Raw genomic sequence first — 115343 nt, forward strand, 5'->3', positions numbered from 1 at the left:
TCGACTGTCAGGTTGGCGTTCACCTGTTTCAGTAGGGCTACAACAGCTGAAACGTGAGGTCCCGCCATGGACGTCCCGTTCCATCCGCCTTCGTATGTCCCGCCTGGAACGGAAGATCGGATGTTCACACCAGGTGCTGCGATATCCGGCTTGATTTCATCGTAAGGTGATGGACCAAGCAGGGAGAAGCTTCCTAGGTTATTATTGATATCCGTTGCCCCGGTTGCATAGGACTCAGGATAGTTTGCAGGGTTCGCAACGGAACCAGGACCGCCAGGATTCGTAAGGGTCGTATTTCCTGCTGAGAACTCTGGGAAGATTTCCGCCGCTCTCCACGCATTGACCATTTCACGATACCATTCGTCAAGTCCTTTCCCACCGCCCCATGAGTTGTTAACAACGTCCGGAGCTTTTTCAGGATGTGGATTGCCCTCGGCATCTTTTGGAGCAAGGATCCATTCCCCTGCAGCCAATAGATCGGCATCTGTCCCTCCTTGGGAAGTGAACGCTTTGACAGCGATCCATTTCGCACCGGGAGCCACTCCGATCTGATTGGAACCATTCGGCTCGTGACCGACCATCGTACCAGTTACGTGCGTTCCATGCCCTTGATCATCATACGGTGTGCCCTGGCCGGCAGTCGCATCGAACCAGTTGAATTCATTGTCAGGCGTATTCGGGTTTTGTGGGTCGAACCCTCTGTACTGTTCCTTCAACGCCGGGTGATCCCACTGGACCCCGGTGTCGATGGAAGCGACAACGGTACCCGATCCATCAATGCCCATATCCCAAACGGCAGGAGCACCGACTTTGTCGATATTCCATTCGACGGCGGCCGTTTCACCTTTCTTCTTGGATGTTTCCTTCTCTTTTACCACCTCTGGCTTGTTGAGCTGACGAACTTCATTCGGCAGGATCTTCTCAACTTCAGCGTAAGTGGAAAGCTTCTCCATCACTTCTTTGGTACTTGTAACGGCCATGCCATTGACAACATAATAGCTTTGGATGTCTTTAACAGCACCGGATTTCTTTTGCTCGGTTAAGTATTCTTTTACTTCTGATTGCGTTTCAAGTGAGGTAGCACGAAGCTCTGAAACAACGAGGTTCCGCTTCAACAGTTTGCTGTTGTTGGCAGAAAGCTTTTGCTTCTTCGCATTATTTTCCGCTTTCTCGGCGATTTTTAACGTATCTACCTGCTCCTTGAATTTCACTAAGTATGTGACGTGCTTATCTTTGTCGAATTGTTTCTGGAGCTTTGATGTGATCTTGGACTGTGGAGACACTTTGGCAGAATCTTTTACTGAAGTCGATGGCTTTTCCTTTTGAGCTGCATTCACAGCCCCTGCGTTAAAAGGAAATAATAGTGGAACGAACATCGCTAGTGTCAAAATGATGGATAACCATTTTGCCCTCTGTCTTCTTCTTCCCTTCATCCAATTCCCTCCGTTTGGTTTCATTTTGGTTTTCCAGTCATGATCTCCTTCCATTTTTATTTCACCTGGTAAATAGTAGGTGCTGAACCAAACATAACCAAAGGTTCTTGTCGAATGTTGTAGAGGAATGTCATATATATTCCTAATATTCTGAAAATAAACAGAAAGACTTAGGGACCCCTTTACGAATCGTGACGAAGGGTGTATTAATGAATGACCATTCACCTATCACATCCCTTATTTTACCGCTTTATATGGGCCATTCGACTATTCCTTACAAATAGGACACAATAATTCCTCATTAAGTCTCATTTTGGGATTATTGGAAAAAACCATTTAGCCTATCGTCTTATTCGCACTGAATAATTCACCTTATGAAATATTCTTCTATAACTAATCCGTGCCATTTGCCTACACTTCCCTCCACTACCTCCTCTCCCTTCACCCTAAAGTCTCATGAAACACCATATAAAAAAGGACCCTCCTCCCAGGAAGGGCCCTTTCTCATTTAGTAGATAGACGTTGTTTCTTTTGATGTGTTCTCGAGGATTTCTTTCACTCGCTGCAGGAATCGTCCGCATACAAGTCCGTCCAATACGCGGTGATCCAGGGACATACAGAGGTTCACCATGTCCCGCACGGCAATCATTCCGTTGTTCATGACAACAGGACGCTTAACGATCGATTCCACCTGAAGGATCGCTGCTTGAGGATAATTGATGATTCCCATTGATTGCACTGATCCAAAAGAACCAGTATTGTTCACTGTAAATGTACCACCCTGCATATCTTGGGAAGTCAGTTTCCCGCTTCTTACTTTTCCAGCAAGCTCAGTGATTTCCCTTGCAATGCCTTTAATGGTCTTTTCGTCTGCATTCTTGATGACCGGTACATAGAGGGCATCATCGGTTGCAACGGCAATCGACAGATTGATATCCTTTTTCTGGATGATCTTATCGCCCGCCCACATGGAATTGATCTGCGGGTACTCTTTCAGCGCCTGTGCAACGGCCTTGACGAAGAATGCAAAAAAGGTCAGATTATAGCCTTCCTTCTGCTTGAATTCTGTTTTGAGGGAATTGCGGTAGTCGACCAAGTTGGTGACATCCACTTCCATCATCGTCCAAGCATGGGGAGCTTCATGCTTGCTTCGAAGCATATTGGCGGCAATGGCTTTCCGGATTCCGGTCACAGGGATTTCAATATCACCCGGTAAGGTCGGTATATCCGGTGTCTGTGGAGCAGGTTTTTTGGACGGCTGTGCTGGTGCTCCTTGTGATGGTGATTCCTGTTGCGGAGCGGCCTTCGGTGCCTCGCTCGCCTGAGGGATGTTGCCTGACTCTATGATTTTTTTAAGGTCTTTTCTTGTAATCCGGCCGCCGGCCCCTGTTCCCGTCACCTGGGTCAGGTCGATTCCGTTTTCCTGGGACATTTTCAGGACGGCAGGAGAATATCTGCCTTTATTGCTTGTATCCGCTGAGGCAGGTGTAGACGGTGTTGCTTCTTCTTTATTTTCCACCTTTTCTTCAGCAGGAGCATCATTGCCCCCCTCTAATTCAATCGAACAGATGAGCTCTCCAACTTCAAGAGTGTCACCTTCTTCGGCAAGGAGTTCCTTGATGACCCCTGTAAAAGAAGAAGGTACTTCTGCATTGACTTTATCCGTTTGCACTTCAGCTATCGGATCATATTTATTGACCGTATCTCCCGGAGACACCAGCCATTTGCTGATCGTCCCCTCGGTTACGCTCTCGCCTAACTGAGGCATTTTCATTTTTTCAATCCCCATGAGGATCCCTCCTTATCATACGGTGATAGGTTAAAATTCAGCCAATTCCCTCATTGCTTTTTCCACTTTATCAGGGTTGATCATAAAGTGTTTTTCCATTGTCGGAGCATACGGCATGGCAGGTACATCAGGACCGGCAAGACGCTTGATCGGAGCATCAAGGTCGAACAAGCAGTGTTCTGCGATGATGGCAGACACTTCACCCATGATGCTTCCTTCTTTATTGTCTTCCGTTACAAGCAGTACTTTACCCGTCTTGGATGCGGCTTCGATAATCGCTTCTTTATCGAGTGGATAGATGGTGCGAAGATCGAGGATATGTGCTTCAATGCCATCCTGGGCAAGCTTTTCTGCTGCTTGGAGGGCAAAGTGGACGCAAAGACCATAGGTAATGACCGTAATGTCTTCTCCTTCGCGCTTCACATCTGCTTTTCCGATTGGAAGCGTGTAATCGTCCTCTGGCACCTCGCCTTTGATGAGGCGGTAGGCCCGCTTATGTTCAAAGAACAGTACTGGGTCTTCATCACGGATCGCTGCCTTCAGAAGGCCTTTCACATCATAAGGCGTTGAAGGCATGACGATCTTCAGACCGGGCTGGTTGGCAAAGACCGCTTCTACTGATTGGGAATGATAAAGGGCTCCGTGTACTCCTCCGCCATACGGTGCGCGGATGACCATCGGACAGCTCCAGTCGTTGTTGGAACGATAGCGGATTTTGGCTGCTTCGGAAATGATCTGGTTGACAGCAGGCATGATGAAATCAGCAAACTGCATCTCAGCAATTGGTCTCATCCCGTACATGGCAGCTCCGATCCCAACACCGGCAATGGCCGACTCGGCAAGGGGCGTATCGATGACGCGCTCTTCCCCGAATTGATCATATAGTCCGTGAGTCGCCTTAAAGACGCCTCCTTTTTTGCCGACGTCCTCGCCGAGCACAAATACTTTTTCGTCTCGTTCCATTTCTTCTCTCATGGCCAATGTTACGGCATCAATATAAGACATTACTGGCATAGTGGTTCTCCCCCTTACTTCTCTTCTGCGTAAACATATTTCATGGCGGATTCCGGCTCTGCATAAGGAGCCGCCTCTGCATAATCCGTTGCTTCATTCACTTGTTTCATCACGCGGTCATTAATTGTTTTCTCCAGCTCATCGTCCATGACGCCTGTTTCTTTTAAATAGGCACCGAACGTAATGATCGGATCATTCGTTTTCGCTTTCGCCACTTCATCTGGAGAGCGGTAGCTGCGGTCATCGTCATCTGAGGAGTGTGGAGTCAGACGGTAGGAAACCGTCTCGATCAGAGTAGGCCCTTCTCCGCGTCTTCCGCGATCAGCCGCTTCCTTGACCACTTTATACACTTCGATAGGGTCATTTCCATCAACGGTGATTCCTGGCATGCCGTATCCGATGGCACGGTCTGATACTTTCTCACATGCCAATTGCTTCTCGATTGGCACCGAGATGGCATATTTGTTGTTTTCACACATGAAGATGACCGGAAGTTTATGTACACCGGCAAAGTTTGCTCCTTCGTGGAAGTCCCCTTGGTTGGACGAACCTTCACCAAACGTCACAAATGTCACAAGATCTTTTTTCTCCATTTTCCCTGCGAGTGCAAGTCCCACAGCATGCGGCACCTGGGTGGTTACCGGGGATGAACCCGTGACGATCCGATTTTTCTTTTGACCGAAATGACCAGGCATCTGACGACCGCCTGAGTTCGGATCTTCTGCTTTGGCAAAGCCTGAAAGCATCAATTCTTGAGCCGTCATCCCGAACGTGAGGACAACACCCATATCACGATAGTACGGAAGAGCATAGTCCTTATCTGTATCAAGTGCAAAAGCTGCACCCACCTGGGCGGCCTCTTGGCCTTGACAAGAAATGACGAATGGGATCTTCCCTGAGCGGTTCAACAGCCACATCCGCTCATCAATTCTCCTGGCGAGGAGCATAGTTTCATACATCTCTACTACTTTCTCATTGGAAAGTCCTAATTCTTCATGACGATTGCTTGCCATTTTTTCAACCTCCTACAGCGTTTATGGATAGCAGGGTGCCTTCTGTCAGGTCCCTGTGTAATGATATGTTCGAGCCGCTTTTCTATTGTCCAGCTGCGGGGCTTAGGGGCTCGAGGTCATAAGCTGTTCTGATCAAAAAGGCAAAGGACGCCTTTCCGCTCAGCCCATCTTATGCTTGTCGCCCCTAGCGAAGCCCCTCCGCTTTTCTATTGTCCAGCTGCGGCGGGGTAACCCTCGAGGTCATAAGTCGTGCCGGACAAAAAGGCCAAAAACGCCTTTTCGCCGTCCCGTCTTATGCTTGTCGGGTCAGGGCACCCCGCCTCCGCTTTTCTATTGTCCAGCTACAGCGGGGTGACCCTCGAGGTCATAAGTCGTGCCGGACAAAAAGGCCAAAAACGCCTTTTCGCCGTCCCGTCTTATGCTTGTCGGGTCAGGGCACCCCGCCTCCGCTTTTCTAGCCATGTATGGCTTTTCCGTCTACTGCCAGGGCGGCTTCGCCTATGGCTTCTGAGAGGGATGGATGCGGGTGGATGGTGTGGGCGATTTCCCACGGTGTTGCGTCAAGTACTTTGGCGAGTCCTGCTTCGGAGATCATGTCGGTGACGTGTGGACCGATCATGTGAACGCCCAGGAGGTCATCGGTTTCCTTATCTGCGACGATCTTGACGAATCCGTCTGATTCTCCGTACACAAGGGCTTTCCCGATGGCCCTGAAATTGAACTTCCCGACTTTGACGTTATGACCTTCGTCTTTTGCTTGCTGTTCCGTCAATCCTACACTGGCGATTTCAGGACTGCTGTAGATGCATTTGGATATGAGCGTATAGTCGATTGGATGAGGCTTTTGATCAGCCAGATGCTCCACTGCCGTGATCCCTTCATGTGACGCGACGTGGGCAAGCTGCAAGCCACCGATCACATCTCCGATCGCATAGATATGGGATTCTTTCGTTTGGTAGTATTCATTTACCTCGACGAACCCTTTTTCCACCTTGATATCTGTATTTTCAAGGCCGATTCCTTCGACATTTGCCTGACGTCCAACGGAAACGAGGATTTTTTCTGCTTCGAAGGTTTTTGTTTCACCTTTGTGCTCGGCACTGATTGTGACACTTCCCGCCCCTTTGTTCAGCGTATCAGAGAGGACTTTCGCGCCAGTGACGATTTTAATGCCTTTTTTCTTCATCAATCGCTGCATTTCTTTGGCGATATCTTTATCTTCTGTCGGTACGATGGTGTCCGCATACTCGATGACCGTCACATCCACATCAAAATCTGATAGCATGGATGCCCATTCGATCCCGATGACTCCGCCTCCTACAATGATGATGGATTTCGGCAAGGTTTCAAGGGAAAGAGCTTCATCGGAAGATAAGACAGCCGTTCCGTCAATATCCAGCCCCGGCAGTGAGCGCGGGCGGGAGCCTGTTGCCACGATGACATTTTTCGGAATGAGCATGGCGTTTTCTTCACCGTTGTTCATTTCGACTGAAATGGTTCCGGGCATCGGTGAGAATATGGACGGCCCAAGGATCCTTCCAAGTCCTTCGAAGACATCGATCTTCCCTTGCTTCATCAAGTGTTGGACACCTTTATGAAGGCCTTCGACGATGCTTTCTTTACGCGCCTGCACTTTAGGGAAGTCAAGTTCCACTCCGTTGATTTTCACCCCGAAATCTTCACTGTGCTTAGCCGTTGCATAAACTTCAGCACTCCTTAGAAGCGCTTTACTCGGAATACATCCCTTATGGAGGCATGTTCCTCCCAGTTTCCCTTTTTCCACGATTGCTGTTTTCAGACCCAATTGAGATGCACGGATGGCGGCGACGTAACCGCCTGTTCCTCCACCCAGAATGACAAGATCATATTCTTCAGCCATTGTTCATGACCTCCTTATTGTATCCGGGCCTCACTTTTTGACGTTCCCGGATATCCTTTGTATTCTTCTTCACTTTTGAGGACACGCAGTGCCCCTTCGGCAAGGGCTTGAAGTTCATTTTCACCGGGTTGGATGATGACATCGGCGATCCAGTTGATCCTTTTAGAAATGGCCTTGACGAACCCTTTTCCGTATGCAAGCCCTCCCGTCAGGATGATGGCATCCACCTTGCCGCTCAGCACGGCACTGGCCGCTCCGATTTCCTTGGCAATTTGATAAGCCATGGCGTCATAGACGTGCCGGGCTTTTTCATCACCATGTTCGATCATCTTTTCTACTTTCACTGCATCGCTTGTACCGAGGTAACCTACAAGACCACCCTGTCCAACAAGCTTCTTCATGATCTCCTCGCGGTAGTAATCACCTGAAAAGCACAGGTCAACAAGGTCCCCGGCAGGGACTGTCCCTGCACGTTCAGGGCTGAATGGACCGTCGCCGTGCAGTCCATTATTGACGTCGATCACCTTACCGAGATGATGGACACCAACGGTGATTCCACCTCCCATATGGGTGATGATCAGGTTCAGCTCTTCATATTTCTTACCGAGCTGCTTGGCCACCCTTCTTGCGACCGCCTTCTGGTTGAGGGCATGGAAGATACTTCTGCGCTCGATCAAGGAGAATCCTGACACCCTGGCAAGAGGCTGGAGCTCGTCCACTACCACCGGATCGACGATATAGGATGGGATATTGAGTCCGGATGCGATTTCGAATGCCAGTATGCCTCCGAGATTCGATGCATGCTGACCGGATACACCTTCTCTGAGGTCGCGGAGCATCTCTTCGTTCACAAGATAGGTTCCACCTTCAATAGGCTTCAAAAGGCCACCCCGCCCACAGACGGCGCTCAGTTTGGAAATGTTGATCCCTTCTTCATCGAGGGCTTCGAGGATCGTATGCTTGCGGAACTCATATTGATCAATGATGGTCGGGTATTGATTGATGGTTTCCGTTTCATGACGGATCGTTTTTTCAAAAACGGAACGGTCTTCATCGAAGACCCCGATTTTTGTCGATGTGGATCCCGGATTAATGACAAGGATCCGATGCTTGATTTCTTGCACAGTAGTAACCTCCAATAGGGCGAATTATATCTTTATTCTCTCTATTCCAAGGACCCCCTGATGACAAAATGTCGTTTACATAAAGATGGGGCACCCCTCCTTTTTTGGAGGAGCACCCATCAATGTGTTTTAGCGGCGGCTAAGGATGTGATGTCCGTTTTGAAGGAATTGACTTCTTGAACGGCGCATTTTCTCGATGCGTTCTTCTGCCATGCGATCAGCAGCTACATATGTAGCAACATGATCACGCTTGGCGATTTCAATGACACGCTCAACATTATTATAAACCTGTTCAACCTTTTTCATGGCTCTCTCGCTGTTATATCCATAAAGCTCATCCGCGACGTTGATGACCCCACCTGCATTGATGACATAATCCGGCGCATAGACGATTCCCATTTCGTGGATGGCATCTCCGTGACGGGATTCTTTCAGCTGGTTATTTGCAGCTCCGGCAATCACTTTGGCTTTCAGCTGTGGAATCGTTTCGTCATTGATGATGGCACCAAGGGCACAAGGCGCGAAGATGTCACAATCTACTCCATAGATTTCATTTGTATCTACAGCTTTTGCACCAAACTCTTCCACGGCACGCTGAACGGCTTCTTTATTGATATCCGTTACGATCAGGTTGGCGCCTTCTTCGTGAAGGTGACGGCACATATTGTACGCTACATTGCCGACACCTTGGACTGCAATGGTTTTCCCCTCAAGTGAATCTGTTCCGAAGGCTTCCTTGGCTGCCGCTTTGATTCCGCGGTAAACGCCGTAAGCTGTTACAGGGGATGGATTCCCTGATGAACCGAATGCAGGTGAGATCCCTGTCACATAATCGGTCTCTTCGTGGATCAAGTCCATATCCGCAACGGTCGTACCTACGTCCTCTGCTGTGATATATCGGCCGTTCAGTCCTTGGATGTAGCGTCCGAATGCACGGAACATCTCTTCATTCTTATCTTTTCGTGGATCTCCGATGATGACGGTCTTACCGCCTCCGAGATTCAATCCGGCTGCAGCGTTTTTGTATGTCATACCTTTGGCAAGGCGAAGGGCGTCTTCAATCGCTGCTTCTTCCGATTCGTAGGTCCACATGCGTGTTCCGCCTAGTGCAGGTCCGAGAGTGGTGTCATGGATGGCAATGATGGCTTTCAATCCTGATTCCTGATCTTGACAGAATACCAATTGTTCGTAGTCGTATTGTTCCATATAGCTGAAGATTTTCATGAGTGTTTCCCCCTATTTATAAGTGTAATTGTGTTATCGGTTTTCAGAAGAGCAGATGGCAAGTGCCAATGAGTATAGCTTGCTCTCAGCCAGGTCCGACCTGGATGTTAATACGATTGGTGCTTTGGCTCCCGATATGACGGCAGCCACCTTTGCCCCTGCGAAATACATGAGGGACTTATAAAGGATGTTTCCTGATTCTATTGTTGGCACCAGGAGGATATCTGCATTTCCAGCTACCTCGCTGGCAATTCCTTTTTGACTGGCCGCAATCGATGAAACGGCGTTATCAAGGGCGAGCGGCCCGTCCACCAGGCAATCTTTGATCTGTCCCCTTTGGTTCATTACCGTAAGGGATGCAGCGTCCAGTGTGGCCTGCATTTGAGGATTGATGACCTCGACGGCTGCCAGAGGAGCCACTTTAGGCCGGTCGATTCCGATAGACCGGGCAACTGTAACGGTATTTTGAATGATTTGGGCCTTTTGCCCAAGGTCCGGTGAGATGTTCATGGCTGCATCGGTTACAAAAATGAGGTTTTCGAAACCTTCCACCTCAAAGGCAGCTGCATGCGATAACACATTCCCGGTCCTGAGACCCCATTCTTTATTCAGTACGGCCTTGAGAAGGACGGAAGTGGAGACATGCCCCTTCATCAGAACGTCTGCTTTTTTTTGATTGACGGCTTGAACGGCAAGTTCTGCAGCATGTTGCACTGATGGTGAATGGATGATCTTGATCCGGGTGCTGTTTAGAAGGTCGCGTTGCGATTCTTCCATGTCCCTTTCGATCTTCTCACTGTCACCAAAGAGTAGGAACTCTGCCATCCCCCGTTCCACCGCCATTGATACAGCCTTCAGGACTTCTTTGTCTTCAGCCGCAGCAACAGCCACGGTGGCATTTTCCTTTCGGGTTGCTAGATCTACTAGAGATTGGAGATTCATGTACGTGATTCAACCCCTTTTACAATTATCGGTTCCACTAATATACTTCGCAAGAAGCGTGCCAACTTTCAAAAACGTGAAAACGCTTCATTTAACTTGAAGTAAGCGTGCAAGTTTTTTCAGGGTGTGCAAATTATTTCATGCTATTTATTTCAATATTATACTTTTCAATTTTATAATATAAATTCCTGACAGAAACATTGAGTGCTTTTGCCGTGGCGGTCTTATTGCCTTTATGTTGTGCTAAAACCGACTGGATTATCTGCCTTTCATACCATTCGAGACGCGCATTCAGATCGGTCGCTTCCGGATCCGTCTCGATCTCGGTGGTGCGTTCCTTCGTATGTCCCATGGAAGAAAGATGCTTTTCATCTATATAGGTTTCATTTGCCTCCATGAATATGACGGCCCTGCCAAGTACATTTTCCAGTTCGCGGACGTTCCCGGGCCAGTCATGCTCCATCAGCCTCATTGAAGCCTTTTTCGTCAGTCCTTCCACCTTACGCCCATAATCCTGATTGATCTTAGCGATGAGGCGCTCGGATATCAAGGGGATGTCCCCTTTCCGATGATGAAGTGGCGGGATCTGGATCGGCATTCGATTGAGTCGGTAATAGAGATCTTCTCTGAATGATCCGTCCCCCATGCCTTTCTCGAGATTCACATTGGTGGCGGCAATCACCCGGACGTTTATGGGGATTGACTTGGTTCCTCCCACCCGGACGATTTCTTGTTCCTGAAGCACCCTTAAAAGCTTCGCCTGCGTGTTGGCACTCAGCTCCCCGATCTCATCAAGGAAAATGCTCCCATTATTCGCTTCTTCGAAGAGTCCCCGCTTGCCCCCGCGCTTCGCTCCTGAGAATGCGCCATCTTCATAACCGAACAGCTCACTCTCCAACAAGTTTTCAGCCAGAGCAGCACAGTTGACCCTGATGAACTTATTGAATTTCCGGTCGCTTGCATTATGTATAGCGTGGGCAAACAGTTCCTTTCCGGTGCCTGATTCACCCCGGAGCAAAACCGTCGCCGGCGTCTTCGCACCGAGCTTCGCCTGTTCGATGGCAATCTTCATTTCTTCGGAAGTCCCGATGATATCGTCGAAAATATATTTTGCCTCAAGCGTACGGATGATCCTGCGCGCCCGGTCCAATTCATTCGTGAGGGATTGGATCTCAGACATATCATGGATGACACCGACGCTCCCTTTCAGAATGTCATTGACGATGATCGGTGCCACATTGACGATGACTTCCTTTCGCTTCGGGCCGACACGCATCCTCGTCCCCCTGATGGCCTTTCGGGTCCTGAGGACTTTTAGGTGGATGCTTTCGCCTTCGGAGATATCCGCAGTTGCCGGCTGACCGATCACCTCTCCGCTTGAAAGGCCAGTGATTCTAGTATAGGCGGGATTGATCAAGATCCCTTTTCCTTCCTCATCAACGACCGAAATGGCATCATCACTCGATTGGATGATCGCTTCAAGCATCGTCTGGATTTCCTTCAGGTCCGTGATCTGTTCAGCAAGGTTCACCACTTCGGTAATATCCTTGAACACCGAAAACGCACCGATTACTTCATCCGTAGATGTGATCATCGGGATCCTGCTCGAAATGATCTTCAAGCCGTTCTGGAGGATCACTTCCTGGTTGATTTCAGACCTCCTCGTTTCGATGGTCGAGATCAACCGGCTTTCCGGCACGACTTCAAGGATATTCCGGTTTAAGGCATCTCCGCCACTGATCCCCGTCATTCGCTGAGCACTTTGATTGAAAAGGATGATCTTACCCCTGTGATCAATTCCGATCATCCCGTCATCCGTGGAATTGAATATGAGATCCCGCTTAAAGGATTCACTTGTGAGTTCATGGATCAGCTCTTCTTTTTCCTCGAGGAGCTTGGAAATGAGGAAGGCGACACTTCCCGGAATGAGCACGGTGTTCTTCCCGCGTCGATCCCTGATGTCTTCGAATACTTCCCTATCCCCCGTCACCTCGATGACGATATCGATGGAAGCATCAAGATATGGTCGCCAGTCATCTCCGATGGCAATGCCCCATTCCCCGGCAAGCTTTACCCCTGGAGCCTGCCTGTCCACATCGATGACCGCTACTACATTCATGGAAGAGGCTTCGTGGAGAATTTTCAAGATCGCCACCCCACCTTTTCCTCCCCCTACTATGAGAACATCCTGCAACATTCTTCACCCCATCGCTTTGTCCGTGCAATATATTTCACAGTTCCATTTTACCTCACAAGGGCCACCTTGACAATTTTCATGATGGAGGTAAAATTCAAGTAAGTGGATACAAAGGGGAAATGTACATAATGTCACGCCTTATCGCTTTGATCATCATGCTCATACCCGGCGCATTTGCAGCGCTCGGTATCAAGCTTATGAGGGACATGCTCTTCGGCATCCTGCAGCCTCCCATACCGTACCTCTGGTTGCAATTCGTACTTGGTTTAGTCTTCTTCGTTGCAGGCCTAGGATTCATCGCAGGATTCGTTCTCCACAGGGACCGGAAAAGGAACAAAGTTCAACCTCGTTTCACGAAAAAAAGCTAGCCCGCGGGCTAGCTTTTTTTCGTATTCCTGATCCCGACTGCGCGCTCGGGAAAATCGGTAATGAGGGCTGGGCACTCAATACCCAACAGTCTATTTATCGACGTTTCCTTATTTACCGTATAGGGCCTCACCAGAACCCCCGCATTCAGCGACTGGCGGATCATATCATCCGTTACGGCGTTGAGATTCGGATGGATGGCACCTGCCCCGATGGAACGGGCATAGGACCATGGCATGAAAAGGCGGTTCGAGTAAAGGGCTGCCACTTCCACTGCCGGATTCAACTTCCTGCACTTCACAAGGGAGTAATGATTGAAGGAGGAGATGATGATTCGTTCATCGTAACCATATTTTCTGCTTAATTCGAAGATTTTCTCCTCTAGGCCGGTATAGTCCATGACACTGTTTTTCAATTCGATGTTACAGAGGAGATTATTCCCCCTCATCCATTCGAACACTTCGATCAGGGAAGGCACCCTGCACCGTCGAAGCATCTTCCATTTTCCGTTCGCCTTGAGTTTTTGGATATCCTTGAGGGAGAAATCCTTGACGAAGCCTTTACCATTCGTCGTGCGATCGAGAGTTTCATCATGGATGACAACCACCTGACCGTCCGACGTAAGCTGTACATCAATTTCGATCCCATCAGCCCCGACCCGGGCTGCCTCGGCGAACGCTTCCATTGTATTCTCTGGATGAGTCCCTGCGGAGCCTCTGTGGGCAAAGATCAATGTCATACTTTCACGTCCTTTTTCTTCTATGTAAGGTCGGTACCCTTTCACACAAAAATAAAAACCCGGCATCCACCGGGTCACAAGTTCTACTTACCCTTTCAAGAAGCCTTATGCTCCAAACGCAGCTTGTCAGCCACCATCGCAATAAACTCAGAATTGGTCGGTTTCGCTTTTGTCATGCTTACAGTATAACCGAATAGGGAGGAGATGGAATCGATATTCCCACGGCTCCAGGCTACTTCGATGGCGTGACGGATCGCACGCTCGACCCTCGAAGCGGTAGTGTTGTATTTCTTCGCGATATCAGGATAGAGGACCTTCGTGATAGAACCAAGGAGTTCGATGTCATTGTAGACCATTGAGATCGCTTCCCTTAAGTACATATATCCTTTAATATGTGCCGGTACGCCGATTTCATGAATGATGCTTGTGATGCTCGCATCAAGATTTCTCGGTTTATGATCAGAATTCATTCGGGAGGAAGGCTTTTTGATGATCGGGTTCGTTTTCCCGCTTACCTGTCGGATATGGCTCACCAGGTTTTCCATATCGAACGGCTTCAGGATGAAATAGGATGCACCGAGATCGACCGCTTTTTTCGTCACGTCTTCCTGACCGAAAGCCGTCAGCATGATCACATTCGGGATATTCTTCCTCTCTCTAAGTCGTTCGAGAACCGCAAGTCCATCCAGATGGGGCATGATGATATCCAAAACGAGTACGTCCGTTTCGACTTCCTCCAAGAGATCCAGGCAGTCTTGTCCATTATGGGCAATCCCTACAACTTCCAAGTCATTTTGCGAGGCAATATAATCTTCCAACAATGAGGTGAGTTCCCGGTTATCATCCACAATACAAACTTTAATCGATTTCACTAAACGTTTCCTCCTCAGTCCAAATAAATTCACTGTTATTTTTTATTGTAAATTACTTTTTCGACAATGCAACCTAATTTCCTTTTATTTTTGAAAAAAACTTGAAATATATTCTTTTTTCTTCGTTTTACTTTCGTTTTCTCTTAATTTCGACCTGATTCGATTTCCACCCTGAACTTTTGTCGAATTATCTTTATAGTAACGGAAATCCTTCCATTTCTCAAACGCACGAAAAAATCCGACGCTTGCTCAGCGCCGGATTCATTCAACTTGCTCTGCTATGATCTTTTTTGTAAATATCGATACCTGCTTCGCTCAGCATCCACTCGATATGGACACCGTACCCGCTCGTGGGATCATTCACGAATACATGAGTGACAGCTCCTACGACCTTCCCGTCCTGAATGATCGGGCTACCGCTCATTCCCTGGACGATCCCGCCGGTTTTCTTCAGGAGCTTTGGATCCGTCACCTTCAACACCATCCCTTTGGTAGCAGGGTATTTCTGTGGGATCGTGCTCATGATTTCGATATCGTACATTTCGACTTCCTTGCCATCGACCACCGTGAGGATCTGGGCTGGACCTTCCTTCACCTGGTGAGAGAGGGCGATCGGCATGGGCTTATCCATCCGCTCATTCTCGATGGTCTGGTTCAGGCGCCCGAATATACCAAACGGACTGTTCCTCGTGATATCCCCGATCACCTTATGATCGGATGAGAACCTTGCCAGTTTCTCCCCCGGCTTTCCATCGCTCCCTTTTTGGATAGAGGTTACTTCGGAATGGACGATTTCGCCATCTGCGACGACAATCGGCTTCTTCGTATCCATATCGGATATCACATGTCCAAGAGCCCCGTATTTCTTCGATTGTGGATCATAAAAGGTCATCGTGCCGATTCCAGCAGCCGAGTCCCTGATATACAGGCCGAGCTTATAAGCAGAATTGCCTTTTTCCCTTACCGGCAGGAGAGTGGTTTTGATCGTTTTTTTCTCTCGTTTCACCACAAGTTTCAAGGACTCCTGGTCTTTTCCCGCGGATTGGACAAATGGTGCCACGTCGGAAAGTTCTTCAATCTTGGTTCCATTGATCTCTGTAATCATATCCCCAACCTGGATCCCTGCTTTTTCACCCGGAGAAACTTTTCCTTCTTCCGTATTCACAAGATGATGACCGACGACCAATACGCCAACGGTATTCAATTTGACCCCGATCGATTGTCCACCCGGGATCACTTTAAAATCTTTCAGCACTTCAACATTGACTTCTTTGACGGGGAGTCCGGCAAGTTCAAAGACCACTTCATCTTTGCCGACCCGGCTGCCTCCCACGGATAATTGTTCGTTGTTCGACGAAAGCTGGACCGTCCCTTCAGATGCGGCAGCAGGAGCTGATATGGGGAGAGCAACTTGATCCCCTTCCATCATCCTAATGAACGTGGGCGTTTTCACCCACTGTTGGACAGGTTCCAAAAAACCGATAAAAATGAGCGAAACAAGGAGAATTCCACCTATGCATTTCCTTAACGAATCTGACTTCACTACTTTCACTCTCCTCGCTTCTAATCCAAACACACTGGTGATTTGGCTACAGTTTTACTTTTGCCTTTTGAAAGGACATTTATAACTGGTAATAATGAAAAAAAGCTACCCGCATTGGATAGCTTTTCATGTCTCTTTGATGCTCCCCGCCAAATGAAGGAGCTCTTTGGCATGTTCAAGTGTAAGGTCGGTGATCTCCACGCCGGAAATCATACGTGAGATTTCCTGAATTTTCTCATTTTCCTCAAGTCTTTTCACCTTCGTGCTCGTACGCCCGTTCGATTGTTTCTTCGAGATGAACAGATGACAGTCTGCCATCGCCGCAACCTGTGGAAGATGGGAAATGCACATCACCTGTGAATGGACGGCCACTTGATAGATCTTCTCTGCAATCGATTGGGCCACCCTTCCGCTAACACCTGTATCCACTTCGTCGAAGATGATGGACGTGATCCCCTGATGCTTGGAGAAGATCGTCTTAAGGGCGAGCATGATACGGGATAATTCTCCCCCAGAAGCGACCTTCGAAAGGGGCTTCAGCGGTTCTCCAGGATTCGTCGAGATATAAAACTCGACTTCATCCCATCCGTCTCTCTTGAACTTCCGGTTTACAGCATCTCCGTCGGTCAGGAACTTGACCTCGAATTTCGTTTTGTCCATGTAGAGCTGTTTCAGCTGCTCATGGATGCTGACCGTGAGCTTCTTAGCCCACTTCTTACGGGCGATGGTCAGATTTTCCGCCTCGACGGAAAGATCATTTTCGAGGGAGCGCAGCTGATCTTGAAGCTGTTGAACATGTGAATCCTTGTTAACGATCGTTTCAATTTCCTCTTCAATCCGTGAGCCATACGCAAGCACCTCTTCAATCGATGAGCCATACTTGCGTTTCAGTCCATTGATCTCATTCAGCCTGGACTCGATCATATCGAGCCTGCCCGGTTCAAATTCCAGTTGATCCAATTCCGCCCTGATGGCATGTGCGGCATCCTCAAGGATGTAATAGGCCGAGGAGACCGACTCAAGCGTCCCGCCAAACTGGGCGTCGACTTCCGCTGCGGTCTCAAGATGGCCCATGGCAAGCCCCGCCCAGTCCATTCCTTTTCTTTCCCCTCGCAGGCTGTCATACGACGTCTGGAGGGCTTCATATAGCTTTTCAAAATTGACGAGCTTCAGCTTTTCATCCTGCAGTTCATCATCCTCATGCAGGCGAAGCTCCGCATCCTGGATTTCTTTTTGCTGGAACTGGATAAGATCCAGGCGATGAGCCATCTCCTGTTCATTTTCATTCAAGCGCTTCAGCTGTCTGGACACGGTCTGATATTCTTCAAACACATCCAGATAGGCTGTGAGCGATGATGCAATATCCTTCCCACCAAACTGATCCAGAAGCGTCAGATGAAGGTGCTCATTCATGAGCTCCTGATGCTCATGTTGCCCATGGATGTCAATGAGGGTCGACCCGATTTCACGCATGGTGGCAATCGTCACAAGCTTTCCGTTTACTCTGCAAACACTTTTACCCGTACTGGAAATATCTCTCCTGAGAACAATCATGCCCTCTTCGATGTCGATGCCGAATTCAGAAGCCTTTGCATGGCAAGGATGACGGGGATCGTCCAAAAGAAATAACCCTTCAATCTCGGCTTTTTTCTCTCCATGCCGGACGAACTCTGACGATCCCCTGCCTCCCACCAATAGATGGATGGCATCGATGATAATGGACTTCCCGGCACCTGTTTCCCCTGAAAGGACCGTCAATCCTTCTTCGAATGAAAGGGCAATCGAGTCGATGATGGCAAAATTTTTGATTGAAAGTTCCTGTAACAAGAAATACTCACCTCATATAATAAGACACTTCCGATCATGCATCCCGGATAGAACCGAATCACGTTGGAAAGTGCCTCTGTTTTCATTTAATTTACCCCGTCTAACGGGAGGTCAACCTTTTATAGCATATCAAGGAAACGTTTGGAAATGACTTCGGTTTCCGCTTCGGATCGACAGATGATCAAACAGGTGTCGTCCCCGCAGATCGTCCCTAGGATCTCTTCCCAGTCCAAGTTGTCGATGAGTGCCCCTATGGCATTCGCATTTCCCGGGAGCGTCTTCATGACCAGCATGTGACCGGCTGCATCAATCTTGACGAAGGCATCCGTTAACGTCCTCTTCAGCTTTTGAAGGGGGTTAAAACGCTGGTCTGCCGGTAGGCTGTATTTATAGCGCCCATCCATAAGCGGGACCTTGACCAGGTGAAGCTCCTTGATATCCCTCGAAACGGTTGCCTGGGTGACATTGAAGCCTGCATTCTTCAGGCTGTCCACCAGCTCATCCTGGGTTTCCACATCCCGATTTGTGATGATTTCCCTGATCTTTATATGTCTTTGACCCTTATTTAACATCACCATACACCTCTTACTCCAAAATGAACCTGTATATTTATACCTCTACGCTTATGTTAGCCTATTTTGATGTACAAATCCACCAGAAACCGTGCAGATCCTTCACTTCTTTATCTCCTTCATCAGAAAAGCTAGTACAGTTTTACATTTTTATGTATTATTAATATTTTTTATCATTAATGCAATAATATACAAATATAGTTTTATTGCTGGAAAAAAGAAAGAAATTTAAGACTTTTAAATGAAACCGTTTACCCATTTGAATCCTTTCACTATACAGTTTAGTGTATATAAGCACGGGGTATAAGACTATAGGAATTGCACATATTACTTATTATTCAAGAATACCCATTTTAAAAAATTTCTATTGTGCATCATTTGAAAGCCTGACATGAATCGTTGCTTAAAACGCAAAATACAAAAAGACAGGGGGATGAAGTAGAAAAAAGAAGTTAGGTTCGGGTTAAACAGAAGGAGGAACATTACACTTATGAGTCAAGGAAAATTTAAAAAGACGATATCACTATTGGACCTCACCTTAATCGGTCTCGGGGCGATCTTCGGATCTGCATGGCTGTTTGCCGTCAGTAACGTCGCATCCCAGGCGGGTCCAGCCGGGAGTTTCTCCTGGATTATTGGAGGCGTCATCATCCTATTAATCGGTCTAGTGTATGCAGAACTGGGTGCGGCACTCCCTCGTACGGGGGGAATCATCCGGTATCCGGTATATTCACACGGACCACTCGTCGGATACATGATTTCATTCATCACGATCGTTGCTTACACCAGTTTGATTTCAATTGAAGTGACAGCTGTACGGCAGTATCTCGCTTATTGGATTCCTGGATTGACGAAAGCGGGGTCTGAATCACCAACAATCGGAGGATGGCTGCTCCAACTAGGGTTGCTCATCGCCTTTTTCCTACTCAATTTTTGGAGCGTAAAGGCTTTTGCCAAATCCAATATCATCATTTCCATTTTCAAATACGTTGTACCAATCACAATCATCGTCGTATTGTCGTTCCATTTTAAATCAGCGAACTTTTCTGTTGAAGCTTTTGCACCATTCGGCTTTGATGGGATCCAAGGAGCCATCGCAACTGGCGGGGTCATGTTCGCCTATCTCGGACTTCATCCCATCGTATCGGTTGCCAGCGAGGTCAAAAACCCTCAACGGAATATTCCAATCGCCCTTGTCCTTTGCATCATCCTTGCAGCTCTGATCTATACGGCACTGCAAGTATTGTTCATCGGAGCTATTCCGACTGATACCATCAGTAATGTAGGTTGGGCCGGAATACAAGAAGAATTCTCCCTTCCATTCGGAGATATCGCGATTGTCTTGGGTCTTGGTTGGTTATCTGCCCTTGTGGTATTCGATGCCATCCTGTCCCCTGGAGGAAACGGAAACATTTTCATGAATACGACAGCACGCCTTGTGTACGCCTGGTCAAGAAACGGTACGCTATTCAAGACATTCTCCAAAGTCGATAAAGTAACGGGAATTCCCCGTTCCTCCCTGTGGCTATCATTGGGACTTTCGATCTTCTGGACACTGCCATTCCCTTCTTGGAATGCACTGGTAAACGTCTGCTCGGTGGCACTGATCCTTTCTTATGCCATTGCACCTATTTCATCGGCCACCTTCTCGGTCAATGCAAAGGACCTGGAGAAACCATTCAAACTTAGAGGAATGAACATCATCGCACCTATTTCCTTTATTTTTGCTTCGTACATTGTCTACTGGTCTGGTTGGAAGACCATTTCATGGTTGCTCGGCTCTCAATTGGTTATGTTCGTCGTCTACTTCATTTTCAAGAAATATGTACCGACAGACAAAGTGAAGCTTCCGCAGCAGCTCAAATCAGCCTGGTGGCTCGTTGGATATTATATCAGTATGCTCATCATCTCATACTTCGGTTCATTTGGCGGCGGAAAAGGGTACCTGGACAATCCAGCCGACCTGATCCTGATTGCCATCGTCTCACTCGCCATATTCTTCTGGGCTAAGTATACAGGTCTACCGAAAGCCATGATTGACTCTGATGATGAAACACCTGAAGAAACAACGAAAGAAAAATAGAAACCTCACATTAACACGTGGATTCTTATAGTCTTTTACCACAAAGAAAGCGTGGGACCAGAAGGTCCCACGCTTTCTTATGGTTACTCCTCATTCTTCTGAGCAGATTTGAATTGAGTGTGAGCTTCTTTGATTACATCTTCCGGCGTTACCGTTAAATGAGACACACCCTCTTCCCTTCCCTGCCACTTAAGGTGAATAAGGAATTCGATATTCCCGTCACCACCTGTGATCGGCGAGTACGAGAGGCCTTCGATATCATAGCCCTCATTCAGTGAGAGGTCTATGATTTTTTGGATTACTGCCTTATGGACGGAAGGATCCCGTACGATGCCTTTTTTCCCGACCTGCTCCCTGCCCGCTTCGAACTGTGGTTTGATGAGGGCAATGCAGTCGCCCCCTTGTACCAAGAGTGTCTTTAAAACAGGGAGGATCAGGGAGAGCGAGATGAAGGAGACGTCGATGGAGGCAAGATTCGGCATTTCACCTTCAAGGTCTTCCGGCTTCACATAGCGGAAATTCGTCCGCTCCATGACAACCACACGCTCATCCTTCCTTAGCTTCCAGGCAAGCTGATTGTAGCCTACATCAAGGGCATAGCTCATTTTCGCGCCATTCTGAAGGGCACAGTCGGTAAATCCACCCGTCGAAGCTCCGATATCAAGAAGAACTTTATTTTCTGCGGTGATATCGAATTCTTTGAGGGCCTTTTCAAGCTTCAAGCCCCCCCTGCTAACATAAGGCATCACTTTTCCTTTGACCGTCAGGGGTGAATCTTCGCTTATCTTCTCCCCCGGTTTATCCAGTCTCATTTCGTTTGAGTACACAAGACCGGCCATGACGGCCCTTTTTGCCTTTTCACGTGTTTCGAAAAGACCTTGTTCTACAAGAAGTATATCTAATCGCTGTTTTTTCACTTTCATGTTCAAGCCCTTTTTTGTTTTTTTGGTGTAATCGTCAAGATCCGGTCGATGACGTTTTCCTTTGTCATACCGATTTCATTGAGCAGTTCTTTGACACTTCCATGCTCCACGAAGTAATCAGGGATTCCGATTCGATCGATAACGGCGTCATGATAGCCTTTTTCCTGAGCAAACTCAAGGACCCCGCTTCCGAAGCCACCCTGAAGGACTGCTTCTTCGATCGTCAATACGGGTATTTCCTCGGAAAGAATGGAAGAAAGCATCGCCTCATCCATCGGCTTGATGAACCGCGCATTCACGACCCGTACTGATACCCCTTGCTTCTCGAGGTCCCCTGCCGCATCCATAGCCATGGGAATCGTTGTACCGAACGTCAGGATGACTGCGTCGGTCCCGTCCTTGAGGATTTCCCACGTGCCGATCGGAATGGTCTTCAATTCTTCGTCCATCTTCACGCCGTAACCATTTCCACGGGGGAAACGGAGGGCGATTGGCCCGTTGTTATAGGAAAGAGCCGTATTGACCATATGTTGGCCTTCATTTTCGTCTTTTGGCATCATAAGGACCATATTCGGCAGATGGCGCAGGAAGGCAATATCGAACACCCCTTGATGGGTTTCGCCATCAGCACCGACAAGTCCAGCCCGGTCGATTCCGATGAACACGTTGAGGTTCTGCCTGCAAATATCGTGAACCACCTGGTCATATGCTCGCTGTAGGAATGTCGAATAAATCGCAAGGAACGGTTTCATATCCTGGGTGGCAAGACCTGCCGCAACCGTCGCCGCATGCTGTTCGGCAATCCCGACGTCGAACATCCTGTCGGGGAATTCCTCCGCAAATCCGAGAAGGCTTGAGCCGACTGGCATGGCAGGAGTGATGGCCACGATACGCTCATCTTCACGTGCCAGCCTCCTGACCGTTTCACTGACAAGGCTGCTCCATGATGGAGGAGCGCCCACCGGTTTGATCAGGTCACCTGTATCGATTTTATACGGGCCGGTTCCATGCCATGTACCGAGTGTGTCTTTTTCGGCAGGCTGGAAGCCTTTCCCCTTCTTCGTGAGAACGTGGAGAAGGACCGGACCCTTTGTTTTTTTCGCATACTGGATGTTTTCCTGTAAGTTTTCATAATCGTGTCCATCAATCGGGCCAAGATAGGTGAAGCCCAGCTCTTCAAAGAACATCCCGGAGACGAACAGATATTTCAAGCTGTCCTTCACCCGTTCAGCCGTACTGGCAAGCTTCCCTCCGACTGCCGGTATTCGCTTCAGGATATACTCCAACTCATCTTTCACCCAGTTATACTTATTCGCCGTGCGAAGACGGCCAAGGATATTATGCAGGGCACCGACATTCGGTGCGATGGACATTTCATTATCATTCAATACGACGATCATGTCCTTCTTTTCATGGCCGATGTGGTTGAGTGCTTCAAGGGCCATCCCTCCGGTCAGCGCACCGTCCCCGATGACGGGAATGATATAGGAATCTTCCTTTTTCACATCCCTTGCGATGGCCATCCCCATGGCAGCGGAGAGGGATGTGGAGCTGTGTCCTGTCTCCCATACGTCATGCTCGCTTTCATTCCGTTTAGGGAATCCGCATAGTCCCTTATATTGTCTAAGGGTATCAAACTGACCTGCGCGCCCCGTCAGGATCTTGTGTACATAAGACTGATGGCCCACATCCCATAATATCTTGTCCTTGGGACTGTCGAAATGCTTATGAAGGGCTACAGTCAATTCGACCACCCCGAGATTCGGCCCGATATGACCGCCGCTTTTGGCGAGATTCCCAATCAGGAAATCACGGATATCTTGGCTCAGTCCCTCCAGTTGTTCATTGGACATATCCTTTAAGAAAGAGGGATCTTTAATCGATAATAAATCCATATGGTCCACTCACTTTCATCACTAGTTAGTTTATTTCATTGACGTTTTTGCATTTTGTATGGTTTTCACTGTGATATGACCCTCGCCGTATTCGACAAAATGATTGTATATTCCCTAGAATACGCAATCACAGGCCATTTTCCAAGTGCTTTGACTTTTCTAAGGGAAAGTCCTTGTCCCCGCGTGTAAAAATAGCCGCTAACACGAATGTGATAACGGCCATGCTGATCATTCAATGGATTGTATTGTTCACTATGAACCGGACTTTACGCTGCTTCTCAACGTCCGGTGTAATGGCTTTCCTGAGTGGATTATACCATAAAAGGGTAATGTCCTCAAACAGCAGCTGTCAGTGGTTGCGCACAGCGATGAGGTTGGCGATTTCTTCAAGAAGGTTTGTATCCCTATCCACCCTTTTCAAGGAGTCGAGTGCTCCGTTCAAATGATAGGCCAGTTTTTCCTTGGCACCCGACATGGTCAATAACTTCGGATACGTGCTCTTATGTTTGGATTCATCGCTTCCCACAGGCTTTCCGATCAATTCTTCCGAACCCTCGATATCCAGGATATCGTCCTGGATCTGGAAGGCAAGGCCGACATGATAGGCAAACTCCTCTAAGGAAGCGAGCTCCTCTGGAGAAGCATCAGACATGATGGCCCCTGCCATGACGGAAAACATCAATAGTTTCCCCGTTTTACGCACATGGATCGACTGCAGTTCTTCAACGGTCAACTCTCCATTTTCCCCTTCGATATCCGCAACTTGACCTCCGACCATCCCCTCCGGCCCTGCACACCGGGCGAGCAAGGCGATGAGTTCAACCTTTTTCTCGTCCGGGAGATGCTCATCTTCCGCAAGCAGTTGGAAGCTGAATGTGAGCAGTCCGTCCCCTGCAAGGATGGCGATTGCTTCGCCGAACACTTTATGATTGGTTGGGTAGCCTCTCCTCAAATCATCATCATCCATGGCGGGCAGATCATCATGGATGAGGGAATATGTATGGATCATTTCAAGGGCGGAAGCCGCCGCCATCCCTGCTTTCGGATCCCGTCCGAAGGATTGCATGGTGGCCAGCACCATGAGGGGGCGAAGTCTCTTCCCACCCGCCTGCAAGGAATAGATCATCGATTCCTTGAGGTGATCGGGAAGGTCCAAAGCTTTCACCTTCCCGATCATATGGTTGGTCACTTCGGAAAGATAGGTGGTTTGAAAATCATTGAACGACATGATCATTCCTCCTCCGGGAGGTCAATGGTTTGCTCCCCTTCATCCGTCATCATCTTCGTCAGCTTATTCTCCGCTTGCTGAAGTGTATCATGGCAATACTTAGAAAGGTTCATCCCCTTCTGGTAGTATTCGATGGCCTGCTCCAAAGGGACCTCCCCTTCTTCAAGCTTTTCTACGATTTCTTCAAGCTGTGCAATCGCCTCTTCAAACGTCGGTTCATTTTTCTTTGCTTTCGGCATGTGTCTCACGCTCCTCAATAGAATCTGCCTTACAATGGATCTGACCATCCTTTACCCTGACGGTTAGGGACTGCCCTTTTTGCACCTGTGCAACCGAGGTGATCAAACTGTCATCTTCATTGTAGGACAAGCTGTATCCACGCTCCATGACCTTCAACGGACTCAGTGCCTCCATCGTCGAAAGGATCGATACGAATTGCTGGCGCTTTTCTTTGAGTCCAGAGGCATATTGCTTTTCTAGCCGGTTCTGCATCGATTGAAGTCGTTCCCCCTGAAGTTTGATCATGCGATCGGGGTGCAGACGCCGCATCCTTTCAGTTAATTGAGCAGTATGATCCTGCTGCTCTTTCAGACGGGAGGTTGCTGCCCTGTCCATCTTTTCATTCAGCCGATCGAGCTGCTCCATCTTCTGTTGGTAAACAAGATGCGGATTACGTAACGAATAGGACCTTCTTAAAGTTTCCAACCGTTGACGATCGTGGTTGAGCCTGTTTTTAAATGCTTTGATTAGCCGGAGTTTACGATTCATGACCCGTTCTAGAAGGTCATCAATGTGGGGGACGGCAAGCTCTCCGGCAGCAGTCGGGGTCGGTGCCCTGAGATCGGCAACGAAGTCTGCAATGGTAAAGTCTGTTTCATGCCCGACTGCTGAAATGATGGGGATCACCGAGCCTGCTATGGCATCTGCAACGATCTCTTCATTGAACGCCCATAGCTCTTCAATGGATCCGCCACCCCTGCCGATGATCAACACATCAATCGTTGGGTCTTCATTGACTTTATGGATGGCCTCCGCAACGGAAGCCGGCGCTTTTTCTCCCTGCACTAGTGCAGGGTAGACAAGGACTTCCCCGATGGGGTATCTCCTTTTGATGGTGGTGATGATATCCCTGATGGCCGCTCCTGTCGGTGACGTGACGACAGCAATCTTAGTAGGGAAGGAAGGGATTTTCTTTTTCCTGGACTCGTCGAAATATCCGGCCCCCTTCAGCTTTTCCTTGAGCTGTTCATACGCAAGATACAGAGCACCGATACCGTCGGGCTGCATATCCTTCACATAGATTTGATATTGCCCGCCTGCTTCGTAGACGGATAGATCTCCGCGGATCAGGACATTCATCCCGTTTTCTGGCCTGAACTTCAGTGATTGATTCTGGCTTGAAAACATCACGGCTAGGATACGGGCTTTCTCATCTTTCAATGTAAAGTACATATGACCACTGGAATGCCTTTTGAAGTTCGAGATTTCCCCTTTGACGTACACACCGTTCAAGTGGGGATCACGGTCGAATTTCCGTTTTATGTATTTTGTCAGAGCTTGTACGGTTAAGTAGGTAGCTTGTTCCATCTCCATGTGAGTCCTGACTCCTTTTTTGCATGTACTGGGCGTCTGAATGAGCAGGTGCTCAATCAAAAGAAAGGGACGCATCCGCTGTCCCTTCCATTGGTATCCATTGTACTATGTTTCACTCATTTTTACGATTCAAAACATGCGCATGGCAGACTTCACTGTATTGTGAAGCATCATGGTAATGGTCATGGGGCCGATTCCACCGGGTACCGGTGTAAGCAGGCCAGCCCGGCCCATCACGTCATCGGCAATGACGTCGCCGCATACTCCGCCATCTTCTCCCCTGTTCATACCGGCATCGATGACCAAAGCTCCAGATTTGATGGCTTCTCTACCGATAAACCCGGCCTTTCCTGCTGCGGAAATGAGGATATCGGCCTGCCTGGTGAGGGAAAAGAGATCCTCGGTGTCCGAATGGCATTGTGTTACGGTTGCATTACGGTTCAAAAGCATCGTTCCCAACGGTTTCCCGATCAAGTTGCTCTTACCGATGATCACCACATGACGACCTGCGATGGGGATGTTCTCATGCTGAAGCATATTGGCGATGGCGAGGGGGGCACAAGGGTGGAAGGTTTCCTGGGCGGTTGCCAATCTTCCGATGGAGAGGGGATGAAGTCCATCAATATCCTTCGTCGGGGATACCGCTCCCAAGACATTGGCGGGATCGATATCGCCGGGAAGGGGTAGCTGAACAAGGATACCGTGAATATGGGCGGAATCATTCAGCTGATCGATGAGTGCCACTAGTTGTTCTTCATCGGCCGACTGATAGTGATGGAGTTCGGAATGGATACCGACATCGGCACATGCCTTCTCCTTCAACCTGACATATGACCTGGATGCAGGATTGTCACCGACGAGGATGATGGCAAGTCCTGGGATGATACCGGATTGTTTCAGTTCCCCTACACGGATCTTCAATTCCAAGCGCCACTCATGTGAGATCTTCGTACCATCTATGATCCTGGTCGACATCCGCCCAACCCCTTTCTAGATCAATCTTGCTTTACTTTTGATAGCACTCCATTGACGAATTTACTGGACTGCTCGTCCCCAAAGATCTTGGCAATCTCGACGGCTTCGTTGATGGCGACTTTTCCAGGTACGTCTTCTACATGAAGAAGTTCATAGGTACCGATACGCAAAATATTACGATCAACCTTAGCCAAACGATCGAATGACCATTTTTCAAGATTCCCTTTTATAATTGCGTCAATGGAATCCTGGTGTTCAACGAACCCAAGCACAAGCTGCTGTAGGTAATCATCCATCTTATGTTCTTCAAGCACATTCGAAAGAGCCTCCTCCGGCTCAATACCGCTCATATCTATTTGAAATAACGCCTGCAATGCCTTTTCACGGGCAACTCTTCTTTTCATGATTATGACTCCTTTTAATCCAAACTCAATTTACATACCTTTGATAATAGCACAAACCAGCACCAATACGCACGCGTAACTAAAAAAATCAATATTCTAAAAACAAGATTGAGCTAAACCATATTGCTGATTTTTCTATGAAAATGAATGGAACTCCTGCATTAGTGCATTCCTTTTGTGTATCCCTTTAAAGCACTGTTTCGGTTATTGACGCAGCACCTTATTGATGAATGTTGTTTTTGCTTCTGTATATTTTTCGCGGTCATGATCAAACTTTTGTGCGATCCGCCTTTTAAGTGCAGCATATTGATCCGCAAGATGTCCATCCGCTCGCAATCGATTTCGAAATCTAAGTTGTTCACCCCACCGCTCTTCTCCTTCTTGCATGAGATGTAAATGAGCTACCCGTTTATCATTCTCCACTTTCACAAAAAATCTTCTCCAATGGTGTTTGTCTAATTCCGGGGGGACATAATGCCAATCGTATAATGACAAGTTACCCACTACGCCGTCGATGTCTTCGAATGATGAAATGGATGCCATGAAATCAATAATTGGCTTAGCAGGCAGATCAGGAATTGCGGTGCTTCCAATATGTTCTACTTCCCTGACCCCCCACGCAGAGAGTATTTGGAGCAGTTCCTTACGCTCTCGAATACCTTGATCCATCCAATCGGGGTCTGGATCCTCAATTTCTATTGTTTCATATGCCCACGCCGGGATATTTCGCTCATTATCATTGCTCAAATCGTCCATCCTCCTTGAAGAAAAGCTGTATGAAAATATGAATATTCCGTATATTCCAGCTGCAGAATTCGATACTTGCCGAAACCTTGCTCTCATTCTTTTCTATATTACGAGTATTCGTTTTCACGGACCAGCACTCTTTACCATAAAAGCAGGGTGGGACTTCTAAACTGTCATGGATAAGGTGAGATTTTGAATCTTCCATATGTAAACAAAAAGGGCAGCCCAAGACAGGCTGCCCTTCCCTATTACATTTCTTCTTCAATCTCAGGTTCGATCCTTTGGTTTTCAAACTGTACGCCGACGATATGCACGTTGACTTCTTCCGCCTCGAGGGCGGTCATGTTCAAGAGTGCCTGACGGATGTTGTCCTGGATCTTTTGAGCGACAGTCGGGATGGAAACACCGAACTGCATGATGCAGTATACATCGATCAGGATACCATCTTCAGCAAGTTCCACTTTGACACCTTTACCATGATTTTTCTTACCTAGGCGTTCAACGACACCTGATGCAAAGTTTCCGCGCATCTGTGATACGCCTTCCACTTCAGAGGCTGCGATGCCTGCAATGACCTCGATCACTTCCGGAGCGATTTCGATCTTCCCAAGTCCGTCTTTACCGTGAGACATCTGTAAAAGATTTTGATTTTCCGCCATTCGTGGTCCCTCCTTGGATTTCTCTAGGATTTCATAATTTCATATTTCTCTAGGAATTTCGTATTGAAATCTCCACCTACAAAGGTTTCATGTTCCAACAGTTTCAAGTGGAATCCGATGGTTGTGTGAACTCCTTCGACAACGAACTCATTCAGTGCACGCTTCATCCTTGAAATGGCTTCTTCCCTGGTAGCCCCGAAAGAAATGACCTTCGCGATCATGCTGTCGTAGTAAGGCGGGATCATATAACCAGGATATGCAGCAGAATCGACCCTTACACCTACACCGCCTGGAGGCAGATACATTTCGATCCTTCCCGCAGATGGCATGAAGTTCTTTTCAGGATTTTCCGCATTGATGCGGCACTCGATCGCCCACCCGTTGAAGGTCACATCTTCTTGTGTAAGGGAAAGTTTCTCCCCTGAAGCCACACGGATCTGTTCCTTGATGAGGTCGACACCAGTGACTTGCTCCGTCACGGGATGTTCGACTTGGATACGGGTATTCATCTCCATGAAATAGAAGGATTGCTGATTGTAATCATAGATAAATTCTACCGTGCCGGCACCTGTATAATCAACCGCTTCTGCTGCTTTTACAGCAGCATCCCCCATTCTTTCCCGAACTTCTTCGTTCAAGGCAGGTGAAGGGCTTTCTTCAAGGAGCTTTTGCAGACGACGTTGGATCGTGCAGTCACGCTCCCCGAGGTGGATGACGTTCCCGAAATTGTCTGCCATGACCTGGATCTCGACGTGACGGAAATCCTCGATGAATTTCTCGATATAGACACCCGGGTTCCCGAATGCCGTCATTGCTTCCTGCTGGGTGATGTTGACACCCTTCACGAGTTCTTCTTCGGTCTTCGCAACACGGATCCCTTTACCCCCACCACCGGCAGTTGCCTTGATGATGACAGGATATCCCATGGATTCAGCAAGTGCAACTGCTTCTTCTGCATCCTTGACGATCCCTTTGGAGCCGGGAACGACAGGTACACCTGCTTCGCGCATCGTTTCACGCGCCACATCCTTCGTACCCATTTTCGAAATGGCTTCAGGTGATGGGCCGATGAATGTGATGTGGCATTCGCGGCATAGTTCCGCGAAATCAGAGTTCTCCGCAAGGAAGCCATAGCCTGGATGGATTGCATCACAGCCTGTGAGCTTCGCAACAGAGATGATGTTCGTGAAATTCAGGTAGCTGTCTTTCGACGTCTTGGGACCGATACAATATGCTTCATCGGCCAGCTGTACGTGTAGTGCTTCTTTATCTGCTTCGGAGTAGACGGCTACGCTTTCGATGTCCATATCCCGGCAAGCCCGGATGATACGGACGGCGATTTCTCCCCGATTGGCAACTAATACTTTCTTAATCATGAGTCCATTCGCTCCTTATTCAGGTTTCACCAAGAACAATGGCTGACCGTATTCGACCAGTTGACCATCCTTCACTAGGATCTCGGCGATTTCCCCTTTTACTTCGGCTTCGATTTCGTTGAATAGCTTCATGGCTTCAACGATGCAGACAACGGAATTCTCATCCACTTTGGAGCCCAATTTTACATAGGCACCTGATTCTGGTGAAGAGGATTGATAGAATGTCCCCACCATCGGTGACGTGATGGTATGAAGATTCGATTGATCTGCCGGTGCCTCCGCTGCCGGTGCTTCCTGCTTTGGTGCAGGTGCTGCTGCAGCCGGAGCCTGCTGGATGGCCTGAACGGCAGGTTCGCGTACCTCTTGTACGGCTTGTACTTGTTGAACAGCGTTCTTCTTCAGCTTGATTTTGGAACCTTCATGCTCGTATGTAAATTCATCCACACTTGATTGGTCTACCAATTTGATTATTTCCCGGATTTCTTGGATTTTTAACACAACTTTACACCCCTCTTAATGGTTAACTAATTATGACTAGCTACTAATATCATACGATAATATCTAGTCTAAATTCAACATATGATTCTTGATGTGGTGGGACTTACCTATCCCTTACCCTTATTCTAGACCTTTTCAACAAAAAAATAAAATGGTTACCCGAAAAAATGGAGGACAAAAAAAGCCTGACCCCCTTTTCCGGGAAATCAGGCTGTGGACCGGTCTCAATTATTCGGCTGGAACTCTACTGCAACCGGCTTCAATTGACCGACTTCACTTTTGACGAGGCGGATGATTTCATTTGCCTCAGTGGCGCTGTGCTCTTTATCAGACTTGACCGTAATACGGACATTCTCTGCTGATGCCCTCACGAGTGCATCCTTATAGCCCATCGTTTTGATCAGCGTTTCAAGGACTTCTTCTGTCATGGCCGAGTCCTTCAGGTTTTCCATCTCTTCATAGGCAGCACTCTTATCTTCTGCTGAAACTTCCGGATCTCCCACCTTCGCTTCAAGTTCTTCCCTCATCTGATCCCGCTTCTCATTCACTTCGATGCGGAGAGCTTCGAACATTTCATTGCCGGCAGCATCTGTCACCACTTCCACATCACCCGATGTTTCTTTGTCCTTTGCCCCTTTTTTCGCATCTTCTGCAGCGAAATCCGTAGCCTGCTGCGTAGGTGAAGTGATGTAGTATACAGATAGGACAATCACAAGGCTCAGCATTGTCAACAACCATACCGTTTGCTTTTTCAATAACATGTATCGTTTCCCCCTTATTTTTTCGGTAGGACCGAAACCCGATGGCTTGGTACATCCAGCGTGCGGGTCACTGCCTCGATGATCCATTTTTTCAGCTGTATATTATCGGCTCCCTTGGCTACCACCAGGACTCCGCTTACTTTTGGTTTTTTTGTTTCTTTGATGATGGGAACTTCTTTCTCTCCATCACGGATGATCACGATCTGCTCTTCCTTGTTGCTTTCCTGGATGGACCGTTCCCCGCCTTGCTTGTCTACCTCATCGGTCTTCTGGTTGGATTGGGTCGCATTTTTCTCGAACACCTTGCTCTCGGTTGCTTCGACGTTGACGACGACATGGGCTTCGCTCACCCCGACAATTTGATCGAGCGCTTCCTTGAGCTGATTCTTATAATGTTCTTCATATTCTTTCATCAGCTGCTCCGTATCGGATTCTTTAGACCCAAAAGCCGGTACCTCTTCAGGACTACTGGAAACTTCGACGGCATCGTTCTTTGGTACCCATAGATCACTCATCAGCATAAAGGCTACCCCGAGGAGCAAAACGATCAGGACGTATTGATATTTCTTCCCTTTCTTACCTGGCGGAGGGTTTGGCCTTTCTTTTGAAAACCATTCCTTCAATGCTTGAATCGGTCCTTTATCGAGATTCACGGGATGAATTCCCCCCTTCGACTGAAATGATTAGTTGATCCTGGGTTAGATTCCATTTTTCTGCTAGAAATGAGGCGATCCCTGAGTTGTCCTCTGTTTCTTTCCGGCTTACCTTCTGATCTTGTGAATCGATTTCCACCATCTGTACCGCCTCTACCGAATCATCTTTTTCCTCCGTCAGATGAACCGTGACGCTCGTGATGCTTTCTGGTAACCGGTCCAGATCTTCGGCCTGTATGCTCACACTGTCAATGACTTTGTTATGCCGGTCCATCATCTCCTTTTCAGCATCGTTTTTCATTTGGACAGCCATTTGTTCTAAAATATATGCACGCTGTGAAGCTTGTATTTCTTTTTTCTTCGATTCAATCGAATTTTCTACAGATTGACTGGTTGATTGCTTCCAATCCATGGACGCAAGGGCTGCGTCAAAATCGGTTGTGAACAATTTAAGAAGTGGCGTCAAGATGATGGTGATCAGGATGAGGCCAGTGACGATTTTGGCATACTTCTTCATGTTCGAGCTTGGCAGGAGCATGTCGATGACCGTCGCCAACAGGATGAATACGATGATGTTCGTGATCCATTCGGTTAAAAATGACATCGGGAATCCCCCCTTTAGAACGTCGTTACCGGACCATCATGGTAATGTTCCCTGCAGCCACGATGATCGTGATGCTAAGAAAAAACATGAACGATACGATGGCCAGGGCAGCAAAGACATAAATAATGCTTTTTGATATGGTATCGAGACACTCGATCACCGGTCCCCCGCCAAGGGGCTGGAGAAGGGCGGCAGCCAGTTTGTAGATGAACGCAATCATCAGGATCTTGATGGCCGGGAAGGCAGCGATCAGCAAGATGATGGCCACCCCAGCAATCCCTACGGTGTTCTTAAGGAGGACCGAAGCGCTGATAACCGTGTCGGTTGCATCGGTGAACATCCTGCCGATCACGGGTACGAAATTCCCTGTGACGAATTTGGCCGTCCTGATCGACACACCATCCGAGACGGCGGCAGTGGTCCCTTGGACTGAGATCACGCCCAAAAAAATGGTCATGAAAGCGCCCAATAGCCCGATGCTCCACGTTCTGAGGAGCTGGGCGAGCTGCGTGACCTTATAGTGGGTCGATAACGTGCTCACTATGCTCAGAAGCGTGGAAAGGAATAAGAGGGGCAGAACAACATTCTTGATCAATATACCACTTGTATTCATGAGGAAGATGATGACCGGGTGAAAGAAGGCGGCTGATATAAGGCCGCCTGATGCTGCAATCAATGCAAGCAGGAGCGGGATAAGGGCAATGATGAAGTTGACCATGGTGGTGATCGCCTCATACGTATAATCAATGGCCACATGGAAGCTGTTTAGGGCGATGATGATTAGGACCATGAAGACGATCCCATAGGCGACCTTGCTGACATTCCCACCCTCAAACGCATTCTGTAGCGACTGAAGGAACATGCTGAAGATCGTGAGGAGGATCAACGTCCCTAGAAGCTTGCCGTTCATCATCAACTCCTGGAATGCAAAGTGCAGGAGTCCAGTGAACCATGCTTTGAACGAAAACTCCTTCTCTCCTTTGATGAAGTCGATGAGGCTGCCCTTCTGACTTTCAGGCAGGAATCCCCCGTAATCATCCACGATGCTTGTCCAATATCCTTTCAACTCGTCGATACCAAGATGATCGATCTGCTCATTGATCATTTCATCTTGGAGGCTTGCATCCTCCTCCGCGTTTCCTTCGGCCTGTCCGGTTGTAGGGAATAAGAAGATGATTAATAGGGTGAGCGCTAGCGTGCGTTGGATGGTTTTCATGATTTCCCCCCTCGGGAACGGTTCAAGTGGACGGGATCATATTGATGATTGTCTCGATGATGACCGTCAATATCGGGATGGCCATGGCAAGGATGAGGATCTTCCCGGCAAGCTCCACCTTGGCAGCGATGGCACCCTCCCCTGCATCCCTCGTGATATGTGCTGCAAATTCAGCTATATAGGCGATTCCGATGATCTTCAGGATCGTCTGGACGTACACAAGGTTCACGTTTGCATTCGCTGCCAGTTTCTCAAGCATGTGAATGATGGCATAGATCTGATCAATGAGGAACAGAAAGATCGAGCAGCCGACAAAAACGATGAGCAGGAAAGCAAAGTTCGGCTTCTGTTCCTTGATGAGCAAGGCCAGGAAGGTCGAGACAAGTGCGATTCCGACTATCTGGATGATCTCAATCGTCGTCCCCCCCTTTCCTATCCCTGATACAAGAAGACCGATTTGATCTTTTGGAATAATTCATCCACGATGGAGGCCACCATGAACAGAATATAGATGAAGCCGAATAACGTCACCCACTGGGCATATTCCTTCTTTCCCATCTGATCAAGGATCGTGTGCAGGAAAGCAACAACGATCCCCACCCCTGCAATTTTAAAAATGATATCCACGTCTATTCCCATCTTGCGTTCCTCCTTCGCGTCACAGCAGAAGGATGATGAGAAGCAGCCCCGTCAAGAAACCGAGGCTCTTAGTCATCCGTTCATACTTCTTCTGCTTCTCGGCCGCTTCTACTTCTTCTCGTTCCAAGTGCAGCATGGCAAGCCTGATATGCTTTTGTTCCGTGACAATGTCATGACGGCCGAGCGTCTGTCCAAATTGTTTGAGGATCTCGTAATCCTCCTTCTTGAGGGCGGTCATTTTCCATATTACATCCAGGCTTTCCTCCCAAGCCCTCCGCACGGATATTTCCTCCTTGGTCAACTTCATTGAGAAAGAATCAAAGATCAGGGATACAGGGGCTGTGAGCTGCGATGATATCTTCCTGGCCGCTTCATGAAGCGGGGTATGGCTATAGGTGATCTCAGCCTCAAGATACTGAAGTGCCGACTTCAATGAGCGTAATTGTTTCGGACGCTCCGTCAGGACTTTTGATAGCTCAAATCCTGCCCACGAAGTGGATAGGAGAATGAAGATCGCACCGATGATTTTGATCATGTAGCTCTGAGCCTTGATGGTGAAAGCAGCTTGCCATCTGCATCGAGCACACGATGGATCACACCAGGCTCTCCCCCCTTTTTCAGCTCCACGAATCGATCAAATGTATGGAGGGCCATGACATCCCTGATCACCGGGCGCTTTCTCACCTCTTCAAGGGAATCACCGTGGACCGTAGTGATCAAGGTGATCCCTGCATTGACTGCCTCCTGAATGGCGGTACCGTCTTCTTGACGGCCGATTTCATCCACGATAAGCACATCAGGGCTCATGGAACGGATAAGCATCATCATGCCTTCTGCTTTCGGACAGGCATCCAGTACATCGATACGCTGGCCGAATGACAACTGAGGTACGCCTTCCACGCACCCTGCAATTTCCGATCGTTCATCCACGATGCCCACTTTCGCCGGTGGGATCCGTTCACCAGGCACCCCGCTTGAAACCATGCGTGCTATATCCCTCAGCAGCGTGGTTTTCCCGGTCTGAGGAGGGCCTATGATCATCGTATGTTTCCACCCTCTTCCAGAAAGGTATGGGATGAGGGGCTCGGCGATCCCGATCTTTTGGCGGGCGACCCGGATGTTGAAGGAGGACAGATTCCGTATGCCTTTCACGACTCCTCCTTCGAGGATGACTTTACCGGCAAGGCCGACCCGGTGTCCTCCTTCAATGGTGATATATCCTCGTCTCAGCTCCTCTTCCAATGCATAAAACGAGTGCTTTGACAGTTTGTTGATCAGGTTTTCGCTATCTTCTGCGGTGACTGTGTACGGGAGGAAATGGGGCTTTCCCCTCGACGTCACTTCCAGTTCTCTATGGGTTCTTACCCTTATCTCTTCAATGGATTCTAGCAATGGTTGCGGCAGGAGTTGAATATGGCTGGATATAGTGGTGGGAAGCATGGCCAGGATCTCTTGCATGAACTTTACCTCCTAACGAAATTCCATCACGGGATATGTACAAGCTCCCTGATAATACAATGTATTTCGCCAAGGGTCGGTTTATGACAGATTGTTCGTTGAGGTTCAGGAATGAGAGTATCAGGGCGGAGAAAGGGGCCGTTTCGGGCAAATAAAAAAAGCCAGCGGAATTTCCGCTTGGCTTTCTGTTTGGATTATGCGCGTGATACGTATGAACCATCCGTTGTGTTTACAACCAATTTATCCCCTTCATTGACGAAGAAAGGAACGTTCACCACAAGTCCGGTTTCCGTTTTGGCAGGTTTTGATCCGCCGGAAGCCGTATCGCCTTTGATTCCAGGCTCTGTTTCTGTTACTTCGAGTTCAACCGTGTTCGGAAGCTCGACGCCCAACGTTTCACCTTGATACATCATGATGGAAACTTCCATGTTTTCTTTAAGATATTTCAATTCATATTCGATGGAAGGAGCCGGAAGTTCGATTTGCTCGTAGCTCTCGTTGTCCATGAATACGTGCATATCCCCATTGGCATAAAGATATTGCATGCGGCGGTTATCAATTTGGGCTTTGCCCACTTTTTCACCTGCACGGAATGTTTTCTCCTGGATCGCACCTGTACGCAGGTTACGTAGCTTGGAGCGTACGAAAGCCGCTCCCTTACCAGGCTTAACGTGTTGGAAATCCATTACGCGCCAGATCCCGTTGTCTACTTCGATGGTTAGTCCTGTACGAAAATCATTAACTGAAATCATGTATGTTCCTCCTACTATATAATAATCCTGTCTGCCATCAGAATGGCAAGATGATCAATTCTTTCGACGAATGCATGAGGTTGTCATTACCATCCTCAGTGATCACCAGATCATCCTCGATCCGCACGCCCCCGACACCCGGTACGTAAATACCAGGTTCTACCGTGACGATCATACCCGGCTCAAGGGTCGTTTCCGATCTGAATGAAAGCCCGGGACCCTCGTGGACTTCAAGTCCGATCCCGTGTCCTAGTGAATGGCCGAAACAGTCCCCATACCCTTTTTCGGTTATGTAGTCTCGACTGATGGCGTCAGCTTCCTTACCGGTCATGCCGGGTTTGATCTGTTCGACAGCCATCAATTGGGATTGCAGGACGATGCCGTAGATTTCCTTCAGCTTCTCGCTGGGCTCACCGACAGAAATGGTCCTTGTCATATCTGAAGCATATCCATTATAGTATGCACCAAAGTCAAGGGTTACAAAATCCCCTTTTTCAATGACTTTCTCGCTTGCCACCCCGTGAGGCATGGCAGAACGGAGTCCCGATGCGACGATGGTATCGAATGAAGAACTGGTCGCGCCTTGCTTCCGCATGAAGAACTCCATTTCATTGGAAACGTCCAGCTCGGTCAAACCAGGTCTGATGTAATCCAGGATATGCTTGAATGTAGCTTCGGCGATGTCCGCAGCATACTTAATTATCTTAATCTCTTCAGGAGTCTTAATCAAGCGTAATTTTTCCACTACACCCGACACCGGGACGAATTCGGCACTCAGGGCAGCCTGATAGGTGGTGAAGGCATCATAGGTCATATAGTCCTTCTCGAAGCCGACCGTCTTCAGTCCAAGTTTCTGGACCTGTTTGGCGACCTCGGCGTGAATCGGACCTTTATGCTGGATGATATCATATCCGATGGCCTGCTCCGCAGCCTGCTCGGTATAGCGGAAGTCCGTGATGAATAGCGCCTTATCCGCCGAAATGAGCACCACACCTGCGGATCCCGTGAAGTTGGTCATATAGCGGCGATTGAATTCACTTGTAATCAAGAGTGCATCAATGTTTCGTTCATTCAAAGATTCGCGTAAACGGTCAATTTTTGTCATGTTTATTTCCCTCTCCCCATTCGATAATTGTCTAATGCATCCATGGCCATTTCGTACCCTAGGAAACCAAAACCTGCAATCTGACCCAACGCTTCAGGAGCGATGACTGACGTATGCCGGAAAGATTCCCGTGCATGGATGTTGGAAATATGCACTTCAATGAAAGGTATGTCCACCGCTGCCACGGCATCACGTATGGCGTAGCTGTAATGGGTGAATGCACCCGGGTTCATGATGATTCCGGCTGCCCCTTCGTCTTCAGCGCGATGGATCCAGTCGATTAGTTCGCCTTCATGATTGGACTGGTATGCTTCTATTGCATATCCCATGGCGCTTGCTTTCCGGCTCAATCGTTCCTCCAGGTCGGCAAGGGTCTCGCTACCATAGATACCGGGCTCCCTTTTTCCGAGCCTGTTTAAATTCGGTCCGTTCAATATCAGGATCGTTTTCTGCATATGTATTCCCCTAAAAAAATAGAATGTTCATCATGAACATTCTATCATAAAGCTATGCTGATACCTACAAAATTGTCTGATAACGGTCCCTCATTGGGAAACCTGATCTGTACTCCCGTGTTTCGCCCTCAGCTCATTTTCCTCATACGAAATGGAATAGCCGACAAAGACGCCGTACAGGATATAGAGACACAGACTGGTCACGAATGTATCAACTCCGATTTTCATCAGTGAACCGATGCTCGGGAACAATGGGTACAGGACTAGGAAGAATAACAGGAACAGAGCCACCCCGTATGCCGCACCTACCCACATGGATTTGAACCTTCTCAGTATGGCATAGTAAACGAAAGCCACTCCGATGGAAATGATTCCGTATGCGAGGATGGCCAAGACCATCCCTATCCACTTGTCGACCCAGTCCCCCGCCGCCCACGGTTCAAAGATGACGGTCGGTTCGATTTTCGTAAAAGAGAAATAATAGCACAGATATGCGATGGCGCTCCAGAATATGCCTCCCATGAATCCCGTGATGACGACGAGTGCCGCAAAAGACAGGGGCTTTTCGCTCTGATTTTGCTCGAGTCCAGGATCCTTTTTGCTCTCTGCACTTCCCTCTTGAACCTTTTCATGCTGTCCTTTTTCTTCTGCCATAAGTATCACCTCCGTCGTAGTATGTCCGAAACGAAAAGGCTCATGCGAGAAAATCGGTGCTCTTTCTAGTGCTTTCTTTCATTTTTTAGTAAAATGGATATACGCCCGAATGATCGGGAACATCGTGCCTTTGTTTTTTAAAAATAGTAGGTTAAAAAATGTGAAATCGGTCTAAACTATACGTATAGAATGAAAGTCTGCATATATGGTAAGGAGGTGGCTTTGTTGAACGCTCGTAACCTATTCGTCTTTTCCCTTATGATACTCGCCGCAGTGGGACTTGGCTCCCTTCTCATCGGCAATCCCCTGGGTCTTTTGCGACAGATCTTAGTGACTGCCGCCGTGATCGGTATCATCTACTTCATTTACCGCAAGTGGTTCAGCGGTCGCCGTACAGGCAGTAACAACGAGCAAAGAGCGTTTGTTAAAGCGGCCAAAATGTCCAAAAAGAGGCATAAGCGTAAGCCTGCCAGTAAGCCTCAAGTCTCAAACGTGTCAAAGAAACGTCCGGTGCGGAAGAAATCCAGCGCCAATCTGACGGTTATAGAAGGCAAAAAAAGCAAAAAGAACAACCGCGCCTCTTTTTAAAGGAGGAATGGTTGTTCTTTTTTTAATGCCAGTACTTCAGGAATTCAGCCGTCCTGGTCCTTCCAAACTCAATGAGCTCAGACTTTCGTGACCCATCCAACTCAAAATCGGTGGTCATGACTCCTTCTGTCGGGATGAACACGATATTCCGCTCGTGTTTCCGGGAGATATAGCGGGCGTCATGGGCATCCCTCATGGTTGTGAATAAAGCCTGATACAGCTCAATGGCATTTTTGATCACTTTCTTAGGCTGATCAGTCAGATCGTGACTCAGCTTCACACCAAGAACAGGTCTCTCTGATTTGTTTGTCTCTTTGTCGAACAGCCACATAGGAAAGTTGCTCAGGACTCCACCATCCACGGTGATGCTTGTTCCCTCGAGGGATTTCAACTTCACCGGCTCAAAGAAAAAGGGGAGATTTGCGCTCATCCGGATCGCCCTTGCAACCGGGAATGTTTCCTTCGGTATCCCGTAGCCATCCAGATCATCAGGAAGTACGATCATCCTTCCGTTGGAAAGATCCGATGCAATGACCCTGAGGGAATGTGGCGGCAGATCCGCAAACGTCTCGACCCCTTTCGCTTTAAGCTTCTCCCCGATCCACGCCTCTAAGGCCTTGCCTTTATACAACCCCAGACGAAAATAGACCATGAACCACTTGATGATCGGCAAGGAAAATGGTGATGCATCCATGAACGTCTTTACGTCGACTTCATCCATCAGCTGCGCGATTTCTTTACTCGTGTAACCGGCTGCGATAAAGGATGATATGATCGCACCTGCACTTGTACCTGCCAACCGCTTGAACGTATATCCCTTTTCCTCCACCGCCTGATAGGCTCCTATGAGGGCGAACCCCTTAATGCCTCCTCCTGAAAAAACGCCGTCAATTTCCATCCTTCTCCCCCTTTCATAGGGTGTTATTACATAACTAATGAAGAAAGATGGATTTTAGACGTCATTCATCGAAAGAATTCATTGATACCAAAAAGGGGAGTGGCACCCGTGTGCTTCTCCCCTTTCGCATGGTTTTATTTCACATAGAGAGCCATCGTTAATGAAAAAAGCACGGATCAGTGTGCCAATAGCTCTTTAAATGCCTGAACATTCACATCAAAGTCCGGAACCGTTTGACTTTCTTCGGCAAACTTCACCTGTTTCACGACCATTTCATTGAAAGGAGTCGAAATGCCCTTGCCTTCTCCCAGTTTCGGTACAACCCCATTGATATAATCAATTTCGGTTTTTCTGTTTTTCTCCAAATCCTGCAGCATGCTTGCGCGCAGCAATCTTGATGGCTCCATCACAGCCCTCAGTGTTTGAATGCGGTCTTTGATCTCATGTTCACTTTCCAACTCAAGGGATTCCACGTCAAATCCGCCCATTTTGGCAAAGTGGACACCATTGGCATGTCCAACCTTGATGGTTTCATCTGCGATATGGACGGCACTGGTGATACCCGTTTCATCGTCAAGGATATCTCCGTATTCACCGTTCAACGCAGCAGATAAACCACTGAAAGCATTGTTAATCAATAGCTTCGACCATTTGGTCCCCACCAGATTATCGGAAATATGCGTGCCTCCTACAAGGTCCAGGATGGATTTGATCTCCTTGATCCTGTCAGTTGTTTCACCGTTCAACTCGCCGATCTGAAACGCATACTGTTTGAATTGGCTGAATTCAGTTGTAAGATTCGATACACCCGGTTCTATGAATGTGGCACCGAATTCAACAGAACCCGCAATCACACGTTCTTTTCCGATAATGGAACCGACCACTTCTTCCGGTATTCCATTTTGAAGGGAACATACGACACTACCCTCATGTAAGAAAGGAAGAAGCTCTTGCAAAACCGCTTCGTTATACAATTGTTTGGTGAGAAGCAGAACCAAATCATAGGTCCCTGCTTTCTCTTCAGGGGTGATGGCTTTGACCCTGGCGTGAAATTCCGTCGTACCGATGACTTTGGCCCCTTCTTCATTCAGCCTGTCGACGTGATCTTTATATGAATCAATCAGTTCTACATCCATCCCCCCGTGGGCAAGATATGCTCCGACGATGGTTCCGAGTGAACCTGCTCCCAATACTGCGATTCTCATGAAAATGTCCCCCTTATTTTTCCTCCAGATAGTTATAAACCGGTTTTGCTGCATTCAATGTCAGGTCTGTCAGGATATGGGATGCCGATACTACTTCCAATACGGGAAGGTCGGCAAGCGGCGCCAGTGCGTGTTCGAATAATTGCAGTCTGGCAGGGCCGCTCCATGCTCCCTTCACGTTGATATCGGTTATCTGAGTGCGCACGAGATCGCAGATCCTGAGATTCCCTTCATAATCTGTTGCCATCTTGACCATGAAATTCGGCCGGCAGATTTCTTCAAGCGCTTCTTCCTTCGCCATTTCAGCATGCTTATATCCCATGGTGGCCGTTGCAACCCGGAGTGAACCATAATCCAGGGTCCCAATAAGGGTGTCGGAATCGACATAAAGCTTAGGAGCGCCCAGTTTCTTCGGATACGCCGTCAGCTCCCTACCGCTCGCAATCGCTGGGAAATTGTCCACGTACATCGAGTGCACATAATCACCCTCTTCGCCGTTGAAGCGGACAGGGATGACCTGACCTGATTCTGAATATGCACCCAGACCAGTTACATCCGGCATCCACATGACCTCGAATTTCACGAGGGGCTCATTGATTTCCAGTGGTTCTGGGACGGCTTCACGCAATGCCTGTTCATCCGTCCGATAGAGAATCGTCAGGTATTCCCGGTTGGTGAATTTGTATGCCGGATAAGGATAAGCCGGTGCTGTTAATGGGGTTGTTAGATTTTTCGAAATGGTATTCACATCAATTTTCATCGTGATCGCACCTTCCATTCATAGTCAGTGAGGTTCACTGAACTGAACCTCTACCATGAGCTTACTCCTTCATTTACATTTAATCTAATACATAATAATATATAAATATATTTATTTAAGTAAATGTTTTAAAGGAGTATGATGGATGGAACTTCTACAACTCAAATATTTTCAGACCGTGGCCTATACCGAGCATATTTCTAATGCCGCCAAACAGCTTAAGATTGCCCAGCCTTCCCTGAGTCTGACCATAAAACGACTGGAAGATGAACTGGGGACGTCCCTATTTGATCGGAAAGGGAGGAATATCCGACTGAGTTCTTCCGGTAAGATCCTTTTGAAACATGTGAACCGTATCTTTATTGAACTGGAGAATGCACAAGCTGAAATTGAACGTGAAGAGCATCACCTGGCCCACACGATCAAGATTGCCATATCCAACCCCCGGTTCCTCTCCGGCCTGATCAGTGAGTTCATCAATCGCGCTCCTGAGACAACGATCATTCAATCCATCAGGGGGAAAACCGATATCCTATCGAGTTTGAAACGAGGGGATATCGAACTAGGTATAGCAGGTGATACGGTACAGGATGAAGAGTTGGAAAGCCGTTTGCTTGTGAATGAAGATATTGTTCTGGCACTTCCCTCCAATCACAGATTGACTGGGGAAGCCGAATTATCGCTTCATCATGTGGCCGATGACCCTTTCATCACCTTGGCCAATAACGAAGAATACCGCACGTTTACGTCCATGCTATGTGAACGTGCTGGTTTCATACCCAAATCAGCATTCGAAGTAGATTCGAATCTGTTGGTTGAAATCATCAAACTGGATCAAGGAGTGGCACTCCTTCCTGTTTCTAGTTGCAGGACCCTTGGATTGAATTATCGTCCATTGACGGATCATTCTGCTACTTACCCGGTCAGACTGTATTGGAGAAAGAACAAGGTAATGAGCTCCTCGACTGATGGTCTTCGTAATTTTATCGTTTCATATTATAAAGAGCATCATGACTTATTCAAGATTTGATCCATCCCTTCGGATGGCATTTCTAAAACAAAAAAAACACCTCTCTGGATGGAATACATCCAAAGAGGTGTTTCTCTCTATCAGCTTACAGTCCGCATTTGAGCTGTGCACCACAGTTCGTGCATGTGTTGCATCCACCCATGTCTTTAACTGTCCCTTTACGGCAGACCGGGCATGTGTTGCCGACTTCCGATCCGATGGTCACATCAGTCGAGCGCACATCCTGGATCGTGTCTACAAGAACAACGGGTTTTTTCGCTGTTTCTACAATGGTTTCCTCTTCATCATCAAAGCTGTTTTCTTCCGCTTTGAGGGTGAGGACCTGTGAATCACGGCTTCCGTCTACATAAACGGTACCGCCTTTAGCGCCACCTTTATAGAGGCGTTCGTACACTTTTTGTACCTGCTCCACTGTGTATCCGCGCGGGGCGTTGACCGTTTTGGAGATGGAGCTGTCAATCCAGTTCTGGATCACACATTGAACGTCCGCATGTGCTTCCGGTGCCAGGCTCATGGATGAAACGAACCACTCAGGCAGTTCATCTGCACTGGCTCCTGGATTTCTTGAAAGATAATCTTCTACAATATCCGCTTTGACTTCGATGAATTTACCGAGTCTTCCGCTTCTATAATACGTGAAGGAGAAGTATGGCTCAAGACCTGTGGATACCCCTACCATCGTTCCGGTCGATCCGGTTGGTGCAACCGTCAACAGATGGGAGTTCCGGATTCCGTGCTCAAGGATTCCTTCCTTCACATCTTCAGGCATTTTCTCCATGAAGCCTGTCTGTGTGAAGCGTTCACGGATGGCTTTTGTTTCATCATCGGTGCTTCCGATCAGGAACGGGAAGCTTCCCTTTTCTTTGGATAGCTCGATGGACGCACGATAGGCTGTCGTCGCGATGACCTCGAATACTTCATCAACGAGCTTGTTTCCTTCTTCTGAGCCGTATTCTTTCTCACAGTAAATCAGAAGATCGGCAAGTCCCATGACACCTAGACCAACACGACGTTCACCTAGTGCCTGTGTTTTATTCTCATCAAGGAAGTATGGAGTCGCATCGATGACATTGTCCTGCATGCGCACGCCGACTTCGACCGTTTGCTTAAGCTTCTCAAAATCAACGGTTTTCGCGTCTTTATCGGCGAATTCAGCGAGATTGACGGCAGCAAGGTTACATACGGAGTACGGAGCCAAAGGCTGTTCACCGCAAGGGTTGGTTGCAACGACTTTCTGGCCGTATGCTTTTGCATTCGTCATATCATTGGCATTGTCGATGAAGAAGATTCCAGGTTCTGCAGAGTATGTGGCACATACGTTGATCAGATTCCAGAGTTCCTTCGCCTTAATCTTGCGGTAGGTTCTCACTTTATAGCCCATCTGTTCCCATTCGCGAACATCTCCGACGTTATGCCACTCTTCATTATAGAATGTCATCGTGTCGGCATCATAGCTTTCGACATCCGGGAAGCGCAGCTCATACTCTTCGTCATTCTCGACTGCATCCATGAAGTCGCTTGTGAGGCAGACTGAGATGTTGGCGCCGGTGAGGAACTCCGGATTGTGAACGCTGTAGGTCCCACCGGTGTTCAGCTTCTCTTCTGCACCTCTCAGGATCTTCTCATCAAAGCCTCCGTAGCCAGGGATATGTCTGTAGTTCAGGATCCCCTGATACATCGCTTCTTCCTGTTCGGTGAGCGGTGTGAATTTCAATTTATCCTGCGCCGCTTTCTTGATGGTCTCATCTTCCGTATTCTCAAGCAAATAGCGAAGGATGCGTGGATTTTGCATCTTGGAGATGATGAATTCCACGATGTCCGGGTGCCAGTCTGAAAGCATGATCATCTGGGCACCGCGACGTGAACCGCCCTGCTCGACAAGGTGAGTAAGCTTGGCAATATCATCAAGCCACGATACAGACCCTGAAGATTTACCGTTCACGCCTTTCGCTAGCGTATTGCGTGGACGCAGTGTAGAACCATTGGTTCCCACCCCGCCGCCGCGGCTCATGATTTCCATTACCTGTTTCCGGTGTTCGGATATACCTTCACGTGAATCCTGCACAAACGGCATGACGTAGCAGTTGAAGTATGTAACATCCGTTCCTGCTCCTGCCCCGTAAAGGACGCGTCCTGCCGGTACAAAGTGCAGGTTCACCAATTCATGATAGAATTTTTCGAACCAGACTTGCTTCAGTTCAGGAGTTTCTTCCACTTCCGCCAGACCTGTTGCGTTACGCTTGGCAATCTGCTCGTAGAATACTTCAAGGGGCTTTTCGATGACGTCCAGATTACGCAGGACGATTCCCGTTTCCATTTCCTCCGGCTTTTCGATTGCACTCCGGTATTCTTCTTCGATCCAGACGTGGGCCTTTTTGTTCTCAAAATCGATTTCTTTAATATATCCAAGGCCTCGTGCCGGGAACTTCGGATCTTCCTTGATGGTCAGAACAACGAAGTCACCTGCTGAGAGGGTAATTTTTTCGGTATCCTTGAATGAGTATCGGTCGATCATCACCAGGCGGGATACACCTTTATGGGTAGTCTTCATATCCGGGGTGATCTCGTGCACCTGTGGGAACAAACGGATATCTTCATTCAATCTCTCAATGTTTAAACTCATATTTTCTTTCGACGCAACAGTCATATCGACAACTCCTTCTAGCTCTATGTTTCTCTGCGATACATGATGGTTTGATTTCCTTAACTAACGTTATCACAGCGACTTTAGAAAAGCAACAATAAAACACAACATATAGTGGTCAGAATTTTAAGTCCCACACCATATGTTGTGCTGAGGTTCATTTCGCCCTTCATTTGTCAAGTGGACAATCCTTCAAGAACATTAGAAAAAAGGAGATTAACCGGAATAAACCATCGGAAATCGACCCATTTCTATGATTTTCAATGTTGATATTATCCAATACCCGACAAACTTTGAAATAGCGGGCATTTATTCTATTTCCTGCAAAAAATAAAAATTATCTTTTGTAATTCCACTCGTCGGACTCGTAGCGTTCCTTCGCGAGCTTTTCTACATATTGTGTTTCTTCAAGTGAAAGCTCATACGGTTCCAATCCGATTCCGAGACCGTCTTCGAACCCATTCTTGAAGGCGTCCTTGGCCATCTCCATGGTGACCGGTTCCGCACTGATCTCATTCATGGCGACGGCCTTGCTTTTGAATGCGCGCTGCATGCGTTCTTTCACACGATCATTCGGATAGTTGAAGAGGCTGAAGAGCTTGTCTTCGTCCAGGTCAAGGAGGATGGATCCGTGTTGGAGGATGACACCCTTCTGTCGTGTCTGGGCACTGCCTGCCACTTTACGGCCTTCCACCACGAGCTCATACCAGCTTGGCGCATCAAAGCAGACGGCTGAGCGCGGATTCTTCAATCCTTCCCGCTCCTCCGCCGTTTTCGGCACGGCAAAATATGCTTCCAGACCGAGGGCCCGGAACCCTTGCAATATTCCTTCGGAAATGACGCGGTACGCTTCCGTTACCGTCTTTGGCATATCTGGGTGATCTTCGGAGACGATGACGCTGTAGGTAAGTTCGTGCTCATGAAGGACGCCCCTGCCTCCTGTAGGTCTTCTCACAAAGCCCAGATTATGCTTTTTCACATTTTCCATGTTGATCTCTTTCTCTACCTTTTGGAAGTATCCGATTGAGAGGGTCGCCGGGTCCCAGCCATAGAATCGGATCGTGGGAGGGATCTTCCCTTCGCTGTGCCAGTCAAGGAGCGCTTCATCCAATGCCATATTGAAAGAAGGGGAGCAGTGACCGGAATCGATGAATCTCCATATTTCCTTTTCCATTATGCATACCTCATTCTTATGTTCGCAGTATTATGTATCGGTCACAAATGTCAGACCGTTCTAATCCGTTACTTAGTCTATCAAATACCCGATAAAAAACAAAGGGAAACCGATTGGAAAGTGTTTGAACTTTATTTCAAAAATCTTTTGATTATGTTTGCCATCATGAATATAATAGTAGATAGCGCATTTGTAGAAAGGAGCATGAATGGATGGAAGCTTTATATATCCTATTGATTGTAATCGGTGCAATCGCAGCGTATTCACTCATTACATATTTCAATCAAAAAAGAATCATCAACACACTCTCAGAGGAAGAGTTTCGCGCAGGCTACCGTAAAGCCCAGCTGATCGATGTCCGCGAAACCAATGAATATAACAACGGTCATATTCTTGGCGCCAGAAACATTCCACTTTCTCAACTGAAAATGAGACAAAAAGAGATCCGTAAAGACCAGCCCGTCTACCTTTACTGCCAAAGCGGCATGAGAAGCGGCAGGGCGGCTCAAATGCTCCGTCGTCTCGGCTACCGTGACCTCCACCAATTAAAAGGTGGATTCAAAAAGTGGACCGGGAAAATCAAGCACAAAAAATAAAGCCTTCCGGGTGCCCATCAGGGTACCGGAGGCTTTTTTCGTTTAGAAACGAGGCTGGGACAAAAGTGTTTCAGTCATAGTAAAACCCGAATTCATTTGCCAATGAATTCGGGTTTTTAATTTGTTCATAATGTTTATTTCATTGGTCCTAGCGGTTGATTGGCGTCCAAGACGTAGACTCCAACGGGAAGAGTAGCCGAGGAGGCTCACGGGCTACTCGCCGAAAGCATAGTCTTGCACGGAAATCATGAGCGGTATTGAGAACCTACACTAGTAGTATTTGTTTATTTGGTACTTTTTTCGTTTAGTCCAACCTTTTTCTCTTTTCTTGCATTAAACTTCTTTCTGGTATCGAAGGACGGGTTTTCGTGCCGCCAAGGTTTCATCCATGCGTTTCACAACCGTCGTGTGAGGAGCTTCCTGGACGATTTCCGGATTTTCTTCCGCTTCCTTCGCGATCTGGATCATAGCATCGATGAATGAATCAAGGGTTTCCTTCGACTCGGTTTCCGTAGGTTCGATCATCATGCACTCTTCTACATTCAATGGGAAGTAGATGGTAGGTGGATGATAGCCGAAGTCGAGGAGGCGCTTCGCGATATCAAGGGTACGCACCCCTAATTTCTTCTGACGTTTTCCAGAAATCACAAACTCATGCTTGCAATGACGATCATACGGAAGGTCGAAGTGAGGAGCAAGCCTTCTCATCATATAGTTGGCGTTCAGTACGGCATTCTCCGTCACGGCGCGCAGACCATCAGGTCCCATCGTCCTAATATACGTATAGGCACGGACATTGATCCCGAAGTTCCCGTAGTATGGTTTCACTCTTCCGATACTTTCAGGTCGGTCATAATCGAATACAAAGTCTTCTCCCTTTTTAACGAGGATCGGCTTTGGAAGATAAGGAATCAAATCTTCCTTCACTCCGACAGGACCGCTTCCGGGACCTCCTCCCCCATGGGGACCGGTGAACGTTTTATGAAGGTTAAGGTGGACGACATCAAAGCCCATATCTCCCGGTCTTGCTTTTGAGAGGACAGCATTGAGGTTCGCACCGTCGTAATAGAGCTTGCCACCAGCACCGTGGATGATGGAAGCCATCTCCAGGATATTCTCTTCAAAAAGCCCTAGGGTGTTCGGGTTCGTGAGCATCAAGGCAGCCGTATCGTCTCCCACCACTCGCTTCAGATCTTCGAGGTCAACGAGGCCGTCTTCGTTGGACTTGACCGTAACTGTCTCAAAACCTGCAACCGTCGCGCTCGCCGGGTTGGTCCCGTGGGCAGAGTCGGGAACGATGACCTTTGTACGCTGGGTATCGCCATTCGCTTCGTGGAAGGCGCGGATCATCATAAGCCCGGTCCATTCCCCATGAGCTCCTGCAGCGGGCTGGAGGGTCACTTCATCCATCCCGGTGATTTCTTTCAAGTGTTCTTGGAGGTCGTACATGAGACCGAGTGCTCCTTGTACACTTTCAGGCTCCTGAAGCGGATTGATATGGGCAAATCCATTGAGGCGCGCCACATATTCGTTCACCTTCGGATTGTATTTCATCGTACATGACCCTAGCGGATAGAAGCCTGAGTCGACTCCGTGGTTGCGTTTGGAAAGAGCCGTGTAATGACGCATGATATCAAGCTCGGACACTTCAGGAAGATTGGCTTCCTCTGTGCGGATGAATTCTGCCGGAATCAGATCGGATAGATCTGCCGCCGGAACATCCAGTTCAGGAAGGCTGTATCCTACGCGTCCTTCTTTAGTGAGTTCGAAAATAAGAGGCTGATCCTTCTTATGCATGATAATCCCCCAATTCTTTAGCAAATGCATCGATTTCTTCTTTGCTGCGAAGTTCCGTGACGGCAACGAGCATATGGTTGGCGAGCGTTTCGTCCGTAAGACCGAGATCATATCCCCCGATCATCCCTTTTTGGATAAGATGTAGATTGAGATCCCTGACCGGCGCCTTCACTTTGACGACGAATTCATTGAAGGAAGGTCCTTCGAATGCCAATTCGAGTCCAGCAGACTTCATGGCATTTTTTGCATAGTGAGCTTTTTGGATATTCTGGATTGCCATCTCTTTTACCCCTTGCTTCCCGAGTGCCGTCATGGCAACGGAAGCAGCCAGGGCATTCAGTGCCTGGTTCGAACAAATATTGGACGTCGCTTTATCACGGCGGATATGCTGTTCCCTTGCCTGAAGGGTCAGGACGAATCCGCGGACACCGTCTTCATCCACCGTTTGGCCGACAAGGCGGCCCGGTACCTTCCGCATAAGCTTCTTGCTGACGGCGAAATAGCCGCAGTGCGGTCCGCCGAATGCACTCGGAATTCCGAATGGCTGCGCATCCCCGATGACGATATCGGCACCGAATTTGCCCGGTGGTGTGAGTGCGCCGAGTGCAAGGGGGTTGGAAGAGACGACAAACATCGCTTTTGACCCATGGGTGATGGCTTCAATCGCCTGAAGATCCTCGATACGTCCGAAGAAGTTCGGATATTGAACAATCACAGCTGCCACGTCGTCACCGATGAGGTTCTCGATCGCTTCAAGATCTGTCACCCCATCCTTATGGGGAACTTCTACAACGTCGATATACTGACCTTTCGCATAAGAGCGCAGGACATCTTTGGATTCAGGATGAACCGCCGCTGATACGAGTACCTTCTTGCGACGTGTCTGACCGGCTGAAAGCATGGCGGCTTCAGCAAGGGATGTACCACCGTCATACATGGAAGAGTTCGCTACATCCATTCCAGTCAGCTCGCAGATCATCGTCTGAAACTCGAAAATCGCCTGGAGTTCGCCCTGTGAAATCTCCGGTTGGTACGGCGTATAGGCCGTATAAAATTCAGAACGTGATAAAACATGATCCACGATGATCGGCATGTAATGGTCATATACTCCCGCTCCCAGGAAGCTTGCATGACTTCTGAGATCGGCATTTTTAGCTGCCAGAGCACTCAGTTCCTTGACGAGTTCCGTCTCGGATTTCGCTTTTTTAATGTTATAGTCGCCTTTAAAGCGGACTTCTTCCGGAATATCTTCAAAAAGGGCATCGACGCTGTCGACTCCAATGCTGTCCAACATTTCTCTTTGATCCTGATCTGTCATCGGTAAATAACGATGCTTCATGAACGTCAGTCCTCCCTATTTGCCAGTTCTCTTATAGAATGGTGTTTTCACTACAACGGCTTTCAATTGTTTACTCCGGATCTCCACGATCACTTCAGTACCGGGCTCGGCAAATTCCTTCTTGATAAGTGCAAGACCGATATTCTTCTTCAGTGTCGGCGACTGGGTACCGGTTGTGACCTCCCCGATCAGCTCTTCCCCTGAAAATACACTGTATCCATGACGAGGGATGCCGCGGTCGATCATTTCGATCCCGACCAGTTTACGAGGTGCCCCTTCTTCCTTTTGTTTGCGAAGGACTTCCTGGCCGATGAACGGGATGTCTTTATTCACCTTCACCGCAAAACCAATTCCCGCTTCGATGGGCGTGATTGTCTTCGACAACTCCTGTCCATAGAGTGCGAGATTCGCTTCGAATCGCAAAGTGTCTCGGGCACCAAGGCCGCAAGGTACGATTCTTTCCTCTTCACCCGCCTGAAGGATTTCCTTCCACAGAGCCGGGGCGGAATCCGATGCACAATAAATTTCAAACCCGTCTTCCCCTGTGTAACCTGTTCTTGATACGAGCGCTTCGTGACCGTTGATCATGACCTCATCCTGGAACTTGAAGAACCCGATGCTGCCGAGATCTGTATCGGTTAGCTTCTGGAGGATCTTCTCCGCCAGCGGACCCTGAATGGCAAGCTGGGCGATTTCGCCTGAACGATTCGTCAGCTCGACCCCTTCGGTTGCATGATGGATGAGCCATTCGTAATCTTTCTCGATATTGGATGCGTTGACCACAAGGAGATAATCGTGATCTTTCCGTTTATAGACGAGAAGGTCATCGACCGTCCCTCCGTCTTCGTAGCACATGGCGGTGTACTGAGCGCCTCCGTCCTTCAATTTGGACAGATCATTAGTCATCATCCGTTGAAGGTACTCAAGGGCACCCTCCCCTTTCACCGTGATCTCTCCCATATGGGAGACATCGAAAAGACCTGCACGGCTCCTTACGGCTTCATGCTCATCTTTGATCCCCGAGAATTGTACGGGCAAGGCCCATCCTCCAAAATCGATCGTCTTTCCTCCATACTCGCGGTAAAGATCGTGTAAAGGCGTTTGCTTCAGTTCTGACATGGCGATTCCCCCTTTAGTGGTTACACTGCATTCTTTTGCATGAAAAAAGGACAGAGAAGCCCCTTTTCAATAAGTGGGCTTCTCTGTCCTGGCACCTGAAAGTTTACCGATTCATACGGCTTTCCCCTTTGGTGGTCCCCATCCGGGACGCTCTCCAGAGTTGCGTCCGACAAGAGTCTTTTTGCCTGAGAGATTCACATCGTGATGCTTGCTCCTTCGGCGCTGCAGACTGCAGTCTCTCCCCTTGTCATCATTCGCCAATATTCCTTGCAATATTTGGTCATACTAAAGATATAAAAGAAATGCAGCAGATGCTAATGTTCGGATTTAGATCATTTTTGTAAGATTGTAAATCTATTTTCATCCTACCATTAATCAATTGTTCCGGGCAATCAATTTTTGCAGAAAAAAAGGAGTTGTTTTTATATGAATGTAGATATCATATTCGATGAGGGATGGGGAGAAAATCTTGATAGTCTTATCACAAATGACGGGCCATGGGGAAGTTTCGACCTCTACAAACTCGCCGTCGAATTCGAGCACCATCTCGCAATTCCGAACTTTGAGGGGCTGCAGGCACCGAAACATTTGGCAAATGTCACTCCCCTCCCCCATCAGCTCGAAGCTGCGAGGCAGGTGGTGGAGACCATGAACGGAAAAGCGATCCTTGCAGATGAGGTCGGACTCGGGAAAACAATTGAAGCGGGGCTTGTGTTGAAGGAATACATGATCCGTGGACTGGTGAAGAAGGTGCTCATCCTCGTGCCGGCGTCCCTGGTATCTCAGTGGTGCTATGAGTTGAATACGAAATTCTTCATCCCTGCCGTCCCCCAGAGGAAAAGTTACGTCTGGGACCAGTGTGATATCGTTGTTTCTTCCATGGATACGGCCAAAAGAAGCCCTCACCGGGAAAAGGTGTATGAACAGGATTATGATCTCGTCATCATCGATGAGGCTCACAAACTGAAGAATCACAAAACGAAAAACTATGAATTTGTGCAGAACCTGAAGAAAAAATTCTGCCTTCTTCTGACGGCCACTCCCATCCAGAACCGAATCGAGGAAATCTTCCATCTTGTTTCCCTCCTGAAGCCCGGGCACCTTGGAAGCGAATCGGGCTTTACAGAACGGTATAAAAATGGGGATCGGTCACTTGAGGATGACGACCATCTGAAGAACCTGACCAACAAGGTGATGATCAGGAACCGAAGGAATGACACGGGTATCGAATGGACGAAGCGCCATGTAAAAACGGTCCTGATCGACTTCTCACAGGGAGAGAGGGACCTATACGACAGCTTCGATCTTCTGCGCGGCCGCTACGATGACTGGGCCGCATCCAGCTCCTTCTCCCTCCTCACCCTGCAGCGGGAAGCATGCTCCAGCCGAGAAGCGGTGTACTTTACGTTGAAGAATATGCTAGCCAAAAAAGAGGATCCTTCAGAAGGGTTCAAGCAGGTGATCGGAACCCTCATGCAAAAGGTGGAGAATGTCTCAGTCAACTCCAAGGCAAAGAAAGCCCTGGAGCTGATCCAATCCATCGACGACAAGGTGATCATCTTCACGGAATACCGTGCTACCCAGATGTACCTTCAATGGTTCCTGAAGCAGCACGACATCACGTCGGTCCCTTTCAGGGGCGGGTTCAAGCGAGGAAAAAAGGACTGGATGAGACAACTGTTCCAAAATCACGCCCAGGTCCTCATCGCCACGGAAGCCGGCGGGGAAGGGATCAACCTTCAATTCTGTCATCACGTCATCAATTTCGACCTTCCGTGGAATCCCATGAGACTCGAGCAGCGGATTGGACGGGTGCACCGCCTGGGACAGACCGAGGATGTTCATATTTACAATTTCGCCACGAAAGGCACCGTGGAAGAACATATCCTCACCCTGCTTTATGAAAAAATCAACCTGTTCGAGCGGGTGATCGGCGAACTTGATGACATCCTGACCCGACTCGATTTCAAAGAGTTTGAAGATCACATGACGGATATCTTCGCTTCCTCAAGAACCGAGGGTGAAATGAAGATCAAAATGGAAAATTTGACGAGCATGATTCAATTTGCAGAACAGATGAAGGAGGAGAAGGCCGATGCAGCAGCACGAAATACATCGATTTCTTGAGCGGTATTTTCACGCGAACGGGTGTGAGCTGAAGGCAAGCGGTGATGGCTATATGACCGTTCAGCTCACGATCGAGATGGATAAAGAGCTCATGAATCGCCCATTCTACTGGCATTATCTCGAAAAGACCGGCGGGGAACCGAATCCCATGGCACTAAACCTCATCACCGATCAGGAAAAGGCGCCGGAAGGACTACAGGGGGAGGTCATCCATTTCGGTTCACCCCGACTGCACCAGATCTTCCGTTCCACCCGGAGTCTGGCAGGATACACCCGGCTCTATGAGGACCGTGCAGGGTATGGCCAGCAACAAATCCCGCTTCATCCGTGGCTCGGCATGAACGTCAAAATCTCCTATCAATCGAATCGCAAGAAGGATACGTTCCGCAGCATCGGCCTCAATCTGATCAACGGCATGATGAAGGAAGGATTTCACGATGAACTCCTCACCCTCAAGCTGACGCCGAAGATACCGGATCTCTGCTTCACCCTGACCCCGATCATCCGCCCCAAAAGCGGGATCGGACGCATCCAACAGCAACTGCGGGATGAAATCAGCCGGGAGTCGACGGAATGGGCAGAATCAGCCCTTGCCTCATGGAAGGAAGACCGGGAGCTACTGGACCACTTTTATAAAGAGGTCGAAGACAAGCCCGAATCCTACTTCCTTGAACAAGCCGCCCTTAAGTATCAATATGAACCGAAGATCGAGATCGAAATCATCAATGGGGGGATCTTCTACCTTCATCAGTGACACCTAAAGAGATTAGGTCAAAAAGAAAAAAGGACCATGTAATAACAAACAATAGTAGGGCTGATTCCTAATAACCTTGATGATTTCCGTGCAAGACTTCGCTTTCCACGGGTAGCTCGTGAGCCTCGCAAGCCTGCCGGGGGCCACTTTTCCCGCCGGATCCTTCGTCTTGCACTCAACCGCAGGAAACAATATAAGCGTAATGAAACAAAGTAAAAACCCGAATTATTTTGCCTGATCATCAGCAAATGAATTCGGGTTTTACTATGACTAGAACATGTTTGTCTCAGCCATTTTTTATTGATTCCTATTTTTTTTGAAAAACAGCCCGACCGCATATGGGATGATGCCGAACCATCGATACAGGAATGGTTCCTTCCGGGTCTTGCGCTGCTTCCTGATTGTTTTCCGCTCCTGGGGTGATTTGTTATAATGCTGAACCACGGTCTGGGTCAAGAATTTGACGTAGTCATTTACAGACATCCTGCCACCACCTTCACCCATCCAGTATGCCCAGGTTTCCATGCTTTAATTCCTGCCGAGGAGGGAGAGGATCTCGCGTGTGACCGCCTCTTCATCTTTTCCGCCGGTGTCCACCTCATGGGTCCTCGCTTCCTCATATAGGGGAATGCGACGACTGAACAGACTCTCCACTTCATGACGGGGATTTTGTGCAAGGGGTCTGTCGGGATCTCCTTCAAGCCGCTCCCACAGGCTCTCGAACGGAGCGGATAGATGGATCACGCATCCGCTTTCGCCAAGCAGAGTGCGGTTCTCCTTCCTCTCGACGATCCCTCCTCCCGTTGTGATGATGCACGCTTCCTTCAAGAGCTTTGCCAGGACGGCCGTTTCGAGATCACGGAAATATCCTTCGCCGAAACGCTCGAAAATTTTGCGGATCGGCATCCCCTCTTGCTCGACAATGTATTCGTCCATGTCCACGACATGAAGGCCGACCTTCTCTGAGAGAATATGTCCGATTGTCGTTTTTCCTACTCCCATAAATCCGATTAGCACAATTGATTCCATAATCTACTTCCAATCCACTATCTTTTTTGTGTCCTTATTATACACGACTGCGACCGGAAGAAAAACCTCACCAGGCTGATTCAATCTCACTTCGATTTGCTGGAGGTCACCAGACCCCTCCAGGTAGTCCACGCTCATCGTGCCGAAACTTCCCTTACGGAGTCCATCGACACCGCTGCCAGCTTCCATTTCATAAAGCACGGTCTGGTACAAGCTGATTTTTCTCTCGTACACGTTTTGCATATTGGTCAGGTAGCGGTATTTACTCACGTATAGATCTTTTGAAGCGACAGCCACGGTCAAGATGACAGACAGGAACATCAACGTGAAAGGCAGGATGAACCCTTTCTCATTCCCCATAGTAAAAGAACTCGCCTTCAAGCTTCTTCCCATCAAGAAATACCCCCTCTATCCTGACTCCACCGTCTATTGCGTGGAAACTGACCAAAGAAAGCTTCTGAAGGACCACTTCATGCCCCTTATCATTCACACGTCTCCTGATGGAATCCTGATATTTTTCATACGTGACCTTCTCCCCATTCAAGATAAATGAAAACCCTGAATTCGTTACGGTCATCCCTCTGGATTTCCACGTTTCTTGCCTGACACTCTCATTGAATAAGGTCCACTGGTAATACGGCGGTGGGATCATTTCCTCCCGAACGAGGGAGAAGCCTTTAATCACCAACGGGATGGAAAATGAAATGAGGCAGACGATAAAGAAGGAAAACAAGGCTTCAAGGAGAGTGAATCCACGCTCATTCCACAAAGCTGCATATTTTTCTGATGTCACGGCCCCTCTGCATTTCCACGCAGATCGATGATGCCCCTCCTTCCCAATACCTCGTATAGTCGACCCCTCCATATGATTTCGAGCTCCTTCCATACTTTTTCGTGACCATGGCACGTTCAACCCCCTCCTCCATCCATTTCAATGCTTCCACTTCGGACTGCTTATCCCTGAGCAGAACGGACTGGTTCAACAACAAGGGTAGGAAGACACCGGTGATCAGCAGCAGACAACTGAATGCTATCAGCATTTCCGGGAAGGAGAAGCCATCATTTTTTTTGAACATAATAACGCCCCTGTCCGATTTGAAAGGTCAATTGATACTTGGTACCGCCACGTGCAAAATTGATGCTGCCGAATCGATTGGTATTTCCATTTGGATAGAAGGTGATGTCGTACAACGTGCTGGATTTGATTTCGAAACCTTCCTGGAGCTTTCGATTGAATAACGTTTCATTCAGGACATTTTTCGCGATATAGGATCCATTCTCGGGATAAAAGGTGATGCGGACGGGAATCTGGTAGCGGAACGCATAGCTTTGAACGTAAGCGAGGTCGGATTGAAGCTGGGCGACGAAGACCTTTTCATCCGTTGACGCCTTCGTCGGATTCACGGAAAACACAACCCATGTCAGCAAGATGCCCGTCATGAACAGGACCAGGAGCATCTCTACAAGAGTGTATCCCTTTTCTCCCCGCATCCTAAGAATCGCTTACCTTTACATTACCATTCTGTCCGATTGTGATGGCCCTCCCATCGGGACATGCCTTGTACTCATCCTTCAAGTACCCTTCTGTCACAAGATTCTGGATCGTGACTTGACCCGAATTTCCATCCATTTTATATGCTTCGACCTGTCCTTCCACCATATTTACAAAGGCCTCACAGCCTTTCGCATTGATGGAACCGCTCTGTTTCGTCACATTCGGGATTGCGATGAACAACAGGACCGAGATGACCAGGAGTACGATCATCATCTCAATGAGGGTGAACCCTCTTTCATCTTTTAATAGGTGTTTCACGTTTATTCCCCTTTCTGAACTCATACTCCCTGCATCATTTGGAACAGGGGCATCATGATTGAAAAGTAAATGGCCATGATGAATAAGCCGACAAAACTGAAGATGACTGGCTGGATGTATTTAAGGAGGGCACCGCTCCTTTCTTCGAGCTCCACAAAGCACATATCCCCGTAGAGCTGCAATTCTTCCGGCAGCCGTCCGTTCGTTTGACCGTGGTGGATGATATAGGCGACCTCCGACTGAAAAAAAGGGATGGCACCTGCACACTCATGGAGGGACATACCCGACTTCAAGCCCTGTATGAGCTCGCCGGATACATATTGAAGGGTCGGTCGGAAGGTTTGTTGTTCAATGATTCTGAGGGATTCGGTGATGGACACACCATTGCTCAGTAGAAACCCGAGTTCCCTTGCAAAGAAGTGGGTGTGGGCCAGTTTGAAGAAGCGGGAAAAGAAAGGAATCCTGCTCGTGTGGATGGAAATGGTGACCGGGGAAATCCGGTGACGGAAAAGGTAAAGCATGACCCCAGCTGAGAGAAGTATAGCAAGGATTCCCGCGAGCAGGAGGGGGACGGCTTTTACGAACGAGAGTAAAAGCTGCACGCCAGTGGAAGGTTCATAGCCCATGGAGCTGTAGAGCGTTTCAAATTTCGGAAAAAGCACATTCCGGAGGAGGACCATCATCATTCCGGCGATGATGATGAGCATCAAGGGATACTGGATGACCCGCTTGAGCCTCTCTTGATTTTTCTGCTTCTGCAGGAGGTAATCCCCTGCACCCATGAGGGTTGCTCCCATCTGCCCGTGGAACTCGGCAAAATAGATCTGGGCGCTCACATGGGTGGGGAGTGAGAGTTCTTTCGTGATGACCTTGGATACCTGTACGCCTTCCTGCAGGGAATGGAGGATGCGGGTTTTCAAGACGGTCGCCTCTGGACGGTCGGGGATGAGCAGGAAGTCCACGGCCTCACTGAACGTATATCCCTTCTCGAGGAGGGAACCCATACGCTTCAGGAACTTTCCCTGCTCATCCCTTTTCTTCATGTATCCATTTCCGATACTCAGATTCCGGAACATATCCGAGGGCCACCCCCTTCCGGATGAGCTGCTTCAGCGTCAGGTATCGATGGTCGACCTTTTCACCCTTTGCTTCCATCAGTACATTCTTCAGTTCTTTGCCCGTCAGGATCTCGAAAACCGTAGCCCGGTTGGTCCTCTTCCCTTCAGCTAGGCATTCCCCGAAGCAATCATTTCCGCATACCGGGCATTTCAATCGAAGCAGCCTCTGGGCAGAAACCGCCAAAATGGTCTGTTCGATATCATGCCATTTGATTCCGAGCTCCATGAGCCGGTAGATGGCCCCCTTCGCATCCCGCGTATGGACAGATGAGAGGACGAGATGTCCAGTGAGGGCTGCCCTGACGGCAATCTCAGCGGTTTCTTTATCCCGGATCTCCCCGACCATGATAATATCCGGATCATGGCGGAGAATGGCTTTAAGACCGGTCGAATACGTGATACCTGCCTTTTCATTCACCTGGATTTGGACCATCTCATCGTGGGCCTTCTCAACAGGATCTTCCAGGGTGATGACGTTGCGGTTAAGGGAAACGGCACAATGGTGGACAAGGGAGTAAAGGGTGGTCGTCTTCCCGCTTCCCGTCGGTCCGGTAAATAGAATAAGACCGTGGGAGTGCATGAGCAGGGCGACGAGTTTTTTAGCTGATGATGGATAGAGGGACATATGCTCGATGGGGATCTGATAGCGTTCGGGCAGGATCCGGATGACGAGGCTTTCTTTGAGATGGGTGGTCGGAAGGGTGGATACCCGCAGTGCCAGGGGGATCCGTGAGATGAAATGGGTGTAGGAGCCGCTTTGGGGCTTTCGCTTCTCTGCGATATCCATGGAGGACATGAACTTCAGATGTGCGATGAGGCGCTCGGCCTGGTCTTCGTCGATCGTCTTGAAGGGGATGAGTGTTCCGAGCTTTCTGAACTGAATGAGGTAATCGTTCTTTCGGGGGACGAGATGAACATCTGTTGCATGACTGCGAAATGCTTCCGAAATCATCCGTTCGGAGAAGGTTTCGACAGAGTAAATGATGAATCACACCACCTTTCAGTAGTCTTGAAGATATATATACGACAAAAAACCTGAAAATCCTGCAAAGCTCCTCAACTTTTTTCATTTACTTGATTTATCCAGAAAGGCCCCGTCCGATTAGACGGGGCCCCTGGGTCAGGCTGCTTTCTTCACTTCGTCGTTCTTTCTCTCTTTCTTCTTTTTACCCTTCAGGGACTTCACCACACCTGCCAATCCTTTCGGGAATCCCAAGAGGACGACGATATAGAGGAAGCCGAGGAAAATCGTCCAGCGCTCGAAGATCGGGTAGACCGATGCCAGTTCCGAGAGATAGTGACGTAGGAACTCGATGATGCCGGCCCCGATGATGGGACCGATCAGCGTCCCAAGACCGCCGATCATGGTCATGAGCAGGGCATCGAGGGTCACTTCGATGGAGAATACGCTCACATTGATGAACCGTAGCGAAACCGCATACAGGGCCCCGCTCAATGCGGCCACCATGCCGGACGTGACACTCGCCATGAGCTTGTAATGAAGCGTCTTGAACCCAAGCGCTTCCGTCCTGTACTCATTCTGGGAAATGGCCTTCAGTACCTTCCCCGTCGACGAGGAGGTGAATAACTTCAACAGTATGAAGATGGATGCCATGACAATCAAGGTTACATAATAGAAGCTCATGCGATCTTTGAACACATCCGGCACAGAGAATGTAAAGCCGTCCCCTCCCATGGTCAGCCCCCTCCACTTCTCGGCAAGAACCAAGAACAGCTGAGAAACGGCCAAGGTGAGCATGGCGTAGAAATGGCTCTTTAGACGAAGGGACAGGAGACCGATCACATAGCTCACCACGGCTGAAAGGGCGATGCCGATCAGTAGCCCGATGATGAAGTTCCCCAGTGTGGCCTCATGATTATTGAACATGAGGGCCACGCTGTAGGCACCCAGGCCGAAGAACATGCAGTGACCGAAGGAAACGATCCCTGTATACCCAAGAAGGATGTCGAAACTCATGGCAAAGATGGCGAAAATGAAGATCTGAGTGAACATGATGAGCATGCTCCTTGAATCATTGACAAAAGGAAACAGCATCAAGGCCACCAAGCCTGCCATCCCTCCGTAAAGAGGGATGCGATTCGTCATGCTTTTCATACGGCTCCCCCCTTCTCCCCCATGAGTCCGGTCGGCTTCACCAGTAAGACGAAGGCAAGGAGCAGCATATTAAGGGCAAGGGAAAGGTCTGGAATGTAGTAGGCCATAAAAGCGCCTAGGACCCCGACGATCAATGAGGCAAGGGCCGACCCCTGAAGGCTTCCCATCCCGCCGATGATTACGACGATGAAAGCAAGGATGGCATACTGCATCCCCATCTCGGCAAATACGACACCTGAATACGGGGCAAGAAGGGCACCGCCCATTGCCGCCATGGCAGATCCGAGGAGGAACACAAATGTAAAGATGGCTTTGACGTTGATCCCCATGGCCTGCACCATTTCCTTATCGATGACCCCGGCCCGGATCATGAGGCCGATCCGCGTCTTACTCAATAGAAGCCAGAGTGCGGCGTACATGATGATCCCCACTACGATCACAAACAACCTGTATTTGATGAGGATCACTCCCCCGTCAAATTGAAAACTTCCCTGCAGCCACTCCGGAAGATTCACTCTTATGGGATTCGGTCCCCATAAGATCTTGATGCTCTCTGTCAGGACAAGCATCCCTCCAAGGGTGATGAGGAGCTGCCTGACGTGATTTCCATAGACCGGCCGGATCAAAAATCGTTCCAATACGAGGCCGAGAACCATTCCGATCAAAATCGCCGCCGCTACCGACAGGAGAAAATTTCCCGTCTCATTGAAAACCCAGGCCCCCATGAATGCTCCCCATACAAACAGCCCCCCATGGGCAAAATTCAACACGTCCATCAAGCCGAAGATCAGCGTCAGACCCGCTGCGAGGAGGAAAATCAGCAGTCCCGTCGAGATGCCGTTCACCAATAGATTAATGATTACGTCCATACTTGATCCACTCCCTAAACACCTATGCTATCCCAAGATACTTCCTGCACATCTCACGGTCTTCCACCAGTTCGTTCATCCGACCGTCGTGGACGATCTTTCCGTCATCCATGATATAAAAATAATCCCCGATCCTGCTTGCCATCATGAAGTTCTGTTCGACAAGGAGAATCGTCGTCCTTTCTTTCATCTTCAGGATCGATTCCATCAGTTTTTCCACCATGATCGGTGAAAGCCCCTTACTCGGTTCATCGATCAGGAGGAGGCCATCCCCATTGATGTATGCCCGGGAGATGGCGAGCATCTGCTTCTGCCCTCCTGATAATAGACCGCTCTTTTTATGCCAATATGTCTTCAGGTCCGGAAACAGGTCCAGCATCCATTCTGCCTTTTCCTCAGCCCCTTGGTCCCCTTTCACTTTTGCAAGACTCAAGGTCTCTTCCACCGTCAAGCTGCCGAATATCCCTTGATTCTCAGGAACATACCCGATTCCTTTCTTCGAAATCTGATGGGTCGGGGCGCCTCTCAAGGATTCGTCCTTGTAGCGGATCGATCCCGTGCTCTTCGGATTGAATCCCATGATCGAGCGGAGCGTGGTCGTTTTCCCTGCCCCGTTCCGGCCGAACAGGACCGTGATGCTCCCTTCTCTGACCCCGAGGGACACACCCTGCAGAATATGGTACTGTCCGAGATAGGTTTGAAGATCATCCACTTTTAATAGATTCATTATGCATCCCTCCAAGATACGCCGTCTGTACGCGCTCATCCTTGATGATCGTCCGTGGATCCCCACTTGCAAGCAGCTCTCCGTTGAAAAGTACGACCAATCGATCAGACAGGTGCATCACCATGTCCATTTTGTGTTCGATGAGGACGATGGTATGGTGACCGCCTTCCTTTATCCTGTTGATCACTTCGAGGATTGCCGGGATGTCTTCGATGGAGATCCCCGCAGTCGGCTCATCAAGGAGAAGCAGTTCCGTTTTGAGGGCTAGAAGCATGGCAAGCTCAAGCTTACGTTTCTCACCGTGTGCCAGGTCGATGGCAAGGGAATCACCCTTTTCATTCAGCATGCACGTCTCCATTAGCTCCCTTGCTTCCTCTTCCTGCCGTCTTTTCAACCCTGGTTTCGGGAAGATGGAATAGTAATCCTTCCCTGCCGATTGAACACTGAGGCGGATATTTTCAAGTACGGTCAATTCAGGGAAGATGTTGGTGAGCTGAAAGGATCTGCCGATGCCGGCACGTGCTCTCATGGGGATCGATAATCCCGTGACATTCCGTTGTTTGAAGAAGATTTCCCCTCTCGTCGGGCTGATCTGCCCGCTGATCAGATTGAACAGGGTCGTCTTGCCGGCACCATTCGGACCGATGATTGATATGAGCTTCCCTCGCTCAATCTCCAAGTCTACTTCTTTGATCACATCATGTTCCCCGAATGAAACGGATAGACGGGCCGTGCGTAATATCGTGTCCATTCCGGTACCTCCTCTATGGATAGCATTCAAGGAGCGAAACTCCCTGAATATTCTGATTTCGTCACTTGTTACGTACCGGTGGCTCTGTCTCGTTCATATCCAATTCCCTGATGAGGACCGGTACCGGGTGGTCGACCCCTTCTTCCTCTTCAAGCGTGATGGCATAGAGGGATTGAAGTGCCTGATGGTCGTCCGGACGGAACTTCATCATCCCCTTAGGCGTTTCGAATTCCATTCCTTCCATGGCTTTGATCAATGTCTCTGCTTCGGTATCACCATCGGTTTTTTTGATGGCCTCCACAATGGAGATGGCAGCGCTCATTCCGCCTGCAGTGAAAAGGTCCGGCACCTCGCCATCATATTTTTCCTTATGTTTCTCAACGAGCCAGTCATTGACTTCATTATCAGGCAGCGTGTAATAATAGATGGAAAATCCGATCATCCCCATGAGGGAATCCATTGTCTTCAGGGAATTGATATCCTGAGCGGCAGTGGAGATCTTGATGCCCTGCTCTTCGACTTTCATATCCTTGAGCTGTTTCCAGGGCGCATTGGACCCTGCCCATACAATGAAGAGGTAGTCCGGCTTATCCTTGATGATGTTTTGGATATTGGCAGTGAAGTCAGTCGAATTCGGATCTGCATACTGTTCGTTGATAATGCCTGCACCGAGCTTCTCTGCACCTTCTTTAAAGGCTTCAATCCCTTCTCGTCCATAGGCATTATCCTGTGCGAGCGTGGCGATCTTCACGTCCTTTTCGGCGATGGAAGCAGCACCTGCGACAGCATCCTGGGATGAATTCCGCCCGGTCCGGAAGATGTATTTATTCCAGTTTTCGCCTGTGATGCTATCTGCCACGGCAGGTTCAACCACCATGATTTTCTCGTATTCTTCAGCCAGTGGAAGGACAGCGAGGGTATCTCCCGAACTCGAAGACCCCACCAGGAAATCGACCTCATCTTCTTCCAGGAGCTTCGTCGCTTTTTTTACTGCAACGTCAGGTTTTGTTTCTGTATCTTCCACGATGAATTCAATTTTCTTCCCGTCCACTTCATTCGTACCGTCCGTTGCATAATCAAGGCCGAGTTCAAAACCTTGGATCGTTTGTTTTCCGTACGTTTCAAGCGCTCCGGTCTGGGAGGCGAGTACTCCCACTTTGATTGTATCGTCACTGGAACCTGAACTTTTCCCGGAACAACCCGCCATCAACATGACCGAACACGCCGCCAGGAAGCTTGCTTTGACCCACTTAGATTTCTTCATCTTCTTATTCCCCCATTATTCATCTTTTTTAAAGAACTGAAGCTTGTGAAGAAGACCGTCTGCAATGGTGATTTTTCCGGTTGAATCGATATCAAGTCCTTGAGGTGAGAAAAAGTTCCCATCTTCTCCCCCAAATGAGCCGAACTGCTCGAGGAACGCACCCTTATCACTGTACACATTCATTCGATTGTTGGAGGTATCCGTCACATAGACCTTATCATTCTGGTCGATGGCGATACCAGTCGGCAGGAAGAGGGCACCAGGTTCCTCTCCCCAGTTTTCAAGAGGATCCAGATTCCCCGATCCTCCTGCCGTCCCCCATTTGGCGAGGAAGGTTCCATTATTGTCGAACTTCTGGACGCGGTTATTGATGCGATCGACCACATACACGTTATCCTTTGAGTCTATGGCAAGCTGCATGGGCTGTGAAAATTCACCGTTCCCCGTCCCTTTTCTCCCCCATTCCTTTTGGTATACAAAGAAGGAGTTGAACTTCTGGATCCGGTTATTCTCTGAATCTGAGACGAAGATATTCCCTTTGCTGTCAACGGCAATGCCACTCGGAAGTCGGAAGAATCCGCTCAGTGTGCCCAATGAGCCGTATGCCGCAAGGAATGTTCCATTATTTGAGAACTTCTGGATGCGGTTGTTGACCGAATCGGCTACGTATACGTTATCGTATTTGTCGACGGCCATCTGCCTCGGCACGTAGAATTGGCCAGCCAGGCTTCCGTATGCAATCGGACCGCCCGTTCCCAGTAGACTCCCCCACTTACCTGTTACCTTACCAGTGGAGTCATACTTTAAGATTCTGTGATTGAAAGAATCGGAGACGAAGGTATTGCCTTTTGAATCACTCTCGACATCGAACGGCCCTGCATACGTCTTATCCCCATAGCGGCCGTCACCGATGGCCATCTTGAATGAGACCGTCAGCCCGACTTCTTTGAAGACCATCAACCGGTTGTTTCCCGTATCGGTGACATATAGATCCCCTGTCCCATCGGAGATGATCTGGTTCGGGAAGGCAAGCGTCGGAAACGCACCCGTCGTATAGAGGAAACGGTCACTGGAATCGAACTTCATGATGCGGTTATTGTACGTATCAGCCACATAGAGGGCGCCGGACCTCGCATCGAAATTCAACCCCCTCGGGTGATAGAATTGGTAGGGTCCCACACCCTGTGTTCCACCGATCTTACGCTTGAAGGCCCCATCTTTAGAAAATACCTGGATCCGATTGTTATAGGTATCGGCTACGTACACTTCGTTTTGGTCATTGATGGCAATTCCCTGTGGAAGGGCGAGCTTGCCGTCTGTTCGTCCGTAGGAGCCGATCGTCTTTTCATACGTTCCTTCACTGCTGAATCTTTGGATCCGGTGATTGAATTCATCTGTGACATAGTAACGATTATCCTTGTCGACGGCGATTTCCCTCGGGAATCCGAACTCCTCAGGACCGTCTCCTTTTGTTCCCCAGCTCTTCAGGAAGTTGAAGTTCCGGTCGAATTTTTGGATCCGGTAGTTCCCTGTGTCTGCTACAAGGAAATTCCCTTCACGATCGACTGCAATACCGAAGGGCATATTGAATTTCCCAGGGGAGCTGCCAAGGGAGCCGATCGTCTTCACGACCTTTCCCCCGGCATCCATCTTGACGATGCGGCTGTTCCCCATATCCACCATGTAAATGAATCCGTTTTCATCTTTCGCCATTGCAACCGGAGTCCGGAATAGGTTACCGGGATCCACCCCGTTGCCGAACGCTCCCTTGAAGGAATAGGCAGCCCCGGCTTGTGTTGGCGCCAGGAGGGTCAAGAGCAGCACAACCACCACGACGGCTCTTTTAAGCATGAGATGGACCGTTCCAGCGGATGACGGTTGCCGCCCATGTATATCCGGTTCCTGCACTGACCGCAACGGCGATATCACCCGGCTCGAGGAGACCTCTTTCCTGGGCGAAATGGAGGCCGATGCAGGGATCAAGGGACGACATGTGACCATGATGATCTAGGTACACCGCATTTTCTTCCTTGATCTCCAGCGTATCGAGGAGCTCCCGAAACATGGAGCGCTTCGTATGAAGCGGAAGGAGGGCCTTGACGTCTTCCGTTTTATATCCGCTTTTTGCAAGGGCATCCTTCACCACTTTGGCAAAGTTCGGAATCGAAACCGGATCCAGGCGTTCTTTCATCGACATGGGATCCTTGACGTCGATATAATGCTGATTGGCATCGACCGATTCATGGCTTGCATGCTGCTTGGAGCCTCCCGCTGGAATCCTTACGTCATCATGGAAGGAACCGTCGGTGATGATGGCACTCTCGAGGATCTCACTCTGGGTGGCCTCACGGGAAACCAGGGCGGCCGCCCCTCCGTCAGCGAAGTTGAACATGAAGCGTGCCCTCGGGTTGCCATGATCAAGGATTTGTGATTCCTTGCATCCTCCGACAAGCAGGATATGGTTGATCGATTCATCCGATCTGATCATGTCCCTCGCCACTTTGAGGGCGATGGGAAAACATGAGCTCACATTCATGATTTCGAATGCATACGCATTCTTTGCCCCGAGCTCATGCTGGATTTTCGGTGCACTGGACCATACATGATAATCCTTATGGGGACTGCCGAAGTAGATGACCACGTCGAGGTCGTCAGGATCCATCGCTCCCAGCGCCTCTTTCCCGGCGGCAATCGCCAGGTCGGATGCATGCATGGTGTCATCCGACACATGCTTCTCATACAGCCCGAATTTTTCAATAATAATGTTTTCCGGAATACCTGTCTTGATCGCCAGGTCTGCAGCAGTCTCTACCGCAGGGGAAAAGAAGGTTCCCGTCGATTGAATGCCGATAGCCATCACACCGTTCCTCCTTCACTTGGGACCATCATCTTGGCGGTCCCGGTCAACACTACTTTTTCATTTTGATTGAAGCACTCGGTCAGGAGGGTCAGGACATGTTTCTCTTCATTGAACTCTTGTACCGTTGCCTTTGCCGTGATGGTATCCCCGATATAGACCGGTGACTTGAAACGGATCGATTGCTCCATATAGATGGACCCTTTCCCAGGGAGATGAACACCGAGAAGCTGAGATAAGAGACTGCTCGTCAGCATGCCATGGGCGATCCGCTCCTTGAACCTTGTTGTCTGGGCATACTCCTTATCAATATGGACGGGATTGAAATCACCGCTCAAACCGGCAAACATGACTATATCCGATTCCGTGATGGTTTTACTGCATGCGGCTTGTTGTCCGACTGTATACGTACTCATTTACGATCCGCTCCTTACCAGCTGAGTTTTTTGAATTTTTCCCGTTGCATTTTTTGGCAGTTCCTCGAGGAATGTGATCACCTTCGGCAGCTTGTATCGTGCAAGCTGACTGGTGCAGTGACCGAGGACCCCCTCTTCACTGAGGGAGCTTCCCTTCTTCTTCACAATGAAGGCAACAGGCACTTCCCCCCACCGTGGATCGGCTGCACCGACGACGGCCACTTCCTCCACATCCTCGATCTGATTGATCACCTGCTCCACCTCGAGAGGATAAATGTTCTCCCCTCCGGAAATGATCATTTCCTTCTTGCGCCCGACGATATACACAAAGCCTTCTTCGTCCACACGGGCAAGGTCACCTGTATGAAGCCACCCATCCACAATCGTTTCCTTCGTGGCGTCCGGCCGGTTCCAATACTCTTTCATGACGTTTGCCCCTCGCACGGTGAGCTCACCCACTTCACCCGGACGGCACGTCTGCCCATCTGCTCCCATCAATTTAAAATCATTGAACATGACAGGTTTTCCAATGGAACCAATTTTCCTTCGGGCATCTTCCTTCATGAGCATGAATACGGTCGGCGAGGTTTCCGTCATGCCGAATCCCTGACCGAACAGGAATCCACGCTCAAGATATGCAGTAATCAGCTCATGTGGACACGGAGCTCCTCCGTTGTAAAACCAGCGCACGGATGATAGGTCTATCCCATCAAAGGATGGTGAATGGAGGAGCGCCTGGTGGATCGTCGGTACCCCCATGACGATGGTGACCCTGTGTTCCTCGATCATCTCAAGGGTCTTTTCCGGATCGAATTTACCCGGAATCACAATCGTTCCACCGGCAAAGAGAGTCGGAAGGGCAAACAACCCGATGCCCCCGATATGGAACAGGGGCAGTAGCACAATCGAACGGTCATCAGACGTGAGCTCTACGGCAAGTGTATTATTCACTGCATTCCAGAACATATTTTCCTGGGTGAGGACCGCTCCTTTCGGCTTCCCAGTCGTCCCCGATGTATAGCAGACAATAAAGGGAGCGCTTACATTTTTCTCTTCATGTAAAGATAAGAGGGGGCCATCCACCAACTCATCCAAAGGTAGGACCGTTTCTGCATCCGTATCCCTCAGTAGTCCTTTGGCAAGCGGGACATGCTCTTCATCCGCTGCAATGACCTTCGTGCCACTATCCATGAGCTGAAACACCAGCTCACTTGCACTCAACCGGATATTAAGCGGAACAGCAACCGCCCCTATTTTCGCTGTGGCGAATAACAGGATAATATATTCCATCCGGTTCTGCGACAGGATGGCCACCCGTTCCCCTGTGCCGACCTTCAACACCTGTTGAAGCTTACCGGCGGCGCGATTGATCCTCTCATTCAATTCTTTGTAGGTGATGGACTCCTGATCAGTTATAATGGCGGCCTTCTCACCACGCAGATACGCCCATTTCCCGATCCAATATGATATTCCTTCCATGATTCCTCCCCCTTTAATTTTTCAACCCGTCGAATATCAGGCTCATGGCCGATTCGAATGCTTCATCCGGTACGTCAGAGCATTCCCAGTACACCCATCTCATTCCGAGGAACTGACCGATGGACATCAGGCAATAAGCGACGGTTTCCTGATCCAGCACCTTGAACTCACCGGACTCCATTCCTTCGGACAAACTTTTCAAGAACCCATTGGCAAGCTTCCCATAATACCATTTGTATAAGTCTCGGTCCACCACGACCGCCTGCTGGACGATGCTGTACAAATTCGGATGGTTCTTGACCCAGGTGAAGAAGGAGTAGAATCCCTTTCGCTGTGCTTCCTCGTATGTAGAAGCAGCGGTCATTCCTTCCTTGATGGCCAGCCTCAGATCCCGGCTGTAGTTCCGGATCAGCTCGTCATAGATATCTTTTTTAGAAGGGAAATAGTTATAGAATGTCCCCTGAGCCACTTTGGCTTCCTGAGAAATATTCACGATGGATGTTTCATAAAAGCCTTTCGTGCCGAATATTTCTTCAGCTGCCTTCAGCAGTTTTTCCCTTGTTTCAATTCCTTTCGGCGTCAGTTGTTTCTCTTCGATCATGATTTTTTCTGACATATGAATCACCTCTCAGTTTTTATTATATTTAATATTCTAAAAATTACAATACAAAATTAGGATTTTTTTACTTTCGTGGAGAAAACCTCATTTATGATTCAATGGGAACCTCTGGTCCAACATTCCTTGAGGGCTTATGGTAGATGCAACTGATCATCGGTTTTATATGCCCAAAAGAATGGAAATGAGTATAAATCCCAGAAAATGACTCATTTTAACATTTTTCTTTTGACGAATAGCATATAGATTAAAAAATCCAAACTTTTACATAATTTGATTTTCATTTACACTAAACAAGCAAGAATCATGAAATGAGGAGAGATGTATATGAAAAAAATAGGTAAAGTCGTCGTTGCTTCCGCTCTTTCTCTCGGTCTATTAACAGGTGTAGGAGGATTCCATACTCCATCTGCGGAAGCCGCAACCAATGGAACGACCAAATGTGAGTATGCCAAAATCTATCACTATGTAAAATCAGGTGACACCCTCTCCGGCATCGCAGCCAAGCACGGTGTATCTGTTAACACCATCATGAAGAACAACAACATTTCGAATCCAGACAAAATTTATGTCGGACAGAAGCTTTTCATTAAGTACAGCAACGTTCAAATATGTGACTCTTGATCAAAAGGGAGCAGATCTTTCTCAGATTTGCTCCCTTTTCATGTATAAATTCTCTAATACCTCTCATACTAACCTTTGTACAAGCAAACCTTGGGCTATAGCCAAGCGGTAAGGCATCGCACTTTGACTGCGACATGCGTTGGTTCGAATCCAGCTAGCCCAGTATCTAAAGCGGAGGCGGGTCGCCCTGAGGCGACAATACCCTCGAGCCTCAACCCGCCGGAGCTGGACGTCAAGAAAAGCGGAGGGGGCTCGCCCTGAAGCGACAAGCATAAGTCAAAGACCCTGGAAAGGCGTTCTGTGCCTTTTTGGGGTCTTTGGCTTATGACCTCGAGCTTCAAGACCCCGGAGCTAGACAGTATCAAAAGCGGAGGCGGCTCGCCCTGAGGCGACAATACCCTCGAGCTCAACCCGCCGGAGCTAGACGTCAAGAAAAGCGGAGGCGGCTCGCCCTGAAGCGACAATACCCTCGAGCTTCAAGCCCCCGGAGCTTAACCTCAAAAAAAGCTTCGACTGGCCCCATGCCCTCCTCCCTCTTCATTCACACCTGTTTTTCAAAGCCAAACACAACATAAAAAAGCAGGCACTCCCTCGGGTGTCTGCTTGGCTATTCATATTGAATTTTCTTCATGCCATTTACCTCTAGCTGCTCTTTTTCAGTGCTCTCTTCTTTGACGCAAGTCCCTGGAGCCCCTCTGGATTGTATCCGACAACCAATTTCTTACCATCTGTGAGAAGAGGTCTTCTAAGAAGTTTTGGCTCTTTGACAATCAGTTGGATGACTTCGGAAAGTGGAAGGTCGTTGACGTCCTTGCCGAGATCCTTGAAAGTCTGGCTTCTGGTTGCAAGGATTTCATCCAGTCCTTCTGTCGTGAGGGCAAGGAGATGCATGAGTTCTTCCGGGCTTGGGGTTTCCCTGAATAAATGTCTTTCATTGAAATCAACAGCATTGGCAGTTAACCATTTCTTCGCTTTCCTGCATGATGTACAGCTTGGATACGTATAAAATGTTAAATGATTCATTGGTTCATCCTCCTTGAAATCGTTTGTTCAATCTTTGTTAAACATATTGTATATCACTTGTACAATATATGTACAGTATTATCCCTCGAAAGTTGTGAACATTTTTTTAACAGTCTCCCGACCTATCTTAAAAATAAAATGAAAGGGCTTGCGCATTTCCAAATCCAATACGTTTGAAATCCCTTTCAAAGTGGAACGATATGTACTATACTTCTTGTTAAGAGGCATGAATATCACTTTTCCGTCACAAAGTCCCAATAAACTGATATTTACTTTTATGGTAGATTTCATTTATAATTACTTACGACGGACAGAGGGTAAAGGAGGGTTTACATATGGATCGAATGTTCAGAGTTTTAGGATTTTGGACGGGTATCTTTGCGGTATTTTTTTACCTTGGCGATATGCCAAAGACATCATTGCTATTCTTAGGGCAAACAGGTTTTTTCATTATGCTTAGTTATTTAAAGCTATCCGAACGTATGTATATCTATGTTTTCGGTGCCTACCTTACCGTGTTTTTCGCCGGCTTCACATATTGGACCACCTTTATGATGACTCCAGGCGCAGGAGGCCACTAAAAAAAAGCCTTTAGCTCATATGCTAAAGGCTTTTTTTTAATATCCATTGAGAAAGGGATTCCCGTCCATTTCATGACCGATACTCGTTTCTGGTCCATGGCCCGGCAGGACGATTGTCTCTTCCGGCAATGATAGTAGATGGTCGTGAATGCTCGCTAGGAGCTGCTGAGGGTTCCCTCCAGGCAGATCTGACCTTCCGATACTTCCCATGAAGAGCGTATCGCCTGCCACCACGACGTGTTCATCCCCCAGGTAATAGGAGATGCTTCCCGGAGAATGGCCCGGGGTGTGGAACAGGGTCAAATGAAAGGAGCCGATCACCAACTTCTGCTCATCCGTCAATATGTAGTCGGCTGCTCTCGCGCTTATCTTTTCTTCCATCATGAATAGGACTGAACCATTCAATGAGGGATCAATCAACCACTGCGCTTCCTTTTCATGTACATAGACCGGTATGCCGAAGCGATCGCGTACATCATCCACTGCCCCGATATGATCAAAGTGGGCATGAGTCAATAAGATGGCCACCGGATTGAGGTCTTCTTTTTCCAACCAGCGGATCAGGGTATCGCCGTTCCCTCCCGGATCGAAAATCAGGCAGTCTTTCTTATCATTCCAAAAAACATAGCAGTTCGTTTGAAGCGGGCCGAGAGGAATTTGTTTCCATTCCATATGTTATCACCTCCTTCGACTTCGTATGCTTTATTGTATCAGAAGCACTTCCGTCATAGAAAGATTCTGTCGAATCAAAAAAGTCAATTTTTTGACCTCGACAAACGAAACAAAAAAATATAAAATGTAAATGCGTGCATATTTGTACATATTTTGTGGTATTATGAAAGCGTTAAACCGAACGGAAAGGGGTAGGATTAATGGGTCTTGTCATCATCACAGCATTGGTTACACTTTTGGCATTATTCGCCGTCGTCAGTACGTTTAAGAATAAAAACGCCCTTGGGATCTTCTTTTCCCTCGCCACATTAGGGGTATTTGGGTGGTTCACGGTCATGACCGTCCTTCACTCCGGTTATCCCGGAGGACACTAATTCAAGGAAAAGCCTCGTTCAGCTGAACGAGGCTTTTTTTGATCATGAGTCCATCTTTTTCTGGACGGCAGAGAGCTTGCCTTCCATGGTCGAGACCTTATCGCGCCGGTCGTCGATTCGAATATTTGTAGCAACACGTTGAATCCCCTGTTGAAACGGTGATTCATGGATATCCTGGATCACTTGGAACAGGATGGGAAGCTCCCCTTCAATGATGGTATTCATCGGAGTGAGCTGATAACGGATTTTCCCCTCCGCTTCATACTGCTTCAAGACCTTCTGGAGATCAGCCACATAGGAACTGACGCTTGGGGATTCCGTGCCGATGGGGATGACCGTGACGTCTACGATAGCCATTATAGTTGTACTCCTTTCACACTGAGTAGATGGATGATGTTGCGATTGACCAGGGAGATGACCTTCTCCAACTGGTTCCCGTACAAACAGGCATTCCCCTTCGGAGCACATGTCAACGGCTCGAGAGGGAGATCGGTGAACAATACTTTCTCCTTGCCGCTGAAAATATCCCACTCCTTCAACGAGAAGCCGTCTGTATCTGTATCTGCGGCCCCCTTCCCGTTCGCAGCGAACGTAAGAAAGCGACCTTTCCCTTCTATCATATCATAGTATGGGACCAGCCAGTCGGAATAGCGGCTCAGAAGCGATTGGGTAAAGGTCGATTGCTCGTCCCCTTCTGGAGATAGGAAGCGGTATTCAAAGATTCCTTTTTCACCTGTTCCCTTGATTGTCATGAGGGAATCGGAAAATTGATTGAAATGGATCAGTTTCTCTGCAATCATCGTCCGCTTTCCGTCGAGCAAGGATTCCTCCATCAGGGGAGCGTTGAGGGCGATATCTTCTGTTGGCCAATCCTGGAAGATGACGGCATCATCCGATTTCCACTGCACGAATGGTTGATCCATATCAAGGGTGCTCACATTCTTATTGTTGATGTCCACCAGTGAGACCTCGAAGCTCCAGTCCTCGGCAAAGCTTGTGAGGAGCATTTTCCCGGGGGAGAATTCATTCCAAGCGAAAGAGATATCATAGGATGGGATATCCTGCTCGAATATAGTGCGTCCATCAGGATCGATATAGGTGACCGTTGCTAGATAAGAACCAGGGGAGGTCTGGATATAAATGCTTTTTTTATCAGGAGAGATACTGGAAGTGACATACGATGAGCCGGTCTCGAAAATCGTCTTTTGAGAACCGGTATAGATGTTATATTTATTTAAGCGGGTGGTTTCATCCTTCGTGGCCACCGTCAGGATTTCCGAATCCGTGAGCCATCCGACGTTTTCCACAAATCCTTCTTCTTCAAGGCTTTCTGCTATTATGCTTTTTTCAGGCTCCTTATGGGGGACTTTCACTCCATCCGAAGAAGTGCATGCCGACAAAATCGCCATGATCCCGATGATACCACCTGCAATTGCGGCTTTATTCCACACTGACCCCTCTCCCTTCGACTGCATTCTCTATTAGTACGTCCCACATCGGGAAACGTTTCAAAAAGATAAAAAAAAGACGGCTCAGGAGGCCATCTATAAAACGCCGATAAACGTTCCTTTTCTTATCATACTCCATTTTTCTCCTGTAGCGAAGGGGGTCACCACCATTTATATAACATAATGAGATAGATCCCAAGTGTATCCCTGTATATGGTATCGAATTGTGAGAGAGGGAGTGGATTGATTCCCTTGCCAAGCTCCAATGTGATGCCCGTTTGCTGGAATTCTTGGATGAACCAATCTTTAAAACCTGCGTAGCTGTCTACGTAGCGGATCGAGGCATATCCACTTGCCCTCTTTATTTCTCCAGCGAGCCGCTCTGATTCTTTTGATTCGAGCCCTTCGTAGCCCCAGTAGAACTCCTTCCCTTGGGTATGGACCGCGACCAGCCGGTGGAAGCGTTCCTTTCTTGCGAGTTGTTCCATAGCCTTCGATTCCGGCTCGGATATGGGTAGGACTCCGGTAAAATCACGGGGGCCAGGTGCGCTCACTTCCATGCGCCTCTTCTCGAATTCCCAGCGAGCAGGAAACTGTTTATTCAAATCGATCCCCCGGATGTTTGCCTTCCAGCCGGTAAATTCCACCCGGCCCCCATTCAGACGGACCAATTCCTCAGTCATCCCGTCAGGTGGACCATTCAGGACAAGATCAACACCATCCGGATTGACCATGGGAACAAGGGAAAGGGACACCGCCCGATACAATGGCAGGATTGGAATGCCCCTCAAATCTTTGGAATTCGTTAAGGAAAGGAGATAGTCATTCAGGAAGGTCATCAGGACCGCACTCGTGATCCATTCGTTCCCGTGGAATGCACCGTTCATGTGGACCTTCTTGGCACCGCGCCCGATCTTGCATTCTATCAGGTCTTTACCAAGTACACTTTTCCCGATTGCATTCACCCTGATAAATGGATAAAGCTCCTGCAAAAGGGTCAAATCCTTCTGAATGCTCACAGGATCGTAAGGCTGTTTCCCATTCACAATGGGCGTGACCACACGCCTGGGGAGGAACAGCTCAACACCTGTCTCCACTTCATTTGGATCAATGTTCTCATTGATCAGCAACAAGGCATCTACACCGATATTACGCTCACCCGAAAGCCCCCAAAGGCTGTCTCCCTCCCGGACCACGCAGGTCTCTTTGATGAAACCCGGCACCTCCACCATCACGTCCGTATCAAGATGATCGGGGTCGAGTTCGGGGTTTGAATCAACGAGCAGTTCTACAGGAATGTGGAACAGGCTTGCATAGTACGACAGGGAATCACCTTTCCTCGCCTTTACCTTCATGAGACTCCTCCCACTTCATGCCTTTCTATACTCATATGATGTGGAGGGAAGTTCTATTCGCCAGGTTCAATCACACCCTCTATTTCTGTGAAAGGCAAGGTATGTTCTTTCATGACTTTTTGAAGGGAAATGGTTTTCGTTTCATGATTCGCACCGATACTGATCGTAGCAGTCTGCTGCTTGGGAGAATACACGACTGAATGCAGAGTGCCAAAGAAGTGGTTGTAATCTTTGAAAAACAAAGGTGAGGTTGGTTGATTGAAATGCTGGAACATGTCACCAGGCTGAAGGGAAGGTTCCAAGAGTTGATTTGCATAATGCCACCGATTCATTGAGCCTATTATGTTCTCTCGATTCCATCCCCGCATACCTTCCGAACGAAAGTGATTTGTACAAGCCAGTGGAGATTCTGTTATCGTGTTGCATCCTTGAGGACCGGTTTCAACAATGATGGATTTCCCTGATGCATCCGTCATGGAATAGTTGTAACAATATTTGTGGGGGAGACGATAAACAAGTTCGCATGCTTCATCAACGTTCGAACATAAATCCAATACGATTCGTACGATAGAAGGTGCCAAGAAGCCTCTTCCACCACGCTCACTGTTTACAAAGTGAAGGCCCACCACTAATCCCTTATCATTCATGCCATCCAATCTACCCAGCCGGTGCTGACTGAATCCGATTGATGTATGATGATGTTCCGAATGATTGACGATGATTCTGGCATCATACAGCTTGTGATGAAAATCATAGTTCCGGTAGTACCTTCCGGAATGGTCCACCAAGGTTGTACAGCCCATTGGCGGCAGTTCAAGGTCAAAACCACTGAACGTTTTGAGTACCGATTCAAGATTCCACTCCATTCCTTCCGCAAAGCCGGCCAGTTCCTCTAAAAGGTGTGGGGCAACTTCATTCAATGCTGCCCTCGCCATTACTGAATCTACAGAACTGCTCCATTTCTGTATGGTATCAAGTTCACTATAGGATACTGTTTTCTTAAACTCACAACCCATCTGCTTGCCTTTTTGAAAATCAGTTCCAAAGATGTTGAGAATATTTACCTTTAGTAAGTCTTTTTCATCCATTATTTCCCCTCCAATTGACGACCGGCAAAAGCAAATCAAAGTGAGAAAAAGATGGTCCTCTATACCACTCTATGATTGGTCCTGCCGGATACCATCGGTTTTGCGAGGCGTACTCTAAAAGTTGATGATAATGCTGCTTGATATGGTCGTCAGCAGATCTTCCTGGTAATGCAATACATAGTCCCCCTTGCATGGTTTCTACATTTACATTTTGAGGAATGTCGATTCCTGTACATGCTTGTATACCGAATCCCATGTGGGCATGGACAGGGGTTTCTCCAGATATATATTTCAAATACAGTGCACGTACAGGAACACCAAGACGGTCGAACTCACGCAACCTTTCTTGAAACAGCGGTCCAAATTTCCCAACCTGTGCTGTTGCTTCGTACCACAGGATCTCATCTGGCTCCTTTTCAATTAATAAAATGTCTTGAAAATCTCCTTTAAGAAAGCGAATACTATTTTGAAGGATTTCTACTCTTTTTTGGATAGATTGAAGTAGAGTGTCGAGATAGTCCTTCCTTCTTGCCGGCTCCACAATTCCCTTCCACTCTTTGATACTTTCAAGTGGTACCTCAGCAAGCCTCAAATTTGCAATCATACGAGCCTCTTTTACTTGTTCTTGATTGTAAAATCGGTATCCTTTTTCGTTTTTCTTCGTGGGCATGAGCAGATCTTTCTTTTCATAAAAGCGAAGAGCGCTCTTCGATATACCTGTCTTATGTGAAAACTCTTGTATCCCCATTAAGGACATTCTGTCACCCCTCTCATTTCATATGATACAGCTTCATGTAAGTTGAAGGTCAATATCCTTTTAATATCAAAAGAGTAAAATACGATGCTTTGAGGTATCATCTTGTATTTTCCTTTTCTCTAAAAAAATTCTCGTGATTGATTAAGAAACGTGCTCATGCCAAAAACACCCGACCTAGAAGGCCGGATGTTCATATACTTACTAAAGGGCGTTTTTGATAAGCCAAGCGGCCCCGATCACGCCTGCATCATTTTCAAGTGTTGCAATATCAATGGTAGTAGACGTTCGCACCTTTGGAAAAGCAAACCGTTTGAAATAGTTCATTACGGGCTCCAGAAGGGTTTTTCCGGCTTTTGAAACGCCCCCACCGATGACAATCCTCTCCGGATTGACGGCGTTTCCGAGATTCGCCAAACTCAAACCTAAATAATAGGCAAGCTGATCTACGATTTTAAGAGCAAGGCTGTCTCCTGTCCTTGCCGCATCGAATACCTGCTTTGATCCAATGACCTTAAGATCGCGTAGTACAGAGTCCTCTGTGGAAGACTTGAGTTTCTCACGGGCGACCCTGACGACTCCTGTGGCAGATGCGACGGTTTCAAGACAACCGGTCTTACCACAGTTACATGAATAACCGCCTTTCGGAACCACGGTGATATGGCCGATTTCACCGCCGGCACCCCTGATACCATGAACAATCTCCCCGTTGGTGATGACACCTCCACCAACACCGGTACCGAGAGTGACACACACAAGATCCTTGGCCCCGTTTCCGGCACCTTTCCACATTTCACCGAGTGCCGCGCAGTTGGCATCATTATCGATGACAGCAGGCAGTCCGGTTTCCATTTCAATAAGATCCTTGAGAGGCGTATTTTCATTCCACCCGAGATTGATGGCTTCATAGATGATTCCCCGTCTCATCTCGACGGGTCCCGGTGCACCCATGCCGATCCCAATGAGCTGTTCCTTTTTAACATCGAGGTGTTCCAGCTTGGCATCGATGCTTTTTGCTATATGGGCGATAATATGTTTACCGCTATCCGATTTATCCGTCGGTATTTCCCATTTATGTAGGATTTCACCGTATGTACTTAGAAATGCGATTTTCGTCGTGGTTCCCCCCAGGTCCACTCCCACGAGCCATTTATCTGTCATAACATCACCTGTCCTGTTTATGTTTTTCCCGTTCCATCTCACTGCGCAGCAGCAGCAGGGCCGAATGGAATTCCTTCTGTTCGATCAGTTTGGAAACATAGAGCTCCCTTAGTTCGCCCTCCATCAACTCGAGGTCTGAGAGACGATCCCCCACATAGATGATGGTACCGAACCGTTTCAGTAATTGCTGAATGTCATAGATTGTTTTCATATCCACACCCCGATTCAAACGTTCACTTTTAGAAGTATAAATGAAAATCTGCCTCTTCTCAATAAAATAGAAGGGGCAGAGACAAAAGTGTCTTACCCACAGTAAAACCCGAATGAACATGCCTACATTCAGACAAATCCATTCGGGTTTTAATTGGTTCATGACCAACTGGTTTCCAGCGGTTGATTGGAGGGCAGGACGAAGACTCTGTGGGTTACAGCTGATGGCCCGCCCAGGATAGGCTTGCGGGCTACCCGCGTAAAGCGTAGTCTTGTACGGAAATCATGAGCGCTCTAAAGAACTTACACTGATCGTGTTCGTCATGAAATGGTCCCTTTTTAGCTTTGTCCCAACCTCATCGATCCGGATCCTTAGGGTGAAGGAAACGCGGCCTCCGATTCTTAAGGGGCATGGGAGAACGGAGGAACACATCCCTGAAGGCCCTGAAGTTAAAGGGGATGAACGGCCACATGTAGGGAATGTCGAAGGACTTCATTCTCGACAGCATCATGAGCCATAGGAAGACCCCGATAACAAAGCCGTAAACTCCCCACAGGGAGGTCATGATCAGCAGGAAGATCCTCACCAGGCGATTGGCAAGACTCATCTCATAACTTGGTGTCGAGAACGTGCCGATGGCTGCAATGGCAAGATATAGGATGACTTCATTCACCAACAGGCCGACTTCCACGGCTACTTGACCGATCATCAGTGCAGCAACGAGACCAAGTGCCGTCGCAAGGGAAGAAGGCGTATGGATCGCTGCCATTCTGAGGATGTCGATCCCCACCTCGATCATGAGGAACTGCAGGAATAAAGGGACTTCCCCGGACTCATTCACCCCTATATACGAGAGAGAATCAGGCAGGAGAGCAGGATGGATCGTGAACAGATAATAAAGCGGCAATAAAAATATGGAACACCAGACCGCAATGAACCGGACAAATCGTAAATACGCCCCCACGGACGGTTTGTTGCGGTATTCCTCCGCATGCTGGAGATGATGCCAAAACGTCGTTGGAGTGATCATGACGCTCGGTGATCCATCCACCATGATGATGATATGGCCTTCATATAAATGAGCTGCCGCCGTATCGGGACGCTCTGTATAGCGCACCATGGGATAGGGATTCCAGTGACGGCCGGAGATGAATTCCTCCAGGGTCTTCTCACCCATGGGTAGCCCGTCAGTATCGATCTTGGACAGGGCATCCTTGATGCGATGGACAAGCTCAGGATCCGCTATGTCTTCGATATAACTTACCACGATGTCGGTTTTGCTCCTTCTTCCCACTTGCATATACTCCATCCTCAGGGAAGGATCCCTTACCCTCCTCCTTGTCAATGCCGTATTGAATACGATCGTTTCGACGTATCCGTCACGTGAACCACGGACCACCCGTTCGATATCAGGCTCCTGTGGTCCCCTGACAGGGTACGTCCTGGCATCGATCATGATGACTTTATCGACACCGTCCACCACGAGTGCCGTCGGTCCGGCAAGGACAAGGTCCACCACCTGGTTCAAATCATCAACCTGCTCGATTTCAATATAAGGGATATACGTTTTCAAAAGCTTTTGGAGGGTATCTTCCTGAAGCTGTTCCGGATCAAGGCCCGAAAGGATCTTCATCAGATAGTGCATGATGTCATCTTTTACAAAGCCGTCCACCATGAACAGACCCATCTTCCTTTCGGCATATTCCACATCGAGCTGAATGACATCAAAACTCTTATCGACAGCAAGGACTTCCCTTAAATAGCTCGTATTTTCTTCAATCACAGTTGAAACAGGTTTCTTTTCCTGCATGGCCATAGCGTTCACTTCCCATTTTTCACAGTATCCTCACCATCTTTGACACATTCCCCATTAGTCATACCTTTCATAATCCACTCTTCAGCTTCATAGATTGGATGAAAGGGACAAACTTATGGAGTGGATGATCATGAAAAACCGGATAAAAGACGTTTTGCCATTCCTCATCATTTTGGCATCTGCCATTCTATTGATTCAAATACTATACAAGCCCGAGACAAGGGAAAGCATCATCTTCTTCCCTATTGACCAAAATGCCTCCTTCCTTACAGCCACGACTTCCATGAACCTCACGCAGCAGAAAGATCAGGTGGTGGATTGGACTGTAGCCTCGGAACTTGACTCCCCGTCTTATCTCAGACAGGATGTGGGGCTTCTGTTCAGCAATGGGAAGTTGAAAGGCGTATTGAACAAATGGAAGCCGAACACCTCCAGCCTGTATCAGAAAATGAAAGTAGAGGGCGATGAGAGCAATCTCCTTCAGGCAGTGGCCTTCCACTATGCCGAAATCCATGAAGGGGAAGACACATTCAAGAGTGCACAAACCATGTCCAGTGACCGGCTTTATATCATCGATTCCGCCTTCAATCCCCTGGGCTCATTCAAAACGCCGACGACGGATGTGCAGGCCGAATGGAAGAAAAGCCTCGATGGATTGGTCACAAAGACCGTTGAAACGTCATGGGCCAAGGGAATGAGAAAGCTGCAGATCAACGGGGGGGATTACAACGCCCTTCCCCTGACAGAACTCCCGGCTTATTCAAGCCGCCCCTATCCTGGATTCACCCCTGCCCAGTGGGCAAAAGTAACAGGAAATCTATGGGAAGGGCTCTATAAGAATTATGCGATCGGCATAAAAAAAGAGGATGGAGCCATCCAGAATCCAGTGGACAGCACCATCCCCCTCATCCTCCTGAAAAAAGACCGAAAGGAAGTCCTTGTATTGATCATCGACAAAAAAGGTGAGGCTACGCTCCTTCGTCAATCGATTTCCTATTGATTTTCGCTTTTCAGGTAATCGTATAGATCTTTGTATTTCTGATTGGAATCCGACAGTTCGTAAGCCCTCTTGGCATGCTTGAGGGCTTCTTCCCTTTTCCCGTCTTCACCTTGTAAGAGGTAGGCTAGATTATAATGGGCTTCCGGAAGAGATTCGTCCTCCTGAATGGCCTTTTTGAGGTGTTCCTCTGCCTGATCCATCTTATTCAGTTGGATTTCGGCATAGGAAAGTTGAAAATAAACAATGGCATCGGGATCACCTTTTTCGGCCACCGTCTTCAAAAGCGCTTCCGCCTCTTCCCATTTCTCCATTGCGAGCTTATCTCCAGCAAGGGCATTCACATGGTCCACACTCATCTTTAGTGGATCGTCACTCCACTCCCTATTGATTGCCAGGGAAAGGATGATGATCATGATGACAAGAAACAGCAGCTGCCTGATCCTCTTACCGGACTTCGGCACACCTGCAATACCTGCCATGATGAAACCTCCCACCACTCCACCAAGATGCCCGGCGTTGTCGATCCCAGGGAGAATGAATCCGATGACGAGATTGAGGGCGAATACGACGATGATATTATTGCCCATCGTGCGGAAAAAGATCTTTGGATGTATGGTGCCGAAGTACAACAAGGCTCCGAAACATCCGAAGATCGCCCCGCTGGCACCCGCAGAAACCGTATCGGTGAACAGGAAACTACCGAGTGACCCCATGACCCCTGCAACGAGGTAAATCAGGATAAACCTGAACCTCCCGTAAATCCGCTCGACTGCTCCCCCCAGATAGAACAGGGCGACGCTGTTCAAAAGCAGATGAATCATGCCGATATGCAAAAAGACCGGGGTGATCAGACGCCACCACTCCCCTTCAAGCATGAGCGGTCTGTACTTGGCACCGAAACGGATGAGGGTTTCAGTATTGTGACTTCCCCCATTCAGTTCCAAAATCGCAAACATGACCACCTGGATAGCGATGAAAAGGTATGTAAAAAAGGGTTTTCCCTTTTGGAAAAGACTTTGTTCAGCCTGAATCCGCCTCCGTGCTGAGGTGAGGGCAAGGCCTCTCATCCACTCTACATCGCGGTCCTCGATCTCCTCGGGCAGCTCCCAGTCCCCTTCGCAGAGCACAGGATCGTTACTCAGCGTTTCCTTGTAGCGAGCGGACTCGACAACCAAGGGTGTCACCGTCACAGTCCCCCTGCTAACAGTGTCCATTCCATCATCCACAGGAGGATAGGTGGATACATAAATCGTTTTGATGTTGAGCTTGCTCTTACGGAGTGATTTACGCAGATTCTCTCCGTTCTGGAGGACAAGCTCCATATCCCGCTCCATCCAACGGAAGAAATCCAGATCCTTCAACCGGACGCGGACGATGCCGGCTTGTTTCACCGCCGTATTTTCAAGCCACACTTCCCCGTGTTCGTCGGATTGATGGATGAGTCTGTACTGTTTACCTTCCACCAGATGATGGACGATTTTCCAAAACAGATAGTGATTCGTCAAATCCACTCGCCTTCACTACTTTCATTGAGTATAGATATTACCCATACTATACCGGACACGGGAAAATAAAGAAATAGAAAAGCCCGTATCCACTGGATACGGGCCATGCATTACCGGAATGTACTCTGTATGAACTTTGAGCGAATTGCCGGTATCCCCATCGTCCACCTGACCGCCCATTTCCTCAGGAAACTGCTTCCGAGAATGAGGTTAAGCAATCTGTAACGATTGGGAACAAGCATGAATAAGACAAGTCCTGCTATCAACCATTTCATCCATCCGTTCATCTTGATCCCTCCTGATGATAGTTTGGATGAATACGGTTGAACTTATGCTAGAACTTTTCATTTTCAAAAGAAAAATAACACCGGTAGCACGCCCGCAAGGAGACAGGAGAGGAAATTCACCATTTCATTGGTCATCCAGGGTATTCCCCCTGTGTGTACCGTAGCGGTGCCGCAATGTACCCGGGCTTCCGTTTCCAGCCCGCATTCAGGGCACACCGAGCGGGATTGGATCGTCCCTCCGATAACCGTATCAAAAACACTACCCAAAAAGCCTGCGGCTGCAATCACTCCCGCTTCCCCAATGGAGATGCCAGGAAAGAGGAGGAGAGAAGCTCCACCGATCAACAAGGCGCCCCCGGCTGATGCACCGGTACCGATGATGGTAACACCGCCTGAGGTTCCCCTCTCCACCTTCAATAAGGTGAGGAAGTGACGGGGCGTCTCTTTGGACAGGGGTCCGATTTCAGAAGCCCATGTATCGGAATTGGCAGCAGCGATGGATGCAGCGAATCCCAAGATCCACTTAGCATCACCCGTCCAGAGGGCCAGGATGGCAAATAGTGCCGGGACCCCACCGTTTGCCGCAACCTGCTCCCAATCCCGAGTTGACGACTTGGCCAGTTTTTCTTCTACACCCGCCTTCTCTTCTTTCCTGAAGGCAGAAAACAAAGAAGAAGTGATGAAGAAGAGGAATAAGAGCATCAGGCCTTGAATGCCGCTTCCGAGTACAATCAAGGAACCAACCAAGAAGGCCATCCCTGCGCCTGAGGCGGTTAGGAATTTCAACTTCCAGCCTGCCGCTGCTCCAGCCACGATCCCTATGAATGATAGGAAGGTTTCAATCCCCACAGTGGATGATCCCAGATTCTGTGATGATCTTTTGGACAGGGAGATCAAATGACTCCACGGGGACTTCCTCCACCAGCTGTTCGTCTACTGCCAGTGAAATGGTCGTCCCTTTGTATCCCGTCAGGATCCGGTCGTAATAGCCCCCGCCAAAACCGAGGCGATACCCTCCCGCGGTGAAGGCAAGTCCCGGGACGATCATCATATCAATTTGATCCAACGAGATTGGTTCAGCTTCTCCATTACGCGGTTCGTAAAGTCCATAGTAGACTTGTTCAAGTTCGCCGAAGTCGCTCAGGGCATAGAAATCCATCCCCCTCGTCTTAGGCAGGCATCTTGGCACCACCATCATCTTCCCTTCTTCCCATCCCCGCTTCACGATCCCCCATGTATCGATCTCAGGTGGTTTCGACACGGTGACGGCAATCACACGGCTGCCGGTCCAATCGCGGGAAGTAAACAGGTTCTGTTCGACCCTGTGCCCTTTTTGTTTCCCCGTGACGAATGGGATGTTCGCAAGCTTCTCAAGCTGTCTCTCCCTCATGATTTGCTTCATGGTCCCACTCCTTCCTGTATGTTGTACTTTCATTATATAGAATCGTGCGGGTTAGAACACCCATCTTATACAAGGTGCACATTGGCTCGGACAAAAAAAGAGACCGTATCCTTTAGGGATCCGGTCTCTTTCCTTACATTATTTTGTTTCACGGTGCAATGTAACACGCTTCAATTTCGGGCAGTATTTTTTTAGCTCAAGACGGTCTGGATTGTTACGCTTGTTCTTCGTTGTAATATAGTTACGCTCACCAGTTTCTGTGCAAGCTAAAGTAATGTTTACACGCATTATAATTTCCCTCCAAACATTAACATGTTCTTCTCATCATACGACTTTTCTATAATATCACTTTTCTGAGGGAAATGCTAGTCTGTTTTTCATTCTCTCATCCAAATTTATTACCTCTTCCTTCAAGGCCCCTTCGATTCCATAAACGCTCCCATTCTTCCGTTCGAATGGGTCCATGGAAAAGTCCAGCATGTAGACCATCATATTCTGGCCGTTGGTGATGGGGTAGTAGTACAAACTGCCTTCCTTCAGGGATTTCCTCCATAATTGCAGACCCTTCAAGTTCAAGGGATAGATGGTCTTTTTCACCGAATCCGCTGATGATACGATATTCGTCGCAGCGAGATTCCTCCCCCCATAATTCCAAAAGATGTCCTTTCCGAAGGATACGATCCCGATTGTATCTTCTTTGCAGGAGAGCCATTCCACCAAGAAGAACATCTTAAGCTTCCTGTGCTTATCCGTTGTATTATGCAGCCGGAACGAAAGGGATTCTCCCCATTCCTCACAATTCCCCTCAACCGACACCCCGATGCCGTTCACGACACTTTCCTTCCCCCTTTCAAGGGTACGGTTCTTACCGGAGTCCCATGCGATTCCCTGTATATGAAATGTCCGATTGTACTCATTCATATGCTTCGACACCTTTAGCCATATTTTTTATTTTTTCTCCATAGTATTCGGCCAGTTTCTTTGATTGTTGCTTTCGCTGGGCTTTTGAGTAAATGATGAATCCTCGTTCCGGGTCATTAATGATTTTAGTCCTGCCCCCGCCCTGATCCCTGAATACCACTTCCCCACTGCTCCAAAAAGAAGGGACCGTTTCCATCAATTTTGCGAACACGATCGGTTTTTTCTTTTTTGGACAGGAAACGCGTATTTTGGTCATGAACGGCTCTCCTTTCATGGACAGGTCACTGAGAAAAGGGGCGGCAATCGTCCCTGCCATAACATCTTCCCTGGCATGCTTATATTGATCGGGACTTCCGATATCCCGCCAGTATGCGTTCGTTCTGTAAGCAAACACCCTCTCATCGGAAGCAAGGAGCTCCGGGATCAAATCCTTGCTGAAGTCCACCTGTCCTTCCCGGTGATACTCATCCAGTAGGAGAGGATCCATCACATAGATGCCTGTATTGACTTCATCTCCGATCCAGTTTTTGGGCTTTTCCCTGAATTCAATCAGTCTTCCCATGCTATCTGTGTGACACACCCCGTATCCAGCTGGATCGTTGACCTCCTTGGTGACCATGGTCATACGGGCCTTTCTACGAAAGTGATACGAAATGACATCCTGAAGCTTGAGATCGGTAAAGGCATCGCCGCTCATGATCAGAATGGGTTCCTTGAACCTCACCCTGGCACGGAAGAGCCCGCCCGCTGTCCCAAGGGGAAACGGCTCCTCCAGGTACGTTATGCAGACACCGTGTCCGCGCCCATCTTGGAAGTGGGATCGAATCGTATCCGCTTTGTAGCAGGTGGTGATCACGATATCCCTTATTCCTTGAGACTTCAAGAGATCGATTGTGTACTCCAGTAGCGGCTTATTCAGGATTGGGACCATCGGTTTTGGTACCGTAAGGGTATATGGGCGCAGTCTTCGCCCTTCCCCCCCTGCAAGAATGACAGCCTTCATTGCGCACCACCTGCCACTTTCGCTTCCAATCTCACATCCTCATAAATCTGCCATGTCAATTTGGCAATTCGTTCCCAGCTGAACATGCTCTCTGCCAGCTTATGACCGTTTCTCCCCCACTCCTCGGCCTGTTGACGGTTTTCCATGACCCGCAGGATCTGACCATACAGATCATCAGCATCCTCCGGCTGGAATAAAAGCCCCGTCTGTTCATGCTTCACAATCGTTTTCAATCCTCCTGTGTTCGAGGCGATAACCATTTTCTTATTCGCCATGGCCTCAAGGGCTACGATTCCAAAAGGCTCATAGAGACTTGGGAAAAGAACGGCCCGGCACCCTCTCAAGTAGCGGTTTCGTTCTTCATCCGATATAAATCCTACGAAGTTGATCATACCCGACAGTCCGGCTTCCCCTACGCGAACCCTGTAATCATCGAGAAGCGGGCCCTTGCCTGCAATCACCACGGAAAAATCCCGCTCTTCCACCTTCATCCTGGCAGCTGTATGGATGATCGTTTCAAATCCCTTCTCACTGACCATCCTGCCAATCGCAAAGAAGTAGCCATCCTCGTTGGATGTTTCCGGTTCCGACCCATGATCGAGATCGACTCCATTCGGTATGACCGTGCACGCCTCCGCTGCCGGAAAGAGAGTTTTCACTTCCTCCTTCATGTGATCGCTGCAGACGATCACATGATCGGAATCCCTGGTCAGCCTCTCTTCTTCTTCATGGATTTTCCGCTGAAGATCGGTATGGATTCCGTGATTCCTCCCGTGTTCCGTCGCATGGATTGTTGTGATCAGCGGAAGGGCCCTGGTCGATTTGAGATGGCGTGCAGCCGTTCCGACGATCCAATCGTGAGCGTGCAGGAGGGTGATGTGTTCGTGCGTCATCAATTCCCCGGCATAGCGGATGAAAGCATGATTCAAATCGATGACCCACTTGAAGAAATCATCTTCATAAGGATGGAGAGGATGGACCCGGTGGATCTCCACTCCTTCGACTTTTTCATATGGAAGCATTCCCGGAGTGCGGGCTGTCAATACGTGGACGCCCCTCCCCTTTTTGGCAAAAGTGGTGGCAAGATCATGCACATGTCTTGAAAGCCCACCTACCACATTGGGCGGGTACTCCCAGGAAAGGATCAGGACAGAGCCCTGTTTCTCCTCCTTGCCTCCTTCCACAAGTAGTGTACCTGAGATATCTTCTACGCGTGGATACGGGATGAGGATCTCTCGTTGTTTGAAGAATGAGTGCTTTTCCACTTGGGTTTCAATGAAACGTCGGCACATCTCAAACTGATCAGGTTCGGCACCCCTCCCCTGCATCACTCTGTCGATGGTAGCCATCCACTCTCTCACAAGATGGATAAGAGGAAGATCTTCACCATACCCACGCAGATGAGCTTCGATGGTGGCTTCCATTCGATGCAGGAGCGGCAGCTGCCTGATGGCCTCGTCGGATAGAATCTGGTCATTCCGCTCCGACCCATTGTAACCGAACTCCACCCTCGCAAGGACAGATTCCGATGATTCATAATAGGACGGTATCTGTCTCATTTCCAGGGCACCATCCCCTTCATCTACAGGAATGAGATGCAATCCACGCGGGGTCCGGAGCATATCCCCCGATCCTTCTTTTTCACTATGATCGAATGAACGGCCTGAGATGAAGGAGGTGTGGATATGGTTTTTGACCAAGTACGTATCAATACCGGGAATATATGCGGCCTGAGGCATCCAGAACCAGGTGGCTTGATGGTCGAGGTATCGCTTCATCAAGCTGACACTCAATCGAATCTGGAAATCGATTGCCATGGATGTTCTGTAATGTGTAAGGGGCAGGGGATTGACCGTAGTGGGCACCACTGTCAGTCCGTCCTCCATCACAAGTTCCCGCCATACGTTGATAAGATTTCCATCATACATGCTCCACATCGTGAAGATCTGCTGCCATTTCCCGCTTTCTCCTTGTTCAAGAAGCTTTTTCTGGATCAGGCTGTCGGCTTCTGCCTTGAAGTCATCACTTGAACAGGTCGGGAAGACAATGGGGTTCACGACGACGAGGTTGCGATCTTTTGATGACAGAAGTGCTCCCGTTACCATCAGGATCGAGGTGATGCATTCCTCCCTCCCTTGTGGGGTGTTCCAACCCGATAGGATGGACTCATTGAATGCTGGATAGGTGATCTGCTTCATGACTTGACCTCCTTCACGTAGTATGAATAGGTGCTCACATGCTCAACCCAGTTCGGCGTGCGGATCCTGCCGGCTTCAAAATCGTGCAGGTCCTGCAGGCGATGATGTTCCTGGGTTTCTTCGGTCCTTGGCGTATGGATTACATTGGATCGTGTGAATGCCAGGAATGTTCCGTCTTCAAGCTTCCAGCCGATATCCATACAGTAGCTCCTGTTCTCCCTGAGGCCCGACACAAACCACCCATTTTCTTTGGCCGGTACATATGTATCAATGTGTGAGTGCTGGTTATGACCGTCAAATGCAATGGACGTCACATCATATAACCTTAATACGAAAGGATGATCCTCCCCTGACACTGATAATTGTTCACTTGTATGCTTGAGCCAGTTTTCAGGTATCATCCAGTAACAATAAATCCGGGTAAAGCTTGAGAACGTCATGATCAATTCTGCGGAAGGATGGGATTTCAATACAGGGCGCTGTTTCTTCGCCCTCACTCTGCCTACCCTTTTGGGAGTGGCGCTGCTTTTGTCAAAACCTGCTTCTGGCTGTACGACCGTGACGGTCTTTTGATATTTCACCCATTGATACTGTACTTTGCCGACGGTCATATCAAGTTCCTTGGCTATTTTCCTGAATGAAACTCCCTGCTCCCTCAATCTGATGATTTCTTCCAGCATATATTTCCCTCCTCAAGAAAGACGATTCACTTCTGTATGAACGTATCGAAATATTATGACAATTGTATAGAAATATCGTACCACTCAACTCAAATTCCTACAATAAACGCATTTTGTCGTATCCTAGCCGTTTCAGTCACAGTAGCATCTCCCCCACGAAAATTTATTGAAAAATCATCAAATCGGTTGGTTTCTGTATTGGTTCTCTTTCCCTCGAATCGTTTTCTTGACATAATATTGGGGATTTCTACAAATAGAACCAAATGATGATAGAGTTAGGAAGAAAACTATGCTATAAATAGAGAGAGTTACGCATAAGAGGTGATGAAAATGTTGTATGTTCTGCTGGGAATTTGGGGTGTATCCATTGTTCTCTTCCTCTCTTCCTTCCTTCAAAAAGATCCTTTGATCGCTGTCGAAAAGAGTGTCGAAGAACTTTCAATCAATATGTATCAAGAGCAATTAAAATTGAAAAAAAGAATCAAAGTGCTGGAAGAAGAGCTCATGATGGGAAGCCCATTACCGAGTCCTAAAAAAGCCATCAATGAAATCATTCGGAACCAGGTCATATCCCTTCATAAACAGGGCGTGCCTCCCGAGAAAATCGGGTCTCTATCCGATCTGTCCAAAGAAGATGTCCGTTCCATCATACAAGGGATTTCCTGATTATAAAGGGGAGGCCGGACCAACGTCCGGTCTCCCCTTTCGGTTTACATCTGGAATCGATCCACTAACCGCTGGAGGATCAGTACCTCTTCGTTCACCCGATCCGATTGATCATACATGGTGTCGATCAGGTTATGTTGCATCTGTATGGAAGAGTGGGTGTCTCTTGCCCCTTCATCGAATGTATGGCAGAGTTCTGAAAGCATGGAAACGGAAATGGCCATCTCATCCTTGTATTCATTCAACCGTTTCATTCCTGCAGAAATTCCCCCTATCCCCTCCCCCATACCCGTCACAAGGGCCGTTACCCTCTCAGCATCCTGGCCAACCTGCACTGTCAGTGTCTTTGCGATGCTCACTTCTTCAAATCCTGCGTCAAGACTTGCCGACACATTTTGTGTGATGTGTCGGACGCCTTTAATATCTCTATCCATTTCTGCCAATGATTCATGTATGTGATGAGAGAGCTGACGTATTTCCCCGGCAACGACCTGGAACCCCCGTCCTAACTCTCCCACCCTCGCTGCTTCTATGGATGCATTTAAGGAGAGAATGTCCGTACGGGTGGCTACTTCTTTTATAAAGTGGCTGAGACGGCTGATTGAATCCATCCGTACCTGTAGTTCCTTCATCAGGTTGGTTGTCTCTCCTATTTTCACATATACTTTTTCCATCTGTTCGGCATTTTTCATCATGGAGAGACCCGACTGACCGGTTATCGTTTGAATCGATAGAGATAGAGTCTTCAATGCATTGAATTCTTCTGCCACTAGTCCCATTCTGTTGCTGAATGTTCGGTAATGGCCGGAAAGGTCGGTTGTGGAAGCCGCTTGTTGGGTTGATCCAGCCGTTAGCCCTTCCATGGAGGTCGATACCCCCATGCTTGATTCCTTGATGCTATCAGCCAGATCTACCATCTTTTTGCTATTCCCCTGGACATTCCCCGTTCCCCGCTCGATTCCCTGTACAAGTCCTTTCAGTTCCTGTACCATCTTGCTGATTGATTCACCGAGAAGATGAATTTCATCTCTGCCATTAGTAGAGGGGACATTTTTCGTAAGATTGCCCGCTGCCACCGATTGGGTGATAGCCAATAATTCGTCTATGTCACGTTTCATTCTCGTTCCAGTTCTATGTATGATCCAATAGCTCAATATGGTTGTGAAGATGATCATCCCCACTGTTAGTGTCTGACTAAGTGTAATGAAGCGCTCAGCCTTTTTTACGATCACTGCTTGTTCACTGGAGGTTTCCTTTCTTATTGTTTCAAGGATCCGGTTGTTTTCTTGCCTCAGCCCTGAAATCTTTTCTCTAGCGGCGGTATAAATGCTCTCATCCAGCCTGACGACGGCTGGGGCGATTTCTTTTGAAAACATCTCATCAATCGCCTTATTATTCTTAATGAACGTTTCCATGGTTTTTTTGGTCTCTTCGTTAGAGGATAACATGATCCATTCCGCAGTTTGCGTTTGGAGTTGATTCCTTAACCTGCGATATTCCTTGAGGTCTTCTTCCTTCATAAAGGTAATATAATCCGCAATCCGGATATCTTTCTCGTTCACCATTCGGGAAAGATCCGTGACTCCGACAGAACGTTGCCCCTTCTCTGTTACAACAAGAAGGTCGGAATGGATATTATAAATGGTCACAAGGCAGACCCCCACACACAGCAGAAATAACAGGGAGTTGGTCAACATGGTGAAGAGAAGCTTTCGCATGATTGAATGTCCAGGTTTCATTACGGTCATTTGTCCTCCTTCTTTTCTGGTTCCTCCTTCCACTATGGGTCAAATATCCCACAAACGCTATAGGCTTGAAGCAAACTTAACGGCACCTTAACGTTTCTTTACAAATAAAAAAATCCAGACCTTTCAGTCCGGATGTCCAATCAATTATTGAGGTCAAAACGCTCCCCAGTCACGAGGAAAATGACATTTTCACAAATATTCGTTACGTGGTCCCCCACCCTTTCAATATACCGGCAGGTGAAGGCAAGCTGCGTGATCTGGCTGATTTCATTTGGGTAGTTTGGAATATAGGTCATGAGCTCGGTTACAAGCTTGCCATACATCTCATCCACCTCATCATCGCGATCAGCTACTTTCTTTGCCAATGCTGCATCTTCTTCCCTGAACGCTTCAAGCGCCCCTTCCAGCATTTCTTCGGCGATACCGAGCATCTTCGGGATTTCTTCTATCGGTTTGATCAATTTTTGATCACCGATATGGAGCGTCGATTTGGCAATATTCGTGGCCAAATCACCGATGCGTTCAATCTCAGAAGAAATCCTCAGTGCAGAGATGATCTTCCTCAGATCAGTTGCCACCGGAGATTCTTTTGCAATCAATAGGATGGCTTGCTGATTGATGCTGTTATCCATGCGGTTGATTTCTTTATCGTGCGCGATGATTTCCTTGGCCTTCTCGATATCCTGCGTTTTCAATGCCTCGATTGACGCATGGAGGGACTGGCTTGCCTCAGCAGCCATGGCGAATAATTTATCCTTCAATTCCTTGAGGTTCAAATCAAAATTACTTCTGCTTACCATCTATGGAACACCCCTTTTGTCAGATTGATGTCACGCTTACCCAAATCGTCCTGAAACATAATCCTCTGTTCGCTTATCTTCGGGATTGGAGAATATCTTATCCGTCTCATCTAGTTCAATAAGATCTCCAAGAAGGAAGAAAGCCGTTTTATCAGACACCCTGGCAGCCTGCTGCATGTTGTGGGTGACAATGACAATGGTGTATTTCTTCTTGAGTTCAGATATGAGCTCCTCAATCTTGACCGTTGAAATCGGATCAAGGGCCGACGTCGGTTCATCCATGAGGAGGATCTCAGGTTTTGTCGCAAGCGCCCTTGCGATGCAGAGCCTTTGCTGTTGACCACCGGATAGCCCCATGGCCGGAGCATCCAACCGGTCCTTTACTTCGTCCCAGAGTGCGACATTTTTCAACGTCGTTTCCACAATTTCATCAAGCTCCGCCTTCTTTTTCACCCCGTGGACCTTGGGGCCGAAAGTGATGTTGTTATAGATGCTTTGAGGAAATGGATTCCCTTTCTGGAAGACCATCCCCACCTTTTTGCGAAGGTCGACAAGGTCGACTTTGTCTGACAGGATGTTCACACCGTCGTAATTGATCTCCCCTGACATCTTGATGCCTGGGACCGACTGATTCATCAGATTCAACGTCTTGATGAATGTCGATTTTCCGCACCCCGACGGTCCGATGATCGCTGTTACATCTTGATCATAAATCGGGAAGGTGATATTTTTCAGTGCGTGGTTCTTCCCGTACCACAGGTTCAGATCGTTGATGTCAAATGCCGTCTTGGCAGCTGTTGCAAAAGCCATATGAAACCCCTCCATCCAGATTAATTCTTTTGGATCTCTCGTCCCTTAACTGAAACGACCGGAAATGTATTCTTCCGTCCTTTTCTCTGAAGGATTGGTGAAAATTTTCTCGGTTTGATCGAATTCAATCAGGTCTCCATTGTAGAAGAAAGCTGTTTTGTCCGACACACGTGACGCCTGCCCCATGTTATGGGTGACGATTACGATGGAATAATCCTTCTTCAAGTCGGCTATCAATTCTTCGATCTTGGCGTTTGAGATCGGATCAAGCGCCGAGCATGGTTCATCTAAAAGCATGACCGTTGGCTTCATGGCGATGGTCCTCGCGATGCAGAGACGTTGTTGCTGTCCTCCTGAGAGAGCGTGTGCCGATGTGTGAAGGCGGTCCTTTACTTCATCCCAGAGAGCGGCCTTGGTCAAGCTTTCCTCTACGATTTCTTCCAGTACAGCTTTCTTTTTGATGCCAGAGAAAGTCAGGCCGTGGGTAATGTTTTCATAAATCGATTTATTGAATGGATTCGGCTTCTGGAATACCATACCGATTTCTTTGCGAAGGGCTACGACGTCAATATTCTTATCAAGTAGATTGACATCTTCATACATGATTTTGCCTTCCGCCCTTGCAATCGGGACAAGATCGTTCATTCTGTTGATGGTGCGCAGAAACGTCGATTTCCCGCATCCAGAAGGGCCAATCAGTGCCGTGACAGCATTTTTCTCGATTTTCATGTTGATGTCTTTGACGGCATGGTTGTCACCGTAGAAAAAGTCAAGATTTTGAACGTCCAAAATCGTATCATTTCCAGGGTTGAAGGTTTTTCCAACGGGTCTAGCTTGCATTTCAATCGTCATATCATTCCCACCTTCGCTTATTTAGTCGCCGTTATTTTTTTATGAATATAGCTTCCAAGGATCCTTGCGCCGAGATTGAAGATCAGAACGACAATAATCAGGACTGCCGATGCGCCTGCTGCTTTTTCTGCTACGTCAGGAATGATTCCCTGTGTATTGATGGACCAGATGTGGACGGCGAGTGTTTCTGCCGGCCTGAAAATATTCAGTGGAGAAGTCGGCGACAATGGATTCAAGTCTCCATAATTCAGTCGCGGCGTCGATAATCCGGCTGTAAATAACAGGGCCGCCGCTTCACCGAATACGCGTCCCGATGCCAAGATCGCACCCGTCAGGATCGATGGGAACGCACCCGGGATCATGACGGTCTTGATTGTATGCCAGTTCGTGATACCAAGTGCCAGGCTTGCTTCTTTCAGTTCACGCGGAACGCCACGGATGGCATCCTCACTTACCCTTACCATGACAGGCAGGTTGAAAACGGTCAGAGCCAGGGCACCCCCGATGATGGTGTACCCCCATCCGGTGATATTCACGAATACCAATAGACCGAACATCCCTATGACGATGGATGGGAGCGATGCAAGTACTTCAATACATGAACGGATGGTGTTGGTGATCTTACCCGGTTTTGCATATTCAGCCATGTAGATCCCACCGCCTACTCCGAGGGGGACGGTGATCAACATCGTGATGAACAGGATGTAAACGGAATTGAATAGCTGATCACGGATCCCACTCCCTTCACGTACTGTGCTTGATGGTGTCGTGAGGAAGTCCCATGTGATATACGGGACACCCTTGGCAAGGATATAGGCGAATAGGGCAACCAGCAGGGCAATGATGAGTGCTGCAATTCCGACGAATACGCCGGTTGCCAGTTTATCTGCTTGTTTGCTGTTCATTAGATTTTCCTCCTTGAAGAGAGATAACGGATCAATAGGATAAATAGGAAGGACATGATCAGAAGGATTAGTCCCAGGGACCATAGCGTATTGTTCTCTACGCTTCCGTAAGTGGTATGTCCCATATTCAGCGTAATGATCGTCGTCAATGTCGCAGAGGCATCCAGAAGGCTGGATGGCAGATCACGTGTATTACCGATGACCATCTGCACGGCAAGAGCTTCACCGAACGCCCTGGCCATACCGAGTACCACCGCTGTCAAAAGCGTCGGCAACGCTGCAGGGATCAAGACCTTCCTGATCGTCTGCCAGCGCGTCGCACCGAGGGCATATGAACCTTCACGAAGGTTTTTAGGCAGTGAGCTCATGGCATCTGTTGCGATGGTCGTAATCGTAGGCAGGATCATGATGGCAAGGACGATGGTCCCTGCCAATAATGAGAATCCCATGCCAGAGAAGGTTCCCCTGATGAATGGGACCAATACTGTAAGCCCTATAAATCCATAAACGACGGAAGGAATCCCGACGAGGAGCTCCACGATCGGCTGCATGATCTTGCGCCCCCATGATGGGGCTATATCCGTCATGAAGATGGCGGCACCTATTCCGAGTGGCGCGGCCACAATGGCGGCCAAGATCGTGACAGCGAATGATCCGAAGATGAACGGAAAGGCTCCGTATAAAGGATTTTCCCCTGTGGGATTCCATTTTGTACTGGTTAAGAACTCAATGGGGCTTACACCATTTTTTATGAATGATTGCAACCCTTTTGTGGTTAAGAAAATCGTGATGGAGATGGTTGCCACAATCATGATGACGGCACTGAGTGTGACAAGAAATTTCCCTTTGAATTCCCCGCTCATCCAAGATCGGTTATTCTTCAGTAGCCTTTTAGAGGCCGGCAGTTGCTTTTCTGACATCATCGTTAAACACCCCTAGTTACGAGATAATAGGGTAAATGCCTATGCATTTACCCTATCAGTTTCATGCATTACTTCTTGGTGACTTTACCTTCTGCATCGCGCTCAATCTTCATGTCGGCAGAGGAGATATACCCTTGATCTTTGACTAGACCGCCTTGGACATCGTCGCCCATCATATAATCAAGGAATGTTTTTGCCAGACCATCAGGCTCTCCCTTTGTATACGAATGCTCGTAAGCCCAGATCGGGAAGTCGCCTTTTTGTACGTTTTCATCAGTCGGTTCTACACCATCTACTGAAAGTGCTTGTACCTTGTCATCCGTGAAGTAAGAGAATGCCATGTAACCGATGGCTCCGTCCGTCTCACTGATGATTTTCTTGACGGTATTTGTGGAGTCCTCTGTGATTCCTTCAGCAGGGTTTTCTCCATCAAGTGCATATTTTACAAAAGTGGCACGGGTACCTGAAGAATCAGGACGGTTGACGAGGGTGATCTTCTGATCTTTGCCGCCAAGCTCTTTCCAGTTCTTGATTTCTCCCGTGAATACTTTCTTCAAGTCTTCTTTAGAAATGTCTTTGACTCCAACGTTTGGATTCACCGCAGCCGTCATTCCAACTACAGCGACTTTATGATCAACGAGTTCGTCGGCTGGAATTCCTTCTTTTTCTTCGGCGAACACATCGGAGTTACCGATTTGGACTGAACCTTCTGCTACCTGGGATAGTCCTGTTCCAGATCCACCGGCATTCACTTGGATATCGGCTTCTGGATTTTCAGCCATGAATTCTTCAGCTGCTGCTGCAACTAGTGGTTGCATGGCAGAAGAACCTGAAATGACGATGGAACCTGATGCTTTTTCATCACTTTTTCCTTCGTCGGTGCTGCTTCCATTTCCGCACGCCGCCGAGAATGTGACAGCTGCTGCTAGTACTGTAAGCAGTCCTACTTTCTTGAAGTTCTTCATTCGTTGATTCCCCCTAGAATATTGGTTGTTTTGTCCTACATGAATTAGATTAAGGGATAAGTGTTAATGGGGTTTTAACCGATTGTAAAGCTTTTGTAAATCGTGTATGTTCCTGATGTTATAAGCATCGGAGATCGCCATGATACGGGATAGTGATCTCCCGACTATTGTACGGAGGATATTTTTTTCTAGGAATATCACCTCATTCCTCCACATAGCATAGTCCCTATTACCTTGTAGGGTCTCCCATCCTCCAACTTGAATTAGCTTCTTTTCTGTTCGACCAGAAGCATAGAAAAAAGGGGTGGATTTCTCCACCCCCTTTTGGGATCAGTTGCTCTCTTCCCTTATTTTTTCCTGCTGCTTTTCTGCATCTTTTGCATTCTCGACTTTTTTGTCCACGGTGTTTGTATCTCCAACGGTCTTCGCTCGTTCTTTCTTCAATTCAAAATATTTGTCCATGACCCGTTTGGCGATCTTTTTGTTCGTATAGGGATCGCTCACCCCACCAGCTTGGATGTGGGAAGACGGGACGACGGTTGCATACGCCACTTCCGGGTTGTCAAACGGTGCGTATCCAATAATCGTCGTATTGTAATTCAGCTTGCCGTCCACGTACGTTTCGGCGGTACCTGATTTACCTGCCGCATTATACGGGGCGTCCTTGAACTCATTGTAGGCCGTTCCATCTGGGTTATGATAAACGCGGTAGAATCCTTTTTGTACGTGTTCGATCTGATCTTGTGTGGCATCGATTCTGTTTAGTACCTTCGTCTCGTCTTCGAACAGGACGGAACCGAGACTCTTCTTATCATTGGTCGGCTCCCGGATTTCCTTCATCATATGGGGCTGAACCCTGTACCCATCATTGGCGATCGTCGACACATACTGAGCGAGCTGCATGGTCGTGTAGGTATCGAACTGCCCGATGGCGAAATCAAGGAGGAAACCTGGATCCGTAGCTGTCCCTTTCAGACCTGGAGACTCACCAGGAAGGTCGATACCAGTCGGAACACCGAGACCAAATTGGGCGAAATGCGTGCGGAAGGTATCGAATGCCTCAGGATTATTCACGATCGGCTGATTCGGTACGTAACGTCCCCCTGCAATCCGCAGGGCCACTTTCCACATATAGGAGTTTGATGACTTTTCCAATGCGAACAAATCGGTGATCGGCATCTGCCCATATTTGTTGAACCAGGATGATTTCGGAGGCGTACCTTTGATCTTCAGAGGTTCGTCGATCAACGTTTCGCCCGGTGTCAGGTTCCCAGTCATATAACCCGTCAGGACCGTGGCCCCTTTCACGACGGAACCGACCTCGTAGGAGGAGGTGAAGGTACCGAGTGCCGCATCCCTCATCTCATACTTGCCCGTCTCTTCATTCTTCATATATTGCTTTCCTGCCATGGAGAGGATCTCACCTGTATTCGGATTGATCATCACCACATAGGCACGGTCGAGGTTCGGGGATGCACCACGATCCTGTATTTGTTTCGAAAGCTCATCTTCAATGATTTTTTCCACTTCTCGTTGAAGCTCCATGTCGATGGTAAGGACGACATCCTTTCCACGTTGTCCTTCCTGGACAAGAAGGGATTCGATGATGCTTCCGTTTTTCGTAATGTTCTTCATCTGCTCTTTTTGACCTTGGAGCAGGTCCTCATATTGAAGTTCCAGATAGCTTTTCCCTACCCGATCGTTCCGATTATATCCTTCTGCAAGGTATGCATCGACGAGATTTTTCGGAAGACCTTCCCTGGCAGAGGATACGTTCCCAAGGATGGTTCTCAGAGTATCATCGAATACATAGGACCGCTTCCAATCCGTGGTCGTATTCACTCCGGGCAGTTCGTTCAAGTGCTCACTCACCTTGGCAAACTCATCGGGCGTCACGTCTTCATTTTTCACGATCTGTGGATTCAAGGCGTAGCCACCGGCAAACTCTCGGTAGATGGCAATGATCTCAAGATCCTTTTTTGATAGGGATTCAAGTTTGTCGTCGGTGATGCGGTCCAGCCTCATCTTGTATACCTTGGCATTCACATCATCTTCAGAGAGTTCTTCATCCGCTTGAAGCTTCTTGATTTCAGAAGCGGATACCAATACCTCTGCTTCGTCGCTATTTTTGATGATCCAATAATCCTTTTTATCCCGGACCGTCACACTTTCCGGGTCTTTGTCAATAAACTCTGAAAGCTTGGTGGCGACGTCGATCATCTCTTCCGTCGTTGTTGTATTCGTCCTCGTATATGTGATGGCATTCAACGGGACATTATCCACGATGACGTTGCCATATCGATCATAAATCTTCCCACGAGGAACACCGGTATTCACTACCACATCCTCGGTCCGTTCCACTTCACTCTTGTAGCTTTCCCCATTCACGATCTGGACTACGCCCAACCGGAGCACCAGCATGGAGAACAACAGAAAAACAGCAAAAAACAGCATATTCATCCGAATGGGGACGTGCGTTTTCTTTTTCCTTTTACTCCTTTTCAATCCTTCCAACCCTTCCTCTATGTAAAAATTCTATCTATTTATAGTGTATAAAAAAAGCGGCTGAGTTTCTAGCTGTAACTATAGGGAGGGATATTTTCCCTCCCTTTGAGGAAATTGGCTAGGACTGCTGGAATTGAATCTTCCGGATGAAAAAGTAAATTACACTGTGCCCGGCACCAAGCAGCAAAAGGAGTATTGGAATGCTCACGTCCTGGTCGAATAGGGTCACAGCTGCGATGAAAGCAAGGACTGAAACAATCCTTCCACCGTTCAAGAACAGCTCGCGGACGACGATGTACTCAATACGCATTTCAGCCGCCTTCCAGCCGGTACCGATGACGTCATAAGTCATGGAGATATAGGGGACGAGCAGGATGGGATAAGCAATAGCAATCAAGCCAGCATAAATCAGGAGGCGTGTGTACGTCACATCAAAGACGATCAAGAAAACAGCGAGATAGAGAAGGATACCGCCGAGCAATATCGCTTTTTTCCTGAATTCCTTTTTAATGACCCTCGAGGCGATGTAGTAGCTGATGAAGGCTATGCCGGAGTTGACCAAGCCGAATGTCCCCAGTGCGAATTCACTTCCTGTACTAATGTAAACAAAGACGGAAATGGCAAATATGAACGTCCCTTCCCGGATTCCCTGGAAGAAATGGGCATTCGTGATCCTCCGCCAGTTCGGATCATTGCCCCTTTCCTGAAAAATCCTCCAGAACAGATACTGTCCGTCTGCCGGTCTCCTTTTCAGGAAAAAGCTCAGCACGACCGCCACCGCAAACAGGAACAGTGAGAGCCCGAAGACGATGGTATAGCCCTGGAATGAATCAAATCGGGAAATGATGAATCCCGCAAGCATCGGTCCGATAATTCCGCCTGTAGAAGTCAGGATCCCGAGGAATCCATTAAAGAAATCCCTCGTCTCCGGCTCGGTGATCTCGAATGTGAGCACGTTGAAGGCAAGCCAGTAAAACCCATACCCGATTCCAAGCAGTGCACCTAGGACAACAAGGTAATGCTCAGCCAGGGAACCGAACGAAAGGACCGAAATATAGAAAAGCGCGAGGAATATGACGCCGATTCGAAGGACGATCACCCGGTCGACCTTCTTGGCCCACCTTCCTGCCAAGATGAATGTCAATGGCTGAAGGATGACGACAGTCAGATTGTAGATCCCGAGGTCGACAAATCGACCCGATTGCTTCCACAGATAAATATTGACGAACGTATTCGACAAGGCGATGCTCAATGAGTACATGCCGCCGATCAATAAGAGCAGCGTCAATTCTTTCGTTAAATCAATATCACCTAAAAATCGTTTATAGCTCATAGCAAAACTCCCCTTTGATGTACACCTATTCTTTGAATAAGGAAGGGAAGTTATGCAGGAAAAAAGGGGGCTCCCGATAATGGGAACCCCCTTGCAGACTTCATGAAATTATTTAGCAGCGCTGTAAAGCTTAGCCACTTCATCCCAGTTGACTACGTTCCAGAACGCTGAGATATAGTCAGGACGACGGTTTTGGTAATTGAGGTAGTAAGCATGCTCCCAAACATCAAGTCCAAGGACCGGCGTTTTGCCTTCCATTAGAGGAGAGTCCTGATTCGGTGTGCTCGTTACTTCCAATTCTCCGTTGTTCACAACAAGCCAAGCCCATCCTGAACCGAAGCGACCTGCACCTGCAGCTGCGAATTCTTCTTTGAATTTGTCGAAGCTACCGAATTTAGATGTGATGGCATCAGCCAGTTCGCCTGATGGAGTGCCTCCGCCATTAGGTGAAAGAAGCGTCCAGAATAGAGAGTGGTTGGCATGACCGCCACCGTTGTTGCGCACAGCAGTACGTGCACCTTCAGGAACGGCATCAAGATTCGCTACAAGCTCCTCGACAGATTTGCTGAGAAGGTCGTCGTGACCTTGAAGGGCATCATTCAATTTTGTTACATATGTGTTATGGTGCTTCGTATGGTGGATATTCATTGTTTCCTTGTCGATATGAGGTTCCAATGCGTCATACGCGTAAGGCAGTTGTGGTAATTCGTAAGCCATGATTAAATTCCTCCCTATGTAAGTTTGTCCGGACTTCTAGTTCCGGCCTGTTTCAGTTTAAGATTACCAAATCTCCACAGCAGGTTCAACTGATTTGCTTGGACCTCCGTGACCGATACTTCTATAAAATACCCGTTCTTCCTTAACTTAATCCCCGGCTTCCGGGTAAAATTCAGATCACCCAGAAGAAATAGACAAGCATGGCGGCCTGGATGAGCCCTTTTGTGATAACGCTGGATATGAAACCGATCACAGAACCGACCCCCACCTTCACGGCCTGTATGAATGACGTCCGCTTGATGAGCCACTCACCAAGAATCGCTCCGATGAACGGGCCGATGATGATTCCAAGGACCGGGATGACGAATGGTCCTGCAAGGAGCCCGATCGTACTTCCCCACACACCGGCCTTCGAACCGCCAAACTTCTTGACGCCGATGAGATTGGTGACATAGTCGGCACCAAACAGGAGGATCACGAACAGGATCTGGATGGTCCAGAACAACCAGTTCATCGGTTCAAATGAGAAGAAGACCCCATATAGAATGTAACCGATGAGCAAAAACAACACTCCGGGTATGATCGGATAAATCAATCCGGCAAACGCGACAACAAATGCCACAATGATTAAGCTCCAATACAACACGTCCATCTATCCATCTCCATTCGTTAGAAAGGAGACCTTCAAACGAGGTCCCCTTTGTTCTTCATTATTTTAATTCTAGCACAGCTTCAGCGATATTGACGGCATGATCACCGATTCTCTCAAGATTGCTAATGATATCCACGAACACGATGCCGGACTGACCCGTACATTTACCTTCATTCATGCGCAGGATATGTTGCTTCCTCAGTTTACGCTCCATCTTATCAATGCGATCTTCTTTCTCGATGACTTCTCGTGCTATCTCCAAGGAATTCACATCCAACGCCTCAATGGACTGGCTCACAGTAGAGATCGTAAGGGCAAACATTCCCTCAAGGTCGTTCATCGCTTCCTCGGAAATCTTCACTTTATTGGACTGCTGATATTCCACAAGCTCCACGATATTTTCGAAATGGTCACCGATCCGCTCGATGTCCCTGACGGTATCCATAAGGATTGAGTGACGCTCTGATTCCATCTCTGACAGAGAAGCTGAAGAAAGGTCCACTAGATAGTCAGTGATCTTCTTATCCAGGTTGTTGATGGCCCCTTCAATCTGATAAGCTGTTTCGGCATTCTTTGTATTCTTTGTTTTCAAAAATTCGTTCGTTTCTTCAAGACCCTTTACTGCGAATTGGCCCATACGCAAAACTTCTTCTTTGGCCTGCCCAATGGCGATGGCAGGTGACTGCTGGATGAAAACAGGATCAAGATGCTGTGCGTTGTAATCAATAATCGCATCTTTACCAGGGATCAACTTCGTCACGATATAGGCAAGAACTGCGATGAATGGGAATTGAATGATGGTATTGGTAACATTGAATGTACCGTGTGCAAATGCGATTGTCATTGGTTCATTCAGATTTAGGGATGACTGAAGGAACAGAATGAATGTTGTGAATAGTGGCAAAATAATCAGGAAGATCGTTGTTCCAATCAAGTTGAAAAGCACGTGTACTGCTGCTGTCCTTCTTGCAGCAACGCTGGCTCCCAAGGCAGCAAGGACCGCTGTGATCGTCGTACCGATATTATCACCAAATAGGACAGGAAGTGCTGCATTAAGATCCAGCAAACCGGAGCCATACAGTTCCTGAAGGATCCCGATTGTGGCAGAAGAACTTTGGACGATCAAAGTAAATACTGTCCCCACGACTACACCAAGGATCGGATTGTCGCTCAGGGTGACTGTGAGTTCATGAAAAGATTGCAAATCCTGAAGCGGCTTCATTCCTCCGCTCATCAACTCGAGACCGTAAAAGAGTCCTCCAAAGCCGAAGACCATCTGACCGATGTTCTGTATCTTCTTATTTTTAAAGAAGAACAATAGGATCGCTCCAAGGGCGATGATAGGCAGTGAATACTCGCCGATGTCAATCCCGATGATGAAGGCTGTGACCGTGGTTCCGATATTCGCCCCCATGACAACACCGATAGCCTGTCTGAGGGTCATGAAGCCTGCACTTACCAGACCGACGACAATGACGGTCGTCCCACTGCTCGATTGAATCAGGACGGTCACAAAGATCCCTGCCAATACGCCCATGAATGGATTCGTCGTGAACTTATCAAGGATTTCCCTCAACCGGTCCCCGGCAGACTTTTGAAGTCCGTCCCCCATGTATTTTATTGCGAATAGGAAGATCCCAAGTCCTCCTATAAACTGAAACAACATTTCTTGCCAATTCAATTCCATTCCTTCAACCCCTAAGCGTTAATTTCGACACTGATTTACAAAAACCCCATCACCTTTATAAATTATTTTAAAGAACAGGTAAATAGTTTACGGTCCGAATTTACAATAGATTAATAATATGACCATTTTGTTACATTCCGATTACAAAAAGACCTTTTGATCTTCTCTCTTCAAGGGAATGTTCATAAAGTTGTCCGATTCCAACTTGTAACGCAGTGATGGATACGATTAAAATAGAAGAGATATGCCGAGAAAGGAGTTGAGGTTTTGAATATTTTCAAACAGCTGATAAAAAGTATTCATTCACCAAAACATATAGCCGCATTCCGCTTTCAGGGAATCGGGAAAACCATTTTATACATATTCCTACTGACTTTCTTGTCGGTCATTCCTCAGGTGATCGAGCTGACTTCATTTTCTACAGATGCCATCCATGACGTGGAGGATGCCCTGGAGCATAACATTCCTTCATTCACCATCAAGGATGGGGAACTCATATCCGATTCCAAAGAACCCATCATCGTAGAAAAATCCGACATGACCATCGTATTCGATAGTACCGGCGATACGGAGGCTGCGGATGTGGATGAAGATAAATCCATCGCGTTTCTGAAAGATTCCATCGTGGTCAATATGTCGGGTAGCGTTGAATGGAGCTACTCCACAATTGGTGCAGAAGACACCACAAAGGAGAAGGCGCTATCCACTGTAAGGATGATGGATAACCTGAAATGGATTTTCCTCCCAGTGGCTATGGTCAGCGTCTACCTGTTCAGTTCTGCTGTGATGTTCCTAAAGATCTTGATTTTCTCTCTCATCGCAACGGCATTTGCAACGGCCATGCAAAAGCGGGTCAATTATCGCCAAGGCTTCCGCGTCACAGCGTATGCCGCTACACTCTCAACCTTGTTCTTCGCAATCATGGAACTCTTGAAGACCCCGGTTCCGGCTGCGCCGTTCGTCGATTGGTTCGTCATCACCGTCATCATCTACCTTTCGGTAAAAGAAATCCCTCAGCGGAAGGCTTGACCATCTGGAGCGCCCATCAATGGGCGTTCCTTTTTTTATAGCGGATCACATACATATGCATCAGAGTCAGAAGGGCGATGAAGGCGAACGTCCACCCGTACATACTCACAACGTCCTCCTTCCACCTTCCATATGCAATCGGCCCAAGGGCGACACCTGCAAATCGGCTCGTTCCGTACAAACTGACCACGAGTCCCCTCTCTTCCTCTCCCACTGCCCCGGTCACTTCGGAGTTAATGACAGGCATTATGAGCCCCAGACCGCCAAAACAGACTGTCAGAAGAAACATGAGCCCGCTCAAGGAATGCCATAAGAACAATCCACCGGAAGCAGCCAGCATGAGCACCGTCCCCGTACCCATGAATAGGCCTCCAGCCCCTTCCTTCAGACGCTTTCCGCACCAATAGGACGTCACTACCATGGCACCCAAGGGAAAAAGAAAGGCAAACCCTTTGAAGAATCCATCGATATGAAAGATATTTTCGATATGGTAGGAAAGGAAGTAAAGGATGCCGAATAATACAAACAGACCCGTTCCGCCCATCGCATAAAGAGGAACCAACAGCCTCCAGTTCCGCTTCAATGTTGACTGAACATCCTGCATATAACAGCGGAAACCTTGGATGGAGCCGGAGCTTCTTTTCTCTACTGAGAGCTCTTTTCGCATACCTGCAAGGATGAGGAAGCTTACCAGGATATAGACCCAGAAGATGTGGTTCCAAGGGAGCAGAAATGCCAATGTGGCACCGAGTATGGGGGCAAGCACCTTGCCAACCCCGTTGGATACCTCTAGAGAAGCGAGAACACCCGTCCGCTTCTCACCGCTGAACAGGTCCCCTGTGAGGGCCATGGCAAGAGAAGTGGTCCCCGCGGCACCCAGCCCCTGGATCATGCGCCCCGTCATGAATAGAAGTCCTGAGCCCCCACCACTCATCACACAAATCAGACTCCCCAGCATCATCAAATAAAGGGACCACTTCACCATGAAGCTTCTGCCAAAACGGTCGGAAAGGACTCCGACCGCCGGAATGACAAGAGCTGCAGGAATCGTGAAGGCGCTTAAGATAAATCCACTCCACGCTCCTTCCAAGCCCAGTGATTGTTCAATTTCAGGCAATAGCGGAATAAGCATGGAGTTTCCAAGCACCATCAATAGTGGAAGTAGTAGGATGACAAACTCCAGACGTGTCATTTTCATCATAAGAAACTCCTTTTCCAAACGAACAAAACCAGGAGGAATGTTGATCATGAAGAGGGTCGCCGTTTTTGTAGGTGTGATCATTCTGTTATACAGTGTGTATTATGACTTGAATAAAGGAACATTAACCTTACTACATGAAGAATCAGTAGAGACTGCCGCTCCAATGAAGGAGCCCATCACCCCGGACGTCAGGGAGGTGCCTTATATCGAGACAAAGGTTTCCACAGGGGATACCGTGCTGAGCTTAGTGAAGGATGCTGTTGGCGGTCCCCTGCCCGTGTCTGTTGATCAAGTGATCCGAGACTTTGAAGAACTGAACGGGATCGGGGCTTCCGAGATTCAAGCGGGAAAAACCTACAAGTTTCCGAAATACCCCTCATGAATATGCTTTTTGACACCTATTTCTTGTCAATACCGTGCAAACACTGTTACAATAATTTCGTATTATGAATAGCTGAATAAGCTTTTTAAAGGAGCGAATCACACGTGAGTGAAATCATACATCGCACAAAAACACGCCCCGTCAAAGTCGGAAATCTGACAATTGGCGGAAATAATGAAGTTGTCATCCAAAGTATGACGACCACCAAAACCCATGATGTAGAAGCAACAGTAGCAGAAATCCACCGCCTGGAAGAAGCAGGATGCCAGATCGTCCGCGTCGCGTGTCCTGACGAACGCGCAGCAGAAGCCATTGCGGATATCAAAAAACAAATCAACATCCCGCTTGTCGTCGATATCCACTTTGATTACAAGCTTGCACTTAAAGCAATCGAAGGTGGAGCTGATAAAATCAGGATCAATCCTGGGAACATCGGACGCCGTGAAAAAGTGGAAGCTGTCGTCAAAGCGGCCAAAGCAAAAGGCATTCCGATCCGTATCGGTGTCAATGCCGGAAGCCTTGAGCGGAAAATCCTTGATAAGTACGGCTATCCGACAGCGGACGGCATGGTGGAAAGCGCCCTGCATCACATCAAGATCCTTGAAGACCTTGACTTCCACGATATCATCGTTTCCATGAAGGCATCCGATGTGAACCTGGCGATCGAAGCATATACAAAAGCAGCCAAAGCCTTTGACTATCCGCTTCACCTCGGTATCACAGAGTCAGGCACACTGTTTGCCGGTACTGTAAAGAGTGCCGCAGGTCTGGGTGCCATCCTCAGCCTCGGTATCGGTAACACCGTGAGGATCTCACTAAGCGCGGATCCTGTCGAGGAAGTAAAAGTCGCACGCGAACTGTTGAAATCATTCGGTCTTGCAGCCAACGCCGCGACTTTGATCTCATGCCCTACATGCGGTCGTATCGAAATCGACCTGATCTCGATTGCCAATGAAGTGGAAGAGTATATCTCGACCATCAAGGCCCCGATCAAGGTTGCGGTACTCGGTTGTGCCGTGAACGGTCCCGGGGAAGCAAGGGAAGCCGATATCGGTATCGCCGGAGCCCGTGGTGAAGGACTTCTATTCCGTAAAGGAAAAACGGTCCGTAAAGTACCTGAGGAAACCATGGTCGAAGAGTTGAAAAAGGAAATCGACAAAATTGCTGAAGAATACTTTGCCAAACAGGAAGAAGAGAAGAAACAGTTGGAAGTATAAATGAGAAAGAGAGGACTGATTTTCATCAGTCCTCTCTTTTTTGTATCTTGAAATGCTCCCACTTCCAAGATCATGTTAAAAGAACGGCAGTACGAATATCCCGATAATCAGGGAAACGGCTCCGACTCCAATCGCCCACGCTCCCAGCGTTTCTGCGCCTCGTCGCCTTGCCACGAATCCCAATACGATGCCCACCGCTCCAAGTATGACCGGGAGGATGAACAACGACAAGATAGAAAGGGCAAGTGCCGAATACCCCATTACACTTCCAGAAGTGGATCGCTCCTCTACTTCATCCCGTTCATAAGCATCTACATCACGGATGGAAAGCGGAGCAGCGATTTCAGTCGCTGTTTCTTCACGATAGTCTTCTGTCACAAGATTTGTCGCCTGAGTGTCGTGAAAACCGATTTCATCTTCACGCTCAATCTTCATTAGCTCATGCTTCTCTTCTTCATTCATACTGCAATCCCTCACTTTCTGAGTATGGGAGCCTTCTTAGTGTTCGTTACGACCGTTTTTTTACTATGCTAATGTTTGCTATTTATGTGCGAGTGGTGGAAGGAAAATGAAAATCCGCTTACGGGCAAGCGCGGAGTATGTTAAACTTGAAGGAGTTTTGATACAGAGGAGCTTGATAAAAAATGAAACGCTTTGGAATTGACATAGACGGTACGGTTACGTCCCCTGCCTCCCTTCTGCCTCATATAAATGATCATTTTGATTTGTCATTGACACTTGATGATATCACCCAATATGAACTGACGGAGGTCCTCAATATTTCCCCTGCTGAATTCGGGGCGTGGTTCACGGACGCTGAGCCGATCATTTACAAAGATTCTCCCCTTGCAGATGGTGCCAAACACGTACTGGATCAATGGAAGGAATCACACGAATTATTCTTCATCAGCGCAAGGAGATCAGATCTTTTACAGGTCACCAAGGACTGGTTCTCTAAAAGCGACCTGACCTACCATCATATCGAACTTATCGGTTCGCACGATAAAGTTTCGACGGCCAAAAAATACGATGTCGACCTCTTCTTCGAAGATAAACATGACAATGCCGTCGCGATCCATGAAGCACTGAAGATTCCTGTCCTTCTCTTCAATACCCCATACAATCAGGATCCGATACCTGACGGTGTCATCCGTGTAAACGATTGGGAAGAAGCTGAAGCATGGGTGAAGAATTGGTTGTCATAATATAAAAAAGCGGCCCGTGGGCCGCTTTTTTATATTCTTATAACGAGTGAAATAAATGCTTGAAGCGATCGATTCTCTTCCTGTTCGCCTTGAAATCATAGTAGCCTAGCCGGGATGCCGATCTGATGTGAAGAAGATGATTGTATTCATCTATATAAAACTCCACATCATCCTTGAATTTTAAAAACTTTGTACTGAATACGGCATGGATGTATTTCGGGGTTTCCTCCTTCACCTCCGTTTGATCAAAGTGGGCAAGGGCCACATGAATCTTTTCCTTCACCCTTTCAGAACTCTCTTCAATGGGAATGGGTGAAATCCGATGGTAGGAAGTAAGGTCTATGGTGCTCACACAATTTTTCTTATTTGATGGGCAATGGTTGAACGGTACTTTATCCACAGCAGATCGCTCCCTGTTTTTTGAATTCGCTCATTATTTTCCCCATTCTCCCTTTTTTAAACGAAGTCCAATATGTTTAACTTACCGTAACCACCCTTAAGAGGATAAAGAAGAAGCAGGACAACTGTTTTTCAGTCATAATAAAACCCGCATTCATTTACCCTCGGACAAGGAAATGAATGCGGGTTTCTCATATGTTTACTGAACATTTATCGTTCATTGTTGATTGGGGTACAAGACGCAGGCTCATGTGAGACCCTTCAGGCTTACCGGGGAGTCTCAACGGTCAACCCTAACCATGAGCGTATAAAGAACCTACATGGATCGTGCCCGTTATGACATGATCCCTTTTATTGTCCCGTCCTCATTGACACTGAGGACATTTTCCGTAAATCTCGAACTTATGTCCTGAAATATCATAACCGGTTTCCGATAGATCTTCCTTCAGGGCTTCCATCGGGCAGCTGTGGATTTCTTTCGTCTTCCCGCAGTCCATACAGATGAAATGATGATGGTGGTGGTTGGCCGCACAGGTGAAACGGAAATGGCGTTCACCGGACAGGTCCGTTTCCTCAAGGATACCGAGGTCTACGAACAAACTGAGATTTCGGTAGATCGTATCAAAACTCAACCCAGGATAATCGGCTTTCATATGTTCCAACACATCACGTGCCGTCAAGTATTTATTGGAAGACGAGAAAAGTTCCAAAAGCTGTTCCCTTTTCCCCGTATGCTTATATCCTTCTTCCTTCAATAACTCCAATGCTTGTGATACATTCATGCTCAATGCACCTCTACTTTCGAAGGTTTATTCGAACGTACCTTCTTGATGAGGATCGTCACCATCAGGATGATGATGGCGGTCACCACGATGGTCCCACCTGGCGCAAGATTTAGATAGAAGGCACTTACTAATCCTACAATAACAGATATCTCACCGAACAGCACTGCAAAACCAATGGTTTGCTTGAATCCCTTCGCGACCCGGATACTTGCGGCGACGGGCAGGGTCATCAAGGACGACACAAGGAGGATCCCCACGATCCTCATGGAAGCTGCAATCACTAGCGCGACCATGATCATGAAGATGAAATGAATCGCCTTGGCAGGGATGCCTGACGCCTTCGCGTGCTCTTCATCAAACGAAAGGAGGAATAGCTCCTTGTATAGGAGGAAGATGACCGTGATCACCACTACGCTGATGATGCCGATCAGATACAGATCCCCCCTGCTCACTGCACTGACGCTTCCGAATAGATAGCTGAATAAATCCGTGTTAAAGCCATCAGCAAGAGAAATGAAGATTGCACCGATCCCCACACCACCCGAGAGGATGATGGGAATGGCCAATTCCTGATAGTGCTTGTAAAGCGTCCTCAGCCTCTCGATGAATACGGAGCCCAATACTGAGAACACCATTCCGAAGTACAACGGATTAAGGGTCGCAAGTGAAGGGACCGTCTGACTCACATACAGGCTCGCTGCGATCCCCGAAAGGGTTACATGACTAAGGGCATCCGCAATGAGGGAAAGCCTCCTCACGACGATGAAAGCCCCTAGGAGCGGTGCGATGATTCCGATCAGAATCCCCGTCAAAAATGCATTTTGTAAAAACTCATAATGAAATATTGCTTCTATCATCGTTCCCTCTCCCCTTAAGCATGCTGATGATCATGGTTCAAAACGTGGACGTCATGACCGTAAAAAGAGGAAAGCTCATCGTCTTTTTGCTTTTCAAACTCTTCTGTATCACCATGAAAGTGCAGTTGTTTATTTAGACAGGCGACGTGGGTCACCTTGCTTGTGATCGTCCCTATATCGTGGGTGACCAGAACCAGGGTGATGCCAAGATCTCTATTGAGACGCTCCAACATTTCATAAAATGTCTGGACATTTTGTGAATCGACCCCTACGGTCGGCTCATCCAGTATCATGATGTCAGGCTTTGATACAAGTGCCCTGGCAATGAAAACCCTTTGCTGCTGACCACCTGAAAGCTCCCCGATGTTCCGGCGGGCAAAAGCCCCCATTCCAACTGATTCAATGGCTTCAAACACGTCTTGTTTATGCTGATGGGATATCCGCCGGAATAAGCCGGCTTTCTTTGTGAGCCCACTCGCGACAACCTCGAAAACCGTTGCGGGGAACCCAGTATTGAAGCTATTTGCCTTTTGGGAAACAAACCCGATCCTGCTCCAATCTTTGAATTTCTGAAGTGGTGTCCCGAAAAGCTCGATTTTTCCCTGCCGTAGCCTGAGGAGGCCAAGCATCAGTTTCAACAAGGTTGATTTACCGGACCCATTCGGTCCCACGATACCTAGGAATGCCCCTTGTGGAACGCTCAGATTGATTTCCTCAAGGACACGCTCCCTTTCATATCGAAAGCTTACATCTTCTATTTTAATGACTGGTGTCTCTCCATTCATGGCTATCAACTCTCTTTTTAAGAATCGTTACGATTTATGTCCATAGGGTAGTATACAACATGGGAATTTGATTGTAAACCATGGGGTATCGAGAAAAATCGTTGTCACTTTCTCTGCATTCACATCATATGTATCTTGTGAGGAGTGATTAGGATGAAACTGCTGCAAAATGTGATCAACCATAAGATCAACACGATCTCACAGGGGGAGCTCATGAAGTATGCCGGTCAGTACCAGGTCTCCCTCACCCCTGCACAGGCCGACAGCATCGTGAAGAGCGTCAAAGGGAAGAACATCGACATCTTCAATGATGCAAAGCGAAGTCAACTGGTGAAAGAGCTGGCGAGGGTGATCGGACCTTCCAAGGCAAAAGAGATTAACGGTCTCTTCCTGAAGCTGATGAAATGAAAGAAGGAGGCGCCCCTCAAAGGGTGCCTCCTTTCCTTTATGCTTCCATGATTCTTTTCAGCACATCTTCGTCGAACTCTCCGATCCGGAGCATTTCGATTTCAAATTTATAAGGTGCCTTTTTGTTTTTCTTGTCTTCTCCCACATATGGGGTCTCAAGTATTTTCGGAATGTCTGCAAGCTGCGGATGATGGACGATCCGGTTGATCGCATCAAATCCGATATGTCCGAATCCGATGTTTTCATGGCGGTCCTTCCGGGCACCAGTAGGATTTTTACTATCATTCACATGCAGTACCTTTAGACGATCGATGCCGATGATGCGGTCGAATTCGTCCAGCACCCCGTCGAAGTCCTCCACGATGTTATAGCCCGCGTCATGGGTGTGACACGTATCAAAGCAGATCGATAAACGGTCATTCAGATCGACGCCTTCGATGATCGCAGCGAGCTCTTCGAATGAACGTCCACATTCCGAGCCCTTCCCTGCCATTGTTTCAAGGGCAATCTGAACTTTGTGCTCCTTCGTAAGGACTTCATTCAATCCTTCGATGATCTTTTCAATCCCTTTATCCGCTCCGGCACCGACATGCGCTCCCGGGTGAAGGACGATCTGTCCTGCACCAAGGGCTTCTGTCCGTTCGATCTCCGAGCGGAGGAAGTTGACGCCAAGCTCGAATGTCGCAGGGTTGGTGGTGTTTCCGATATTGATGATATAAGGGGCATGGACAACGATATCGTCGATGCCATGCTCTTTCATATGGGCCCTTCCCGCTTCGATATTCAAGTCTTCAATCTTCTTCCTTCTTGTGTTCTGGGGTGCACCCGTATAGATCATGAACGTATTCGCCCCATATGAAACGGCCTCCTCACTCGAAGCCAGCAGCATATTTTTCCCACTCATTGATACATGAGATCCGATCTTCAACACATGTCTCAGCTCCTTTACGACGCTTGAAGATTATTTATTCCTGCTTTTGATTCTTCTTTCGCGTTTCTTGATCTGCTCCATTTTATATTTCATTTTCTTTTTGTATCCTGGTTTCACCTTTTTCGGCTTCCGAACCATGGACTTGGCTTTTACATCCGCTTCATCTGCACTGGTTTTCTGGCGATTCTTCCGCTTATTCAGCGCAGGGAGCTCTACCCATTCGCCTTTTTTAATATCTTTATGGGCAAACTGAATGCCCTTTTTCTCCAGTCGGTTGATGGCATCTTCATCGGATGCCTCATAGATGGTGAATGCAATCCCACTGTTACCGGCGCGAGCCGTACGGCCTGTCCTGTGGATGTAGAAATCAAGGTCCTGCGGCAATTCAAAGTTGATGATATGACTGATTCCCTCGATGTCGATCCCCCTGGCAGCAAGGTCCGTTGCAACGATGTATTGGAATTCAAGACCTCTTGTTTGTTTCATTACCTTTTTCCGTTCACGCGGAGAGAGGCCACCGTGGATCCTCCCGACTTTCAATCCTTTGGCAATCAGGGCATCCGCCACTTCATCCGCTTTCGATTTCGTATTGGTGAACACGATCCCGAGGTACGGGTTGATGTCAGTTAGGATATTGTAAAGCAGGTTGATTTTGTCACGGCTTTTCACCGGGACGATTACGTGCTCGATGTTCTTCGCCGATAGACGCTCAGGCTCTACATGGGCGAATTGAGGGTTTTCCATGTACTTCTTCAAGAATGGCTTCAACTTCTCTGGGATGGTTGCAGAGAATACGAGCATCTGGAGGTTTTCAGGCATTTTGCCGGCGATTTGATCCACATCCTCGATGAACCCCATATCAAGCATCAAGTCGGCTTCATCGATGACAAGCATGGTTGCCGTGTACACCAACAGGGCCTGTTCTTTCACAAGATCGTTGATCCTTCCCGGTGTACCTACGACGATATGTGGCTGGCTCTTCAGTTTCTCGATTGTCCTCTGCTTGTCCGTTCCTCCGATGAAACAGCGCGATGTGATGTCGGTATCTTTTGTAATCTTCAAGATTTCCTGATAGATCTGCTGGGCAAGTTCCCTCGTAGGCGCAGTGATCACCGCCTGGACCGTTTCAGAAGCTTCATGGATCTTTTCAATGATCGGAAGCAGATAGGAATGGGTCTTT

At 48.2% G+C, this 115343-nt stretch carries 120 protein-coding genes, 1 tRNA gene and 2 riboswitches (2 of these 123 running past the window's edge); of the genes, 18 read left to right on the top strand and 103 right to left on the bottom strand.

The genetic code is table 11. The features are described 5' to 3' along the window. The 9 genes from ABJ225_RS06585 to ABJ225_RS06625 form a co-directional block, all read right to left on the bottom strand. Nucleotides 1-1433: the beginning of a S8 family serine peptidase gene (locus ABJ225_RS06585; protein ID WP_347319317.1), read on the bottom strand. 2893 nt of this gene lie to the left of the window's left edge; 1433 of the gene's 4326 nt are visible here — the first part of the coding sequence; its start codon is at nucleotides 1431-1433; its stop codon lies beyond the left edge, outside the window. 508 nt (nucleotides 1434-1941) lie between these two features. Beyond that, nucleotides 1942-3222, bottom strand: a complete 1281-nt coding sequence (locus ABJ225_RS06590) for a dihydrolipoamide acetyltransferase family protein (protein WP_347319057.1) — start codon at nucleotides 3220-3222, stop codon at nucleotides 1942-1944. A 30-nt stretch (nucleotides 3223-3252) separates the two neighbouring features. After that, nucleotides 3253-4236 (bottom strand): alpha-ketoacid dehydrogenase subunit beta, encoded by a 984-nt coding sequence (locus ABJ225_RS06595; protein ID WP_056535493.1) that lies wholly within the window; start codon nucleotides 4234-4236, stop codon nucleotides 3253-3255. Nucleotides 4237-4250: 14 nt separating this feature from the next. Then, nucleotides 4251-5249: a thiamine pyrophosphate-dependent dehydrogenase E1 component subunit alpha gene (locus ABJ225_RS06600; RefSeq protein WP_347319059.1), complete on the bottom strand. Its 999-nt coding sequence runs from the start codon at nucleotides 5247-5249 to the stop codon at nucleotides 4251-4253. Nucleotides 5250-5703: 454 nt separating this feature from the next. Next, nucleotides 5704-7128 (bottom strand): dihydrolipoyl dehydrogenase, encoded by a 1425-nt coding sequence (gene lpdA / locus ABJ225_RS06605; protein ID WP_347319061.1) that lies wholly within the window; start codon nucleotides 7126-7128, stop codon nucleotides 5704-5706. 14 nt (nucleotides 7129-7142) lie between these two features. After that, nucleotides 7143-8252, bottom strand: a complete 1110-nt coding sequence (gene buk, locus ABJ225_RS06610; protein WP_347319063.1) for a butyrate kinase — start codon at nucleotides 8250-8252, stop codon at nucleotides 7143-7145. 129 nt (nucleotides 8253-8381) lie between these two features. Continuing rightward, nucleotides 8382-9476 (bottom strand): branched-chain amino acid dehydrogenase, encoded by a 1095-nt coding sequence (gene bcd, locus ABJ225_RS06615; protein ID WP_056535481.1) that lies wholly within the window; start codon nucleotides 9474-9476, stop codon nucleotides 8382-8384. Between the two features lie 33 nt (nucleotides 9477-9509). After that, complete coding sequence (yqiS, locus tag ABJ225_RS06620; RefSeq protein WP_347319065.1) at nucleotides 9510-10418, bottom strand: phosphate butyryltransferase; 909 nt, start codon at nucleotides 10416-10418, stop codon at nucleotides 9510-9512. Between the two features lie 133 nt (nucleotides 10419-10551). Then, nucleotides 10552-12612: a sigma 54-interacting transcriptional regulator gene (locus tag ABJ225_RS06625; protein WP_347319318.1), complete on the bottom strand. Its 2061-nt coding sequence runs from the start codon at nucleotides 12610-12612 to the stop codon at nucleotides 10552-10554. 131 nt (nucleotides 12613-12743) lie between these two features. Between ABJ225_RS06625 and ABJ225_RS06630 the strand changes: the two genes are divergently transcribed. Continuing rightward, a complete protein-coding gene (locus tag ABJ225_RS06630) occupies nucleotides 12744-12983 on the top strand; it encodes a DUF2627 domain-containing protein (RefSeq protein ID WP_053426633.1) in 240 nt (79 codons plus the stop codon). An 8-nt stretch (nucleotides 12984-12991) separates the two neighbouring features. On the opposite strand, the gene ABJ225_RS06635 is transcribed toward ABJ225_RS06630, so the two are convergent. From ABJ225_RS06635 to ahrC, 5 genes are all read right to left on the bottom strand, one after another. After that, a complete protein-coding gene (locus ABJ225_RS06635) occupies nucleotides 12992-13720 on the bottom strand; it encodes a glycerophosphodiester phosphodiesterase (RefSeq protein ID WP_347319067.1) in 729 nt (242 codons plus the stop codon). A 95-nt stretch (nucleotides 13721-13815) separates the two neighbouring features. Then, on the bottom strand, nucleotides 13816-14592 hold the full coding sequence (gene spo0A, locus ABJ225_RS06640) for a sporulation transcription factor Spo0A (RefSeq protein ID WP_048014027.1): 777 nt from the start codon (nucleotides 14590-14592) through the stop codon (nucleotides 13816-13818). Between the two features lie 265 nt (nucleotides 14593-14857). Next, nucleotides 14858-16135: a SpoIVB peptidase gene (spoIVB, locus tag ABJ225_RS06645; RefSeq protein WP_218246157.1), complete on the bottom strand. Its 1278-nt coding sequence runs from the start codon at nucleotides 16133-16135 to the stop codon at nucleotides 14858-14860. Nucleotides 16136-16261: 126 nt separating this feature from the next. Beyond that, entirely contained in the window at nucleotides 16262-17962 is a 1701-nt protein-coding gene (gene recN / locus ABJ225_RS06650; protein ID WP_218246158.1) for a DNA repair protein RecN, read from the bottom strand. Between the two features lie 119 nt (nucleotides 17963-18081). After that, the gene (gene ahrC, locus ABJ225_RS06655) at nucleotides 18082-18534 is read right to left on the bottom strand and encodes a transcriptional regulator AhrC/ArgR (protein WP_222115393.1); all 453 of its coding nucleotides are present in this window, start codon (nucleotides 18532-18534) and stop codon (nucleotides 18082-18084) included. Between the two features lie 490 nt (nucleotides 18535-19024). Between ahrC and ABJ225_RS06660 the strand changes: the two genes are divergently transcribed. Next, nucleotides 19025-20617: an APC family permease gene (locus tag ABJ225_RS06660; RefSeq protein WP_347319070.1), complete on the top strand. Its 1593-nt coding sequence runs from the start codon at nucleotides 19025-19027 to the stop codon at nucleotides 20615-20617. Nucleotides 20618-20700: 83 nt separating this feature from the next. On the opposite strand, the gene ABJ225_RS06665 is transcribed toward ABJ225_RS06660, so the two are convergent. From ABJ225_RS06665 to ABJ225_RS06775, 23 genes are all read right to left on the bottom strand, one after another. Then, complete coding sequence (locus tag ABJ225_RS06665) at nucleotides 20701-21540, bottom strand: TlyA family RNA methyltransferase (RefSeq protein WP_347319072.1); 840 nt, start codon at nucleotides 21538-21540, stop codon at nucleotides 20701-20703. 2 nt (nucleotides 21541-21542) lie between these two features. After that, a complete protein-coding gene (gene dxs / locus ABJ225_RS06670; RefSeq protein WP_347319074.1) occupies nucleotides 21543-23435 on the bottom strand; it encodes a 1-deoxy-D-xylulose-5-phosphate synthase in 1893 nt (630 codons plus the stop codon). 349 nt (nucleotides 23436-23784) lie between these two features. Next, on the bottom strand, nucleotides 23785-24669 hold the full coding sequence (locus tag ABJ225_RS06675; RefSeq protein WP_481900597.1) for a polyprenyl synthetase family protein: 885 nt from the start codon (nucleotides 24667-24669) through the stop codon (nucleotides 23785-23787). After that, nucleotides 24666-24902 (bottom strand): exodeoxyribonuclease VII small subunit, encoded by a 237-nt coding sequence (locus ABJ225_RS06680; protein ID WP_053426623.1) that lies wholly within the window; start codon nucleotides 24900-24902, stop codon nucleotides 24666-24668. Before ABJ225_RS06680 ends, ABJ225_RS06675 begins: the two co-directional genes overlap by 4 nt. Continuing rightward, on the bottom strand, nucleotides 24880-26250 hold the full coding sequence (xseA, locus tag ABJ225_RS06685; protein ID WP_347319320.1) for an exodeoxyribonuclease VII large subunit: 1371 nt from the start codon (nucleotides 26248-26250) through the stop codon (nucleotides 24880-24882). Before xseA ends, ABJ225_RS06680 begins: the two co-directional genes overlap by 23 nt. A 135-nt stretch (nucleotides 26251-26385) precedes the next feature. Beyond that, a complete protein-coding gene (locus ABJ225_RS06690; RefSeq protein ID WP_347319078.1) occupies nucleotides 26386-27231 on the bottom strand; it encodes a bifunctional 5,10-methylenetetrahydrofolate dehydrogenase/5,10-methenyltetrahydrofolate cyclohydrolase in 846 nt (281 codons plus the stop codon). 20 nt (nucleotides 27232-27251) lie between these two features. Continuing rightward, nucleotides 27252-27635, bottom strand: coding sequence for a transcription antitermination factor NusB (nusB, locus tag ABJ225_RS06695; RefSeq protein ID WP_056535453.1), 384 nt, complete (start codon nucleotides 27633-27635; stop codon nucleotides 27252-27254). A gap of 204 nt (nucleotides 27636-27839) precedes the next feature. Continuing rightward, nucleotides 27840-28382 (bottom strand): GrpB family protein, encoded by a 543-nt coding sequence (locus tag ABJ225_RS06700; RefSeq protein ID WP_481900598.1) that lies wholly within the window; start codon nucleotides 28380-28382, stop codon nucleotides 27840-27842. A gap of 248 nt (nucleotides 28383-28630) precedes the next feature. Beyond that, nucleotides 28631-29041, bottom strand: a complete 411-nt coding sequence (locus ABJ225_RS06705) for an Asp23/Gls24 family envelope stress response protein (protein WP_053426620.1) — start codon at nucleotides 29039-29041, stop codon at nucleotides 28631-28633. A 23-nt stretch (nucleotides 29042-29064) separates the two neighbouring features. Beyond that, nucleotides 29065-30417, bottom strand: a complete 1353-nt coding sequence (accC, locus tag ABJ225_RS06710) for an acetyl-CoA carboxylase biotin carboxylase subunit (protein ID WP_048014023.1) — start codon at nucleotides 30415-30417, stop codon at nucleotides 29065-29067. A 15-nt stretch (nucleotides 30418-30432) separates the two neighbouring features. After that, entirely contained in the window at nucleotides 30433-30915 is a 483-nt protein-coding gene (accB, locus tag ABJ225_RS06715) for an acetyl-CoA carboxylase biotin carboxyl carrier protein (protein ID WP_048014022.1), read from the bottom strand. A gap of 224 nt (nucleotides 30916-31139) precedes the next feature. After that, nucleotides 31140-31676: a SpoIIIAH-like family protein gene (locus ABJ225_RS06720; protein ID WP_056535451.1), complete on the bottom strand. Its 537-nt coding sequence runs from the start codon at nucleotides 31674-31676 to the stop codon at nucleotides 31140-31142. A gap of 14 nt (nucleotides 31677-31690) precedes the next feature. Beyond that, nucleotides 31691-32329, bottom strand: coding sequence for a stage III sporulation protein AG (gene spoIIIAG, locus ABJ225_RS06725; RefSeq protein ID WP_056535450.1), 639 nt, complete (start codon nucleotides 32327-32329; stop codon nucleotides 31691-31693). Next, nucleotides 32316-32933 (bottom strand): stage III sporulation protein AF, encoded by a 618-nt coding sequence (spoIIIAF, locus tag ABJ225_RS06730; protein WP_056535449.1) that lies wholly within the window; start codon nucleotides 32931-32933, stop codon nucleotides 32316-32318. The genes spoIIIAG and spoIIIAF overlap by 14 nt, the downstream gene beginning before the upstream one ends. A gap of 25 nt (nucleotides 32934-32958) precedes the next feature. Next, nucleotides 32959-34149: a stage III sporulation protein AE gene (spoIIIAE, locus tag ABJ225_RS06735; RefSeq protein ID WP_347319082.1), complete on the bottom strand. Its 1191-nt coding sequence runs from the start codon at nucleotides 34147-34149 to the stop codon at nucleotides 32959-32961. Between the two features lie 22 nt (nucleotides 34150-34171). Further along, nucleotides 34172-34555: a stage III sporulation protein AD gene (gene spoIIIAD, locus ABJ225_RS06740; protein WP_142128645.1), complete on the bottom strand. Its 384-nt coding sequence runs from the start codon at nucleotides 34553-34555 to the stop codon at nucleotides 34172-34174. Between the two features lie 26 nt (nucleotides 34556-34581). Then, a complete protein-coding gene (gene spoIIIAC / locus ABJ225_RS06745; protein ID WP_048006041.1) occupies nucleotides 34582-34788 on the bottom strand; it encodes a stage III sporulation protein AC in 207 nt (68 codons plus the stop codon). Nucleotides 34789-34807: 19 nt separating this feature from the next. Then, nucleotides 34808-35323, bottom strand: a complete 516-nt coding sequence (gene spoIIIAB / locus ABJ225_RS06750) for a stage III sporulation protein SpoIIIAB (protein ID WP_347319084.1) — start codon at nucleotides 35321-35323, stop codon at nucleotides 34808-34810. After that, nucleotides 35320-36246 (bottom strand): stage III sporulation protein AA, encoded by a 927-nt coding sequence (spoIIIAA, locus tag ABJ225_RS06755; protein ID WP_347319087.1) that lies wholly within the window; start codon nucleotides 36244-36246, stop codon nucleotides 35320-35322. Before spoIIIAA ends, spoIIIAB begins: the two co-directional genes overlap by 4 nt. A gap of 194 nt (nucleotides 36247-36440) precedes the next feature. After that, nucleotides 36441-36998 (bottom strand): elongation factor P, encoded by a 558-nt coding sequence (gene efp / locus ABJ225_RS06760; RefSeq protein WP_048006044.1) that lies wholly within the window; start codon nucleotides 36996-36998, stop codon nucleotides 36441-36443. 37 nt (nucleotides 36999-37035) lie between these two features. After that, on the bottom strand, nucleotides 37036-38103 hold the full coding sequence (locus ABJ225_RS06765) for a M24 family metallopeptidase (RefSeq protein WP_347319089.1): 1068 nt from the start codon (nucleotides 38101-38103) through the stop codon (nucleotides 37036-37038). Between the two features lie 2 nt (nucleotides 38104-38105). Next, entirely contained in the window at nucleotides 38106-38558 is a 453-nt protein-coding gene (gene aroQ / locus ABJ225_RS06770; RefSeq protein WP_218246166.1) for a type II 3-dehydroquinate dehydratase, read from the bottom strand. Between the two features lie 90 nt (nucleotides 38559-38648). Further along, the gene (locus ABJ225_RS06775; protein WP_056535436.1) at nucleotides 38649-39212 is read right to left on the bottom strand and encodes a YqhR family membrane protein; all 564 of its coding nucleotides are present in this window, start codon (nucleotides 39210-39212) and stop codon (nucleotides 38649-38651) included. A 225-nt stretch (nucleotides 39213-39437) separates the two neighbouring features. Between ABJ225_RS06775 and ABJ225_RS06780 the strand changes: the two genes are divergently transcribed. Continuing rightward, complete coding sequence (locus ABJ225_RS06780; RefSeq protein WP_053426611.1) at nucleotides 39438-39800, top strand: SA1362 family protein; 363 nt, start codon at nucleotides 39438-39440, stop codon at nucleotides 39798-39800. A 22-nt stretch (nucleotides 39801-39822) separates the two neighbouring features. Here the strand turns inward: ABJ225_RS06780 and ABJ225_RS06785 are convergent, their stop codons facing one another. From ABJ225_RS06785 to ABJ225_RS06795, 3 genes are all read right to left on the bottom strand, one after another. Then, nucleotides 39823-40698, bottom strand: a complete 876-nt coding sequence (locus ABJ225_RS06785; RefSeq protein WP_218246167.1) for a patatin-like phospholipase family protein — start codon at nucleotides 40696-40698, stop codon at nucleotides 39823-39825. Nucleotides 40699-40874: 176 nt separating this feature from the next. After that, entirely contained in the window at nucleotides 40875-41903 is a 1029-nt protein-coding gene (locus ABJ225_RS06790) for a ketopantoate reductase family protein (protein ID WP_218246168.1), read from the bottom strand. Nucleotides 41904-41916: 13 nt separating this feature from the next. Further along, nucleotides 41917-42663, bottom strand: a complete 747-nt coding sequence (locus ABJ225_RS06795) for an acetoacetate decarboxylase (protein WP_218246169.1) — start codon at nucleotides 42661-42663, stop codon at nucleotides 41917-41919. Nucleotides 42664-42808: 145 nt separating this feature from the next. Between ABJ225_RS06795 and ABJ225_RS06800 the strand changes: the two genes are divergently transcribed. Beyond that, nucleotides 42809-43693 carry a LysR family transcriptional regulator gene (locus tag ABJ225_RS06800; RefSeq protein ID WP_347319093.1) on the top strand — a complete coding sequence of 295 codons (885 nt, stop codon included), beginning with the start codon at nucleotides 42809-42811 and terminating at the stop codon, nucleotides 43691-43693. 85 nt (nucleotides 43694-43778) lie between these two features. Here the strand turns inward: ABJ225_RS06800 and ABJ225_RS06805 are convergent, their stop codons facing one another. Together ABJ225_RS06805 and ABJ225_RS06810 are read right to left on the bottom strand one after the other, a co-directional pair. Continuing rightward, nucleotides 43779-46340, bottom strand: coding sequence for a vitamin B12-dependent ribonucleotide reductase (locus ABJ225_RS06805; protein WP_218246171.1), 2562 nt, complete (start codon nucleotides 46338-46340; stop codon nucleotides 43779-43781). 334 nt (nucleotides 46341-46674) lie between these two features. Further along, the gene (locus ABJ225_RS06810; RefSeq protein WP_218246172.1) at nucleotides 46675-47511 is read right to left on the bottom strand and encodes a lipoate--protein ligase family protein; all 837 of its coding nucleotides are present in this window, start codon (nucleotides 47509-47511) and stop codon (nucleotides 46675-46677) included. 212 nt (nucleotides 47512-47723) lie between these two features. Here ABJ225_RS06810 and ABJ225_RS06815 point away from each other — a divergent pair, with 212 nt between their 5' ends. Then, complete coding sequence (locus tag ABJ225_RS06815; RefSeq protein ID WP_347319095.1) at nucleotides 47724-48107, top strand: rhodanese-like domain-containing protein; 384 nt, start codon at nucleotides 47724-47726, stop codon at nucleotides 48105-48107. Nucleotides 48108-48440: 333 nt separating this feature from the next. On the opposite strand, the gene gcvPB is transcribed toward ABJ225_RS06815, so the two are convergent. The 3 genes from gcvPB to gcvT are packed head-to-tail and all read right to left on the bottom strand — an operon-like array spanning nucleotide 48441 to nucleotide 52362. Further along, nucleotides 48441-49904 carry an aminomethyl-transferring glycine dehydrogenase subunit GcvPB gene (gene gcvPB, locus ABJ225_RS06820; RefSeq protein ID WP_347319097.1) on the bottom strand — a complete coding sequence of 488 codons (1464 nt, stop codon included), beginning with the start codon at nucleotides 49902-49904 and terminating at the stop codon, nucleotides 48441-48443. Further along, nucleotides 49897-51243, bottom strand: coding sequence for an aminomethyl-transferring glycine dehydrogenase subunit GcvPA (gene gcvPA, locus ABJ225_RS06825; RefSeq protein ID WP_347319099.1), 1347 nt, complete (start codon nucleotides 51241-51243; stop codon nucleotides 49897-49899). The genes gcvPB and gcvPA overlap by 8 nt, the downstream gene beginning before the upstream one ends. Before the next feature lie 15 nt (nucleotides 51244-51258). Further along, nucleotides 51259-52362, bottom strand: coding sequence for a glycine cleavage system aminomethyltransferase GcvT (gene gcvT / locus ABJ225_RS06830; RefSeq protein WP_347319101.1), 1104 nt, complete (start codon nucleotides 52360-52362; stop codon nucleotides 51259-51261). Nucleotides 52363-52443: 81 nt separating this feature from the next. Next, nucleotides 52444-52522: riboswitch (glycine riboswitch) on the bottom strand. Between the two features lie 3 nt (nucleotides 52523-52525). After that, nucleotides 52526-52616: riboswitch (glycine riboswitch) on the bottom strand. Between the two features lie 172 nt (nucleotides 52617-52788). On the opposite strand from gcvT, the gene ABJ225_RS06835 reads away from it, so the two are divergent. Then, nucleotides 52789-54489, top strand: coding sequence for a DEAD/DEAH box helicase (locus tag ABJ225_RS06835; protein ID WP_347319103.1), 1701 nt, complete (start codon nucleotides 52789-52791; stop codon nucleotides 54487-54489). Beyond that, nucleotides 54458-55243, top strand: coding sequence for a YqhG family protein (locus ABJ225_RS06840; RefSeq protein ID WP_218246177.1), 786 nt, complete (start codon nucleotides 54458-54460; stop codon nucleotides 55241-55243). Before ABJ225_RS06835 ends, ABJ225_RS06840 begins: the two co-directional genes overlap by 32 nt. Nucleotides 55244-55540: 297 nt before the next feature. Here the strand turns inward: ABJ225_RS06840 and ABJ225_RS06845 are convergent, their stop codons facing one another. The 19 genes from ABJ225_RS06845 to ABJ225_RS06935 all read right to left on the bottom strand — a co-directional run bounded on the left by ABJ225_RS06845 (nucleotide 55541) and on the right by ABJ225_RS06935 (nucleotide 70298). Beyond that, complete coding sequence (locus tag ABJ225_RS06845; protein ID WP_317950150.1) at nucleotides 55541-55768, bottom strand: YqzE family protein; 228 nt, start codon at nucleotides 55766-55768, stop codon at nucleotides 55541-55543. A 3-nt stretch (nucleotides 55769-55771) separates the two neighbouring features. After that, nucleotides 55772-56272, bottom strand: coding sequence for a shikimate kinase (locus tag ABJ225_RS06850; protein WP_347319106.1), 501 nt, complete (start codon nucleotides 56270-56272; stop codon nucleotides 55772-55774). Between the two features lie 3 nt (nucleotides 56273-56275). Continuing rightward, nucleotides 56276-56632 (bottom strand): hypothetical protein, encoded by a 357-nt coding sequence (locus tag ABJ225_RS06855; protein ID WP_056535413.1) that lies wholly within the window; start codon nucleotides 56630-56632, stop codon nucleotides 56276-56278. Continuing rightward, a complete protein-coding gene (gene comGF, locus ABJ225_RS06860) occupies nucleotides 56622-57065 on the bottom strand; it encodes a competence type IV pilus minor pilin ComGF (protein ID WP_290032287.1) in 444 nt (147 codons plus the stop codon). Before comGF ends, ABJ225_RS06855 begins: the two co-directional genes overlap by 11 nt. After that, nucleotides 57031-57348: a hypothetical protein gene (locus ABJ225_RS06865; protein ID WP_347319108.1), complete on the bottom strand. Its 318-nt coding sequence runs from the start codon at nucleotides 57346-57348 to the stop codon at nucleotides 57031-57033. Before ABJ225_RS06865 ends, comGF begins: the two co-directional genes overlap by 35 nt. Continuing rightward, nucleotides 57332-57763, bottom strand: coding sequence for a competence type IV pilus minor pilin ComGD (gene comGD / locus ABJ225_RS06870; RefSeq protein WP_347319110.1), 432 nt, complete (start codon nucleotides 57761-57763; stop codon nucleotides 57332-57334). The genes ABJ225_RS06865 and comGD overlap by 17 nt, the downstream gene beginning before the upstream one ends. 1 nt (nucleotide 57764) lies before the next feature. Beyond that, complete coding sequence (comGC, locus tag ABJ225_RS06875; RefSeq protein WP_347319112.1) at nucleotides 57765-58085, bottom strand: competence type IV pilus major pilin ComGC; 321 nt, start codon at nucleotides 58083-58085, stop codon at nucleotides 57765-57767. Nucleotides 58086-58105: 20 nt separating this feature from the next. After that, nucleotides 58106-59161, bottom strand: a complete 1056-nt coding sequence (comGB, locus tag ABJ225_RS06880; protein ID WP_347319114.1) for a competence type IV pilus assembly protein ComGB — start codon at nucleotides 59159-59161, stop codon at nucleotides 58106-58108. Further along, a complete protein-coding gene (comGA, locus tag ABJ225_RS06885; protein WP_481900607.1) occupies nucleotides 59112-60185 on the bottom strand; it encodes a competence type IV pilus ATPase ComGA in 1074 nt (357 codons plus the stop codon). The genes comGB and comGA overlap by 50 nt, the downstream gene beginning before the upstream one ends. Before the next feature lie 138 nt (nucleotides 60186-60323). Continuing rightward, entirely contained in the window at nucleotides 60324-61319 is a 996-nt protein-coding gene (locus tag ABJ225_RS06890; RefSeq protein WP_048006067.1) for a branched-chain amino acid ABC transporter permease, read from the bottom strand. Beyond that, nucleotides 61316-62188, bottom strand: coding sequence for a branched-chain amino acid ABC transporter permease (locus ABJ225_RS06895; RefSeq protein WP_056535391.1), 873 nt, complete (start codon nucleotides 62186-62188; stop codon nucleotides 61316-61318). Before ABJ225_RS06895 ends, ABJ225_RS06890 begins: the two co-directional genes overlap by 4 nt. 22 nt (nucleotides 62189-62210) lie before the next feature. Further along, complete coding sequence (locus ABJ225_RS06900) at nucleotides 62211-62915, bottom strand: ABC transporter ATP-binding protein (RefSeq protein WP_347319118.1); 705 nt, start codon at nucleotides 62913-62915, stop codon at nucleotides 62211-62213. After that, nucleotides 62893-63666 carry an ABC transporter ATP-binding protein gene (locus tag ABJ225_RS06905; RefSeq protein ID WP_347319120.1) on the bottom strand — a complete coding sequence of 258 codons (774 nt, stop codon included), beginning with the start codon at nucleotides 63664-63666 and terminating at the stop codon, nucleotides 62893-62895. The genes ABJ225_RS06900 and ABJ225_RS06905 overlap by 23 nt, the downstream gene beginning before the upstream one ends. 61 nt (nucleotides 63667-63727) lie before the next feature. Beyond that, a complete protein-coding gene (locus ABJ225_RS06910) occupies nucleotides 63728-64930 on the bottom strand; it encodes a substrate-binding domain-containing protein (protein ID WP_347319122.1) in 1203 nt (400 codons plus the stop codon). Nucleotides 64931-64945: 15 nt separating this feature from the next. Beyond that, nucleotides 64946-66847, bottom strand: coding sequence for a 6-bladed beta-propeller (locus tag ABJ225_RS06915; RefSeq protein ID WP_481900599.1), 1902 nt, complete (start codon nucleotides 66845-66847; stop codon nucleotides 64946-64948). Continuing rightward, complete coding sequence (locus tag ABJ225_RS06920) at nucleotides 66774-67787, bottom strand: 3-oxoacyl-ACP synthase (protein ID WP_218246190.1); 1014 nt, start codon at nucleotides 67785-67787, stop codon at nucleotides 66774-66776. Before ABJ225_RS06920 ends, ABJ225_RS06915 begins: the two co-directional genes overlap by 74 nt. After that, nucleotides 67787-68203, bottom strand: a complete 417-nt coding sequence (locus tag ABJ225_RS06925) for a MaoC family dehydratase (protein WP_048012604.1) — start codon at nucleotides 68201-68203, stop codon at nucleotides 67787-67789. The genes ABJ225_RS06920 and ABJ225_RS06925 overlap by 1 nt, the downstream gene beginning before the upstream one ends. Beyond that, the gene (locus ABJ225_RS06930) at nucleotides 68204-69682 is read right to left on the bottom strand and encodes an o-succinylbenzoate--CoA ligase (protein ID WP_218246191.1); all 1479 of its coding nucleotides are present in this window, start codon (nucleotides 69680-69682) and stop codon (nucleotides 68204-68206) included. Between the two features lie 13 nt (nucleotides 69683-69695). After that, a complete protein-coding gene (locus ABJ225_RS06935; RefSeq protein WP_218246192.1) occupies nucleotides 69696-70298 on the bottom strand; it encodes a TetR/AcrR family transcriptional regulator in 603 nt (200 codons plus the stop codon). 327 nt (nucleotides 70299-70625) lie between these two features. Between ABJ225_RS06935 and ABJ225_RS06940 the strand changes: the two genes are divergently transcribed. Together ABJ225_RS06940 and ABJ225_RS06945 are read left to right on the top strand one after the other, a co-directional pair. After that, nucleotides 70626-70922: a LysM peptidoglycan-binding domain-containing protein gene (locus ABJ225_RS06940; RefSeq protein ID WP_286188244.1), complete on the top strand. Its 297-nt coding sequence runs from the start codon at nucleotides 70626-70628 to the stop codon at nucleotides 70920-70922. A 91-nt stretch (nucleotides 70923-71013) separates the two neighbouring features. After that, nucleotides 71014-71085: transfer RNA gene (locus tag ABJ225_RS06945), tRNA-Gln, on the top strand. Between the two features lie 479 nt (nucleotides 71086-71564). On the opposite strand, the gene ABJ225_RS06950 is transcribed toward ABJ225_RS06945, so the two are convergent. Beyond that, the gene (locus ABJ225_RS06950) at nucleotides 71565-71945 is read right to left on the bottom strand and encodes a Spx/MgsR family RNA polymerase-binding regulatory protein (protein WP_053426580.1); all 381 of its coding nucleotides are present in this window, start codon (nucleotides 71943-71945) and stop codon (nucleotides 71565-71567) included. A 335-nt stretch (nucleotides 71946-72280) separates the two neighbouring features. Between ABJ225_RS06950 and ABJ225_RS06955 the strand changes: the two genes are divergently transcribed. Continuing rightward, nucleotides 72281-72526 (top strand): DUF2626 domain-containing protein, encoded by a 246-nt coding sequence (locus ABJ225_RS06955; RefSeq protein ID WP_048006080.1) that lies wholly within the window; start codon nucleotides 72281-72283, stop codon nucleotides 72524-72526. A 36-nt stretch (nucleotides 72527-72562) separates the two neighbouring features. Here ABJ225_RS06955 and ABJ225_RS06960 read toward each other — a convergent pair whose 3' ends face one another. Next, entirely contained in the window at nucleotides 72563-73198 is a 636-nt protein-coding gene (locus tag ABJ225_RS06960) for an MBL fold metallo-hydrolase (RefSeq protein WP_347319126.1), read from the bottom strand. A gap of 200 nt (nucleotides 73199-73398) precedes the next feature. Here ABJ225_RS06960 and ABJ225_RS06965 point away from each other — a divergent pair, with 200 nt between their 5' ends. Next, nucleotides 73399-73572, top strand: coding sequence for a DUF2759 domain-containing protein (locus ABJ225_RS06965; protein ID WP_048006082.1), 174 nt, complete (start codon nucleotides 73399-73401; stop codon nucleotides 73570-73572). 42 nt (nucleotides 73573-73614) lie between these two features. On the opposite strand, the gene ABJ225_RS06970 is transcribed toward ABJ225_RS06965, so the two are convergent. From ABJ225_RS06970 to ABJ225_RS07005, 8 genes are all read right to left on the bottom strand, one after another. Next, entirely contained in the window at nucleotides 73615-73929 is a 315-nt protein-coding gene (locus ABJ225_RS06970; protein WP_218246195.1) for an MTH1187 family thiamine-binding protein, read from the bottom strand. Continuing rightward, nucleotides 73929-75023, bottom strand: coding sequence for a YqgU-like beta propeller domain-containing protein (locus tag ABJ225_RS06975; protein WP_347319129.1), 1095 nt, complete (start codon nucleotides 75021-75023; stop codon nucleotides 73929-73931). Before ABJ225_RS06975 ends, ABJ225_RS06970 begins: the two co-directional genes overlap by 1 nt. Before the next feature lie 158 nt (nucleotides 75024-75181). Further along, nucleotides 75182-76375 carry a M14 family metallopeptidase gene (locus tag ABJ225_RS06980; protein ID WP_347319131.1) on the bottom strand — a complete coding sequence of 398 codons (1194 nt, stop codon included), beginning with the start codon at nucleotides 76373-76375 and terminating at the stop codon, nucleotides 75182-75184. Between the two features lie 53 nt (nucleotides 76376-76428). After that, nucleotides 76429-77463 carry a C45 family autoproteolytic acyltransferase/hydrolase gene (locus tag ABJ225_RS06985; protein WP_347319133.1) on the bottom strand — a complete coding sequence of 345 codons (1035 nt, stop codon included), beginning with the start codon at nucleotides 77461-77463 and terminating at the stop codon, nucleotides 76429-76431. Beyond that, on the bottom strand, nucleotides 77456-78211 hold the full coding sequence (locus ABJ225_RS06990) for a MerR family transcriptional regulator (RefSeq protein WP_347319135.1): 756 nt from the start codon (nucleotides 78209-78211) through the stop codon (nucleotides 77456-77458). Before ABJ225_RS06990 ends, ABJ225_RS06985 begins: the two co-directional genes overlap by 8 nt. Before the next feature lie 210 nt (nucleotides 78212-78421). Then, complete coding sequence (locus ABJ225_RS06995; protein ID WP_347319137.1) at nucleotides 78422-79378, bottom strand: ROK family glucokinase; 957 nt, start codon at nucleotides 79376-79378, stop codon at nucleotides 78422-78424. 4 nt (nucleotides 79379-79382) lie between these two features. Continuing rightward, nucleotides 79383-79589: a YqgQ family protein gene (locus tag ABJ225_RS07000; protein ID WP_053427746.1), complete on the bottom strand. Its 207-nt coding sequence runs from the start codon at nucleotides 79587-79589 to the stop codon at nucleotides 79383-79385. Nucleotides 79590-79944: 355 nt separating this feature from the next. Next, nucleotides 79945-81405 (bottom strand): spore germination protein, encoded by a 1461-nt coding sequence (locus ABJ225_RS07005; protein WP_079516387.1) that lies wholly within the window; start codon nucleotides 81403-81405, stop codon nucleotides 79945-79947. A 130-nt stretch (nucleotides 81406-81535) separates the two neighbouring features. Here ABJ225_RS07005 and ABJ225_RS07010 point away from each other — a divergent pair, with 130 nt between their 5' ends. Beyond that, nucleotides 81536-82405, top strand: coding sequence for a hypothetical protein (locus tag ABJ225_RS07010; protein WP_347319140.1), 870 nt, complete (start codon nucleotides 81536-81538; stop codon nucleotides 82403-82405). Here ABJ225_RS07010 and ABJ225_RS07015 read toward each other — a convergent pair. The 9 genes from ABJ225_RS07015 to ABJ225_RS07055 form a co-directional block, all read right to left on the bottom strand. Further along, nucleotides 82399-83910: a rhomboid family intramembrane serine protease gene (locus ABJ225_RS07015; protein WP_347319142.1), complete on the bottom strand. Its 1512-nt coding sequence runs from the start codon at nucleotides 83908-83910 to the stop codon at nucleotides 82399-82401. The genes ABJ225_RS07010 and ABJ225_RS07015 overlap by 7 nt on opposite strands. A gap of 110 nt (nucleotides 83911-84020) precedes the next feature. Further along, entirely contained in the window at nucleotides 84021-84197 is a 177-nt protein-coding gene (locus tag ABJ225_RS07020; RefSeq protein ID WP_162838943.1) for a hypothetical protein, read from the bottom strand. Between the two features lie 63 nt (nucleotides 84198-84260). Beyond that, nucleotides 84261-85046, bottom strand: coding sequence for a DUF92 domain-containing protein (locus ABJ225_RS07025; RefSeq protein WP_347319144.1), 786 nt, complete (start codon nucleotides 85044-85046; stop codon nucleotides 84261-84263). Continuing rightward, a complete protein-coding gene (locus ABJ225_RS07030) occupies nucleotides 85036-85599 on the bottom strand; it encodes a 5-formyltetrahydrofolate cyclo-ligase (protein ID WP_286188246.1) in 564 nt (187 codons plus the stop codon). Before ABJ225_RS07030 ends, ABJ225_RS07025 begins: the two co-directional genes overlap by 11 nt. A gap of 138 nt (nucleotides 85600-85737) precedes the next feature. Next, nucleotides 85738-85887: a 50S ribosomal protein L33 gene (rpmG, locus tag ABJ225_RS07035; RefSeq protein WP_064091498.1), complete on the bottom strand. Its 150-nt coding sequence runs from the start codon at nucleotides 85885-85887 to the stop codon at nucleotides 85738-85740. A 57-nt stretch (nucleotides 85888-85944) separates the two neighbouring features. Next, a complete protein-coding gene (locus ABJ225_RS07040; protein WP_218246205.1) occupies nucleotides 85945-86520 on the bottom strand; it encodes a hypothetical protein in 576 nt (191 codons plus the stop codon). Further along, complete coding sequence (locus tag ABJ225_RS07045; RefSeq protein WP_218246206.1) at nucleotides 86513-87523, bottom strand: nucleotidyltransferase family protein; 1011 nt, start codon at nucleotides 87521-87523, stop codon at nucleotides 86513-86515. The genes ABJ225_RS07040 and ABJ225_RS07045 overlap by 8 nt, the downstream gene beginning before the upstream one ends. Next, nucleotides 87520-89721 carry a glycosyltransferase gene (locus tag ABJ225_RS07050; protein ID WP_347319147.1) on the bottom strand — a complete coding sequence of 734 codons (2202 nt, stop codon included), beginning with the start codon at nucleotides 89719-89721 and terminating at the stop codon, nucleotides 87520-87522. The genes ABJ225_RS07045 and ABJ225_RS07050 overlap by 4 nt, the downstream gene beginning before the upstream one ends. After that, entirely contained in the window at nucleotides 89718-90401 is a 684-nt protein-coding gene (locus ABJ225_RS07055) for a DUF4912 domain-containing protein (RefSeq protein WP_347319149.1), read from the bottom strand. The genes ABJ225_RS07050 and ABJ225_RS07055 overlap by 4 nt, the downstream gene beginning before the upstream one ends. A gap of 330 nt (nucleotides 90402-90731) precedes the next feature. Between ABJ225_RS07055 and ABJ225_RS07060 the strand changes: the two genes are divergently transcribed. Beyond that, a complete protein-coding gene (locus ABJ225_RS07060; protein ID WP_056535335.1) occupies nucleotides 90732-91067 on the top strand; it encodes a hypothetical protein in 336 nt (111 codons plus the stop codon). Between the two features lie 44 nt (nucleotides 91068-91111). Here the strand turns inward: ABJ225_RS07060 and ABJ225_RS07065 are convergent, their stop codons facing one another. The 12 genes from ABJ225_RS07065 to ABJ225_RS07120 all read right to left on the bottom strand — a co-directional run bounded on the left by ABJ225_RS07065 (nucleotide 91112) and on the right by ABJ225_RS07120 (nucleotide 104964). Continuing rightward, nucleotides 91112-92785: a methyl-accepting chemotaxis protein gene (locus ABJ225_RS07065; protein ID WP_347319151.1), complete on the bottom strand. Its 1674-nt coding sequence runs from the start codon at nucleotides 92783-92785 to the stop codon at nucleotides 91112-91114. A 170-nt stretch (nucleotides 92786-92955) separates the two neighbouring features. Then, the gene (gene phoU / locus ABJ225_RS07070; RefSeq protein ID WP_079516394.1) at nucleotides 92956-93615 is read right to left on the bottom strand and encodes a phosphate signaling complex protein PhoU; all 660 of its coding nucleotides are present in this window, start codon (nucleotides 93613-93615) and stop codon (nucleotides 92956-92958) included. 36 nt (nucleotides 93616-93651) lie between these two features. Further along, nucleotides 93652-94425, bottom strand: coding sequence for a phosphate ABC transporter ATP-binding protein PstB (pstB, locus tag ABJ225_RS07075; protein ID WP_218246210.1), 774 nt, complete (start codon nucleotides 94423-94425; stop codon nucleotides 93652-93654). Between the two features lie 45 nt (nucleotides 94426-94470). After that, nucleotides 94471-95277 carry a phosphate ABC transporter ATP-binding protein PstB gene (pstB, locus tag ABJ225_RS07080; protein WP_056535329.1) on the bottom strand — a complete coding sequence of 269 codons (807 nt, stop codon included), beginning with the start codon at nucleotides 95275-95277 and terminating at the stop codon, nucleotides 94471-94473. Nucleotides 95278-95294: 17 nt separating this feature from the next. Then, the gene (gene pstA / locus ABJ225_RS07085) at nucleotides 95295-96182 is read right to left on the bottom strand and encodes a phosphate ABC transporter permease PstA (protein WP_218246211.1); all 888 of its coding nucleotides are present in this window, start codon (nucleotides 96180-96182) and stop codon (nucleotides 95295-95297) included. Further along, complete coding sequence (gene pstC / locus ABJ225_RS07090) at nucleotides 96182-97045, bottom strand: phosphate ABC transporter permease subunit PstC (protein ID WP_481900608.1); 864 nt, start codon at nucleotides 97043-97045, stop codon at nucleotides 96182-96184. The genes pstA and pstC overlap by 1 nt, the downstream gene beginning before the upstream one ends. Before the next feature lie 128 nt (nucleotides 97046-97173). Next, nucleotides 97174-98070, bottom strand: a complete 897-nt coding sequence (locus tag ABJ225_RS07095; RefSeq protein ID WP_347319155.1) for a phosphate ABC transporter substrate-binding protein — start codon at nucleotides 98068-98070, stop codon at nucleotides 97174-97176. 330 nt (nucleotides 98071-98400) lie between these two features. Further along, nucleotides 98401-100530: a peptidoglycan D,D-transpeptidase FtsI family protein gene (locus tag ABJ225_RS07100; RefSeq protein ID WP_218246214.1), complete on the bottom strand. Its 2130-nt coding sequence runs from the start codon at nucleotides 100528-100530 to the stop codon at nucleotides 98401-98403. A gap of 163 nt (nucleotides 100531-100693) precedes the next feature. Continuing rightward, nucleotides 100694-101908 (bottom strand): MFS transporter, encoded by a 1215-nt coding sequence (locus ABJ225_RS07105; protein ID WP_347319157.1) that lies wholly within the window; start codon nucleotides 101906-101908, stop codon nucleotides 100694-100696. Between the two features lie 108 nt (nucleotides 101909-102016). Next, nucleotides 102017-102625: a superoxide dismutase SodA gene (sodA, locus tag ABJ225_RS07110; protein WP_056535324.1), complete on the bottom strand. Its 609-nt coding sequence runs from the start codon at nucleotides 102623-102625 to the stop codon at nucleotides 102017-102019. A 172-nt stretch (nucleotides 102626-102797) separates the two neighbouring features. Next, complete coding sequence (locus ABJ225_RS07115; RefSeq protein ID WP_347319159.1) at nucleotides 102798-103277, bottom strand: DUF456 domain-containing protein; 480 nt, start codon at nucleotides 103275-103277, stop codon at nucleotides 102798-102800. Nucleotides 103278-103335: 58 nt separating this feature from the next. Then, nucleotides 103336-104964 carry a Na/Pi cotransporter family protein gene (locus ABJ225_RS07120; RefSeq protein WP_347319161.1) on the bottom strand — a complete coding sequence of 543 codons (1629 nt, stop codon included), beginning with the start codon at nucleotides 104962-104964 and terminating at the stop codon, nucleotides 103336-103338. A gap of 267 nt (nucleotides 104965-105231) precedes the next feature. On the opposite strand from ABJ225_RS07120, the gene ABJ225_RS07125 reads away from it, so the two are divergent. After that, a complete protein-coding gene (locus tag ABJ225_RS07125) occupies nucleotides 105232-105993 on the top strand; it encodes a DUF1189 domain-containing protein (RefSeq protein ID WP_053426554.1) in 762 nt (253 codons plus the stop codon). Nucleotides 105994-106009: 16 nt separating this feature from the next. Here the strand turns inward: ABJ225_RS07125 and ABJ225_RS07130 are convergent, their stop codons facing one another. After that, nucleotides 106010-107191, bottom strand: coding sequence for an MFS transporter (locus ABJ225_RS07130; RefSeq protein ID WP_347319163.1), 1182 nt, complete (start codon nucleotides 107189-107191; stop codon nucleotides 106010-106012). A gap of 49 nt (nucleotides 107192-107240) precedes the next feature. Here ABJ225_RS07130 and ABJ225_RS07135 point away from each other — a divergent pair, with 49 nt between their 5' ends. Together ABJ225_RS07135 and ispG are read left to right on the top strand one after the other, a co-directional pair. Next, nucleotides 107241-107576, top strand: a complete 336-nt coding sequence (locus tag ABJ225_RS07135; protein WP_347319165.1) for a hypothetical protein — start codon at nucleotides 107241-107243, stop codon at nucleotides 107574-107576. 104 nt (nucleotides 107577-107680) lie between these two features. After that, complete coding sequence (ispG, locus tag ABJ225_RS07140; RefSeq protein WP_048006111.1) at nucleotides 107681-108793, top strand: flavodoxin-dependent (E)-4-hydroxy-3-methylbut-2-enyl-diphosphate synthase; 1113 nt, start codon at nucleotides 107681-107683, stop codon at nucleotides 108791-108793. Between the two features lie 75 nt (nucleotides 108794-108868). Here ispG and ABJ225_RS07145 read toward each other — a convergent pair whose 3' ends face one another. Next, nucleotides 108869-109255, bottom strand: coding sequence for a DUF4190 domain-containing protein (locus ABJ225_RS07145; RefSeq protein ID WP_238281515.1), 387 nt, complete (start codon nucleotides 109253-109255; stop codon nucleotides 108869-108871). A gap of 182 nt (nucleotides 109256-109437) precedes the next feature. Between ABJ225_RS07145 and ABJ225_RS07150 the strand changes: the two genes are divergently transcribed. Next, the gene (locus ABJ225_RS07150) at nucleotides 109438-109998 is read left to right on the top strand and encodes a hypothetical protein (protein ID WP_218246220.1); all 561 of its coding nucleotides are present in this window, start codon (nucleotides 109438-109440) and stop codon (nucleotides 109996-109998) included. A gap of 37 nt (nucleotides 109999-110035) precedes the next feature. Here ABJ225_RS07150 and ABJ225_RS07155 read toward each other — a convergent pair whose 3' ends face one another. From ABJ225_RS07155 to ABJ225_RS07170, 4 genes are all read right to left on the bottom strand, one after another. Then, entirely contained in the window at nucleotides 110036-110398 is a 363-nt protein-coding gene (locus tag ABJ225_RS07155; RefSeq protein ID WP_056535312.1) for a DUF1499 domain-containing protein, read from the bottom strand. 364 nt (nucleotides 110399-110762) lie between these two features. Next, the gene (locus ABJ225_RS07160) at nucleotides 110763-111179 is read right to left on the bottom strand and encodes a Fur family transcriptional regulator (protein ID WP_218246221.1); all 417 of its coding nucleotides are present in this window, start codon (nucleotides 111177-111179) and stop codon (nucleotides 110763-110765) included. A gap of 2 nt (nucleotides 111180-111181) precedes the next feature. Further along, nucleotides 111182-112039 (bottom strand): metal ABC transporter permease, encoded by an 858-nt coding sequence (locus ABJ225_RS07165; protein ID WP_056535311.1) that lies wholly within the window; start codon nucleotides 112037-112039, stop codon nucleotides 111182-111184. 14 nt (nucleotides 112040-112053) lie between these two features. Beyond that, nucleotides 112054-112824, bottom strand: coding sequence for a metal ABC transporter ATP-binding protein (locus ABJ225_RS07170; RefSeq protein WP_218246334.1), 771 nt, complete (start codon nucleotides 112822-112824; stop codon nucleotides 112054-112056). A 153-nt stretch (nucleotides 112825-112977) separates the two neighbouring features. On the opposite strand from ABJ225_RS07170, the gene ABJ225_RS07175 reads away from it, so the two are divergent. Further along, nucleotides 112978-113232, top strand: a complete 255-nt coding sequence (locus tag ABJ225_RS07175) for a DUF2624 domain-containing protein (protein ID WP_048006116.1) — start codon at nucleotides 112978-112980, stop codon at nucleotides 113230-113232. 37 nt (nucleotides 113233-113269) lie between these two features. Here ABJ225_RS07175 and ABJ225_RS07180 read toward each other — a convergent pair whose 3' ends face one another. Both ABJ225_RS07180 and ABJ225_RS07185 read right to left on the bottom strand, forming a co-directional pair. Beyond that, entirely contained in the window at nucleotides 113270-114163 is an 894-nt protein-coding gene (locus ABJ225_RS07180) for a deoxyribonuclease IV (RefSeq protein ID WP_347319169.1), read from the bottom strand. 30 nt (nucleotides 114164-114193) lie between these two features. Continuing rightward, on the bottom strand, nucleotides 114194-115343 hold the 3' portion of the coding sequence (locus ABJ225_RS07185) for a DEAD/DEAH box helicase (protein ID WP_053426545.1). It continues 158 nt past the right edge of the window; 1150 of the gene's 1308 nt are visible here — the last part of the coding sequence; its start codon lies off the right edge, out of view — the gene reads right to left on this strand; its stop codon occupies nucleotides 114194-114196.

Origin of the sequence: Rossellomorea sp. RS05, from assembly GCF_039822645.1 — a bacterium.
Lineage (GTDB): Bacteria > Bacillota > Bacilli > Bacillales > Bacillaceae_B > Rossellomorea > Rossellomorea marisflavi_B.

Excerpts from the sequence above, each read along its gene's own strand:
- ABJ225_RS06590 (WP_347319057.1), bottom strand. The coding sequence starts at position 3,222 with ATGGGGATTGAAAAAATGAAAATGCCTCAGTTAGGCGAGAGCGTAACC.
- ABJ225_RS06595 (WP_056535493.1), bottom strand. The coding sequence starts at position 4,236 with ATGCCAGTAATGTCTTATATTGATGCCGTAACATTGGCCATGAGAGAA.
- ABJ225_RS06600 (WP_347319059.1), bottom strand. The coding sequence starts at position 5,249 with ATGGCAAGCAATCGTCATGAAGAATTAGGACTTTCCAATGAGAAAGTA.
- lpdA (WP_347319061.1), bottom strand. The coding sequence starts at position 7,128 with ATGGCTGAAGAATATGATCTTGTCATTCTGGGTGGAGGAACAGGCGGT.
- bcd (WP_056535481.1), bottom strand. The coding sequence starts at position 9,476 with ATGAAAATCTTCAGCTATATGGAACAATACGACTACGAACAATTGGTA.
- yqiS (WP_347319065.1), bottom strand. The coding sequence starts at position 10,418 with ATGAATCTCCAATCTCTAGTAGATCTAGCAACCCGAAAGGAAAATGCC.
- ABJ225_RS06630 (WP_053426633.1), top strand. The coding sequence starts at position 12,744 with ATGTCACGCCTTATCGCTTTGATCATCATGCTCATACCCGGCGCATTT.
- ABJ225_RS06635 (WP_347319067.1), bottom strand. The coding sequence starts at position 13,720 with ATGACATTGATCTTTGCCCACAGAGGCTCCGCAGGGACTCATCCAGAG.
- ahrC (WP_222115393.1), bottom strand. The coding sequence starts at position 18,534 with ATGTTAAATAAGGGTCAAAGACATATAAAGATCAGGGAAATCATCACA.
- ABJ225_RS06660 (WP_347319070.1), top strand. The coding sequence starts at position 19,025 with ATGAGTCAAGGAAAATTTAAAAAGACGATATCACTATTGGACCTCACC.
- ABJ225_RS06665 (WP_347319072.1), bottom strand. The coding sequence starts at position 21,540 with ATGAAAGTGAAAAAACAGCGATTAGATATACTTCTTGTAGAACAAGGT.
- dxs (WP_347319074.1), bottom strand. The coding sequence starts at position 23,435 with ATGGATTTATTATCGATTAAAGATCCCTCTTTCTTAAAGGATATGTCC.
- ABJ225_RS06675 (WP_481900597.1), bottom strand. The coding sequence starts at position 24,669 with ATGATCATGTCGTTCAATGATTTTCAAACCACCTATCTTTCCGAAGTG.
- ABJ225_RS06680 (WP_053426623.1), bottom strand. The coding sequence starts at position 24,902 with ATGCCGAAAGCAAAGAAAAATGAACCGACGTTTGAAGAGGCGATTGCA.
- xseA (WP_347319320.1), bottom strand. The coding sequence starts at position 26,250 with ATGGAACAAGCTACCTACTTAACCGTACAAGCTCTGACAAAATACATA.
- ABJ225_RS06690 (WP_347319078.1), bottom strand. The coding sequence starts at position 27,231 with ATGTCGACCAGGATCATAGATGGTACGAAGATCTCACATGAGTGGCGC.
- nusB (WP_056535453.1), bottom strand. The coding sequence starts at position 27,635 with ATGAAAAGAAGAGTTGCCCGTGAAAAGGCATTGCAGGCGTTATTTCAA.
- ABJ225_RS06705 (WP_053426620.1), bottom strand. The coding sequence starts at position 29,041 with ATGGCGGAAAATCAAAATCTTTTACAGATGTCTCACGGTAAAGACGGA.
- accC (WP_048014023.1), bottom strand. The coding sequence starts at position 30,417 with ATGATTAAGAAAGTATTAGTTGCCAATCGGGGAGAAATCGCCGTCCGT.
- ABJ225_RS06720 (WP_056535451.1), bottom strand. The coding sequence starts at position 31,676 with ATGTTATTGAAAAAGCAAACGGTATGGTTGTTGACAATGCTGAGCCTT.
- spoIIIAF (WP_056535449.1), bottom strand. The coding sequence starts at position 32,933 with ATGTCATTTTTAACCGAATGGATCACGAACATCATCGTATTCATCCTG.
- spoIIIAE (WP_347319082.1), bottom strand. The coding sequence starts at position 34,149 with ATGAAAACCATCCAACGCACGCTAGCGCTCACCCTATTAATCATCTTC.
- spoIIIAC (WP_048006041.1), bottom strand. The coding sequence starts at position 34,788 with ATGGGAATAGACGTGGATATCATTTTTAAAATTGCAGGGGTGGGGATC.
- spoIIIAB (WP_347319084.1), bottom strand. The coding sequence starts at position 35,323 with ATGATCAAAATCATCGGTGCGATCTTCATTCTCCTATCCACTTCGTGG.
- spoIIIAA (WP_347319087.1), bottom strand. The coding sequence starts at position 36,246 with ATGCAAGAGATCCTGGCCATGCTTCCCACCACTATATCCAGCCATATT.
- efp (WP_048006044.1), bottom strand. The coding sequence starts at position 36,998 with ATGATTTCAGTTAATGATTTTCGTACAGGACTAACCATCGAAGTAGAC.
- ABJ225_RS06765 (WP_347319089.1), bottom strand. The coding sequence starts at position 38,103 with ATGACAAAAATTGACCGTTTACGCGAATCTTTGAATGAACGAAACATT.
- aroQ (WP_218246166.1), bottom strand. The coding sequence starts at position 38,558 with ATGCAGAAAACGATCCTGATATTGAACGGACCGAATTTAAACAGGCTC.
- ABJ225_RS06775 (WP_056535436.1), bottom strand. The coding sequence starts at position 39,212 with ATGGCAGAAGAAAAAGGACAGCATGAAAAGGTTCAAGAGGGAAGTGCA.
- ABJ225_RS06785 (WP_218246167.1), bottom strand. The coding sequence starts at position 40,698 with ATGGAAATTGACGGCGTTTTTTCAGGAGGAGGCATTAAGGGGTTCGCC.
- ABJ225_RS06790 (WP_218246168.1), bottom strand. The coding sequence starts at position 41,903 with ATGAGAATCGCAGTATTGGGAGCAGGTTCACTCGGAACCATCGTCGGA.
- ABJ225_RS06795 (WP_218246169.1), bottom strand. The coding sequence starts at position 42,663 with ATGAAAATTGATGTGAATACCATTTCGAAAAATCTAACAACCCCATTA.
- ABJ225_RS06800 (WP_347319093.1), top strand. The coding sequence starts at position 42,809 with ATGGAACTTCTACAACTCAAATATTTTCAGACCGTGGCCTATACCGAG.
- ABJ225_RS06805 (WP_218246171.1), bottom strand. The coding sequence starts at position 46,340 with ATGACTGTTGCGTCGAAAGAAAATATGAGTTTAAACATTGAGAGATTG.
- ABJ225_RS06810 (WP_218246172.1), bottom strand. The coding sequence starts at position 47,511 with ATGGAAAAGGAAATATGGAGATTCATCGATTCCGGTCACTGCTCCCCT.
- ABJ225_RS06815 (WP_347319095.1), top strand. The coding sequence starts at position 47,724 with ATGGAAGCTTTATATATCCTATTGATTGTAATCGGTGCAATCGCAGCG.
- gcvPB (WP_347319097.1), bottom strand. The coding sequence starts at position 49,904 with ATGCATAAGAAGGATCAGCCTCTTATTTTCGAACTCACTAAAGAAGGA.
- gcvPA (WP_347319099.1), bottom strand. The coding sequence starts at position 51,243 with ATGAAGCATCGTTATTTACCGATGACAGATCAGGATCAAAGAGAAATG.
- gcvT (WP_347319101.1), bottom strand. The coding sequence starts at position 52,362 with ATGTCAGAACTGAAGCAAACGCCTTTACACGATCTTTACCGCGAGTAT.
- ABJ225_RS06835 (WP_347319103.1), top strand. The coding sequence starts at position 52,789 with ATGAATGTAGATATCATATTCGATGAGGGATGGGGAGAAAATCTTGAT.
- ABJ225_RS06840 (WP_218246177.1), top strand. The coding sequence starts at position 54,458 with ATGCAGCAGCACGAAATACATCGATTTCTTGAGCGGTATTTTCACGCG.
- ABJ225_RS06845 (WP_317950150.1), bottom strand. The coding sequence starts at position 55,768 with ATGGAAACCTGGGCATACTGGATGGGTGAAGGTGGTGGCAGGATGTCT.
- ABJ225_RS06850 (WP_347319106.1), bottom strand. The coding sequence starts at position 56,272 with ATGGAATCAATTGTGCTAATCGGATTTATGGGAGTAGGAAAAACGACA.
- ABJ225_RS06855 (WP_056535413.1), bottom strand. The coding sequence starts at position 56,632 with ATGGGGAATGAGAAAGGGTTCATCCTGCCTTTCACGTTGATGTTCCTG.
- ABJ225_RS06865 (WP_347319108.1), bottom strand. The coding sequence starts at position 57,348 with ATGTTCAAAAAAAATGATGGCTTCTCCTTCCCGGAAATGCTGATAGCA.
- comGD (WP_347319110.1), bottom strand. The coding sequence starts at position 57,763 with ATGCGGGGAGAAAAGGGATACACTCTTGTAGAGATGCTCCTGGTCCTG.
- comGB (WP_347319114.1), bottom strand. The coding sequence starts at position 59,161 with ATGTTCCGGAATCTGAGTATCGGAAATGGATACATGAAGAAAAGGGAT.
- ABJ225_RS06890 (WP_048006067.1), bottom strand. The coding sequence starts at position 61,319 with ATGAAAAGCATGACGAATCGCATCCCTCTTTACGGAGGGATGGCAGGC.
- ABJ225_RS06895 (WP_056535391.1), bottom strand. The coding sequence starts at position 62,188 with ATGGACGTAATCATTAATCTATTGGTGAACGGCATCTCGACGGGACTG.
- ABJ225_RS06900 (WP_347319118.1), bottom strand. The coding sequence starts at position 62,915 with ATGAATCTATTAAAAGTGGATGATCTTCAAACCTATCTCGGACAGTAC.
- ABJ225_RS06905 (WP_347319120.1), bottom strand. The coding sequence starts at position 63,666 with ATGGACACGATATTACGCACGGCCCGTCTATCCGTTTCATTCGGGGAA.
- ABJ225_RS06910 (WP_347319122.1), bottom strand. The coding sequence starts at position 64,930 with ATGAAGAAATCTAAGTGGGTCAAAGCAAGCTTCCTGGCGGCGTGTTCG.
- ABJ225_RS06920 (WP_218246190.1), bottom strand. The coding sequence starts at position 67,787 with ATGGCTATCGGCATTCAATCGACGGGAACCTTCTTTTCCCCTGCGGTA.
- ABJ225_RS06925 (WP_048012604.1), bottom strand. The coding sequence starts at position 68,203 with ATGAGTACGTATACAGTCGGACAACAAGCCGCATGCAGTAAAACCATC.
- ABJ225_RS06930 (WP_218246191.1), bottom strand. The coding sequence starts at position 69,682 with ATGGAAGGAATATCATATTGGATCGGGAAATGGGCGTATCTGCGTGGT.
- ABJ225_RS06935 (WP_218246192.1), bottom strand. The coding sequence starts at position 70,298 with ATGTCAGAAAAAATCATGATCGAAGAGAAACAACTGACGCCGAAAGGA.
- ABJ225_RS06940 (WP_286188244.1), top strand. The coding sequence starts at position 70,626 with ATGAAAAAAATAGGTAAAGTCGTCGTTGCTTCCGCTCTTTCTCTCGGT.
- ABJ225_RS06950 (WP_053426580.1), bottom strand. The coding sequence starts at position 71,945 with ATGAATCATTTAACATTTTATACGTATCCAAGCTGTACATCATGCAGG.
- ABJ225_RS06955 (WP_048006080.1), top strand. The coding sequence starts at position 72,281 with ATGGATCGAATGTTCAGAGTTTTAGGATTTTGGACGGGTATCTTTGCG.
- ABJ225_RS06960 (WP_347319126.1), bottom strand. The coding sequence starts at position 73,198 with ATGGAATGGAAACAAATTCCTCTCGGCCCGCTTCAAACGAACTGCTAT.
- ABJ225_RS06965 (WP_048006082.1), top strand. The coding sequence starts at position 73,399 with ATGGGTCTTGTCATCATCACAGCATTGGTTACACTTTTGGCATTATTC.
- ABJ225_RS06970 (WP_218246195.1), bottom strand. The coding sequence starts at position 73,929 with ATGGCTATCGTAGACGTCACGGTCATCCCCATCGGCACGGAATCCCCA.
- ABJ225_RS06980 (WP_347319131.1), bottom strand. The coding sequence starts at position 76,375 with ATGAAGGTAAAGGCGAGGAAAGGTGATTCCCTGTCGTACTATGCAAGC.
- ABJ225_RS06985 (WP_347319133.1), bottom strand. The coding sequence starts at position 77,463 with ATGGATGAAAAAGACTTACTAAAGGTAAATATTCTCAACATCTTTGGA.
- ABJ225_RS06990 (WP_347319135.1), bottom strand. The coding sequence starts at position 78,211 with ATGGGGATACAAGAGTTTTCACATAAGACAGGTATATCGAAGAGCGCT.
- ABJ225_RS06995 (WP_347319137.1), bottom strand. The coding sequence starts at position 79,378 with ATGACAGATAAATGGCTCGTGGGAGTGGACCTGGGGGGAACCACGACG.
- ABJ225_RS07000 (WP_053427746.1), bottom strand. The coding sequence starts at position 79,589 with ATGAAAACAATCTATGACATTCAGCAATTACTGAAACGGTTCGGTACC.
- ABJ225_RS07005 (WP_079516387.1), bottom strand. The coding sequence starts at position 81,405 with ATGGCCATGCAGGAAAAGAAACCTGTTTCAACTGTGATTGAAGAAAAT.
- ABJ225_RS07010 (WP_347319140.1), top strand. The coding sequence starts at position 81,536 with ATGAAAAACCGGATAAAAGACGTTTTGCCATTCCTCATCATTTTGGCA.
- ABJ225_RS07020 (WP_162838943.1), bottom strand. The coding sequence starts at position 84,197 with ATGAACGGATGGATGAAATGGTTGATAGCAGGACTTGTCTTATTCATG.
- ABJ225_RS07030 (WP_286188246.1), bottom strand. The coding sequence starts at position 85,599 with ATGAAGCAAATCATGAGGGAGAGACAGCTTGAGAAGCTTGCGAACATC.
- rpmG (WP_064091498.1), bottom strand. The coding sequence starts at position 85,887 with ATGCGTGTAAACATTACTTTAGCTTGCACAGAAACTGGTGAGCGTAAC.
- ABJ225_RS07040 (WP_218246205.1), bottom strand. The coding sequence starts at position 86,520 with ATGAATGAGTACAATCGGACATTTCATATACAGGGAATCGCATGGGAC.
- ABJ225_RS07045 (WP_218246206.1), bottom strand. The coding sequence starts at position 87,523 with ATGAAGGCTGTCATTCTTGCAGGGGGGGAAGGGCGAAGACTGCGCCCA.
- ABJ225_RS07050 (WP_347319147.1), bottom strand. The coding sequence starts at position 89,721 with ATGAAGCAGATCACCTATCCAGCATTCAATGAGTCCATCCTATCGGGT.
- ABJ225_RS07055 (WP_347319149.1), bottom strand. The coding sequence starts at position 90,401 with ATGCTGGAAGAAATCATCAGATTGAGGGAGCAGGGAGTTTCATTCAGG.
- ABJ225_RS07060 (WP_056535335.1), top strand. The coding sequence starts at position 90,732 with ATGTTGTATGTTCTGCTGGGAATTTGGGGTGTATCCATTGTTCTCTTC.
- ABJ225_RS07065 (WP_347319151.1), bottom strand. The coding sequence starts at position 92,785 with ATGCGAAAGCTTCTCTTCACCATGTTGACCAACTCCCTGTTATTTCTG.
- phoU (WP_079516394.1), bottom strand. The coding sequence starts at position 93,615 with ATGGTAAGCAGAAGTAATTTTGATTTGAACCTCAAGGAATTGAAGGAT.
- pstB (WP_218246210.1), bottom strand. The coding sequence starts at position 94,425 with ATGGCTTTTGCAACAGCTGCCAAGACGGCATTTGACATCAACGATCTG.
- pstB (WP_056535329.1), bottom strand. The coding sequence starts at position 95,277 with ATGACGATTGAAATGCAAGCTAGACCCGTTGGAAAAACCTTCAACCCT.
- pstA (WP_218246211.1), bottom strand. The coding sequence starts at position 96,182 with ATGAACAGCAAACAAGCAGATAAACTGGCAACCGGCGTATTCGTCGGA.
- pstC (WP_481900608.1), bottom strand. The coding sequence starts at position 97,045 with ATGAGCGGGGAATTCAAAGGGAAATTTCTTGTCACACTCAGTGCCGTC.
- ABJ225_RS07095 (WP_347319155.1), bottom strand. The coding sequence starts at position 98,070 with ATGAAGAACTTCAAGAAAGTAGGACTGCTTACAGTACTAGCAGCAGCT.
- ABJ225_RS07100 (WP_218246214.1), bottom strand. The coding sequence starts at position 100,530 with ATGAATATGCTGTTTTTTGCTGTTTTTCTGTTGTTCTCCATGCTGGTG.
- ABJ225_RS07105 (WP_347319157.1), bottom strand. The coding sequence starts at position 101,908 with ATGAGCTATAAACGATTTTTAGGTGATATTGATTTAACGAAAGAATTG.
- sodA (WP_056535324.1), bottom strand. The coding sequence starts at position 102,625 with ATGGCTTACGAATTACCACAACTGCCTTACGCGTATGACGCATTGGAA.
- ABJ225_RS07115 (WP_347319159.1), bottom strand. The coding sequence starts at position 103,277 with ATGGACGTGTTGTATTGGAGCTTAATCATTGTGGCATTTGTTGTCGCG.
- ABJ225_RS07120 (WP_347319161.1), bottom strand. The coding sequence starts at position 104,964 with ATGGAATTGAATTGGCAAGAAATGTTGTTTCAGTTTATAGGAGGACTT.
- ABJ225_RS07130 (WP_347319163.1), bottom strand. The coding sequence starts at position 107,191 with ATGAAAATGACACGTCTGGAGTTTGTCATCCTACTACTTCCACTATTG.
- ABJ225_RS07135 (WP_347319165.1), top strand. The coding sequence starts at position 107,241 with ATGAAGAGGGTCGCCGTTTTTGTAGGTGTGATCATTCTGTTATACAGT.
- ABJ225_RS07145 (WP_238281515.1), bottom strand. The coding sequence starts at position 109,255 with ATGAATGAAGAAGAGAAGCATGAGCTAATGAAGATTGAGCGTGAAGAT.
- ABJ225_RS07150 (WP_218246220.1), top strand. The coding sequence starts at position 109,438 with ATGAAACGCTTTGGAATTGACATAGACGGTACGGTTACGTCCCCTGCC.
- ABJ225_RS07160 (WP_218246221.1), bottom strand. The coding sequence starts at position 111,179 with ATGAATGTATCACAAGCATTGGAGTTATTGAAGGAAGAAGGATATAAG.
- ABJ225_RS07165 (WP_056535311.1), bottom strand. The coding sequence starts at position 112,039 with ATGATAGAAGCAATATTTCATTATGAGTTTTTACAAAATGCATTTTTG.
- ABJ225_RS07170 (WP_218246334.1), bottom strand. The coding sequence starts at position 112,824 with ATGAATGGAGAGACACCAGTCATTAAAATAGAAGATGTAAGCTTTCGA.
- ABJ225_RS07175 (WP_048006116.1), top strand. The coding sequence starts at position 112,978 with ATGAAACTGCTGCAAAATGTGATCAACCATAAGATCAACACGATCTCA.